The sequence below is a fragment of the Prochlorococcus sp. MIT 1342 genome, from assembly GCF_047304495.1.
Lineage (GTDB): Bacteria > Cyanobacteriota > Cyanobacteriia > PCC-6307 > Cyanobiaceae > Prochlorococcus > Prochlorococcus marinus_D.
Genome location: NZ_CP138957.1, coordinates 2,271,981 through 2,387,323, shown reverse-complemented (window position 1 = coordinate 2,387,323; position 115,343 = coordinate 2,271,981). Strand labels below are relative to the sequence as shown.

At 51.0% G+C, this 115,343-nt stretch carries 108 protein-coding genes and 1 tRNA gene (2 of these 109 cut by a window edge); 48 read left to right on the top strand and 61 right to left on the bottom strand.

From position 1 onward, the window contains the following. Positions 1 to 456, top strand: the end of a protein-coding gene (locus tag SIB79_RS12155; protein ID WP_063404258.1) for an aspartate kinase. Its footprint begins 1,332 nt before the window's first position; the window shows 456 of its 1,788 coding nt (coding positions 1,333–1,788); its start codon lies off the left edge, out of view; its stop codon occupies positions 454 to 456. A gap of 28 nt (positions 457 to 484) precedes the next feature. Here the strand turns inward: SIB79_RS12155 and SIB79_RS12150 are convergent, their stop codons facing one another. The 4 genes from SIB79_RS12150 to SIB79_RS12135 form a co-directional block, all read right to left on the bottom strand. Continuing rightward, entirely contained in the window at positions 485 to 724 is a 240-nt protein-coding gene (locus SIB79_RS12150; RefSeq protein WP_063404260.1) for a hypothetical protein, read from the bottom strand. A gap of 350 nt (positions 725 to 1,074) precedes the next feature. After that, a complete protein-coding gene (gene uvrB, locus SIB79_RS12145; RefSeq protein ID WP_063404262.1) occupies positions 1,075 to 3,114 on the bottom strand; it encodes an excinuclease ABC subunit UvrB in 2,040 nt (679 codons plus the stop codon). A gap of 104 nt (positions 3,115 to 3,218) precedes the next feature. After that, the gene (locus tag SIB79_RS12140; protein WP_063404264.1) at positions 3,219 to 3,638 is read right to left on the bottom strand and encodes a phage holin family protein; all 420 of its coding nucleotides are present in this window, start codon (positions 3,636 to 3,638) and stop codon (positions 3,219 to 3,221) included. 44 nt (positions 3,639 to 3,682) lie between these two features. After that, on the bottom strand, positions 3,683 to 4,459 hold the full coding sequence (locus tag SIB79_RS12135; protein WP_063404266.1) for a DUF561 domain-containing protein: 777 nt from the start codon (positions 4,457 to 4,459) through the stop codon (positions 3,683 to 3,685). 83 nt (positions 4,460 to 4,542) lie between these two features. Here SIB79_RS12135 and tilS point away from each other — a divergent pair, with 83 nt between their 5' ends. Continuing rightward, complete coding sequence (tilS, locus tag SIB79_RS12130; protein ID WP_063404268.1) at positions 4,543 to 5,574, top strand: tRNA lysidine(34) synthetase TilS; 1,032 nt, start codon at positions 4,543 to 4,545, stop codon at positions 5,572 to 5,574. Here tilS and SIB79_RS12125 read toward each other — a convergent pair. Next, on the bottom strand, positions 5,557 to 5,832 hold the full coding sequence (locus SIB79_RS12125; RefSeq protein ID WP_236072689.1) for a hypothetical protein: 276 nt from the start codon (positions 5,830 to 5,832) through the stop codon (positions 5,557 to 5,559). The genes tilS and SIB79_RS12125 overlap by 18 nt on opposite strands. An 8-nt stretch (positions 5,833 to 5,840) precedes the next feature. Here SIB79_RS12125 and SIB79_RS12120 point away from each other — a divergent pair, with 8 nt between their 5' ends. Beyond that, positions 5,841 to 6,644, top strand: a complete 804-nt coding sequence (locus SIB79_RS12120; protein ID WP_236072690.1) for a hypothetical protein — start codon at positions 5,841 to 5,843, stop codon at positions 6,642 to 6,644. Here the strand turns inward: SIB79_RS12120 and SIB79_RS12115 are convergent. The 3 genes from SIB79_RS12115 to SIB79_RS12105 form a co-directional block, all read right to left on the bottom strand. Beyond that, a complete protein-coding gene (locus SIB79_RS12115; RefSeq protein WP_063404270.1) occupies positions 6,630 to 8,633 on the bottom strand; it encodes a ribonuclease J in 2,004 nt (667 codons plus the stop codon). The two genes, SIB79_RS12120 and SIB79_RS12115, sit on opposite strands and share 15 nt — an antisense overlap. Positions 8,634 to 8,733: 100 nt before the next feature. After that, positions 8,734 to 9,642, bottom strand: coding sequence for a 4-hydroxy-tetrahydrodipicolinate synthase (dapA, locus tag SIB79_RS12110; protein WP_011129444.1), 909 nt, complete (start codon positions 9,640 to 9,642; stop codon positions 8,734 to 8,736). Continuing rightward, complete coding sequence (locus tag SIB79_RS12105) at positions 9,639 to 10,670, bottom strand: aspartate-semialdehyde dehydrogenase (RefSeq protein ID WP_063404272.1); 1,032 nt, start codon at positions 10,668 to 10,670, stop codon at positions 9,639 to 9,641. Before SIB79_RS12105 ends, dapA begins: the two co-directional genes overlap by 4 nt. A 173-nt stretch (positions 10,671 to 10,843) precedes the next feature. Here SIB79_RS12105 and tig point away from each other — a divergent pair, with 173 nt between their 5' ends. The 5 genes from tig (at position 10,844) to SIB79_RS12080 (ending at position 16,989) form a co-directional block, all read left to right on the top strand. Then, positions 10,844 to 12,283, top strand: coding sequence for a trigger factor (gene tig / locus SIB79_RS12100; protein WP_063404274.1), 1,440 nt, complete (start codon positions 10,844 to 10,846; stop codon positions 12,281 to 12,283). A gap of 46 nt (positions 12,284 to 12,329) precedes the next feature. Further along, entirely contained in the window at positions 12,330 to 13,004 is a 675-nt protein-coding gene (gene clpP / locus SIB79_RS12095) for an ATP-dependent Clp endopeptidase proteolytic subunit ClpP (protein WP_063404276.1), read from the top strand. Positions 13,005 to 13,092: 88 nt separating this feature from the next. Then, positions 13,093 to 14,451 (top strand): ATP-dependent protease ATP-binding subunit ClpX, encoded by a 1,359-nt coding sequence (gene clpX, locus SIB79_RS12090; protein ID WP_063404278.1) that lies wholly within the window; start codon positions 13,093 to 13,095, stop codon positions 14,449 to 14,451. A 4-nt stretch (positions 14,452 to 14,455) separates the two neighbouring features. Then, positions 14,456 to 15,139 carry a lecithin retinol acyltransferase family protein gene (locus SIB79_RS12085; RefSeq protein ID WP_063404280.1) on the top strand — a complete coding sequence of 228 codons (684 nt, stop codon included), beginning with the start codon at positions 14,456 to 14,458 and terminating at the stop codon, positions 15,137 to 15,139. Positions 15,140 to 15,162: 23 nt separating this feature from the next. Further along, positions 15,163 to 16,989 carry a DNA polymerase III subunit gamma/tau gene (locus SIB79_RS12080; protein ID WP_063404282.1) on the top strand — a complete coding sequence of 609 codons (1,827 nt, stop codon included), beginning with the start codon at positions 15,163 to 15,165 and terminating at the stop codon, positions 16,987 to 16,989. Between the two features lie 4 nt (positions 16,990 to 16,993). Here the strand turns inward: SIB79_RS12080 and SIB79_RS12075 are convergent, their stop codons facing one another. Both SIB79_RS12075 and SIB79_RS12070 read right to left on the bottom strand, forming a co-directional pair. After that, on the bottom strand, positions 16,994 to 18,325 hold the full coding sequence (locus SIB79_RS12075) for a glycosyltransferase (RefSeq protein ID WP_063404285.1): 1,332 nt from the start codon (positions 18,323 to 18,325) through the stop codon (positions 16,994 to 16,996). 24 nt (positions 18,326 to 18,349) lie between these two features. Continuing rightward, a complete protein-coding gene (locus SIB79_RS12070) occupies positions 18,350 to 19,957 on the bottom strand; it encodes a SpoIID/LytB domain-containing protein (RefSeq protein WP_081215692.1) in 1,608 nt (535 codons plus the stop codon). A gap of 63 nt (positions 19,958 to 20,020) precedes the next feature. On the opposite strand from SIB79_RS12070, the gene rpmI reads away from it, so the two are divergent. The 3 genes from rpmI (at position 20,021) to SIB79_RS12055 (ending at position 22,147) form a co-directional block, all read left to right on the top strand. Beyond that, positions 20,021 to 20,218: a 50S ribosomal protein L35 gene (gene rpmI, locus SIB79_RS12065; RefSeq protein ID WP_011129435.1), complete on the top strand. Its 198-nt coding sequence runs from the start codon at positions 20,021 to 20,023 to the stop codon at positions 20,216 to 20,218. Between the two features lie 72 nt (positions 20,219 to 20,290). Beyond that, positions 20,291 to 20,638, top strand: a complete 348-nt coding sequence (gene rplT, locus SIB79_RS12060) for a 50S ribosomal protein L20 (RefSeq protein WP_063404289.1) — start codon at positions 20,291 to 20,293, stop codon at positions 20,636 to 20,638. Positions 20,639 to 21,583: 945 nt separating this feature from the next. Further along, a complete protein-coding gene (locus SIB79_RS12055; protein WP_063404293.1) occupies positions 21,584 to 22,147 on the top strand; it encodes a tetratricopeptide repeat protein in 564 nt (187 codons plus the stop codon). Here the strand turns inward: SIB79_RS12055 and SIB79_RS12050 are convergent. Continuing rightward, the gene (locus SIB79_RS12050) at positions 22,115 to 22,642 is read right to left on the bottom strand and encodes a hypothetical protein (RefSeq protein ID WP_063404295.1); all 528 of its coding nucleotides are present in this window, start codon (positions 22,640 to 22,642) and stop codon (positions 22,115 to 22,117) included. The two genes, SIB79_RS12055 and SIB79_RS12050, sit on opposite strands and share 33 nt — an antisense overlap. Before the next feature lie 88 nt (positions 22,643 to 22,730). On the opposite strand from SIB79_RS12050, the gene SIB79_RS12045 reads away from it, so the two are divergent. The 4 genes from SIB79_RS12045 to SIB79_RS12030 all read left to right on the top strand — a co-directional run bounded on the left by SIB79_RS12045 (position 22,731) and on the right by SIB79_RS12030 (position 26,227). Then, positions 22,731 to 23,561, top strand: coding sequence for a thiazole synthase (locus SIB79_RS12045; RefSeq protein WP_063405300.1), 831 nt, complete (start codon positions 22,731 to 22,733; stop codon positions 23,559 to 23,561). Between the two features lie 67 nt (positions 23,562 to 23,628). Beyond that, positions 23,629 to 23,796 carry a photosystem II assembly protein Psb34 gene (gene psb34 / locus SIB79_RS12040; RefSeq protein WP_011129430.1) on the top strand — a complete coding sequence of 56 codons (168 nt, stop codon included), beginning with the start codon at positions 23,629 to 23,631 and terminating at the stop codon, positions 23,794 to 23,796. 59 nt (positions 23,797 to 23,855) lie between these two features. Continuing rightward, positions 23,856 to 25,052: an NAD-dependent epimerase/dehydratase family protein gene (locus SIB79_RS12035; protein ID WP_063404297.1), complete on the top strand. Its 1,197-nt coding sequence runs from the start codon at positions 23,856 to 23,858 to the stop codon at positions 25,050 to 25,052. Positions 25,053 to 25,081: 29 nt separating this feature from the next. Further along, a complete protein-coding gene (locus SIB79_RS12030; protein WP_041384827.1) occupies positions 25,082 to 26,227 on the top strand; it encodes a glycosyltransferase family 4 protein in 1,146 nt (381 codons plus the stop codon). Between the two features lie 35 nt (positions 26,228 to 26,262). Here SIB79_RS12030 and mrdA read toward each other — a convergent pair whose 3' ends face one another. The 5 genes from mrdA to cbiD all read right to left on the bottom strand — a co-directional run bounded on the left by mrdA (position 26,263) and on the right by cbiD (position 32,347). After that, complete coding sequence (gene mrdA / locus SIB79_RS12025; protein ID WP_063404299.1) at positions 26,263 to 28,065, bottom strand: penicillin-binding protein 2; 1,803 nt, start codon at positions 28,063 to 28,065, stop codon at positions 26,263 to 26,265. Positions 28,066 to 28,070: 5 nt separating this feature from the next. Further along, the gene (locus tag SIB79_RS12020) at positions 28,071 to 28,472 is read right to left on the bottom strand and encodes a hypothetical protein (RefSeq protein WP_011129426.1); all 402 of its coding nucleotides are present in this window, start codon (positions 28,470 to 28,472) and stop codon (positions 28,071 to 28,073) included. A 15-nt stretch (positions 28,473 to 28,487) separates the two neighbouring features. Beyond that, positions 28,488 to 29,099, bottom strand: coding sequence for a hypothetical protein (locus tag SIB79_RS12015; protein WP_063404301.1), 612 nt, complete (start codon positions 29,097 to 29,099; stop codon positions 28,488 to 28,490). Between the two features lie 469 nt (positions 29,100 to 29,568). Next, entirely contained in the window at positions 29,569 to 31,155 is a 1,587-nt protein-coding gene (guaA, locus tag SIB79_RS12010; protein ID WP_011129424.1) for a glutamine-hydrolyzing GMP synthase, read from the bottom strand. A 40-nt stretch (positions 31,156 to 31,195) separates the two neighbouring features. After that, the gene (gene cbiD / locus SIB79_RS12005; RefSeq protein ID WP_063404303.1) at positions 31,196 to 32,347 is read right to left on the bottom strand and encodes a cobalt-precorrin-5B (C(1))-methyltransferase CbiD; all 1,152 of its coding nucleotides are present in this window, start codon (positions 32,345 to 32,347) and stop codon (positions 31,196 to 31,198) included. Positions 32,348 to 32,431: 84 nt separating this feature from the next. Between cbiD and SIB79_RS12000 the strand changes: the two genes are divergently transcribed. Then, positions 32,432 to 33,580 (top strand): pyridoxal-phosphate-dependent aminotransferase family protein, encoded by a 1,149-nt coding sequence (locus tag SIB79_RS12000; RefSeq protein ID WP_063404305.1) that lies wholly within the window; start codon positions 32,432 to 32,434, stop codon positions 33,578 to 33,580. A 48-nt stretch (positions 33,581 to 33,628) separates the two neighbouring features. Next, a tRNA-Gly gene (locus SIB79_RS11995) sits at positions 33,629 to 33,700 on the top strand. A 103-nt stretch (positions 33,701 to 33,803) separates the two neighbouring features. Here the strand turns inward: SIB79_RS11995 and SIB79_RS11990 are convergent. The 3 genes from SIB79_RS11990 to SIB79_RS11980 all read right to left on the bottom strand — a co-directional run bounded on the left by SIB79_RS11990 (position 33,804) and on the right by SIB79_RS11980 (position 34,727). After that, positions 33,804 to 34,028: a hypothetical protein gene (locus SIB79_RS11990; protein WP_011129421.1), complete on the bottom strand. Its 225-nt coding sequence runs from the start codon at positions 34,026 to 34,028 to the stop codon at positions 33,804 to 33,806. A gap of 134 nt (positions 34,029 to 34,162) precedes the next feature. Continuing rightward, positions 34,163 to 34,393, bottom strand: coding sequence for a hypothetical protein (locus tag SIB79_RS11985; RefSeq protein ID WP_063404307.1), 231 nt, complete (start codon positions 34,391 to 34,393; stop codon positions 34,163 to 34,165). A 37-nt stretch (positions 34,394 to 34,430) separates the two neighbouring features. Then, positions 34,431 to 34,727: a hypothetical protein gene (locus SIB79_RS11980; protein WP_063405302.1), complete on the bottom strand. Its 297-nt coding sequence runs from the start codon at positions 34,725 to 34,727 to the stop codon at positions 34,431 to 34,433. 122 nt (positions 34,728 to 34,849) lie between these two features. Between SIB79_RS11980 and SIB79_RS11975 the strand changes: the two genes are divergently transcribed. From SIB79_RS11975 to SIB79_RS11965, 3 genes are all read left to right on the top strand, one after another. Then, the gene (locus SIB79_RS11975; protein ID WP_063404309.1) at positions 34,850 to 35,365 is read left to right on the top strand and encodes an AbrB family transcriptional regulator; all 516 of its coding nucleotides are present in this window, start codon (positions 34,850 to 34,852) and stop codon (positions 35,363 to 35,365) included. A 62-nt stretch (positions 35,366 to 35,427) separates the two neighbouring features. Then, positions 35,428 to 35,868 (top strand): DUF6554 family protein, encoded by a 441-nt coding sequence (locus tag SIB79_RS11970; protein WP_063404311.1) that lies wholly within the window; start codon positions 35,428 to 35,430, stop codon positions 35,866 to 35,868. Next, complete coding sequence (locus SIB79_RS11965) at positions 35,846 to 36,259, top strand: hypothetical protein (protein WP_063404313.1); 414 nt, start codon at positions 35,846 to 35,848, stop codon at positions 36,257 to 36,259. Before SIB79_RS11970 ends, SIB79_RS11965 begins: the two co-directional genes overlap by 23 nt. On the opposite strand, the gene SIB79_RS11960 is transcribed toward SIB79_RS11965, so the two are convergent. After that, the gene (locus tag SIB79_RS11960; protein ID WP_196757645.1) at positions 36,196 to 37,824 is read right to left on the bottom strand and encodes a DEAD/DEAH box helicase; all 1,629 of its coding nucleotides are present in this window, start codon (positions 37,822 to 37,824) and stop codon (positions 36,196 to 36,198) included. The two genes, SIB79_RS11965 and SIB79_RS11960, sit on opposite strands and share 64 nt — an antisense overlap. Before the next feature lie 154 nt (positions 37,825 to 37,978). On the opposite strand from SIB79_RS11960, the gene SIB79_RS11955 reads away from it, so the two are divergent. Then, positions 37,979 to 38,380, top strand: coding sequence for an HNH endonuclease (locus SIB79_RS11955; protein WP_063404314.1), 402 nt, complete (start codon positions 37,979 to 37,981; stop codon positions 38,378 to 38,380). A gap of 7 nt (positions 38,381 to 38,387) precedes the next feature. On the opposite strand, the gene SIB79_RS11950 is transcribed toward SIB79_RS11955, so the two are convergent. Next, positions 38,388 to 38,609 (bottom strand): hypothetical protein, encoded by a 222-nt coding sequence (locus tag SIB79_RS11950; protein ID WP_063416241.1) that lies wholly within the window; start codon positions 38,607 to 38,609, stop codon positions 38,388 to 38,390. Between the two features lie 32 nt (positions 38,610 to 38,641). Between SIB79_RS11950 and SIB79_RS11945 the strand changes: the two genes are divergently transcribed. Next, the gene (locus SIB79_RS11945; RefSeq protein ID WP_063404316.1) at positions 38,642 to 39,562 is read left to right on the top strand and encodes an SDR family oxidoreductase; all 921 of its coding nucleotides are present in this window, start codon (positions 38,642 to 38,644) and stop codon (positions 39,560 to 39,562) included. Here the strand turns inward: SIB79_RS11945 and SIB79_RS11940 are convergent. Then, on the bottom strand, positions 39,534 to 39,746 hold the full coding sequence (locus tag SIB79_RS11940) for a hypothetical protein (protein ID WP_041384227.1): 213 nt from the start codon (positions 39,744 to 39,746) through the stop codon (positions 39,534 to 39,536). The genes SIB79_RS11945 and SIB79_RS11940 overlap by 29 nt on opposite strands. Between SIB79_RS11940 and pdxA the strand changes: the two genes are divergently transcribed. Beyond that, complete coding sequence (pdxA, locus tag SIB79_RS11935; protein WP_063404318.1) at positions 39,745 to 40,776, top strand: 4-hydroxythreonine-4-phosphate dehydrogenase PdxA; 1,032 nt, start codon at positions 39,745 to 39,747, stop codon at positions 40,774 to 40,776. The two genes, SIB79_RS11940 and pdxA, sit on opposite strands and share 2 nt — an antisense overlap. Here the strand turns inward: pdxA and accB are convergent, their stop codons facing one another. Continuing rightward, positions 40,777 to 41,271 (bottom strand): acetyl-CoA carboxylase biotin carboxyl carrier protein, encoded by a 495-nt coding sequence (gene accB, locus SIB79_RS11930; RefSeq protein ID WP_011129411.1) that lies wholly within the window; start codon positions 41,269 to 41,271, stop codon positions 40,777 to 40,779. Beyond that, a complete protein-coding gene (gene efp / locus SIB79_RS11925) occupies positions 41,271 to 41,831 on the bottom strand; it encodes an elongation factor P (RefSeq protein WP_011129410.1) in 561 nt (186 codons plus the stop codon). The genes accB and efp overlap by 1 nt, the downstream gene beginning before the upstream one ends. Positions 41,832 to 41,896: 65 nt before the next feature. On the opposite strand from efp, the gene SIB79_RS11920 reads away from it, so the two are divergent. Beyond that, on the top strand, positions 41,897 to 42,979 hold the full coding sequence (locus tag SIB79_RS11920) for a peptidylprolyl isomerase (protein ID WP_063404320.1): 1,083 nt from the start codon (positions 41,897 to 41,899) through the stop codon (positions 42,977 to 42,979). A gap of 10 nt (positions 42,980 to 42,989) precedes the next feature. Next, positions 42,990 to 43,973: a thiamine-phosphate kinase gene (gene thiL / locus SIB79_RS11915; RefSeq protein WP_063404322.1), complete on the top strand. Its 984-nt coding sequence runs from the start codon at positions 42,990 to 42,992 to the stop codon at positions 43,971 to 43,973. Positions 43,974 to 44,060: 87 nt separating this feature from the next. Here the strand turns inward: thiL and gap are convergent, their stop codons facing one another. Further along, positions 44,061 to 45,083 carry a type I glyceraldehyde-3-phosphate dehydrogenase gene (gap, locus tag SIB79_RS11910; protein WP_063404324.1) on the bottom strand — a complete coding sequence of 341 codons (1,023 nt, stop codon included), beginning with the start codon at positions 45,081 to 45,083 and terminating at the stop codon, positions 44,061 to 44,063. A gap of 171 nt (positions 45,084 to 45,254) precedes the next feature. Here gap and murC point away from each other — a divergent pair, with 171 nt between their 5' ends. The 3 genes from murC to SIB79_RS11895 are packed head-to-tail and all read left to right on the top strand — an operon-like array spanning position 45,255 to position 47,986. Then, entirely contained in the window at positions 45,255 to 46,721 is a 1,467-nt protein-coding gene (murC, locus tag SIB79_RS11905; protein WP_063404326.1) for a UDP-N-acetylmuramate--L-alanine ligase, read from the top strand. Next, a complete protein-coding gene (murB, locus tag SIB79_RS11900) occupies positions 46,697 to 47,620 on the top strand; it encodes a UDP-N-acetylmuramate dehydrogenase (RefSeq protein WP_063404328.1) in 924 nt (307 codons plus the stop codon). Before murC ends, murB begins: the two co-directional genes overlap by 25 nt. Before the next feature lie 24 nt (positions 47,621 to 47,644). Then, on the top strand, positions 47,645 to 47,986 hold the full coding sequence (locus tag SIB79_RS11895) for a YbaB/EbfC family nucleoid-associated protein (protein WP_011824714.1): 342 nt from the start codon (positions 47,645 to 47,647) through the stop codon (positions 47,984 to 47,986). On the opposite strand, the gene rsgA is transcribed toward SIB79_RS11895, so the two are convergent. From rsgA to grpE, 4 genes are read right to left on the bottom strand one after another with little or no spacing between them, the layout of a single operon-like run. Then, positions 47,943 to 48,908, bottom strand: coding sequence for a ribosome small subunit-dependent GTPase A (rsgA, locus tag SIB79_RS11890; protein WP_063404330.1), 966 nt, complete (start codon positions 48,906 to 48,908; stop codon positions 47,943 to 47,945). The two genes, SIB79_RS11895 and rsgA, sit on opposite strands and share 44 nt — an antisense overlap. Further along, positions 48,895 to 49,140, bottom strand: coding sequence for a sulfurtransferase TusA family protein (locus SIB79_RS11885; protein WP_063404332.1), 246 nt, complete (start codon positions 49,138 to 49,140; stop codon positions 48,895 to 48,897). Before SIB79_RS11885 ends, rsgA begins: the two co-directional genes overlap by 14 nt. After that, complete coding sequence (gene dnaJ, locus SIB79_RS11880) at positions 49,137 to 50,273, bottom strand: molecular chaperone DnaJ (RefSeq protein ID WP_063404335.1); 1,137 nt, start codon at positions 50,271 to 50,273, stop codon at positions 49,137 to 49,139. Before dnaJ ends, SIB79_RS11885 begins: the two co-directional genes overlap by 4 nt. A 44-nt stretch (positions 50,274 to 50,317) precedes the next feature. Next, positions 50,318 to 51,031 carry a nucleotide exchange factor GrpE gene (gene grpE, locus SIB79_RS11875; protein WP_063404337.1) on the bottom strand — a complete coding sequence of 238 codons (714 nt, stop codon included), beginning with the start codon at positions 51,029 to 51,031 and terminating at the stop codon, positions 50,318 to 50,320. Between grpE and SIB79_RS11870 the strand changes: the two genes are divergently transcribed. From SIB79_RS11870 to SIB79_RS11860, 3 genes are read left to right on the top strand one after another with little or no spacing between them, the layout of a single operon-like run. Beyond that, entirely contained in the window at positions 51,030 to 52,946 is a 1,917-nt protein-coding gene (locus SIB79_RS11870) for a GspE/PulE family protein (protein WP_063404339.1), read from the top strand. The genes grpE and SIB79_RS11870 overlap by 2 nt on opposite strands. 10 nt (positions 52,947 to 52,956) lie before the next feature. Beyond that, positions 52,957 to 54,033 carry a type IV pilus twitching motility protein PilT gene (locus tag SIB79_RS11865; RefSeq protein WP_011129398.1) on the top strand — a complete coding sequence of 359 codons (1,077 nt, stop codon included), beginning with the start codon at positions 52,957 to 52,959 and terminating at the stop codon, positions 54,031 to 54,033. Positions 54,034 to 54,049: 16 nt separating this feature from the next. After that, the gene (locus SIB79_RS11860; RefSeq protein ID WP_063404340.1) at positions 54,050 to 55,330 is read left to right on the top strand and encodes a type II secretion system F family protein; all 1,281 of its coding nucleotides are present in this window, start codon (positions 54,050 to 54,052) and stop codon (positions 55,328 to 55,330) included. Here SIB79_RS11860 and SIB79_RS11855 read toward each other — a convergent pair. After that, entirely contained in the window at positions 55,305 to 56,627 is a 1,323-nt protein-coding gene (locus tag SIB79_RS11855) for an NAD(P)/FAD-dependent oxidoreductase (protein WP_063404342.1), read from the bottom strand. The two genes, SIB79_RS11860 and SIB79_RS11855, sit on opposite strands and share 26 nt — an antisense overlap. Then, positions 56,554 to 57,060 carry a peptide-methionine (R)-S-oxide reductase MsrB gene (gene msrB / locus SIB79_RS11850; protein ID WP_063405306.1) on the bottom strand — a complete coding sequence of 169 codons (507 nt, stop codon included), beginning with the start codon at positions 57,058 to 57,060 and terminating at the stop codon, positions 56,554 to 56,556. The genes SIB79_RS11855 and msrB overlap by 74 nt, the downstream gene beginning before the upstream one ends. 69 nt (positions 57,061 to 57,129) lie before the next feature. Between msrB and dusA the strand changes: the two genes are divergently transcribed. Next, the gene (gene dusA / locus SIB79_RS11845) at positions 57,130 to 58,134 is read left to right on the top strand and encodes a tRNA dihydrouridine(20/20a) synthase DusA (protein WP_063404344.1); all 1,005 of its coding nucleotides are present in this window, start codon (positions 57,130 to 57,132) and stop codon (positions 58,132 to 58,134) included. A gap of 9 nt (positions 58,135 to 58,143) precedes the next feature. Here the strand turns inward: dusA and SIB79_RS11840 are convergent, their stop codons facing one another. From SIB79_RS11840 to SIB79_RS11810, 7 genes are all read right to left on the bottom strand, one after another. Then, positions 58,144 to 58,728 (bottom strand): RNA recognition motif domain-containing protein, encoded by a 585-nt coding sequence (locus SIB79_RS11840; RefSeq protein WP_413681109.1) that lies wholly within the window; start codon positions 58,726 to 58,728, stop codon positions 58,144 to 58,146. 123 nt (positions 58,729 to 58,851) lie between these two features. Beyond that, positions 58,852 to 60,264, bottom strand: coding sequence for an argininosuccinate lyase (gene argH, locus SIB79_RS11835; RefSeq protein ID WP_063404348.1), 1,413 nt, complete (start codon positions 60,262 to 60,264; stop codon positions 58,852 to 58,854). A gap of 29 nt (positions 60,265 to 60,293) precedes the next feature. Beyond that, positions 60,294 to 61,697 carry a PP2C family protein-serine/threonine phosphatase gene (locus SIB79_RS11830; protein ID WP_063404350.1) on the bottom strand — a complete coding sequence of 468 codons (1,404 nt, stop codon included), beginning with the start codon at positions 61,695 to 61,697 and terminating at the stop codon, positions 60,294 to 60,296. A gap of 63 nt (positions 61,698 to 61,760) precedes the next feature. Next, a complete protein-coding gene (gene ftsY, locus SIB79_RS11825; RefSeq protein ID WP_063404352.1) occupies positions 61,761 to 63,215 on the bottom strand; it encodes a signal recognition particle-docking protein FtsY in 1,455 nt (484 codons plus the stop codon). After that, complete coding sequence (gene nusB, locus SIB79_RS11820) at positions 63,215 to 63,850, bottom strand: transcription antitermination factor NusB (protein ID WP_063404354.1); 636 nt, start codon at positions 63,848 to 63,850, stop codon at positions 63,215 to 63,217. Before nusB ends, ftsY begins: the two co-directional genes overlap by 1 nt. Positions 63,851 to 63,879: 29 nt before the next feature. Next, complete coding sequence (locus tag SIB79_RS11815; protein WP_041374634.1) at positions 63,880 to 64,632, bottom strand: DUF502 domain-containing protein; 753 nt, start codon at positions 64,630 to 64,632, stop codon at positions 63,880 to 63,882. Between the two features lie 68 nt (positions 64,633 to 64,700). Beyond that, complete coding sequence (locus tag SIB79_RS11810; RefSeq protein WP_063405308.1) at positions 64,701 to 65,315, bottom strand: HpsJ family protein; 615 nt, start codon at positions 65,313 to 65,315, stop codon at positions 64,701 to 64,703. 86 nt (positions 65,316 to 65,401) lie between these two features. On the opposite strand from SIB79_RS11810, the gene queG reads away from it, so the two are divergent. The 3 genes from queG (at position 65,402) to SIB79_RS11795 (ending at position 69,846) form a co-directional block, all read left to right on the top strand. Continuing rightward, the gene (queG, locus tag SIB79_RS11805) at positions 65,402 to 66,376 is read left to right on the top strand and encodes a tRNA epoxyqueuosine(34) reductase QueG (RefSeq protein WP_063404356.1); all 975 of its coding nucleotides are present in this window, start codon (positions 65,402 to 65,404) and stop codon (positions 66,374 to 66,376) included. 9 nt (positions 66,377 to 66,385) lie between these two features. Next, positions 66,386 to 67,279: a tetratricopeptide repeat protein gene (locus SIB79_RS11800; RefSeq protein ID WP_063404357.1), complete on the top strand. Its 894-nt coding sequence runs from the start codon at positions 66,386 to 66,388 to the stop codon at positions 67,277 to 67,279. Positions 67,280 to 67,356: 77 nt separating this feature from the next. Beyond that, positions 67,357 to 69,846: a DNA topoisomerase (ATP-hydrolyzing) subunit A gene (locus SIB79_RS11795; RefSeq protein WP_063404359.1), complete on the top strand. Its 2,490-nt coding sequence runs from the start codon at positions 67,357 to 67,359 to the stop codon at positions 69,844 to 69,846. A gap of 35 nt (positions 69,847 to 69,881) precedes the next feature. Here the strand turns inward: SIB79_RS11795 and purF are convergent, their stop codons facing one another. From purF to SIB79_RS11760, 7 genes are all read right to left on the bottom strand, one after another. Next, a complete protein-coding gene (purF, locus tag SIB79_RS11790; RefSeq protein ID WP_063404361.1) occupies positions 69,882 to 71,339 on the bottom strand; it encodes an amidophosphoribosyltransferase in 1,458 nt (485 codons plus the stop codon). Positions 71,340 to 71,398: 59 nt separating this feature from the next. After that, positions 71,399 to 73,783, bottom strand: coding sequence for a phosphoribosylformylglycinamidine synthase subunit PurL (purL, locus tag SIB79_RS11785; protein ID WP_063405310.1), 2,385 nt, complete (start codon positions 73,781 to 73,783; stop codon positions 71,399 to 71,401). 57 nt (positions 73,784 to 73,840) lie between these two features. Further along, a complete protein-coding gene (locus SIB79_RS11780; protein WP_063404363.1) occupies positions 73,841 to 74,617 on the bottom strand; it encodes a hypothetical protein in 777 nt (258 codons plus the stop codon). A 3-nt stretch (positions 74,618 to 74,620) separates the two neighbouring features. Further along, a complete protein-coding gene (gene dnaN, locus SIB79_RS11775) occupies positions 74,621 to 75,787 on the bottom strand; it encodes a DNA polymerase III subunit beta (RefSeq protein ID WP_063404364.1) in 1,167 nt (388 codons plus the stop codon). A gap of 409 nt (positions 75,788 to 76,196) precedes the next feature. Further along, complete coding sequence (gene thrC / locus SIB79_RS11770) at positions 76,197 to 77,255, bottom strand: threonine synthase (RefSeq protein WP_063398570.1); 1,059 nt, start codon at positions 77,253 to 77,255, stop codon at positions 76,197 to 76,199. Positions 77,256 to 77,345: 90 nt separating this feature from the next. Further along, entirely contained in the window at positions 77,346 to 77,933 is a 588-nt protein-coding gene (locus SIB79_RS11765) for an alpha/beta hydrolase (RefSeq protein WP_155724689.1), read from the bottom strand. Positions 77,934 to 77,957: 24 nt separating this feature from the next. Continuing rightward, entirely contained in the window at positions 77,958 to 79,826 is a 1,869-nt protein-coding gene (locus SIB79_RS11760; RefSeq protein ID WP_063404371.1) for an ABC1 kinase family protein, read from the bottom strand. A gap of 79 nt (positions 79,827 to 79,905) precedes the next feature. On the opposite strand from SIB79_RS11760, the gene recN reads away from it, so the two are divergent. The 4 genes from recN (at position 79,906) to SIB79_RS11740 (ending at position 88,503) form a co-directional block, all read left to right on the top strand. Beyond that, positions 79,906 to 81,588 (top strand): DNA repair protein RecN, encoded by a 1,683-nt coding sequence (recN, locus tag SIB79_RS11755; protein WP_063404373.1) that lies wholly within the window; start codon positions 79,906 to 79,908, stop codon positions 81,586 to 81,588. A 45-nt stretch (positions 81,589 to 81,633) separates the two neighbouring features. Next, positions 81,634 to 84,594: an excinuclease ABC subunit UvrA gene (gene uvrA / locus SIB79_RS11750; protein WP_063404375.1), complete on the top strand. Its 2,961-nt coding sequence runs from the start codon at positions 81,634 to 81,636 to the stop codon at positions 84,592 to 84,594. Next, positions 84,594 to 86,111 (top strand): alpha/beta hydrolase family protein, encoded by a 1,518-nt coding sequence (locus SIB79_RS11745; RefSeq protein WP_063404377.1) that lies wholly within the window; start codon positions 84,594 to 84,596, stop codon positions 86,109 to 86,111. Before uvrA ends, SIB79_RS11745 begins: the two co-directional genes overlap by 1 nt. 259 nt (positions 86,112 to 86,370) lie before the next feature. Further along, positions 86,371 to 88,503: an HAD family hydrolase gene (locus tag SIB79_RS11740; RefSeq protein WP_063404379.1), complete on the top strand. Its 2,133-nt coding sequence runs from the start codon at positions 86,371 to 86,373 to the stop codon at positions 88,501 to 88,503. Here the strand turns inward: SIB79_RS11740 and purT are convergent. The 5 genes from purT to SIB79_RS11715 all read right to left on the bottom strand — a co-directional run bounded on the left by purT (position 88,500) and on the right by SIB79_RS11715 (position 92,454). Then, positions 88,500 to 89,678, bottom strand: a complete 1,179-nt coding sequence (purT, locus tag SIB79_RS11735; protein ID WP_063404381.1) for a formate-dependent phosphoribosylglycinamide formyltransferase — start codon at positions 89,676 to 89,678, stop codon at positions 88,500 to 88,502. The two genes, SIB79_RS11740 and purT, sit on opposite strands and share 4 nt — an antisense overlap. Before the next feature lie 80 nt (positions 89,679 to 89,758). Further along, entirely contained in the window at positions 89,759 to 90,007 is a 249-nt protein-coding gene (locus SIB79_RS11730; protein ID WP_063404383.1) for a hypothetical protein, read from the bottom strand. Between the two features lie 277 nt (positions 90,008 to 90,284). Further along, positions 90,285 to 90,890 carry a hypothetical protein gene (locus tag SIB79_RS11725; protein ID WP_328585527.1) on the bottom strand — a complete coding sequence of 202 codons (606 nt, stop codon included), beginning with the start codon at positions 90,888 to 90,890 and terminating at the stop codon, positions 90,285 to 90,287. 105 nt (positions 90,891 to 90,995) lie between these two features. After that, positions 90,996 to 92,117: a phospho-N-acetylmuramoyl-pentapeptide-transferase gene (gene mraY, locus SIB79_RS11720; RefSeq protein WP_063404387.1), complete on the bottom strand. Its 1,122-nt coding sequence runs from the start codon at positions 92,115 to 92,117 to the stop codon at positions 90,996 to 90,998. Between the two features lie 61 nt (positions 92,118 to 92,178). Then, positions 92,179 to 92,454 carry a DUF3134 domain-containing protein gene (locus tag SIB79_RS11715; RefSeq protein WP_063405314.1) on the bottom strand — a complete coding sequence of 92 codons (276 nt, stop codon included), beginning with the start codon at positions 92,452 to 92,454 and terminating at the stop codon, positions 92,179 to 92,181. Between the two features lie 81 nt (positions 92,455 to 92,535). Between SIB79_RS11715 and SIB79_RS11710 the strand changes: the two genes are divergently transcribed. Then, entirely contained in the window at positions 92,536 to 92,766 is a 231-nt protein-coding gene (locus tag SIB79_RS11710) for a hypothetical protein (protein WP_413681108.1), read from the top strand. Continuing rightward, positions 92,766 to 93,971 (top strand): argininosuccinate synthase, encoded by a 1,206-nt coding sequence (locus SIB79_RS11705; RefSeq protein WP_011131625.1) that lies wholly within the window; start codon positions 92,766 to 92,768, stop codon positions 93,969 to 93,971. The genes SIB79_RS11710 and SIB79_RS11705 overlap by 1 nt, the downstream gene beginning before the upstream one ends. A gap of 21 nt (positions 93,972 to 93,992) precedes the next feature. On the opposite strand, the gene SIB79_RS11700 is transcribed toward SIB79_RS11705, so the two are convergent. The 4 genes from SIB79_RS11700 to SIB79_RS11685 all read right to left on the bottom strand — a co-directional run bounded on the left by SIB79_RS11700 (position 93,993) and on the right by SIB79_RS11685 (position 96,336). Next, the gene (locus tag SIB79_RS11700) at positions 93,993 to 94,439 is read right to left on the bottom strand and encodes a hypothetical protein (protein WP_063404391.1); all 447 of its coding nucleotides are present in this window, start codon (positions 94,437 to 94,439) and stop codon (positions 93,993 to 93,995) included. A gap of 44 nt (positions 94,440 to 94,483) precedes the next feature. Beyond that, positions 94,484 to 94,858: a 30S ribosomal protein S6 gene (rpsF, locus tag SIB79_RS11695; RefSeq protein ID WP_011131623.1), complete on the bottom strand. Its 375-nt coding sequence runs from the start codon at positions 94,856 to 94,858 to the stop codon at positions 94,484 to 94,486. 77 nt (positions 94,859 to 94,935) lie between these two features. Next, entirely contained in the window at positions 94,936 to 95,400 is a 465-nt protein-coding gene (locus tag SIB79_RS11690; protein ID WP_011131622.1) for a Tic20 family protein, read from the bottom strand. 24 nt (positions 95,401 to 95,424) lie between these two features. Further along, entirely contained in the window at positions 95,425 to 96,336 is a 912-nt protein-coding gene (locus SIB79_RS11685) for a shikimate dehydrogenase (RefSeq protein ID WP_063405316.1), read from the bottom strand. A gap of 130 nt (positions 96,337 to 96,466) precedes the next feature. On the opposite strand from SIB79_RS11685, the gene dnaK reads away from it, so the two are divergent. Then, complete coding sequence (gene dnaK, locus SIB79_RS11680; protein WP_063404393.1) at positions 96,467 to 98,371, top strand: molecular chaperone DnaK; 1,905 nt, start codon at positions 96,467 to 96,469, stop codon at positions 98,369 to 98,371. A gap of 1,775 nt (positions 98,372 to 100,146) precedes the next feature. Here dnaK and SIB79_RS11675 read toward each other — a convergent pair. Then, the gene (locus SIB79_RS11675) at positions 100,147 to 101,265 is read right to left on the bottom strand and encodes an NAD(P)/FAD-dependent oxidoreductase (RefSeq protein WP_063404395.1); all 1,119 of its coding nucleotides are present in this window, start codon (positions 101,263 to 101,265) and stop codon (positions 100,147 to 100,149) included. 66 nt (positions 101,266 to 101,331) lie between these two features. Here SIB79_RS11675 and purU point away from each other — a divergent pair, with 66 nt between their 5' ends. Together purU and SIB79_RS11665 are read left to right on the top strand one after the other, a co-directional pair. Continuing rightward, entirely contained in the window at positions 101,332 to 102,222 is an 891-nt protein-coding gene (gene purU / locus SIB79_RS11670; protein ID WP_236072692.1) for a formyltetrahydrofolate deformylase, read from the top strand. A 14-nt stretch (positions 102,223 to 102,236) separates the two neighbouring features. Next, positions 102,237 to 103,550, top strand: coding sequence for an O-antigen ligase family protein (locus tag SIB79_RS11665; RefSeq protein WP_063405320.1), 1,314 nt, complete (start codon positions 102,237 to 102,239; stop codon positions 103,548 to 103,550). On the opposite strand, the gene SIB79_RS11660 is transcribed toward SIB79_RS11665, so the two are convergent. Then, a complete protein-coding gene (locus SIB79_RS11660; protein ID WP_063404397.1) occupies positions 103,489 to 105,087 on the bottom strand; it encodes a B12-binding domain-containing radical SAM protein in 1,599 nt (532 codons plus the stop codon). The two genes, SIB79_RS11665 and SIB79_RS11660, sit on opposite strands and share 62 nt — an antisense overlap. Positions 105,088 to 105,295: 208 nt before the next feature. Here SIB79_RS11660 and SIB79_RS11655 point away from each other — a divergent pair, with 208 nt between their 5' ends. From SIB79_RS11655 to SIB79_RS11645, 3 genes are read left to right on the top strand one after another with little or no spacing between them, the layout of a single operon-like run. Then, entirely contained in the window at positions 105,296 to 105,769 is a 474-nt protein-coding gene (locus tag SIB79_RS11655; RefSeq protein ID WP_063404399.1) for a hypothetical protein, read from the top strand. Further along, positions 105,770 to 105,994, top strand: coding sequence for a hypothetical protein (locus SIB79_RS11650; RefSeq protein WP_063404404.1), 225 nt, complete (start codon positions 105,770 to 105,772; stop codon positions 105,992 to 105,994). Positions 105,995 to 106,023: 29 nt separating this feature from the next. After that, positions 106,024 to 106,470 (top strand): hypothetical protein, encoded by a 447-nt coding sequence (locus SIB79_RS11645; RefSeq protein ID WP_063404406.1) that lies wholly within the window; start codon positions 106,024 to 106,026, stop codon positions 106,468 to 106,470. Between the two features lie 531 nt (positions 106,471 to 107,001). Here SIB79_RS11645 and SIB79_RS11640 read toward each other — a convergent pair. Both SIB79_RS11640 and acnB read right to left on the bottom strand, forming a co-directional pair. After that, on the bottom strand, positions 107,002 to 108,387 hold the full coding sequence (locus SIB79_RS11640) for a ClC family H(+)/Cl(-) exchange transporter (RefSeq protein ID WP_063404409.1): 1,386 nt from the start codon (positions 108,385 to 108,387) through the stop codon (positions 107,002 to 107,004). Further along, complete coding sequence (gene acnB, locus SIB79_RS11635) at positions 108,371 to 110,995, bottom strand: bifunctional aconitate hydratase 2/2-methylisocitrate dehydratase (RefSeq protein WP_063404412.1); 2,625 nt, start codon at positions 110,993 to 110,995, stop codon at positions 108,371 to 108,373. Before acnB ends, SIB79_RS11640 begins: the two co-directional genes overlap by 17 nt. Positions 110,996 to 111,141: 146 nt before the next feature. Between acnB and SIB79_RS11630 the strand changes: the two genes are divergently transcribed. Continuing rightward, entirely contained in the window at positions 111,142 to 112,209 is a 1,068-nt protein-coding gene (locus tag SIB79_RS11630) for a 3-deoxy-7-phosphoheptulonate synthase (protein ID WP_041385306.1), read from the top strand. Between the two features lie 7 nt (positions 112,210 to 112,216). Here SIB79_RS11630 and SIB79_RS11625 read toward each other — a convergent pair whose 3' ends face one another. The 3 genes from SIB79_RS11625 to ppk1 all read right to left on the bottom strand — a co-directional run. After that, positions 112,217 to 112,822 carry a diacylglycerol/polyprenol kinase family protein gene (locus tag SIB79_RS11625; RefSeq protein ID WP_231901444.1) on the bottom strand — a complete coding sequence of 202 codons (606 nt, stop codon included), beginning with the start codon at positions 112,820 to 112,822 and terminating at the stop codon, positions 112,217 to 112,219. Between the two features lie 56 nt (positions 112,823 to 112,878). Then, positions 112,879 to 113,913, bottom strand: coding sequence for an RpoD/SigA family RNA polymerase sigma factor (locus SIB79_RS11620; RefSeq protein WP_063404414.1), 1,035 nt, complete (start codon positions 113,911 to 113,913; stop codon positions 112,879 to 112,881). 214 nt (positions 113,914 to 114,127) lie between these two features. Further along, positions 114,128 to 115,343 carry the 3' portion of a polyphosphate kinase 1 gene (ppk1, locus tag SIB79_RS11615; RefSeq protein WP_063405322.1) on the bottom strand. Its footprint extends 923 nt past the window's final position, so 1,216 of the gene's 2,139 nt are visible here — the last part of the coding sequence; its start codon lies beyond the right edge, outside the window — the gene reads right to left on this strand; its stop codon occupies positions 114,128 to 114,130.

Sequence of the window (115,343 nt, the reverse complement as noted above, 5' to 3'; positions counted from 1 at the left end):
GTGCGAGGGGTGCCGAATCGGCCTGGGACAGCAGCAGCTCTTTGTTCAGCGATGGCAGAGGCAGGAATCAGCCTCGATGCGATCGTGCAATCGGAGCGACAACATGACGATGGAAGCCGGGATATCAGCTTCACCCTCAAGCGCGATGAGCGAGAGCAAGCCAATAAGACTCTTGCCCCCCTACTTGCGCAATGGCCAGGAGCCAATCTGGAAGACGGTCCTGCAATCGCCCGGGTAAGCGCAGTGGGTGCAGGCATGCCCGCCACCGCAGGTACAGCAGGGCGGATGTTCCGAGCTCTCGCAGATGCAAAGATCAATATCGCCATGATCGCCACCAGTGAAATCCGCACAAGTTGCGTGGTGGCTGAACCCGATGGGGTCAAGGCGCTGCAATCAGTGCATAAAGGCTTTGGGCTGGGTGAAGAAGCTGATCATCCAGTGCAAAGGAACTCGTAATGGCTGAGAAGTTCAGCTAGGCAATCATTCAGCAGAAAGACAGACAGTTTTCATGGCTTGATTCAGCTCCAAATAAACGTTGCGCCAACCTTCCAGTCTTTTTCTGAAGGATATAGGCCTCAGCTTCCTGCAATAAACCAAAACCACTAACAGCCTCAGCAGAGACGAGCCATCCCAGTGGGTCAACACCCTTTAGATCACCTTGCAGATGCTGAAGCAAATGGATGAATTCATTACTAATCAAGAGGCAGGGCACCTCTGAAGACATCAACCTTCACCGCAATCTAATCGTGCCCAATGAGCCATTTAAAGCCCTGTGGCTGGAATGCTTGCGAGCTAATCAGATGCACCGCTAAGCACCCTTACACCAATTCGCGGCCCTGCCTAAATGAACTCATGCACGAACTCAATAGGCTACCCACCACAAAGTTGTTTCGAGCTTATTTCGGCTCCAGAAAAACTCGCTAAAGACTCCTCAAGTCGTTGTCTTGGTTGAAAAAAACCGTGCCATTGAGGCGAATGCACAAGGATCAAACTTCCGACAACTACAAGTATCAAATGGAATGCAAACAAAAGGTACTTTCTACATAATTGGATCGCATGAACAATGGCCAATGATCAAGTATTGCGAATCAGCTTCTGCCTGAACTTCTTGATACGATCGCGCAGGCTTGCTGCTTCCTCAAAATTAAGATTCTTGGCAGCTTCTTTCATCTTTGTTTCGAGCTGATCAATCAACTCAGGTAAAGCATCAAGGGCTAAGCCAGCATCCTGATCTGAATCAAGCGCATCAACAGCCCGCCCAGTAATCTGCACCAAGTCAGCATCTTTACCATCCGTCTGTAAGCGCCTTGATAACTCGAGAAACGAAAGGATCGAATTACTAGCTCTCTTACCCGCTGGCCTTGGCAAGATGCCATTCAATTCGTTGTAAGCCTTTTGAATCTCGCGTCTTCGCTCAGTTTCACTAATCGCTCTTACCATCGAATCTGTCAAGTTGTCTGCATAAAGCAGTGCCATCCCATCCACATGCCTAGCCGCACGACCAATGGTCTGAATCAACGACCGCTCCGCTCGTAAGAAACCTTCCTTATCAGCATCAAGAATGACCACTAACGACACCTCCGGAAGATCCAAACCTTCTCGAAGAAGATTGACACCCACAAGAACATCATATTCGCCTAATCTCAAATCCTGAATAATCTCAATCCGCTCGATTGAATGGATTTCCGAGTGTAGATAACGAACGCGCACATCATTCTCAGCCAGATAATCGGTTAGATCTTCCGCCATACGTTTGGTCAGGGTGGTGATTAACACTCTCTCCTGCTTCTTTGCTCTGATACGGATTTCCGCCAACAAGTCGTCGACCTGGCCTTGCGTCGGTCGCACTTCCACCAAGGGATCAAGAACCCCTGTGGGCCGAATCACCTGTTCAGCCAAATGACCATCACTCTGCTTCAGCTCCCAATCACCCGGCGTCGCACTAACAAATACAGTTTGCCTCGCCTTCCTCCAGAATTCCTCACTCTTGAGAGGGCGATTGTCAGCAGCACTAGGCAATCGAAAACCATGCTCAATCAAAACTTTCTTACGAGCTTGATCGCCGTTGTACATCGCCTTAAGCTGAGAACAGGTCACATGACTTTCATCCACAACCAGTAACCAATCCTCAGGGAAATAATCAATCAAACATTCAGGAGGCGTTCCCGCAGAACGGCCAGCCAGATGGCGGGCATAGTTTTCAACACCATTACAATAACCAACCTCCCGTAACATCTCCAAGTCGTAGGTAGTGCGTTGCTCCAAACGCTGCGCTTCCAAAAGCTTGCCTTGTTCATTGAGAAACTGCAAACGCCCACGCAGCTCATCACGAATCGCTTGAACTGCAACATTGAGTCGCTCTTTAGGAGTCACAAAATGCTTGGCCGGATAAATATTAATGGCTTCCAAGCTTTGCAAAATCTCACCTGTTGTTGGGTCCAGATAACGGATTGCCTCTACCTCATCACCAAAAAGCTCAATACGCACTAGCCGATCTTCATAAGCAGGGCCAATCTCCAAAACATCCCCTCTCACGCGAAAGCGACCCCGCGTAATGTCAATATCATTACGGCTATATTGGTTCTCAACCAACTCCCGTAATGCACTGCGGATATTGAGTGTTTCACCAACTTTAAACTTGACAGCAGCTTTTAGATATTCACTTGGTATTCCTAGGCCGTAAATGCAGCTGATTGAAGCTACTACAATGACATCATTTCGCTCAAATAACGAGCGCGTTGCTGAATGGCGCAGCATATCAATTTCTTCATTAATCGAAGATGTCTTGGCTATATACGTATCACTAACAGGCACGTAAGCCTCGGGTTGATAATAATCATAGTAAGAAATAAAATATTCAACAGAATTATCAGGAAAGAACTCCCTAAACTCATTGCAAAGTTGAGCAGCAAGCGTCTTGTTATGAGCCAATACAAGGGCCGGTCGGCCAGTCTGAGCAATCAAATTGGCAATCGTGAATGTCTTACCCGTACCGGTAGCTCCTAAAAGCGTCTGATAACGCTGGCCCTGATTGACCCCCTCCACCAACCGAGCAATCGCAGTGGGCTGATCCCCCTTCGGGCTATAGGGCGCCTTGAGGTGATACTTCGGCATTAGGGCCGTAACGGGCAGCCGCTTAGCTTATGAGCAGATGCAAGGAACGGGCTATCCCAGACTTTCTCCAACGCTGATGACCTGCTAAACAATGCCTTGAACTCTCAGGCTGAAAGCAAAGCAGCTCTCGTGAACTCAACATCAGCGATGCAGAGAGATCGCAACACGATCGTGCTCACAACGCTGTAAAAGACAGCGCCGAAGATGGCACTAAGCAAACCGTTCTTGAGCCGAAAACCATTAATGAGCCAGGCTGCCAGAGCAAATAAAAGGACCGTGATCAACCAGTTGAACAAAAACGACACTGGCCAGATCAGCCCCCCCAAGGACGTAATTGCCCAGAATGGACCCAACAGCAACTTGAGAGGCACGATCAACAATGTACCCAATAGGCCAATCATCAAGGCCGACCACAAAGCTGTGCTGAAATTGGCCATCTCAATGCCAAGGGGCAACGCAGCAACCAACAACAAAATGAGGGCCCGAATGGGCCATTGCAGCAACCAGCCGAGCGATCCAAACATTTAAAGAAGACTACTCAAAGTAGCTGACTAGACATTAATTAACGCTAGTGAATTAATGCAAATTTGGGCGCACTGAGAGCTTCACGCAAGCCCCGCACAACAGCAACCATCGCCAGCTCATCATTGAGACGGTTCACCGCCGATCCAACACCGACACCAGCAGCACCAGCAGCAATAGCCATGGGCACCGTCACTGCCGATAAACCAGAAGCACAAAGCACAGGCACTACCCGATCAGCAGCCTTCAGTGCGGTAGAAATGCTGTGTGCAGCAGCCAAAGTGGGAGCAGCTTTCTCAATCAAGCCGAGACTTCCAGCGCTAAATGGTTTAGCGCTCGTGCCGCCCTCCGTCTGAATCAGATCAGCACCGGCAGCAACCAGATCCACTGCCAGTTGCTCCTGCTGATCCATCGGCAACACATGGGGCACGGTCACACTCAACACCACCTCAGGCAACAACACCCTGGTTAAACGAGTCAGCTCCAAGACTTCGGCGGCACCAAAGATGCGGCCCTGAGGATAAAAAGTATCGAAATTTCCAATTTCCACCATGGCAGCACCAGCTGCAACCGCTGCAGGGAAAAGCTCAGGGTCCACCGCTGACACACAAACCGGAACTCCAGCGGATTCCCTGATCGCCAGTTGCACTAGCTCTGGATCACAAGCCACATCAATCAGATCAGCGCCACCGTGGCCAGCAGCCCGCGCGACCTGCGCCACCGAGAGGGCCTCGAAATTCATCAAACCAGCAATCACCTTGAGGGCCGAGCGCTGCTCGAGACGCTGACGCAAATGTGTTGGCAACTGAGCGAGACGGGTCATTTCATCAACGATCTATAGCTCCATACTCCCATTTGCCAGGCTCCTGCACGGCAAACTGACCTCAGCTGAATGACCACTGCGCCATGGCCTCATCCAGCTCAGCGCAGCTGCCCTGGAGCGCCTGGCACGCGCGTCTCCATCACAAACTGCTAGCGAATCCAGATCTACTGCCAGCAGAAGCCTCACTCTTGATCGCCGTGTCCGGCGGTCAAGATTCGATGGCCCTGCTTGGTCTATTGATCGATCTGCAACGCAAACATGGCTGGTCTTTAGAGGTGTGGCATGGCGACCACAACTGGCATAAACAATCAGCAACGATCGCAACTGAACTAAAGAATTGGTGTGAATCACACAACTTGAGCTTCTGGTCTGATCAAGCCAAACCTGGACAAACCAACAACGAAGCCACAGCGCGACATTGGCGATATGAACAACTGACACTTCACGCAGAACGTTTGTCATCCAACAACCCAAACCATCCATGCCGGTATGTGCTTACAGGCCACACCAGTTCTGATCGAGCTGAAACCTTGATACTCAACCTTGCCCGAGGTACGGACCTCGCGGGACTGAGCAGCATGCGCCAATGCAGGCCCATCAGCAAAGACCATCCTCACAAAAACGTGCAGCTCATACGCCCTTTGCTGGGGTTCTCGCGTGAGGACACCGCCCTGATTTGCAGCGAGCTGTCCTTACCAATCTGGCTTGATCCTGCCAATTCCAATCCAGACTTCAGCCGCAACCGAGTCCGCCAAGAAGTGCTCCCAGTACTGGAATCTCTCCATCCTGGCTGCAGCTTGCGCATGGCCGCTCTCGCCGAAAGGCTCAGCCATCACCATGCGGACCAGCAAGCCATCGCCATGCTGGCTCTAAACAAACTCAGCAAGCAAAACGGCCTCTGTCGTAAGGACCTTGCCCAACTACCGATCACAGCAAGAACAACTCTGTTGGCCTATTGGCTCAAGCGATCAGGAGCACCAACTCTGCCAGCAGTCCAACTTGAACAGATCAGCCAAAGCATTGCCCCCGGCAAACCACCTGGATCTCTACACCTCGCGCAGGGCTGGAAAGTCCAATGGCAGCGAAACTCGGTACAACTAGAACATCACGACTGACTCCGGTGGACGGTGACTTCCAACAGCAGTACCTGGCCGCCGAGAAGGCCTATGGGGCAGGAAATTACGAAGCAGCTCAATCAATCTGTGAACGCCTGCTAGGCCAGCTAGAGCTGCAGCAGAAAGAACCTGAGCAAGAAGCAATCCTGGCCTGGCAGGCCTTTGTTGCTCTGCTAATGGGCCACGTCCAGCTCTACGGAATAAACGATGTCCAACAAGCCCAACACCACTACCACCTGGTTCTAGATAGCCAACCACAAGACACTTTGAAAGAACTCGCCGAACAAGGCTTAGAACGATGCCAAGGCGAATTGCAACGAGAGCCTGCAGATACAGAAGAACATCCTCAAAGCCCGACCCCTAAACAATCCACAAAACACAAGCCAATAGCTCTAAAAGCTGAAGTCACAGAACCACGGCAAAGCCTGATTAATGATCCCTTCCTATCTACAAAGACCCCAAACATTAATGAGGCCAATAAAGCCAAACATCCTCAATCAGATCAGCAGGCTAATCAACAAGAGGCAAGGACATTGAGCAATGAAATGTCAGAGTCTCTGGCTGATCTGATTCGTGATCCCTTCCTATTTCCAGCCGCCCAAACTTTAGCGACAGAAGCAGATCATTCTAAATCTACAGCCAAAATGGAATCAACACTCATTGCAGATAGCATGAAGACTGCACAGATATCTAAGCAGACAAACTACGCACAAAATACTGATATTCAACAAAAGGTTCATGCGAAACAAGAACCATCGACAACAGCGAAAGCCCTAGAAATCAAATCAGATCTAAATACAGAAACCGAAATAATGCCAACAGCGAAATCAGAAGTAAACCCAATCAAAAAGCCTAAACAGGACACTTTCAAGCAAGCAAAAATCCCCCCAGAGGCCATCTCACAAGCAACGAACAATGACCTCCTAAATGATTCATTGTTGCGCGTGACCATGCCCCCTTCCGCTGACCTTGCCAAGCAGGAGACCAGTCAATTGCAGTCAAAGAAGCGAACATCAGCAACGCTGACAACTCGCCTCAAAAACTTCTGGATGGTCTTAAGCCGCCGCTGAGCGGCGACGGCGTGTGCGACCGGCAGGCACCTCTGCTGACTCAGGTTCAGATTGAGTCTTGACATTGGCTTGATCTGCAACCTTCTTCGTAGTCGACGTTGCTGACACAGCTGCCGCAACCTTGACAGGAGCCGCAGCTGGAGTTCGGCGTCCGTTACTAGCCAGATCACGATCACCACGAATGCGGGTCACTGATCGATCTTCAGGTTCAGCATCAGCCATACCTTTATAAGCAGGTGTTCCGCCTGGTGCAGGCTGAACTAGGCACAGAAGCAAGGGCTCAACTTGCAACTCACGACGCATTCGACGACCCAAACCCACTTCCACTTCTCGCTGCAAACCCATCCAATCGACTTCAGGAGTTTTGCCATCTGTTTGACGAGAAAACTGCTTCCAGCGGTTTTCCAACACCCAGCTTATTTCCCGTTCAGTCCAAATCGACATCTTGCGGGGGTCAGCAGCGGTCACCACACCTCGCAAGTTCACTCTTGGCGGTGCAACCATCACTCCATCGGTACTGATTGCAGCCAGCACAGTGACAACACCATCTTCAGCAAGTTGCTGGCGCTCTTTCAAAACACGAGCATCAACAATGCCATTGCGAGAAGCATCAAGAAGCTCAATTCCTGCTTTTACTGAGTCTCCTTTACTAATCGAATCAGCTGAAAGTTGAACAACATCACCATTATCAAGAATCAAAATATTTTCGCTTGCTATACCCATCGACTGCGCAGTCTTACTGTGGCAAATAAGCATGCGATGCTCACCATGTACAGGCACAAAAAACTTTGGCTTTGTTAAAGCCAGCATCAACTTGTGATCCTCCTGGAAGCCATGCCCAGACACATGGATACCCTCTCCCTTGCCATAGACCACCTTGGCTCCAAGCATCATCAAGCGGTCGATGGTATTAACAACTGAGATCGTATTACCCGGAATCGGACTCGCCGAAAAGATAATCGTGTCAGAGTTCTTGACTTGCACATGTTGATGCTCACCGCGTGAGATGCGACTCAAAGCAGCCAACGGCTCGCCCTGACTCCCTGTCATCAACAACAGAGTCTCACGATCAGGCATATCACGAATCTGTTTGATTGGTACGAACAGATCATCAGGAGCACGCATATAGCCAAGTTCACGCGCCTTAGCGATCACATTGAGCATCGATCGCCCAAGCAAACCAACTTTTCGTCCATTCTTCAAAGCCAGCTCCAAAATCATTGAAACGCGGTGAATAGAGCTCGCAAAAGTTGTGATAATCACTCGGCCATCAGCTTGAGAAATATGGCGATCTAAAGCAGGAAATACCGATCGCTCAGGTGGACAGAAGCCAGGCACCTCAGCATTGGTTGAATCACTGAACAAACACAAAACACCTTGCTCGCCGTGATGTGCAAGGCGAGCCATATCAAAATTTTCACCATCCACAGGAGTATGGTCAAACTTGAAGTCTCCTGTGAAGATTACCGAGCCAACAGGAGTGGTGATGGCAAGCGAAAAGCTATCTGCCATCGAGTGGGTATTGCGGATAAATTCCACCGAAAAGTGTTGTCCAACCTTGACTACATCCCGTGGACTCACGGTCTGGATCGTGGTGCGATCTGTAACACCAGCCTCTTCCATCTTTCCCTGGAGCATTGACATGGCCAGACGCGGGCCATAGATCACTGGAATATTGAAGTGCTTGAGGTGATGAGGAATCCCACCAATATGATCTTCATGACCATGGGTCACGATCATGCCGCGGATGCGCTTTTGGTTCTCGCGTAGATAACTGGTATCTGGCATCACCACATTGACGCCATGCATTCCATCGCTGGGAAATGCCAGGCCAGCATCCACCATCATGATGTCGTCGCCGTACTCGAACACGCAGGTGTTCTTGCCAATCTCATGGAGCCCACCAAGGGGAATCACTCGTAAGCAGGGCTCTTTGGCTTTACCGTCTCTAGAAGAGGTGGATCTGGGAATGGAGGAACTAGACGTCATGACAAAAGCGTACGAAAACTATTTGGGGACTGAAATGAAGCGAGCGCTCATGGCGAAAAGCTAAAGCGTCAAGCAATCAATGTGAGAAAAAGCCGTGGCGTCAGGTCTGACACAAGGCAGTCAAGGTGTTTGAAAGAGCATCTCGCATCACGGGATCAAGAGGAAGCAAAGGGAGGCGGGGGGATCCGACCGGCCAACCGCTGAGCTCGAGGGCTGCTTTAACAGGAATCGGATTAGTGGTAACAAATAGAGCCTTGAACAAAGGTTGCAACTGCTCGTGATAACTGAGGGCAAGAGCACCCTGACCATTGAGATAGGCCTCAATCATCGCCTTCAGCCGACGACCTACAAGGTGACTTGCGACACTCACCACCCCAACAGCCCCCACCGACAACATGGGCAAAAGCAAGCCATCGTCGCCGCTGTAAACAGCCAATTTTGAACCACACTGCAACCTCAACTGCGTCACTTCATCCGTGGTGCCACTGGCGGCTTTGAAACTCACCACATTCGGACATTCCATCAACCTTGCAACTGTTGCTGGAGCAAGCGAACAGCCAGTCCGCCCAGGAATGTTGTAAAGCATCAGCGGCAACTCAGGGGCAGCCTGGGCAATAGCCCTGAAATGGGCTTCAAGACCTTCCTGCGGAGGCTTGTTGTAATAAGGAACAACCACCAATGCCCCATCAGCACCCACCGCAGCTGCCTGAGTGGTGGCCTCTATCGCCTCAGCGGTGCTATTGCTACCAGTACCGGCAAGAACCTTCACGCCTGGCCCCACTGCCTGACGGACCACCCCAAGCAATTGATGCTGCTCCTGCCAGCTCAGAGTGGGCGATTCCCCAGTTGTGCCGCAGACAACCAGCCCATCAGATCCCTCATCCACGAGATAGCGAGCAAGACGACCAGCCAAAGCCAGATCAACGCATCCATCAGCGTCAAAAGGTGTGACCATGGCCGTCAGCAAACGGCCAAAAGGAGTTGGAGACAACTCAGCAGCAGAGCTCATGATGACGACAACAACAATTCTGCAATTTGGATCGCATTTAGAGCGGCACCTTTACGAATCTGATCCCCGCATAGCCAAAGCTCGAGAGCATTGGGATCACTGATGTCCTGCCGAATGCGACCCACCGCAACCGGATCGCGATCAGTGACATCGGTAGGCATGGGAAAGCGATTCTGCTCAAAATCTTCGATTAACTCGAGCCCCGCTGCCACCTTCAGCAATTGGCGAGCTTCTTCCACTGGAAAAGGCTCGTCAAACTCAATATTCACAGCCTCCGAATGGGCTCGAAGTACAGGTACCCGAACACAAGTTGCGGTAAAGCGCAAATCAGGAAGGCCCATAATTTTGCGCGTTTCATTGACCATCTTCATTTCCTCCTCGCAATAGCTATTGGCCATCAATGGAGAGTTGTGCAGGAACAAGTTGAAGGCAAGGGAATGAGGAAGCACTTCACTACAAGGCGTGTCGCCCGCTAAAACAACCTGAGTGAGCTGCTTGAGCTCCTCCATAGCGCGTGCACCTGCACCACTCGCCGACTGATAGGTGCTGACAACAACGCGACGCAAAGCACGTCTTGCAGCCAAAGGTGCCAGCACCAGAGTTAACAAAATCGTGGTGCAATTCGGATTTGCAATCACCCCCTGATGCTCTGCAACCGCCTCAGGATTGACCTCTGGCACCACGAGTGGCACGTCGGCATCCATCCTGAAGGCACTGGAGTTGTCAATCATCAGCGCACCGGCTGAGTTGATCACCTCCCGCCACTGACGCGATACGGATCCACCAGCTGAGGCGAGCACCAAATCAACCCCCTCAAAAGCAGCTGCGCTCACCTCCTGAACGACGAGGCTGGAGCCATTCCAAGGTTGAACATGGCCCGCAGAACGCGCAGATGCCAATAAGCGCAACTCACTAATGGGAAACGTACGTTCCTGCAGTAGCTGCAGCAGCTCCTGACCCACTGCGCCACTGGCACCAAGCACAGCAACTGTGAGGGGACGATCGGGGAAAAACGATATGGGAAGCAAGCGGTGAGATCAGGGTGTTGACTGAGTTAAGGGGTTCGATGTCAATAAAAAATTGAACCCAGCTGGGATAAAGCCCTACAGCCTCAATCATGCAAGACGTTGAGACCACAATACGTCTTGAGAGATGAACTGGCGCTTTCTTAGGGTGGGCTTCTGCTCGCAGTCGTCCGTCCATGAGTGCCACAGCACTACAGGTCAAAACCACGCAGAAACCCAATAGTCGGCTTGCTCTGGAAGTAGCGGTACCAGCAGAGCGCTGCCAGGCCAACTATGAGGCCGCTGTCACCCGCTTAAGCCGCACCACCAATCTTCCAGGCTTCCGCAAGGGGAAGGTGCCGCGTGCCGTTCTGCTGCAACAGATCGGCCCGGTAAGAATCCGTGCAACAGCCTTAGAATCACTCGTCGATGCTGTCTGGCGTGAAGTCCTCGAACAAGAATCAATCGAGCCACTTTGCGAACCCGAACTCAGTGGCGGCTTTGACGCTCTTCTTGAAAGCTTTCAACCCGGCGAGGCACTGACCCTCACCCTTGAGACAGACGTCACCCCAACCCCAAAACTTAAGGCCACCAAAGGGCTCCAAGCCGAAGCAGAAGTGGTGACTTTCGATCCCAGCAAGGTCGATGAATTGATCGAACAATCCCGCAAACAACTAGCAACCCTTGTACCCGTCGAAAGTCGCCCAGCAGCAATCGGCGATATCGCTGTGGTTAGTTTCAGCGGCACCTACGACGACGACGGCAGCGCAATCGAAGGCGGAAGTAGTGAGTCCATGGATGTCGATCTTGAAGATGGACAAATGATCCCAGGGTTCGTGGAAGGGATTATCGGTATGAACTTGGGCGATGAGAAAACTGTTGATTGCCACTTCCCAGACGATTACTCGAAAGAAGATGCTCGGGGCCGTAAAGCCAGCTTTGTAATCAACCTCAAAGAGCTCAAAACCCGCGAGTTACCTGATCTTGACGATGCCTTCGCCCAGCAGTCCAGTGACAAAGCAACTCTTGAGGAACTTCGCAACGATCTAGAACAACGTCTTCAGGAAGACGCAAAGCGTCGTGATCGCAGCAATCGTCATGACGCACTGCTGGAAGCATTGACTGAGCAGCTGGAAGTAGATCTACCAAACACCCTTGTGCAGCAAGAGATTCGCAACCTTGTTGAACAAACTGCCAGTCAATTCGCTCAACAGGGAATGGACGTGAAATCCATGTTCACCCCAGAGCTTGTGCGTTCCTTGATGGAATCATCACGCCCAGAAGCCGAAGAGCGCCTACGACGCAGTCTTGCCCTCACTGCACTAGCTGAAAGCGAAGATCTCAAAATAGAAGAGAGTGAAATCAGCGCCAAGGTCAAGGAAGTAAGCCGCGAGCTTTCTGGCGAACGCGATATTGACCCGGCAAGGTTGCGTCAAGCTGTTAGCGACGACTTACTCAAAGACAAATTGCTGGACTGGCTCGAAGACAACAGCACCATTACCGAAAAGGTACTTGAAAGCGAAGCAAAAACCAGTAAGCCCTCTGCAAAATCCAAAGGCAGCAAAACTAAATCCACAAAAACCAAGACCAACAAAGCCAAGACTGAAAAACCTGCCTCGGACAAAACCAAGTCCTGAATGGCACCAATAGATTGATAGAAGTGCTCCCCTAAAGCCCAAGCGAGTGATCGATTCCTGCTGCTACCACCCCATCCACAATCGCTGGCAAGGCATTCGTCCTGTCTCATCACCAGGGATCCTGCCCACAGTGGTGGAACAGTCGGGCCGGGGAGAACGGGCATTCGACATTTACTCGCGCTTGCTACGTGAGCGAATCATTTTTCTTGGCACTGGTGTCGACGATCAAGTGGCAGATGCCCTCGTTGCTCAGATGCTCTTCCTTGAAGCCGAAGATCCCGAAAAGGACATCCAGATCTATATCAACTCCCCAGGTGGTTCAGTGACCGCTGGTTTGGCTATCTATGACACCATGCAGCAGGTCGCTCCAGACGTCGTGACCATCTGTTATGGCCTTGCTGCCAGCATGGGGGCTTTCCTTCTCTGCGGAGGTACCAAAGGCAAGCGAATGGCACTACCCAATGCACGGATCATGATTCATCAGCCCCTGGGTGGTGCCCAGGGCCAAGCAGTAGACATCGAAATTCAAGCCAAAGAGATCCTCTTCTTAAAAGAAACCCTCAACGGCCTTCTCGCCGAACACACTGGCCAACCCCTCAACAAAATCGCTGAAGACACTGACCGCGACCACTTCCTTTCTCCAGCAAAAGCGGTTGAATACGGACTGATCGATCGGGTTGTGGATAGCCTCACAGGCGGTGGAATCGTTACGGAAGGGTGACGCAACCCTGATCTGACACGATCCTGAGCGTTCAGGCTGGCCAACATTCGTCAGATCCTGTCAGCCCGTTTGAAGTGATCACAGCCCGATGGCCAAATTCGACGCCCATCTAAAGTGCTCTTTCTGCGGCAAGTCTCAGGACCAAGTACGCAAATTGATTGCCGGGCCAGGTGTCTACATCTGCGACGAATGCATCGATCTCTGCACCGAGATCCTGGATGAAGAACTTGTCGATAGCCAAGGCAACCCACGTCATAGCAGCGAGTCAACTCGCAAGTCTGCAACTGCTTCCCATAAAAGTGGAAAGCCAGCACCCACACTCGCCACCATACCCAAACCTCAGCAGATCAAAAACTTCCTAGATAAGCAAGTGGTGGGGCAAGAAGCTGCCAAAAAAGTACTTTCAGTCGCCGTCTATAACCACTACAAACGCCTGGCTTGGCAAGGTGACGGCCAAGGCGAAACCGATCTATCTGCAACCAGGCTCCACAAGTCAAACATCCTGCTCATCGGTCCAACAGGCTGTGGCAAAACCCTATTAGCCCAGACCCTGGCCGAACTCCTGGATGTGCCCTTCGCCGTTGCTGATGCAACCACACTGACCGAAGCCGGCTACGTGGGCGAGGATGTGGAAAACATTTTGCTGCGGCTATTGCAAAAGGCCGACATGGACGTGGAGCATGCCCAGCGCGGCATCATTTACGTCGATGAGATCGATAAGATCGCCCGAAAAAGTGAAAACCCCTCCATTACCCGCGACGTATCCGGTGAAGGAGTACAGCAAGCCCTGCTAAAGATGCTCGAAGGCACAGTCGCCAACGTGCCACCTCAAGGAGGGCGTAAACACCCCTATCAAGACTGCATCCAAATCGATACCAGCCAGATCCTCTTCATCTGCGGTGGTGCCTTCATTGGCCTCGAAGATGTGGTGCAAAAGCGACTAGGCCGTAATGCCATCGGTTTTATGCCCAGCGATGGTCGAGGGCGCAGCCGGGCCAATCGTGATCTACAGGCCTCACAGGTGCTGCACCACCTTGAAGCCGACGACCTCGTGCGTTATGGCTTGATCCCTGAATTCATTGGCCGCATTCCCGTGAGTGCAGTGCTTGAACCACTTGATTCACAAGCACTCGAATCGATACTCACGGAACCTCGTGATGCACTGGTCAAGCAATTCAGCACCCTGCTGAGCATGGACAACGTGCAGCTTGAGTTTGAATCAGATGCCGTAGAAGCTATCGCCCAGGAAGCACATCGGCGCAAGACCGGGGCCCGAGCACTACGAGGCATCATCGAAGAGTTAATGCTGGATTTGATGTACGACCTTCCCTCCAAGCAGAACGTGAAGAAATTCACCGTGACCCGCACGATGGTTGATGAACATACCGGCGGCAAGGTGCTGCCTCTACCAGCCAACGACGAGCGATCGCATCAGGAATCAGCCTGATCCAGTGGCGACGGCTGACCACCTAAAGGTGCCCCGCCAGCACGGACTTTTTTTGCATCACGGAATTGATCTTGGAGATGGCAGCGTGGCTCACTATCTAGAAGGTCGGTCAATCCTGCGCAGCTCCCTTGAAGACTTCTCGCGCGGTTCACCTGTGAACGTGGTGAATCACACCCAGGCCTCTCCCTCAGGAGTGACCCTGAGACGAGCGATGAGTCGCATTGGAGAGCAGCGCTACAACCTACTTTTCAATAATTGTGAGCACTTTGCTAACTGGTGCAAAACCGGGCGACATCGAAGCAGCCAAGTCGAGGACTTGATGCAAACCAGCAGCCTAGGAGCGCTGGCACTGGGGCAAATCATCCCTGCTGCCCTACTGACAGGATTATCACTACTCCTTCGGCGAGGATTGGTGGATAAAACCTCGCGGGAACGTGCAAGGCAAGCAGTAGCTCAACTGAAAAGTCTGCGCGTGAACTTACTCAACAAGCTTGAAGCAACACTGGAGCAAGCAGAGGGATGGCTTCATGGTGAACCAGACAACAACAACTTGATCGATCACCGCAACTCCCGCAGCCGTTCTTTGCTGTTAAAAGGTCAGACCCTTGCCGATGAACTAGCAGCAATAGAAGATCTAGAAGCCCGCATCACTGCATTGCTCGACGAACCAAAAGCCAAGCCTGAGTAACCTCAACATCCCGCCAGCAGCGCATGAGCCAGGCCTACCAGCCGCTGCATCACAAATATCGGCCACAGCGCTTCGATGCCCTGGTAGGGCAGGACGCGATCGCCGCGACCCTCAGTCATGCCTTGCGCAGCAGCCGGATCGCACCGGCCTATCTATTCAGCGGTCCACGAGGCACTGGTAAAACCTCCAGTGCTCGCATCCTGGCCCGATCACTCAACTGCTTGAACTGCGACCAGCCAACACCCGAGCCATGCGGAAACTGTGAGCTCTGCAAAAGCATTGCCGCCGGCACAGCACTAGACGTGATCGAAATCGACGCCGCCTCCAACACCGGCGTAGACAACATTCGCGAACTGATCGAACGCTCCCGCTTTGCCCCGGTACAAGCCCGCTGGAAGGTTTATGTGGTGGACGAATGCCACATGCTCTCAACCGCCGCCTTCAATGCCCTACTGAAGACCCTTGAAGAACCACCACCACGGGTGGTGTTCGTACTAGCAACGACCGATCCACAGCGAGTGCTGCCGACCATCCTCAGCCGTTGTCAGCGTTTTGATTTCAGGCGGATTCCACTGGAAGCCCTTGAACAACACCTAGAGATGATCGCCACTCGTGAAGCCATTCCGATTGAGCCCGAAGCCCTGCATGTGGTAGCCCAGCGAGCCCAGGGAGGACTTCGAGATGCGGAAAGCCTGCTTGATCAGCTCAGCCTGCTTCCAGGGCCCATCAAAGCAGAAGCTGTATGGGAGTTGATGGGAGCCGTGCCTGAGCAAGAGCTGCTGAAACTAGCCGCAGCCTTGGCCCAAGCAGATCCACTCAGCTTATTGGAAACCTGCCGAAACCTGCTGAATCGAGGGCGTGATCCAGGTGCACTTCTGCAAGGGCTGGCAGCGGTGTTGCGAGATTTGGTGCTCATGACTGCCGCACCCGATCGCCCTGAACTCACAAGTGTTTCTCCACAATTCCGCAATCAATTGCCGCCCCTAGCCAGCCAAATAGGTCGACATCAGCTTTTGCAATGGCAGGTCCAACTCAAAGGAAGCGAAAATCAGCTGCGGCACAGCGTTCAACCCCGTCTCTGGCTTGAAGTGCTTCTGCTGGGTCTGCTGGCCGATCCACCTTCCAGTGAAGCTGTAACCGCAGTGCCAATAGCAAAGACAGCTCAACCAATAACCCCAACTGCGCAGGCGATCACTGCCAAGGCATTGACCCCGACAACACAAATCCAACAACCCCCTTCTGGATCAACGACGACCAACAATCCAGTCTCAGCAATCACCCCAAACGCAGAACCCGATCCATCCCCAGCTCCAGCCCAGAGCACCCCTAACAGCAATCTGCAGGAGTTATGGCAACAAATACTTGGCAGTTTGGAGTTACCGTCCACACGCATGTTGCTCTCTCAGCAAGCCCAGCTAGTGCGCCTTGATGACCATCGCGCCGTGGTTCAAGTCGCCGGCAACTGGATGGGAATGGTGCAAAGCCGTGCAACCCTCCTGGAACAAGCAATTGCAAAAGCCCTGGGAAATTCCAGACAGCTTGTTCTCGAAAGCCAAAGCGGAAGTGCCACACTAACTCCCATCCCACAAAAAACAGGTGCGGCACCAACAACAAACACATCCGCTTCCACTGCTGAACCATCACCACCACCACCACCACAAGTTCAATCCAGATCTACAGACGCTTATTCCCCAGATCCTGCAACCAGCGCCGCCATCACAGACCAGCCAAAGCCTCTAGAGGAGGATTCTCCTACGACTCAGCCCACTTCCTTTTTAGAACCCATCGACAGCAAAGCAAAGCGGCTAGCTGACTTCTTCAACGGCAAAGTGCTGGACGTGGACCTTTAAACATTCAAACCTGAACAGGCTGTTGGCCATGATGACTGGTCTTGGCCCACACCAAACTCTTCGGGAACAGTGCCATCCGTACTGTGACCCAAGGGATGACCACAAACCAGTGAGACAAATAAGTAATCGCCACCACAAGATTCCACGGGGTTGGTGATGGCAAAGCAGGCCCATCACTGATGCTCCTACAACCGCGCCAGTAAGCCATCCCTGAAATGCTGAAGGCCACGATCGAAAGGGGCCAATAGGTTGGGATAGTGCGTGTCAACAATGTGGTGAACAAATCAGCGAAAGACACCACTGGGAGGGCGTATTGAAGGAGGAAAAAACAAGCCAAATCACGACGCTGAGCCAGAGTTAACTTGCTGGACATCAAGACTGGCCAGTAGTCAAAAAATCGCTGCAATCCACCCTCGGCCCAACGTTGCCGTTGTCTCCAAAGAGCTGACAAACTCTCCACTGCCTCCTCCTGCACTGGAGGGTTCCAGACAATCCCGACCAAAGCTCCAGCTGTAAGTAAACGGAAACTCAGATCAAGATCATCTGTGACCGTATTTTCATTGAATCCCCCACAAGCCTCAAGCGTGGAGCGTTGAATCAACTGGCCATTTCCACGCAGCTCAACCACGCCTCCCCCCGCTAAGCGTCCTTGTTGAATCAAGGCATCCATAGCCATCTCCATCGCCTGAACCCTGGTGAGCAGATTGTGCTGAGAGTTGATCACCGCCTTACGCAACTGCACAGCAGACCACCCACCCTGTTGGGCAAATAACACCAGACGCTGGAGCAGGTCATCCTGCAACTGGGCATCAGCATCAAGAATCAAAAGCCATTCCCCCTGAAGCTGCTGGAGTGCTGCATTAAGAGCTCCAGACTTTCCGCCGCCTGCTCCAGCAGGACGATGAATCACGTTTAAAGAAGGAAACTGCTGCTGCAACTCATCCAGTAGAGCTGGCGTTCGGTCCTGACTACCATCATCAATAATCCAAGTAGACAGCTTGCCCTTGGGATAGTTCAGACCGGCGAGACGTTCCACCAACCGATCAACCACAGCTTCCTCATCCCTGGCAGCGACCAAAACATCAACGCTGGGCCAGACATACTCAGCAGAGGGCTCAAGCCCTATTTCATTGGCATTGGCAGACGAGTGCTGCCGATCGCGCAAGACCGTGCGCAGACCATACCCTCCCAAGACAAAAGCCAGCGTAATTGCAGGCAAAAGACTTCTACCTGCTTCCAACCAAAGGTGGGGTGCGGCACCAGCCCAACCGCAAGCAATCAAAAACAGGGCTGTCTTGCCGCGTCGATAATCCCCAATGACAGCGGCGGCGGCCATGCATAGACCCGAAGTCCAGTGACTCTAAGGGGCATCCTTCATCTCAGGCAAAGGTCCATAGGTCGTTCCTGGGTAGTAATGACTAAGAATCTGTTCAGTTGTCCAGCCCCGACGGGCCAGATCAACTGCTCCGGCTTGTGAAAGCCCAGCCCCATGGCCAAAACCACCGCCAGAAAGTTGCCAAACTCCGACACCAACTTCCTCAACCACGAAGAGAGTGCTTGGCAACTGACGCAAATGACGCCGAATACCGTCTAATCGAAGCACCACAGGGGACTGATCGCCTTCATCACGTATCTCCAAAGACAAGACCCGACCACTTGGACCCCGTTCAAGAACAGTCAATCGCTGGGGCATTGACAAGCTAGGCGCCACCAAACGCAAAGCTTGTTTCAACTGTTCAGCAGTCAAAGTACGGGTCCAACGAAAACGGGGATGACCCTGGCCATAAGCACCATCGGAATTATCCAGCAATGACTTCACGACAACTCGTTCTGTAAGTGGCAAAAGGAATCGATCTACCCATCCAACAGATCCATCCAACTGAGCCCTTAGGTATGGAACAGACTCCATGGACCAAGCTTCAGAACCAGCGGCCATCACACCACCATTGCTGGCGTGATACACAGCATTGATCGGTTGCTCCTTCCAGCTCAACACCTTGCCAGCAGTGCTCACAATCGCCTGGCGAACTCCAAAACTGGCCTGCCTTGGATCGCTGTAAACCTGGCACTGAGTGTCACTGCACAGATGGTATCCATCAAGGGCAAACCGATGGCTATTGGCAAGCGCCCAGGTCCTAGCCAACACCGTCTGAGCAGCTAATGCTGCTGATGGAGCGCCCGCTCCAATCTCATGGGGCACCACTCCTTCCAGATACCTCTCCAGGGGGACATGTTCCACCAAAGTCCAGCTTCCGTAGGCATCAACCTGCAGTTGAAACGGCCCCAAATACACCCCACCCTTCCAACTGAGGCCATCCGGAGCATCAATCTGAATCGGACCCACCAAGCTGCGATCACCACTGTCCCCCTGAATGACAGGCTGCACAGCTGTAGAGACGATGCCCTGCCAAAGACGAATGTCCACTCCTGGGAGAGGTTGTACCCCTTGCGGCGCCCACACTTCCCATTCGCTTGGATGAGCCACCACTGCCGCAACGCCCAGCTCTCGCCACTGCGATGCAACCTGCTCCGCCGACTCGAAACTGGCGTATGGACCAGCCACCTGACGTGACAACTGGAGGGGCTCCTCGAGAGCTACCAACCGCCAGGTGATTGTGATAACTGGAGCCCGCTGCACATCACCGCGCGCATCTTTGAGCAATAAGGGCTGATGCCCAGCACTGATCAAACGTAATGATGGAGCTGAGCGACTCGACGTCGTTCCCTGTCCCAAATAAGGCTGCAAAGCCACCCACAAAGACCTACCTGACATAGGAACCGGCGGAGCTTGTACCGCCTGATGAGTAGGCATACCAACAGAACCAACTGGTGGAATCACCTCTTGGGCGTCACAGCCCACCGTGCACACACCAAGCAAGACCAAGGCGCCACTCATGACTTGCTTTGAGCGAATCAGCGAACGATGAAAAGTCTTGGCCAATGCTTCCCCTCGGCAAACACCCATCATGCGAAATTTGGCTTCTGGCAGGTCTTAATCGTATGGTTGTCGTTTGTGCGCAGACCGTCAGAGATGCCTAAGCTCAAGACCCGCAAAGCTGCTGCCAAGCGGTTCAAGGCAACTGTCACTGGCAAATTCATGCGCCGTCGTGCATTTCGCAATCACCTACTGGACCACAAAAGCCCGAAATTAAAGCGCCATCTCGCCACCAAAGCCGTTGTAGATGAACGTGATGCGGAGAATGTGCGTCTGATGCTCCCTTACGCCTAAAGACCAAGCTCAACTAACAGGTCTTATTACAAGCTCTGATCTGATTTCATTCCCTTCTTGATTTCTTAAACCATGGCCCGCGTCAAAAGAGGCAACGTTGCCCGCAAACGTCGCAACAAAATTCTTCGACTAGCCCGCGGCTTTCAAGGCAGCAATGGAAGCCTCTTCCGCACAGCCAATCAGCGGGTCATGAAGGCTCTTTCCAATGCCTATCGCGATCGGCGGCGGCGCAAACGTGATTTTCGTCGTCTCTGGATTGCTCGCATTAATGCAGCCGCTCGGATCAATGGAGTCAGCTACAGCCGCCTGATTGGTGGCCTTAAAAAAGCCGACGTACGCATCAATCGGAAAATGTTGGCCCAACTGGCAGTCATGGATCCAAAAAGTTTCACGAGCGTGGTTACCTCCGCCAAGAGCTGATTCACTTTTTGGCTTATCAATACACATAGTCAACAGAAACTCCAATCTGAAGATCTTTCTGGATGCCTAGCCAAAAAACTTTCATCTGTGTTTAATGACCAGAGCATCTTGAACTCTTGATAGGGCTTGTTTTTCTCTACCGTCTATTGCTTTTGAGGATCATCCAATCCATCAAAGCTAAAAAATCATCAAGACATCAAAATCAGTTCTGGCTTGATAGCTGAGCAAGCCTTAAACCTGACTCCAAGGCTTGCCGTTGCGCTGACGGCTCCAAGCCAATGTGGGCAATACTCATACTCCTGTATGTAAGAGAGCGCGGTCTTCGCTGATCGGCTTGCTCAGGCAAAATCTCAATGGCCTATCCAAACTTCAGACATGCAGCCACGAAGACTGTGATCACTCTGCTGAACTGAGCAAGCCCGTTCAGCAGCAATTGGTCTCAAAAAAGCAGAGAACAACCATGAATGTGCCGATCAGAGGAGGTACTGCAATAGGAGCTAGAAGTCGGCTGATGTTCTGAAGCCAAGGGATTTGCAGCGATGGGTCCAAAACACACAAGCAGGACTAAGACCCTACGCTACGTCTCTCTCATGCTCGAGAGCAATGAATCTGACGTGCTGATGCACGCAAAACGTCCTATACCTAATCTGCTAATCCAGCCAAGACTAGTTCTCGTCTGAGAAGATATCAAACCATCAAATGGTGGGAGCTACTTTGAAAAGATGGTTGGAAGCCTCTAACCCCTCAGTGCTGATCTCTAACGAAGCGCAAATTTCCCGCAAGTGCCTAACTCAATATCGATGAAGCTGCAGAGCAAACTCTTTGAGCCATTGGGAAAATGGTTTTTCAACCAGAAAAGCAGATGTTAAAAGTTCAAAGTCAATTCGACTACTTACTCGATTTGACTGCAAATGCCAACTCATCACTAAGAACTGCCCCTAAACCATGAGCGCCTTCCTGCCAGAAACGCAAACCTACCTAATTGGCCTAATCGGTTTGCTCGCAATCGTGGCTGTCATCGTGGGCAGTCAAGTTTTCAAGACTCAACGCGACGAACGGGCACTGATCCGACTTGAAAAAAGTGGAGCGGGCTCTTCCAAAGAGGCATCCAAACTCTATGAACTGGCATCTGTACAGCTGCGTAAAAGGCTCTATCCCCAGGCCATAGCATCCCTGCGCAAGGCCTTGAAGCAACTGACTGGTGAACCAGATGAAGCCAAAGCTCTGATCGAAAATGCCCTTGGGTTTGCACTCGCGGCTCAAACAGACTATTCATCTGCAGTTAGTCACTACCAGTCAGCCCTAAAAGCCAAGGCTGACTACCCCGTAGCACTCAACAACCTTGCCTTTGCTAAAGAGCGCCTTGAGCAAGATGCTGAGGCCTACGAGCTGTATCAAAAGGTGCTCAGCCTGGATCCCAAGAACAAGACAGCGCGCAAAAACCTCAAGCGATTGGCAAAAACACAACCAACAAACTCACCAGAGCCCGCGGATGGGCAAGGGTTCTGATGCCTGTACTGAACAGGAGCTGTTTAAGTCGAGCATGCCGCCCTTATTGGTAAGACGAGGTGCCTGCCAACCCACCATTGTTAACTCCTGAAGGCCGATAAAAAAACCACCTGGCTCCACTCCAGGAATCAACTGATCTGAAAGTGGTAGCAACTCCAGCTGATCTGACTTGGCATTCAAGTTTCCCTGCACAGGAGTTGTAACGCTGCCAAGACGCATCTCTCCACGCAGATCAATGATCTGACCAATCGGTGTGAGCTTGGACAGCTCCAAGTTCACATCAACATTTGAGCCATCTGCAAAAGACTTGTAAGTGCCACACCACTGGCGTGGCATTGTCTCAGCAAGATCAACGGCGCGCGCTAACGGATCAAATCTCTGAACAGAGCCCTCCACGACCAGCGGCAAAGCCAATTGAGAGGAATCCAAGGGCAAAGTGAGCTCGAAGGGAACCTGACTGTCAATCGAGAGATCCATGGCGAGCAGGATGGGCATGGAAAAACATGATGATGGGGACAAGCTAAGGCCAATCGGCTCAACCGGGACACTCCGCGATGACGTTCCAACAACCTCAACAGCGCCAATGGTTCTGACGCACTCCTCACCTGACCTACTCACAATCGGCAAACGCAACTTCCACAGCCGACTTTTTGCAGGCACAGGGAAGTACCCAAGCCTAAAAGTGATGCAAGAGAGTCTGCGCTCTTCAGGATGCGAAATGGTGACGGTTGCAGTCCGCCGTGTACAGACAATGGCATCAGGCCACGCCGGCCTGATAGAAGCCATCGACTGGTCAAAAATATGGATGCTGCCCAACACCGCTGGCTGTGCAACTGCAGAGGAAGCCATTCGTGTAGCCCGACTCGGCCGCGAACTCGCCAAACTGGCAGGCCAGGAGGACAACAAGTTCGTCAAGCTCGAAGTCATCCCCGACAGCCGCTACCTCCTACCTGACCCTTTCGGCACCCTTGAGGCCGCTGAACAATTGGTAAAAGAAGGCTTCGAGGTCTTGCCATACATCAATGCCGATCCCCTCTTGGCTAAGCGCCTTGAAGAGGTGGGCTGTGCGACGGTCATGCCACTGGGCTCACCGATTGGATCAGGTCAAGGTCTGAGGAATGCCGCCAACATCTCCGTAATCATTGAAAACGCCCGAGTGCCAGTCGTTGTGGATGCTGGCATCGGTGTCCCCAGTGAAGCTGCACAGGCCTTGGAAATGGGTGCCGACGCAGTGCTGGTTAACAGCGCAATTGCCTTAGCCGGAGATCCAATCACCATGGCCGAAGCAATGCGCTGGGCAATTCAGGCCGGTAGGCAGGCTTACAGATCAGGTCGCCTACCCGAACGCACCGCAGCCTCGCCAAGCTCACCGACAACAGGGATTATTACGGAAGCCAAGACTAAACAATTATGAAGGAACGTAACGGAAAAGTTCCTGCAAGCAATCCTGTCCATAGGGTCCGCCGAGTTGTAAGTGTTACATGCAAGTCACCGAGGAAGAGGGTGGTCGACTCAACGCCTTTGCAAGAGAACCCCGTATGGAAGTGATAGCTGAAAAAGGCAGCAGCAACGCCAACACTCGCCTGCTCCTCATCGGTGGAGCCCTGCTTGTGACATCCCTAATCATCGTCAGGATCGCCATAAGCTGAAAAACCTTGTAGTAGCTTGCCCTGACTGAGCGAATTGCTCGTTCCTGCAGGAGTTTGAGTTGAAAGTTTTCGTTCTCGGCGGCGACGGCTTCTGCGGATGGCCTTGTGCAGTCAACCTTGCTGATAGGGGTCACGACGTATTGATCGTCGACAATCTCAGCCGCCGCAAGATCGATATCGATCTTGAAGTCGAGTCACTGACACCAATCACCAGCATTGGTGACCGCCTTAGGGCCTGGCGAGAAATCGGAGGCAAGCCAATTCGTTTTGAGCACCTAGACATCGCCCATCAGTACGACCGATTGGTGACAATGCTCAAAACTGAACGACCCGATGCGGTGGTTCACTTTGCCGAGCAGCGTGCAGCTCCCTACTCGATGAAGAGCAGCTCCACCAAGCGCTATACGGTCGATAACAACGTCAACGGCACTCACAATCTGCTCGCCGCCATCGTTGAAAGCGGCCTAGACATCCACATCGTGCACCTGGGAACGATGGGGGTGTACGGCTACGGCTCGCACCGCGGAGCCACCATTCCTGAGGGATACCTCAAAGTGGAAGTGCCCCAGCCTGATGGCAGCCGTTTCGAGGAAGAAATTCTTCACCCAGCCAGCCCTGGAAGCGTCTATCACATGACCAAGACGCTCGATCAACTGCTTTTCCTCTACTACAACAAGAATGACCAAATCAGGATCACCGACCTTCACCAAGGCATCGTCTGGGGTACCAACACTGAAGCAACCGCTAGGGATCCACGACTAACCAACCGCTTTGATTACGACGGTGACTACGGCACAGTTCTCAACCGCTTCCTGATGCAGGCAGCAATCGGTTATCCGCTCACTGTCCATGGAACAGGAGGTCAAACCCGTGCCTTCATCCACATCTGCGATTCTGTGAAGTGCGTACAACTGGCTCTTGAAAACCCACCGGCTAAAGGCGAACGAGTCAAGATTTTCAACCAAATGACCGAGAGCCACCAAGTGGGTGAACTTGCCAAGAAGGTAGCTGCCCTAACCGGCGCCGAACTAAACCATCTTCCAAACCCACGCAACGAAGCAGTGGAGAATGATCTGATTGTGGATAACCGCTGCTTCATCGAACTTGGACTCAAACCAACCACCCTCGACGATGGCCTACTTGCTGAAGTAGTCGATGTGGCAAAACGCTGGGCAGACCGCTGCGACCGCAGTCGTATCCCATGTGTATCGGCCTGGACTTCGACCCAGGCGGAGGCCATCAAGAACCCCTCCTAAACAGCCTGCCCACACCACCCGCTGAACCAGTGAAGATCGCCTTTTTCACAGAGACCTTCCTCCCAAAAGTGGATGGAATCGTGACAAGACTCACCAAAACGGTGCAGCACCTGGTTGAAGCCGGTGATGAAGTGATGGTGTTCTGCCCGGAAGGCTGTCCTAGCGAATACATGGGAGCCGAATTGATAGGAGTGCCAGCCATGCCACTGCCGCTCTATCCGGAACTGAAGCTTGCCCTGCCCAGACCAGCCGTTGCCGAAGCCCTAGAAACCTTCGAACCCGATCTCGTACACGTTGTCAATCCAGCTGTACTAGGCCTTGGGGGAATTTGGCTCGCCAAAACCAACGGAATCCCTCTAATAGCTAGCTACCACACCCACCTCCCGAAATACCTAGAGCATTACGGCATGGGCATGCTGGAACCCTTACTCTGGGAACTTCTCAAGGCAGCCCACAATCAAGCAATACTCAATCTCTGCACCTCAACAGCAATGGTGGCTGAATTGAGCGAGAAAGGGATCCAAAACACCGCCCTGTGGCAACGCGGCGTGGATACCGAACTCTTTCGACCGGAACTGCGCAACGAAACCATGCGCTTACGCCTTTTGAACACAAACGACGATCAAGGTGCCCTGCTTCTCTACGTAGGGCGGCTCTCCGCCGAAAAGCAAATCGAACGCATCAAACCTGTTCTCGATCGCATACCCGAGGCACGATTGGCCCTAGTAGGCGATGGACCTCACCGCCAACAACTGGAAAAAGCATTTGAAGGCACTGCTACAACATTTGTGGGCTATCTCGAAGGGGAAGAACTAGCCAGTGCATATGCAAGCGGGGATGCCTTTCTATTCCCCTCAAGCACCGAAACCCTTGGGCTCGTTTTACTGGAAGCAATGGCAGCAGGTTGTCCTGTAGTAGGAGCCAATCGTGGCGGAATTCCAGACATCATTACCGACGGAGTCAACGGCTGTCTCTACGAGCCGGATGGAGTGGATGGAGGGTCCACCAGCCTGATCAATGCAACCCGACGACTGCTCGGCAACGATCTCGAGCGTCAAGGTCTGCGCAAAGCAGCCCGTCAAGAAGCCGAACGCTGGGGATGGGCCAGTGCCACACAACAACTGCGGAGCTACTACAGAACAATCCTCGGCCAACCCCTCAACCTGGCCGCCTAAGACCAAACATCAGTGTGTTCTGAGAGTCAGTGCGTTCAACTAGAGCGTGTGCGATTCCAAGCCTGAAGCACCTGCCGTGCCATAGGCAACGCATGGACCGAACCGCCACCAGGAGTGTTCTGAGCAAAAGCAACAACGACGATTTCTGCTGACTGATATGGCGCAAAACATGCAAACCATGCGTGATCAGAGCCACCGGTACTGTCCTCAGCAGTGCCCGTCTTGCCAGCCACTTGCGGAAAGTTGGGCAAATTGAGACCTGAACCAGTCCCATCCTGCACAACCTTGCGCAAACCACGCCGAATAGTCGCCAATGTGGATGGCTTGATATCGACCTTGATGCGGCGCAGTGATGAAGTCCAGTCGATCTCACCATCTGCCAGATGAGGAGTGACCAAAAACCCCCCATTAGCAAATACTGCATAAGCGCGAGCAAGTTGCAAAGGGGTGATCTGAACCACAGATTGACCAATCGAGGCGCTGGCCATGTCCTCGGGAATCCAAGGAGTCGTTCCAGCTTCAGCCCAACCGCGACCTTTAGCCGCCCAGGCCTGATGGCCCACTAAGCCCTTACTCTCCTCATAGCCAATCTCAATCCCAGTGCGGGCATCGAAACCAAGCTTGATGGCGGCTTCATAAAGCGCCTTAGAACCCACACCCACACCCACCTGATAAAAGAAGGTATTGCTGGAAAAGCGCAGCGCATCCTCATAACCGATCGTGCCAAATCCGACACCGTTGTGGTCAGGGAAACAATGCCCCCCATAAGTGATGCATGCCGCCGTCTTTAAACGCACATCAGGCAGAAACTTGCCACTCTCCATGCCCGCCATACTTGTAACAGGTTTCCAAGTACTCCCAGGGTCATAGGCATTCATGGCCCGACTGAGCAATGGCTTGCTCGACGAAGCAAAAAGCTTGTCGTACTCCTTCTGCGTGGTGAAGAGTTTTGAGAAAAAATTGGGATCAAAGGCAGGGCGACTAGCCATGGCGCGAATAGCACCGTTACGAGGGTCGAGTGCTACAACGGCACCGCCAGGCTTATCTTCAAGAGCCTTTTCAGCAGCCAACTGCAAATCAAGGTCCAGTGTGAGAAGGAGGTCTTTACCCGCCTGTGAAGGCTTGTCACCAAGACTGCGCTGCACCTCTCCCATAGCGTTGACTTCAAGCATCTGACCACCCCACTTCCCTCGTAAATGAGGTTCATAGGCTGCCTCTACTCCAATTCGGCCAATGCGATCTCTAATCTCATAACCCTGATCAGCGAGAGTTTTAAACTCCTTTTCAGTAATTGGCTGGGTATAACCCAAAACATGAGCGGCCAAAGTGCCGTGCGGGTAGTGACGGAGTACATCCACATCGACCTGGGCCGCTTCAAAACTGCGAGCCTGCTCTCGAAAACGCAGCACCTGCTCAGGTTTCAAATCAGTTGCCAAAGTGATGCGATAGCCATCCATGCCAACCCCCTGTCGCCTGCGCTGATCTAAATCCTGCTTAGGAAGATTGAGCAACTGAGAAAGACTGTCACGAAGCCCAGGCCAATTAACATCACTCACCAATCGAGGCTGCAAATAAAGGTTGTAGCTGAGCTTGCTTGAGGCAAGTACACGGCCTTGACGATCTAGCAGCCGACCACGAATCGGTGAGCGGGGTACCAAGCGAATCCGATTTTCATCTGCCAACTCTCGGTATCGGGCCCCTTCCAACAGCTGTAACCAGGTCAACCGCGCCACCATGGCACCACTAAACAAAAGCACCAGAGCAAGCAAGACCTTGGGCTGCTGGCCTAAACCACTGTGCCGCTGATTGGCACGTCCCAAAGGCCGCGATCCGCTCATCAACGTCAGCTTTGTTCCACGCCTGATGTTGGCGATTTTTCACCAACATCTTTCTGCAGGTGAAGCTGAAGAGCATCAAGCCGTCCCTCAATCCTGGCCAGCACCTCCAGCAAAATCTGCTGATCCTGAGGGTCTGGGGAATTCACAACGACATCATCAACGGCCACATTCACTGCCATCACAGGATTCCCCAGCCCTGGGCTGACCTGATCTAATCGATCACGTACTGATCGAGCAGCAGCTTCTCCTTCAACACGAAGTTCCTGGAGGGGATCACTTGAGCCCGTAAAAGCTTCCACCATTTTTCTCGCTCCACCACGACGAACCCGATCAACCATCGCCAAGCCAACAGGAAGAGCATCCTGCATCAGGGAAAGGCGAAGGCTGTCGAACGAATCGTCGGCCATGCAAGCCTCAAAGGTCTACCTAACAACAGTTTGCTCGGAAGGGATCAAAAGTGTTGGGCAAGACGTTTGAGACATTCCCATCGACCAGCCCCCAAAACCTGCCAAAACCAATAACGCCACCATTGGTCCCACAGCATGATGCGTTGTCTCCAAGCTGAACCATTCCCTCCAAGACCGCAAAAAACGCTCACGAGCAAAGCGCTTGCGCTCACGAGACTCTTGTTTGAAACGCCTGCGAAAAGACTTCTCGACCCAGCGCTCAAAAGACTGCTTCTTGGTGACCGCCATCTTGCGCTCGACCTCAAGCAACTGGCCAGCTGTAAGTTCAGGGTGAAAAGTGCCGATCAGCTCCAAACTTTTAAGGAACATCTCAACAGCAGCATCCTTGATATCCCTTTGGCTCTCATCCAACAGGGCCCAATCAAGCTCAGGGTAAAAGCGACCACGATTGAGGTTGATCTGGTCTTCACCCAACTGACCGGGCTCCCTTAACCAACGATCGGTGTTGCTGTCAAACCTTCGCCAGTACAGGAAAGGGTTGATATAAACGGTCTTACCCGCAAACTGAATGCTGTCCTGTTGCAAACGGCGATCTAGCTGTATGTCTTGCTGGTGGGCGACGGTCAAAAGTCTCTAGGCCAGTGGCCCAGGTTATCGAGTCATTCTGAGCTTCACCAGTCCCTGATCACCTCAACAGAGTCGACTTTCACTTCAAGGGTGCGAATCAACAAGATTGAGTGATGCAGAGCATTCTCGAAGATGACTTGAGCTCATGCAGCCAAGTCAGAGCAGAGAGGGTTGGCGAACAAGATTCGACGCTAGAAAGATCATCTAATGTTTGTCACCATCAACACATCGGCAATGATTGCCAAATAAGCGAAAGTCAAAGTTGATCATTAGCAGCATGAAACAAACTGATTCAAACAACAATTGACAAGAAAAGTGCAAGCTTATCAAAGGCCAAGATAAATAACATTCTCAATCCAACTAAAATCGCAGAGTTCTTAAAACTGATACCAGAATGTGCAACTCTGCATCACCTCCAATAAAACGTGAAGCCGCAATTTAGAGTGAAGAAAAAAATTTAATACTTAAACTATTCCCACTCAATCGTTCCAGGAGGCTTACTGGTGATGTCAAGCACAACCCTGTTTACACCTCTCACTTCATTGACAATTCGATTGGAGATACGCTCCAAAAGTTCATGAGGTAAACGCGACCAATCCGCTGTCATGCCGTCCTCACTGGAGACACATCGCAGCACAATCGGCCAGGCATAGGTGCGTTTATCCCCCATTACCCCGACAGAGCGAACCGGTAGTAATACGGCAAAAGCCTGCCAAATCTCGTGATATAAACCCGCCTCACGGATTTCCTCTCGCACGATTAAGTCAGCATCGCGTAAGCAATTGAGCTTTTCATCGTTAACTTCATCAAGGATACGAATCGCCAGACCTGGCCCAGGAAAAGGATGACGGCGGACAATCTCCTCAGGCAGCCCCAAAGCACGACCTACCTTACGCACTTCATCCTTAAACAATCGCCTAAGTGGCTCCACCAATTTGAACTGCAAATCTTTGGGAAGACCGCCCACATTGTGGTGGCTCTTGATCTTCACGGCCACCCGCTCTCCTGTTTTCGGATCAATGTTGGTACCAGAACTCTCGATCACATCCGGATAAAGAGTGCCCTGCGCAAGATAATCAAAGGGACCGAGACGATTGCTTTCCTCCTCAAACACCCTGATAAATTCCGTGCCGATGATCTTGCGCTTTTCCTCAGGATCAATAATCCCCTTGAGCTTAGAAATAAAGCGTTGACGAGCATTAATGTATTCAACATTGATATGGAACTTTTGATCAAAGAAATCCATCAAGAATTCAGGCTCCCCTTTACGCATAAAACCCTGATCAATAAACATGCACGTGAGCTGATCTCCAATGGCCTTTTTTAATAGAAAAGCCAAGGTTGAGGAATCAACTCCTCCGGATAAAGCAAGCAAGACCCTTTTCTGACCCACCTGAGCCTGCACCTGAGCAATCGCTTCTTCAATAAATGCAGTGGTCGTCCAATTCGGCTCACAACCACAAATGTGGTAAACGAAGTTTCGAATCAGAGCAATTCCATGGCTTGAGTGCACCACCTCAGGGTGAAACTGAACGCCATAAAACTGACGATTGTGATCAGCAACCGCTGCATCAGGAGTATTGGCTGTATGAGCAAGCCGCACAAACCCCTCAGGCAAATCCCTCACCACATCACCATGGCTCATCCACATCGTGGAGCCACTTTCAACATTGGTGAGAAGGTCCCTAGGGTCCTCGACCTGCAAGGGAGCCTTACCGTATTCAGCCTTGCCAATAGCAGCCTCCACCCGACCACCCAGCTGCTGCACCATTAACTGCATGCCGTAACAGACACCAAGCACAGGAATACCCAAATCCCAAATGTTCGGATCACAAAGCGGCGCTCTCTCGGCATACACAGAGCTAGGTCCGCCACTCAAAATGATGCCCTTCGGGGCAAGCTGGCGAAGCTCATCCGCTGAGGTGCAATAGCTCATTACCAATGAGTAGACCTCTGTTTCTCGCACCCGACGGGCAATCAGCTCTGAATACTGAGAGCCAAAATCGAGAATGACGATTGCCGGCTGGCGCTTACCTTCAGACTGGGAATTGGACATATCAGCGAAAAAGCTCCTCTGGAGTCAACCAACAGAACGTTCAGGGTAGAGAAAGGCTTATCGGTGAATCCTCAGGGGTCACTCCCAAGACAGCCAACTGTTGAGACCCTTGGGGACCAGCCCAGCGCAACCGTCGCTGACGATCGAAAAGAGCTGCCCCAATAGCTATCGACCATGAACCATAACGGGCAAGGTAGGCAGCACTGCGATGCTCCACTGTTGCCGCCAGCCGATACCAAAGCTTGCGTACCAGCTCTGGATCTTGAGCTTCCAGCATCTTCAATGCTGCCTCCATGGAATCAGCCTGGCCAAGTTGCCGGATCAGATCCAACGGCAATCCTTCACGCACAGCCATGGCCGCAAGCACCTCCAAACGACCATCTGCCAGATGGTGATGAGTATGAAAAATCCCCCCTGCCAACTTCACCAACTTGCCGTGATACCCCAACAACAACAATCGCTCCACCCCAGCCTCTGCCGCGGCCACGATGACAGGCCCCAACCAATTGCCAATCTTGAGGAGCGGCTGGGCAGCCAACCCCAACTGTCGAGCTAGATCAAGACCATTCTCACCAATCACCAAAGTCATTGCTCCACAAAAATCTGAAGCGGCACTTTGCCGACGTAGTTGCTCAATGGTCTGCTGCAACTGATCAGGAGAGGCGCTGACCTGCACATCCGCCTGGGTACCAATCAAGGCCAAGCCATCCACAACCCCAAAAGCTGCATTACTGGTACGTGCTGCCAAATCTCTACCCCTAGGCAACACAACTTCCAACTGCAACCCTCGACCCGAAGGCACCAGGGGGTACAAATTACGACTCAAAAGCTCGCGTGCAAATCGAGACACACATGCCTCTCCACCGGACCCCAGCGTGCCAACACCCTTGCCTGCCACCAGATTCAGCCAGGCTTCTGAATGAACATTCAACTCATCATCAACCAACTCCTGCCACTGAACACACACCCAAATTTCCAAACCTCTTGTGAGATCCAGACCTGAACCTGGATCGCAATGGCTGATTGCCAAAGCCTGTTCACCTCCAGCCAAAACCGCTGCCGAGGTGACTGAAACAGCCAAAGGTTCGTCGCGATCAGGCAATTCAAGCAACTGAGAAGCACTGAAAGGCCTGCCAAGCAAAGCTTCGGTAGCAGCTCGGGCCGCAGCCGCGACCCAAACCGGGAGCGTCAACCCCCTTGAATCAGCATCGGCGTGATCGATAAAAAACCCTTGCTTAGGTATTTTTGAGGATGGTTCATTACTAAGCCTTAGGCCGTGCAGGACAAACTCACCCTGATGATCCCGGGTCCTACACCGGTTCCCGAAACAGTACTCAAAGCCATGGGTAGTCACCCCATCGGCCATCGCAGTGGAGAGTTTCAAGCCGTCGTTAGACATACCACCGAGCAGCTGCGCTGGCTGCATCAGACCAAAGCAGATGTTCTAGTTATCACTGGAAGCGGCACCGCTGCGATGGAAGCAGGAATCATCAATACCCTCAGCTACGGCGACAAGGTCCTCTGCGGCGACAACGGCAAGTTTGGACAGCGCTGGGTAAAGCTGGCTAAGGCTTACGGCCTGGACGTACAAGTGATAAAAGCAGACTGGGGACAACCGTTAGACCCAGAAGCCTTCAAAAAAGCACTGGAAGCAGATAATGACAAAACAATCAAAGCCGTAATTCTCACCCACTCGGAAACCTCAACCGGGGTCATTAACGACCTTGAAACCATCAGCAAATATGTCCGCACTCACGGCAAAGCACTAGCCATCGCTGATTGCGTTACAAGCCTTGGGGCCTGCAATGTCCCCATGGATTCTTGGGGTTTAGATGTGGTTGCCTCCGGTTCCCAAAAGGGATACATGATGCCTCCAGGCCTCAGCTTCGTGGCCATGAGTGAACGAGCCTGGCAAGCGCATCAACAATCGGATCTACCGAAGTTTTATCTCGATCTGGGGCCATACCGAAAAACTGCCGCTCAAGACAGCAATCCATTCACCCCTGCTGTGAATCTCTACTTCGCACTGGAATCTGCGCTGGGAATGATGCAGTCAGAAGGACTGGAAGCCATCTTTGAACGTCATGCTCGCCATCGCGCAGCCTCTCAGGCCGGCATGAAGGCCATGTGCCTGCCACTGTATGCAGCTGAAGGACACGGCAGCCCAGCGATCACTGCAGTCGCACCTGAGGGAATTGATGCAGAGCAACTGCGCAAAACTGTCAAAGAGAAATTCGACATCCTGCTAGCAGGTGGACAGGATCATCTAAAAGGGAAGGTCTTCCGTATCGGCCATCTTGGATTCGTATGTGATAGAGATATCCTCACTGCCATAGCTGCCATCGAATCCACCTTGCAATCTCTTGGCTTGCATCAAGGCAACATGGGAGATGGCCTGGCAGCAGCAGCAGCAATTCTGAGATAACAGTGCTCGCCAACAAAACGAACTAAAGCTGATCTAAACTGATCAAATGCGGGTGTAATTCAGTGGTAGAATGTCAGCTTCCCAAGCTGAACGTCGCCGGTTCGAATCCGGTCACCCGCTTATCAGAGGATTAATCAAGGTTCATAGAATAATCATTCATATTTAACAAACCAAAAAGCCTGCCTAATTGAGAATAGGCTTCAAAGCATTATTCAATGCAAATTCAGGATCTGGGCTTGATTAATTGAAGAACTTGTGGGCCAACCACTCCTGCACGACGCTCCTGATCTAATGCCTTAAGAATCAAACTGCCAGCAGCCTGAAAATCTCCCGCTTCAGCCTGTGCAGAAGCTCGGTCAAAAAAACCACTCGCGGCCTTCAAGTAAACCTCGCGTTGAATAGAAGCGGAATTCGTGCCCGCTGTTGTTCTCAAAAAAGTAGACGTCAAGACTGCTGAGCTGAACCCCTTGATTGAAAGTTTAACGCGAATTGTCTAGTACAAGCAATATCGAGCATCAAAACAGCAAATGTTGTTGCCCAAATCAGCCAATTGATATGTATAAAAAATATAAGGGGGCTAAATCAGGTTCCTGGCTCCTCAATGTTGCCTCCCATAGTTTCGATCTGAGCTCTTAAGACTGACGCACGAGTCTGGTCACCACGAGTTGCGGCAACAGCCAATGCAAATTCAAGCTTCTCGAGCTGATGCCCCCCCTCATGGAAGGCCTGAAGTCTGATAGAAGATCTCTCTAACGGTGAAAATACTGAGCTGGTAACCCCAGCTTTGCCAGAGGCAGAAATGGTTAAAGCCATGGATGCCTTTCTTTTTATTGTGCACCCGATGCCACCCTCATGCCGCAAAAGTGTCTGGTTCCCCTGACCAAGACTGAGGTTCTTCTGGGGCTTGATCCTCAGCTTGATCAGAACTATCAAGAAGTTCCTGGCACTCTTTTAAAAGCTGCTCAACCCCATCGAGCATCTCCATTTCCTCTGCAGGAATCCTCTGAGATTCGCTCTGCTCTCTCAACTGAAACTCCAAAGCCTCCTGACGCTGCTCCAATTTAACGAGCCTCTGCGATAAAGCAGTAATCGTCTGAACCAGGTCTTCTGCAGTACGAGTAATTCGAAAAGAAACTGACGAGGACATAGCCACAAACAAATAACTTTGTCCCGATGACAACACATGAGGAATAAAGGCTCAAGTCATTAGGCAGATGGTGAGGAGAATCATTTGCGCTCAAAGTATCTGTACTGTTTCAAATCGATCCCATGCCTTCTCTGGCAACGTTACTGATTTATCTCATGGCAGGAACAGCATTGGGTCTGCTGACATTGCGCACTGGCATTCCAGCAGCACCCCTTGCAGGTGCTCTTTTAGGTGCAGGGCTCGTGAGCATGACCGGTCGCCTTGATGTTGCTGAATGGCCCTCAGGAACACGCACCGCAATTGAAATCGCCATCGGCACGGTGATCGGTACCGGCCTGACCAAAAGCTCCCTAGGGGAGCTGCAAAGCCTCTGGAAACCAGCCCTACTGATCACTCTGACCCTTGTACTTACTGGGATCGTGATCGGTCTTTGGAGCAGTCGATTACTAGGTATTGACCCTGTGGTTTCTCTCCTCGGCGCTGCCCCAGGAGGCATCAGTGGCATGAGTCTGGTAGGTGCGGAATTCGGCGTCGGTGCTGCAGTGGCCACCCTGCATGCTGTGAGATTAATCACCGTACTTTTGGTACTACCCCTTCTGGTGAAGCTATTGGCCCCATTAGGACTAATTGATTCCTGATGAAACCTGGACAGGACAGTTTCAATCGATAAGTTGATCAATACTGTGTTGACTTGCAAGCGATGAATCGAAATCGAGTTGCCCTTTCACTCACACTGCTAGGTCTTGTGGGAATCAGTCTTTCTGCCACAGCTGCCCAATCAGCAACAACTGATGCCGCAAGCAAAGGAGCCCAGATCTACTGCTTCATGCGTAGTAATGGCAATAACCATGAGGTGAGCTGGACTGCCTCTTATGCCCTAATCAAACGCCAGGGAAATAGCCTTTTCAAGACCTCACCAAACCATGCTGCCGTATTAATTACTGAAGCAGTGGTCAATGAACCCAGCAATTATCCAAACTGCGGTCAATACCTTGGCGATCTCTTCGGAAATAGCAAAAACTCTTTGTCAGTAGCTGATCAAGAAAGTAGTAATGAGACTGTCATCGACTCCTATAGCTCTGGCAATACCAACACCACCACTCCTTCAAGCACAGATCATGAGCAGCACTACAGCTATTAAATTCCCTCCCTTCCTTGCCAAACTATGTCTGAGCGGATTGCTGCTTTCCGGTCTTAGCTGCAGCAGTCGCTCAGCACCAACCAATCCATCTGCTGACTCGAATATCTCGTCCCAAGCTTGCTTGGAAAATCTTGACCTCAAAGGACTCTACAAAGCCCTACTGCGCTGCAATAGCGTCGTGAGCCAACATCAAAACGACCCTGAACCACTCAACGACCGGTCACTGATCTACACCCTGCTTGGCCAAACCAATTTGGCTTGTGAAGATGTATCCAAAGGTTTAAAGCTTCTGAATCAACAAGGCGCGTCAGCTGATCCGATGGTGCGTCACGAACTAACCGTGCGTAAAGACTCCTGCATGCAACATCTCAACATGACTGGCAAAGGCTGACGCTTGAGTCCAACACGACGAGAACCAAGCAATACCTCAATCCGCTCGGCCTTACTTGCGATCAGAGCATCCACCAGCTGATCTGCAAAACCCAGTTGGAACCAGTGACTCGTGAGTCCACCATCCATCCCCAATCGATGGCAACGATCCTCAGCCTGATCCACATCACCAGGTGTCCAGTGACGTTCAAGCAAAACCACATGCCTAGCGCGATGCAAGGTGTAACCAAGCCCGCCTACTGCATAGGTTGCCAACAAAAGGGAACTCATCCCTGATTGAAAACGATTTACAGCTTCTTGTCGCTGGCCTGGACGCTGACGACCAGTTAACAACTCACCACCTAAGCGTTGCTGCAAAAGCAACAAAGGACCAACAAAACTGCTGAAAAGGACAACGGCTTGCCCCTCAGCAAGAAGTGCTGCCACAACAGTCTCCACTGCTGGCAGCTTGAACTCCGCTGCAATCTGACGCAAAGCCGTAAGCACCGCGAGCGATTCCGCATCTGAACGCACCAAACCCTGCTGAACACGATGGCGATAGTTGTCAGTGACAAGAGCTAGACGATGGTCAAAACCACGAGACTCTGACTCTGTAAGGACAACCCGATGCTCTTGACGACGTTTTGGGGGCAAGCCAAGCAAAGTCTGCTTGCGTCGATGCAGAACCAATGGCCGTGTGAGCTTCCCTAGAGCATCGAGATCACTCGCACCACGTGAATGCCAGCGTCGCTGTCCACCTTGATCTCGCCAGTGACCCTGACAAAAACGCTCTTCAAACTTACGTTGATCTCGAGCCAAAGGATGATCAATGGCCGCCAGCAGTGGATAAAGCTGATCAGGACGACCATTTTTCATCGGCGTCCCGGTGAGTAACCAAATAGCCCTTAAACGCGGATGCCGCGCAAGCCTTAAAAGAGCCTGAGTTCGTCTTGACTTGATGGACTGGCCGAAATGCGCTTCATCCACCAACAGAAGCGTTCCCGCCGCCGGCAATTCCCTAGGCAGACGAGCCCAGCTATGGATGCACACCGGCAAATCAAGACTTGCAGCTTCAATGCGCCAGTGGTCATGAAGACCCACCGGCGCCACCACCATGACCCGTACATCAGCACATCTCACCATGGCGCGAGCCGCCAAAAGAGAGGTCAGAGTCTTACCAAGACCCATTTCATCAGCCAAGACCGCACCGCGCCGCGCCAACAACCAACGGGCTCCAGAGCACTGATGCGGAAGAGGTCTACGACCATCTGTCAAAACAACCTCAAGGTCTGCATAGCTCACGAGATCGCGATGGGGCGGCATCGGTGGCAAAGGCTGTTCGAACCAACTCAGCCACTGAGCCAAGTCGTCCTGCACCAAAAAACGTGAGCCAAACTGCCTCTGCAACTGTTGAGCCGCAACCAAAGGAAATTCCCAGCCCTGGCGCGTACCACGCCAAATTCCACGAGGCCTCACTTTGCGAAGCTGAGCCTGAGTCACCGCATCGAAAGGGAACGCCACCTTGACCAAACCAGCCGCAGTCAGACCCAAATAACAGCTGGAAGACGATTTAGGCGTGAGCTTCACTGCTCAAGGAACACCTAATTTACGCCCCATTGCCTTACTAGCAAGAGCGAAAGCAACCACTGTAAAAAGCAGCGCAAAGCAAATCAAAATAGATATTTAGACACATTGACTCAAAGAGAATGCGCGGCACACTGCACAAAATCGAGGAACTCGGATGCACAATAGGGACGCGGTTTTCCTCGAAGATCTCTGCCCCAAATTACGTGTGCGAAGATGGAGAAAATCCCTTCACAACTATACCGCTCAAAGTTGTATCTATTGCGGCAAACCTTCTGAATCAATTGATCATATTTTGCCTCGCAGTCGCGGTGGCTTAAGTATTACTCAAAACTGCGTTCCAGCCTGTCTATCCTGTAACGGTCACAAATCAGATGCCCATGCCTTCGAGTGGTATAGGCGCCAACATTTCTATGATCCGCGACGCGCAATGGCCATCCGCGCCTGGATGGATGGCGATCTCAGACTGGCTTTAAGGTTGCTTCAATGGACCCAACCCAACCATAGAGAAGCTCCTGTTATCAGCCAAGATGAAGAATGGATGCCCCAGCTGGCCTAAACCAATCTCACCAGACCTGACAGGCCACCACAGGGTGATGTCTTTGGCAAATAGAAGCCTGCTGCTCAGGTTGCTCCGGAGCCAGAAGCATCGCACCTGTCAACAAAGCCAAAGGCAAGACAAAATGAAAAGCCGAACTGATCTGCCGACCTTGAACGATCCTTGGACATGCCCGACGCGGCAGCATGGACACTGAAATCGCGGAAGCGCGCAAATAGGAGCTCGCCATGACCAAACCCAGAATATAATACATTTGTACTCATGCTCACAGAGCTTGTCAAGTGGAGTCCGCCTCTCCCCACCGGCTCAAAGTTGCTGGTTCTCGGTGGAGGATTCAGTGGCCAGCATGTAGTGGCTCTGGCGAGAGCACTTGGCAGCACTGCTATCTGCAGCCGCAGAGACATCAACAGCCCAGGCGCAGACATCGCATTTGATAGTGCCACCAAGCTGTTGCCAGCCACGAAAGTTCTAGAAGGAGTCACGCATTTACTCAGCTGCATACCGCCAGCAGCCGATGGGAAAGATCCAGTACTGACATGCTTGGGCGACCAGCTCAAAGCATTGCCATTGCAATGGGTTGGCTATCTCTCCACCACAGGGGTTTACGGAGATCGCCAAGGACGCTGGGTCACAGAAATCGATCATCCTCAGCCTCAACAAGCACGGAGCAAAAGAAGATTGGCCTGTGAAGAGGCCTGGCAAGCTTCTGGATTACCCCTGCAGATTCTGCGACTGCCTGGCATCTACGGACCAGGCCGCTCAGTGCTTAAAAGCGTCAACACAGGTCAAAGCAGAATGATCCATAAGCCCAACCAGGTGTTTTCAAGAATTCATGTCGATGACATTGCAGGCGCCATCCTGCACCTAATCCAATGCGCTGCTGATGGACAGCGACCCATCGTGATCAACGTCACCGATGACATGCCAACAGCTTATACAGACGTACTCGGGTTCGCCGCCCAACTACTTGGAAAGTCCCTACCCGAAATTGAGCCATTTGCAGTTGCCGCTGCACAGATGAATCCCATGGCACTCTCCTTCTGGCAAGAGAATCGCAGGGTCAGCAATCAGCTCTTATGCCGCGAGCTTGGCTATTCCCTGATACATCCCAACTATCAATCCGGCCTTAGAGACTGTTATCTGGCAGAAGGTTTCAAGGTCTCACAGACGAATTTTCCTTAGTTGTTGAACGTTCCCGATCCGGACCACCAAGAATGAACTCGTTCCAATTGAAGGGCTTCTCTGGATCGATAAATGTCAACCCGGCATCGCGCAAAAACTGACTCCAATGCACCACCAACCAACCATTCCGCAACCCGGTACCAAGACCAAACAACAGCAAACCAAGCAGCAACCAGCGCATCATGGCTATGCCTTCTGAAGGCTTTGACGCTAATCAACTTATCGTTATCGCCATCGGCGATCCCGCTGGCATCGGGATGGAGGTCACCCTAAAGGCCCTCGCTTCACCAAGCTTGCCAGCAAAGCTGCATCCCCAGCTGGTTGGCTGTCGAAAAAGCCTAGAACTGACCTATGCCCAATTACAAGCTCAAGGAATCTCTCCCCTAGCCAATCCAAAGAACCTCGATATCAAAGATCTACCCCTGCAGAGCACACTTCAGCCTGGATACCCCACAGCACAGAGTGGAGCCGCAAGCTTTCTATGGTTGACAAAGGCAACAGAACTCCTCTTGAAGGGTCGAGCCCGCGCCCTTGTTACCGCTCCCATTGCCAAGCAGGCCTGGCATGCAGCAGGCCATCACTATCCCGGTCAAACCGAACGACTTAAAGAACTGGTGGGAGCTGATCAAGCCTCCATGCTCTTCACCGCGATCTCACCTCATAACGGCTGGCGGTTCAACACTCTGCTAGCAACAACCCATATCCCGCTAGCAGCAGTCCCACAAGTGCTTACCCCTGAGTTGGTTAGAGCGAAGCTCAACGTACTCAAGGCATTCTGCCAAAGATTCAAAACCGATCCATCCATTGCAGTCGCAGGCCTCAATCCCCACGCTGGCGAGCAAGGCCAACTGGGCCATGAAGAGCTGAAATGGTTGATCCCAATGCTGAACAGATGGAAAACTGAGCACCCTGAGATCCAACTAGACGGTCCTTTACCTCCCGACACATGTTGGCTTTCAGCTGCAAAGGCTTGGCATGGCATCCCTTGCGCCCAAACCCCAGACGGCATCCTGGCCTTATACCACGATCAGGGTCTAATCCCAATGAAGCTGCTGGCTTTCGACTCGGCCGTCAACACCACCCTTGGGCTTCCATTTCTGCGTACCTCACCTGATCACGGCACCGCCTTTGACATTGCCGGAAAGGGATGTGCAAGACCCGACAGCATGTTGGCCGCCCTCAAAGCCGCCTGGGAGCTCACGGAATCACGCTAATCAGCCAGGCTTAACACGCATCAAAACCTGACCGAACTCAACTGGTGTGCCGTTATCTACAAGGATTTCAACCACCTCGCCACTGACTTCAGATTCCAACTCATTCATCAACTTCATGGCCTCCAAAATGCACACGATCTGACCGACACCGATGCGACTACCAACTTCTACAAATGGGGATTCCCCAGGGCCAGGAGCACGATAAAACGTGCCGACCATCGGTGCAGTTACCTCCAGGAAATCAGTTCTTGAACCTGGTACCGCTGGAGGCGGAGTCCCAGGTCCGACCATCTCAACTCTCGGTTCTGGAGCCGGTGAAGGCATCTCAACGGTCGAAGACAATGGCATCACCGGAGCCACCACTGCTGGTGCAGGGATGTTCCGCCTGACTTCTAGACGAAAATCATCTCCCTCAAGGCGAAATTCCTGTATGTCGCTTTCCGCCAAGGCTGCAAGCAACTGGTGCAGTTGATCATGATCGAGCTGCATAGCCATTAGTTCTCGCGACCGAGGTAGCTGTCGTTACGTGTATCGACTTTAATTTTCTCGCCCACAGAAAGAAACAAAGGAACCATCACCTGAGCCCCAGTCTCAAGGATGGCGGGCTTAGTGCCACCGGTAGCGGTATCACCCTTAACACCAGGATCAGTTTCAGTGATTTCAAGCACCACAGAATTGGGGAGCTCCACCTCAAGAGGATTTCCGTTCCATGAGACCACATTCACCTCCATCCCTTCCTTGAGGTATTTACGACTGTCACCAATCTGCTGCGCTGTAAGCCTGGTTTCCTCATAACTAGACATGTCCATAAAGACATAGTCACCGGACTCCATATAAGTGTGTTGAAGAGTCGACTTCTCAAGCAAGGCCTGCGGAAGCATCTCCCCAGCCCTAAAGGTTTTTTCCACCACGTTGCCGCTCTGCACCGCCTTCAACTTGGTACGCACAAATGCTGAACCCTTACCCGGTTTCACATGCAAAAACTCGACTACACGCCAAACAGAACCGTCTAATTCAATCGAGGTGCCAGTGCGGAAGTCGTTACTTGAGATCATTCCCGCTGAACGGATCAGATGGATCATACGGCTGTGCCAAAGTCCCAGCACAAGAAGAGTTCCACATGCCAAATACTCCTCTACTGACCAGCCTGATCACAGTGCTCGCAGTACTTTTACTGAATTGGGGTGATCCTGTTCTGGCTGCTCTGCCAGCTGGAAGTGCAGTGACCGATGGTGCCGCAATCCTGCGAAATGCCCTACCAATCGAACAAAAAGATCTCCGCCAAATGCAAGCCACCCTTGAGGCCACTAGCAAAGTGGTTGGGTCTTCAAAGGGCAATCGCTGGGTTGCGCTAAACGAAGCTGCTTCTTCTAGTCAGTTCCTAGTAATAACCCGCAAAAAGAGCATCCTCGCAGCCATCCCAGAAGCATCTCGAGAAGATGGTGAAGCACTTTTGAAATCCTTGGGAGAAACGGTCCAGGCCCTGGGAGATGCAGCCAGTAATCAAAACGTAGATCGCTTCATCGACCTACGTCGCGAAAGTCTCAAGCAGATCGGTGATCTAGAAGCGCTATTGGTGAATGATTTTCCTTACACCATCCCTGAGGAATTCAACTCACTACCGCGGCTTCTTGGAAGAGCAACTGTATCGATCAAAACCACAAAAGGGAACATCACTGCTGTCATTGATGGCTACAACGCCCCGCTAACAGCCGGCGCCTTCGTAGACCTAGCTCTCAAAGGCTTTTATGACGGATTGCCATTCACACGCGCTGAAGACAATTACGTACTACAAAGCGGTGACCCCACAGGGCCTGAAAGCGGATACATCGACCCAACAACCAAGAAAGAACGTCAAGTGCCTCTGGAAATCCGTATTCCAGAGGAACCAACTCCTTTTTACAACCAAACCTTTGAAGACATCGGTCTTTACAAAGCCACACCAGTCCTTCCATTCGCCGCCCTTGGCACACTCGGATGGGCCCATTCCGACCAGGCTATAGACGACGGTTCCTCCCAGTTCTTTCTATTTCTCTATGATGCAGAATTAACTCCAGCTGGTCTCAACTTGGTGGATGGCCGCAATGCAGCCTTTGGCTATGTCGTTGAAGGTACCGAGTTACTTAAAAAACTCGAAATTGGTGATCAAATCTTATCGATCAAAGTTGTCGATGGAGCTGATCGGCTGAAGCCCCACGCCTGAGGACTTGTGTATGGGCGAAACCCTAGCCCAACTTGGTGAAAACGAACTACTGAATCGACTAGCCCGCTTTGCTCCTGCTGGCCAACTTGACGACGACACAGCGCAAGTCCACACCAATGAGGGAGAACTCCTCATTAACACCGATGTCATGGTGGAAGGCATTCACTTCAGCGAAGACACCACGACTCCAAAAGATGTTGGTTGGCGTTGCGTAACCGCCAACCTTTCCGACCTAGCAGCCAGTGGCGTTGATCAGATTCTGGGTATCACTGTCGGACTTGTAGTCCCTCCAGAGACCCCCTGGGACTGGGTAGAGAAGGTTTATTTAGGCATAGAAGCCGCATTGAAACAGTTTGGGGGGACCTTGCTGGGCGGCGACTGTTCCCGAGGGGATCAACGACTACTCGCAATCACCGCCCTGGGCACTCTCGGGCCAGTACGGTTGCACCGCTCCCAAGCCCAACCTGGAGATTCTCTTGTCGTCAGTGGTCCCCATGGCCTCAGCCGCCTTGGCCTGGCCCTACTTCGCTCAGATCCACTGATAGAAGCAGCCCTGCTACCAGACAAACTCAAACAAAAAGCGATAGAAGCTCATCAACACCCTCAACCATGCCTGAAGGCACTCCACGCTCTTCAAACCTGTAAGCCTGCAGAACTTCCATGGCGCGCTGGGGGCACCGACAGTAGTGACGGACTTCTGGCAGCGGTTCAAGGCCTTTGCAGAAGCAGCGGTTGCCGGGCGATTCTTGATCCAACAGGCCTACCCAAAGACCCTGACTGGCCACTAGGCCAACACTGGGATAGCTGGTGCCTAAACGGCGGAGAAGACTTTGAACTTATTCTCAGCCTGCCACCGAAATGGGCCACAGCTTGGCTGCAAGTTCTTCCATCAAGCCAAGTCATTGGTGTCATGGAACAAGGCCCACCTCGGGTGGAATGGGCGCATGGCAAAGGAGAAGTGAGCAACTTCTCAAGCTTCAAACATTTCCAATAAAGAAAGAGAACAAACCCCTCGCTAATAGGAGGGGTTTATAACTCAAAAAGAAGATAGAAGCTCAGAAAGTAGTAATCCTCTGAAAGATCACTTCCAATTCTTGGCCACAATCTCAGCGAGATCGACAACCCTCTGGCTATATCCCCACTCGTTGTCATACCAAGCAACCACTTTCACCAAATTGTCGCCAATAGTCATCGTGAGATCCTCGTCAACGATGGTGGATTCATTAGTACCGGCGTAGTCACTAGAAACCAAAGGAAGATCACCATATTTAATGATTCCCTTCATGGCACCCTGAGAAGCCGATTTGAGTGCAGCATTCACTTCTTCAGCAGTCGTGGAACGACCAGACTCAAAAACTAGATCTACCGCTGAAACGTTTGGGGTTGGTACACGCATGGCAATACCCGTGAGCTTGCCCTTCATCTGTGGATAAACCAAAGCCACAGCCTTGGCAGCGCCAGTTGAGGTCGGAACAATATTCATGGCTGCCGCACGAGCACGGCGAAGATCACGATGGCTGTTATCGAGGATCCGCTGATCACCGGTGTAGCTATGAATAGTCGTCATCAGGCCCTTATTGATCCCAAAGGTCTGATCAAGCACCTTCACGATTGGTGCCAGGCAATTGGTTGTGCAGCTGGCATTACTAAGAACATTGAAATCACCGTGACGGTACTGATCAGCATTGACGCCCACGACATATGTGCCAACACCATCTCCTTTACCTGGAGCCGTGAGGATCACTTTCTTCGCACCAGCCTCGATGTGTTTACTAGCCCCCACATCAGTATTGAAAACCCCGGTGGACTCGATCACAAGATCGATACCCCACTCCTTCCAAGGAAGATTCAAGGGGTTGCGATCTGAAAAACACTTAATGGTTTTGCCGTTGATAACAAAAGTGTCATCGGTATAACCGATCTCCGCATCCTTGATCTGTCCAAGAATTGAATCGTACTTAAGCAGATGAGCATTGGTCTTAGGGTCAGAAGTGACATTGATGCCAACCACATCAATACCCGTGTTCTCACCACGGCTTAGCCAACAACGCATGAAGTTGCGACCGATTCGGCCGAATCCATTGATCGCAACACGCAGAGTCATAACAAAAACGGGGAAACCGCAAGGGAAGTGGCCGCCGATCATACAGAAATAGGTTGCACTTTCCGCTGTTCCGGATGAGGAGGCGGCCCATACCTGGCACAAGGTCAACCCCGGCCGGACCTCTCCAAAACATAAGAATGACGGGCTTTTAGCCCAAGACTGGCTTATCTTTTGAGCCTATGGTTTTGCCCATTGACCAGCACGCTCAACCGCCAGCAACCCATCCACTTCATAGGTGTTGGCGGCATCGGCATGTCTGCACTAGCTCTAATTCTGGTGAATCGAGGTCATATCGTCTCCGGCTCCGACTCACGAGAAAACACTACCGTTGAGCACCTGAGAGCTCAAGGAGTAAGGGTCTTCCGCGATCAGAGCGCCGCAAACATCGATGCCATTTGTAGCAACGTAGATCTCCTTCCTTTGGTTGTGATCAGCACAGCCATTCCCAAGAGCAATCCTGAGCTCAAGGCAGCCAAGCTGTCTCAATTGAAAATCTTGCATCGCTCAGACCTCCTTGCTGCCTTGATTCAGGCACAACCATCTATTGCAGTAGCCGGAAGCCATGGCAAAACCACCACCAGCACCCTGCTCACAACACTGCTGGCCACAACCGATCAAGACCCAACAGCTGTGATTGGTGGTGTCGTGCCTTACTACGACAGCAATGGCCATGCGGGCAAAGGACGACTGCTAGTAGCAGAAGCTGATGAATCTGATGGATCTCTCGTCAAGTTTCAGGCAACGCTCGGCGTGATCACCAACTTGGAGTTAGATCACACCGACCACTACGCCAATCTTGATGAACTGATCAACACCATGAAGCGGTTCGGCCAAGGTTGCCGACGACTGCTGGCCAACTTCGACTGCCCAATCCTCAAGGAGCATTTCGATGCCACAGCTTGGTGGTCAGTCAAAACCTCAGCGGGTGTTGATTTTGCAGCTTTACCAATTTGCCTCAATGGCGATCAAACAATTGCGGACATTTACGAGCAGGGCAAACGGATGGGGCAAATCACACTGCCAATGCCCGGACTTCACAACCTCAGCAACGCTATGGCAGCTATCGCAGCCTGCAGACTCGAAGGACTGTCCTTTGAGGACGTGCAACAAGGTCTTGCTGACCTGCAGCCTCCTAGGCGCCGTTTCGACTTCCGAGGCACCTGGGAGGGTCGCCAAATCGTTGATGATTACGCCCACCATCCAAGCGAAGTCAGCGCCACACTCACAATGGCGCGCTTGATAGTAACTAGTGGTCGTAGCCAACTACCGAACCCACCCAAACGCATTTTGGCCGTGTTCCAGCCTCATCGATACAGCCGTACAAACGAATTTCTCTACGACTTCGCAAGGGCACTCGGTGAAGCGGATGCTGTTCTGCTAGCACCCGTTTACAGCGCCGGAGAGAACCCTATTCAGGGAGCAACGAGTGAGAGCCTGGCTAAAGCGATCAGAATCCAACACCCCAACCTGCCAGTCGCCGTAGCAGAAAACTTTAATCAGCTAATCCTATTGGTGCAAAAACACAGCCTCAAAGGTGACCTAGTCCTCGCCATGGGTGCAGGCAATATCAACAATCTATGGCGACAACTGACATGTCTTGACAACGCAAAGAGATGCCCACCCTCCCTGGCAGCCTGACCCTAGTGAAGGGGATCAAGCCCCAACCACTGGTTTCTCTTGCCAACTTCACGAGCTGGCGCGTCGGAGGACCTGCGGAATGGTTTGCATCACCCAGCAGCGTGGAGGAACTACAGACACTGATTGCTTGGGCTTATGAACAAAAGATGCCCTGTCGAGTCATCGGAGCAGGATCAAACCTACTGATCAACGACGCTGGCTTGCCGGGCCTGAGCCTTTGCATGCGCAAACTCCAAGGGAGCGACCTAGATCCAAAGACTGGCATTGTCGAAGCCTTGGCCGGTGAACCAATCCCCAACCTTTCCAAACGCGCCGCAAAGGCTGGCCTACATGGCCTGGAATGGGCTGTTGGGATTCCTGGAACAGTTGGTGGTGCAGCCGTCATGAATGCTGGAGCCCAGGGCGGCTGCACAGCCGACTGGCTGGAATCTGTACAAGTCCTCGACCTCAATGGCGAGGGCCCTTTTGAACTGAGCCGCCAAGAACTTGACTACGCCTACCGACAAAGTCTCTTGCAGGAAAAAACACTCGTCGTGCTCTCAGCCAGATTCCGCCTAGACCCCGGGCATGATCACAAGGAGCTCAATCAAATCACACAGCAAAACCTCACTCATCGCACGACGACACAGCCTTATCAATTGCCTAGTTGCGGAAGTGTCTTTCGCAACCCAGAACCCCTCAAAGCTGGTCGTCTAATCGAAGCGCTGGGTCTGAAAGGTCACCGCATTGGAGGAGCTGAAGTCTCACCCATTCACGCCAACTTCATCGTCAATATTGGTGGAGCCACGGCTGCCGACATCAATCAAATGATCACCCTCATTCAGCAACGGGTACAGATTGCCCATGGAATGATGCTTCATCCTGAAGTGAAACGACTTGGTTTCGAAGCGACCGCTTAATCTGCCCATTCCTCCAGCAACGCAATGGCAGGGTTCGGACTTCCCAATTTCGGCCAACTCACCGAAGCCTTCCGCAAGGCCCAACAAATCCAACAAAACGCCCAAAAACTGCAGGAAGAGCTAGATGCCATGGAAATTGAGGGCAGCAGCCCAGACGGCAGAGCAAGTATCTGGCTATCTGGCAACCAGCAACCACTGCGTGTGCGCCTTGAACCCTCACTGCTTGCCGAAGGACAAGATGCCAGCGAAACCGCGATCTTGGCCGCTCTTCAATCGGCCTATGAGCACTCCACCACCACTATGAAAGAGCAAATGGAAGAACTTACAGGAGGCCTGAACCTGAACCTCCCCGGGATGAGCGACTGAGGCACTCCATCTCCTCCAAAAAACGCTTATAGATTGGATATCGTTCCCAACTTTTGTCGACCCCACAACCGGGCTCATCACGATGGAAACAATCCCTAAATCTGCAGGGATAATCTTCAATCTGTCCATCAAGTTCAGGGAACAACACCGCAAGCTTGCGCGGATCAGCAGGAAGTTCAGGTCGATTAAACCCTGGTGTATCAGCAACAAGAGATCCTTCGCACAGTCGAAAGAGTTCAACATGACGAGTGGTATGCCTGCCACGTTTCAACCGTCCAGAAACAGCGCCTACGCGCAGGGATAGCTGGGGCAAGAGCTGATTGAGCAAACTGGTCTTACCCACACCTGAAGGACCACAAAAGACAGCAAGTCGTGTACTGCTGAGTTTGTTTTTTAGGGCACCTAACCCCTCTCCGGTCTGCACAGAAACCGCCATCGGCCGATACCCCCAACCCCTTAGCCGCACAAGCTGCTGTTCGAGCTGCTCCGAAGTGATCAGATCGCGTTTGGTAAGGATGAGGTGAACATCAACACCAGTCTGCTCAGCGGACAGTAGAAAACGACTCGCTTGGTCAGCGTCAAAGCAAGGCTGCTTGACTGCCAAGGCAACAACAACAGCCGTAACGTTGGCGACTGGCGGGCGGTTGATCCAACTCTGCCTAGGTTCCACATCACCAACCACAGCTCGACGCTCCTGCCAATCGATTGCTTCCACCCAAACTCGATCCCCCACATGCACGGCAGCCCCGCGATGGTCCAGGCGCGTTCGACGAGTACAAAGCAAACGCAATGGTTCATCATCCGTTGATCCTGTCCAGCTCACCAATGAAGATGGATTAAAAGTCTCGAGTTCTACCTCGAGAAAATTGGCTTGTAAGGCCACCACCATCCCTGCAAGCCGCGGCGCCTCAGCCGCCGCCACAAGTCACCATCAACCTCAACCAAGTGTGTTCCTGAGCAATAATCTCAACGCGATGGCCTGCCTCTAATAACCCTGGAACCACCATCGCCTCAGGTTCCCCACGATCAAGATCCACCTGTAGAAGTTCCTTGTCCTTAAGACCCTCAAGAGCCAAGCGACAGCGAATAAAATTGATTGGGCAAGGAGTACCGCGCAAATCAATCTGCTGATCAGGAACAAGCTGGGCGGTCATCCTTTCTGGCCAAACAAACGAGCAAACAAACCACTGTTGTGATGGTGATGCTGCCTGCCTTTAGCGGAATGATGGCCAGCAAGATCTTCAAGCAAGCCCCGCTCCTCATCAGAAAGACGAATGGGCAACTTCACATTGATAGAAATACGCTGATTACCTCTTGCTACTGGGTTTCCTAGCTTAGGAATACCCTTGTTTTCAAGGGTGAGTACAGCATTGGGCTGAGTTCCAGCAGGAATCTCAAGACTGGTGTTGCCATCAACCGTATCAACCTCAATGATGTCTCCAAGGATTGCCTGGAGATAACTCACGTTGACTTCTGAAAGCACCGTGATCCCATCACGTCGCAATTGGGGATGGGATTTCACCGTCAAAAATACGTAAAGGTCTCCAGAAGGTCCACCCCGCAAACCAGCATTTCCCTCACCGGCAACTCTCAGACGAGTTCCTGTATCAACCCCAGCGGGAATATTGATGCGCAATTTCTTGCGAACCTGACGAACACCCTGTCCAGCACATGCAGGGCAAGGATCTGCAATCACCTGTCCAGTCCCTTCACAACTGGGACATTCCGCCACCTGAGTGAAGCTCCCGAAAGGTGTTCTGGTCGCTCGTCGAACCTGACCAACACCACCACAAGTGGAACAGGTCGTTGGTCCACTACCCACCTTGGCTCCAGTGCCGTTACAGGTGTCGCAAGTTTCAAGATGGGGAATTTTGATCTCTCGTTCTTGGCCGAAAACAGCTTGCTCAAAGTCAATCTTCAAGTCGTAGCGAAGATCATCTCCTTGCTGCGGTCCCCGTCGTCGTGGACGAGCACCACCAGATCCACCAGCCCCTCCAAAACCACTAAAAAAGGTCTCAAAGAGATCAGCGAAGCCACCCATATCTCCCACATCGGGCATGCCCGCTGCACCCCCAAGCCCAGCCTCGCCAAATTGGTCATAACGACCACGAGTCTGAGGATCGCTAAGCACCTCATAGGCACGACCGATCTCCTTGAAACGATCCTCTGCACCAGGATCCTTATTGATATCTGGGTGATACTGACGTGCAAGACGGCGATAAGCCCGCTTCAGGGTATCGCCATCAGCATCTTTGCTGACCCCTAGCAGGTCGTAATAATCAGCCATCAGCTCGTCAACACTCCTTCACCCTAAAGGGCAACAGCATGCAATCAGACCCCTGGTTGGGCAGGATCTGCCTCACCTTGAAAAGTTGCAGTGGAGTCATCATTGGGTTGAGCTGAAGAAGGAGAGGCGCCACTCTGCGGGCCTGGTCCCATAGACACCTTCACAAGAGCATGGCGAAGCACCCTGCCATTGAGGTGATATCCGCGCTGAAGTTCCTCTGTGACTACATCCTCTGGATGCTCCTCACTGGGCTCTCGTGAAACAGCCTCATGGAGCGTGGGATCAAACGCCTGCCCAACAACCCGCATTGAAGCAACGCCCAATTGCTTGAGCACATCAACAAGCTGTTTATAAAGACCCTGATAACTGCGATGAAGAGCCTGAGCCTCCTCTCCCTGAGGCTCTAATTGCTGACGAGCTCGCTCAAAATTGTCCACCACCGGCAGAATTTCACTCAAAGTAGTACAAATGAGCTGCAATCGAAGATCGTCCTGATCGCGACTCTGACGTTTGCGGAAATTATCGAAATCTGCAGCAATCCGCATGTACTGACTACGAAGAGTTTCGTGCTCTTCCCGCAGGCTGCTGTGCTCCTGCTCCAACTGCTGTAAGCGAGCTTCATTATCCGCTAATGGTGCAGATTGAGCTGAAGACTGACCCTCGTCGGAATTCATCGATGCCACTGATTCCAGAGGCACGGAAGCCTCTAAACCCTCAGCAGCAGGATCGTGAGCTGGGGTAGGGGCGTCGCCACTCATGCTGACCGTTTGCAAATTCACGTCTAGACATGTTGATGGGAATAGCACACCTCCCACAAGCGGCGGAAGCCCGCACCTCCAATTTCATTTCTTCTTCGTGACCCAGGGCCGACCAATCCCCAAAGCAACCAACAGCATCCAGCAGCGACTGGAACTGGAACTGCTCCTACAAGTCAATGTGCTTAGCCACGAAGAACTTGTTGTCGGAGTGGAGCTAATGGCCAACCACACCACTCTTGACATCTCAACGTGGCAACAATTCCAGGCCCTGCCAATCAACATGCACAACCAACATTTGGTTTTAGCCATCTCGGACCAATGCAATGAGCAAACCAAAAATCAACTGATCTCAGTGCTGCAGTCCCAAGGCTTCAGCACAGAATTCCGTCTCGCGCTTGCAGCCGACATCAGCCAGCTGCTTGCACCAATGAGATCTGAGCAGCACGTTGAATCTGCATCCAAGTCAAAAACAACAAAGCCAATTGCACAAACACCAACCTCCCTGCTGGCAGGATTTAGTGCCGAAGGCGTGCTCGAAGAAGATCCTGAAGAACAAGCCAGACTTGCTAGTTCCGTAGAGGATTTGGAGTCCAGCTTGATGGACTCAGACAGTTCACCAGTCATCAACCTGGTGGACCGCATATTGCTAGAGGCACTGCAAACAGAAGCCAGCGATGTACACGTTGAGCCGCAACAAGACGGACTACAGATCCGCTTCCGTCAAGACGGTGTCCTGCAACGCTATATCGAACCCCTCCCGAGCCGATTGATCCCTGCTGTTACCTCACGCTTCAAGATCATGGCCGACCTAGACATCGCAGAACGGCGCATGGCTCAGGACGGTCGCATTCGTCGCACATATCGCAATCGTATGGTCGATTTCAGGGTTAATAGCCTGCCAAGCCGTTACGGGGAAAAAATCTGTCTGCGACTCCTCGACAGCAGTGCTCCACAACTCGGGTTAGACAAACTGATCAGCAACCCAAGTGCTCTCTCTCTCGTACGCAACTTGGGCTCTAAGCCCTTCGGCATGATCCTTGTGACAGGTCCAACAGGGTCAGGCAAGTCAACAACCCTTTACTCCCTCCTGGCAGAACGCAACGAGCCTGGTATCAACATTTCCACCGTAGAAGATCCCATCGAATACACCCTCCCTGGGATTACCCAATGTCAAGTGAATAGGGAAAAAGGCTTCGATTTCAGTACTGCACTGAGAGCCTTCATGCGTCAAGACCCAGACGTTCTGCTGGTCGGTGAAACCCGTGACCTAGAAACCGCAAAAACCGCCATCGAAGCCGCACTGACTGGTCATCTGGTACTAACCACACTGCATTGCAATGACGCATCAAGTGCGATCGCCCGCCTCAACGAGATGGGCGTGGAACCATTCATGGTGAGCGCCTCGTTGATTGGCATCGTCTCTCAACGACTTCTACGAAGAGTGTGCCGTTCTTGTCGTAAGTCATATCACCCAACTGAAAAAGAGCTGGGGCGATTCGGCTTGATGGCCCATACAGAAACTGGGGTGACCTTTTTCAAGGCCCACCATCACGGTCAAGAAAAACAGCCGTGCCCCAACTGTCAAGGCAGCGGCTACAAGGGCCGAGTTGGTGTCTATGAAGTACTACGCATGAACGAAGAGCTCGCTTCAGCCGTCGCCAAAGGTGCCACTACTGATTTAGTAAGACGTCTGGCGCTCGAGGCTGGTATGAAAACTCTATTGGGCTACAGCCTTGACCTGGTGCGAGAAGGCCACACCACCCTTGAGGAAGTAGGCCGAATGATCCTCACCGATTCCGGATTGGAATCAGAGCGCCGCGCCAGAGCCCTTAGCACTCTTACCTGCAACGTCTGCGGGGCAGGCCTCCAAGACGGCTGGCTGGAATGTCCCTACTGTCTAACCGCTCGCCAATGAAGGACCCGTCATGGATCTAATGATCGAGGACCTGATGGAACAGCTGGTGCAAGGTGGCGGCAGTGATCTGCACATTGCTACCGGCCAACCCCCGTATGGACGATTCAGCGGTGAATTGAGGCCAATGACCAATACCCCCCTATCCGAAGAAACATGCAACAAGCTGATTTTCTCAATGCTCAACAACAGTCAGAGAAAGACTCTGGAACAAATCTGGGAGCTTGACTGTGCCTATGGGCTAAAGGGTGTGGCGCGCTTTCGTGTGAATGTCTATCGACAGAAGGGAAGTTACGCCGCCTGTCTACGTGCTCTTGGCAGCACTATCCCGAGTATTGAAAGTCTCAACCTGCCATCAGTAGTCATAGAAACCAGCAAACGACCAAGGGGATTAGTGCTAGTAACAGGACCAACCGGATCAGGCAAAACAACAACCCTTGCTTCCCTGCTGGACCACATCAATCACACCAGAAGCGAACACATCCTCACAATCGAAGATCCAATCGAATTTGTATACAAAAGCGATCTCAGCCTTGTGCACCAGCGACAGCTCAATGAAGACACACGCAGTTTTGGCAATGCCCTGCGTGCGGCACTACGCGAAGATCCAGATGTGATCCTCGTGGGCGAAATGCGCGACCTGGAAACCATTCAACTGGCCATCAGCGCCGCCGAAACAGGTCACCTCGTATTCGGCACCCTGCACACCAACTCGGCGGCACAAACGGTCGATCGCATGGTTGATGTTTTCCCCCCAAACCAGCAAACCCAAATCAGAGTTCAACTCTCAGGAAGCCTGCTAGCCATTTTTTCTCAAACCCTCTGCCGGCGCCTAAATCCACAACCAGAACAATTTGGGCGGGTCATGGCTCAAGAAATCTTGATCAACACGCCAGCCACAGCAAACCTGATCAGAGAAGGCAAAACCGCACAGCTCTACTCCCAAATTCAAACCGGAGGAGAACTAGGGATGCAAACACTAGAAAAAGCCCTTGCGAATCTAACTAAACAGGGTGAAATTAGCCGCTCTGAAGCCATCGCCAAAGCCAGTAAACCCAGCGAACTGGAGCAACTCCTCAACGATGGCTAAGAGACAGGCCTAAGCGATGACATCATTCGTCGCCACCTACGAATCCGCAAGTGGTCAAACACGCACAATAACCATCAAAGCGGCCGACCTAACAACCGCAAAAAAATTACTACGTCGTCGTGGAATACGAGCAACTGACCTGAAAGCAGCGCTCAGCAATAAAGGACAAGAAAGTAGCAAAAAAATTGACCGCCAAAAGAATACAAAATCATCAAATCTTGGACTATTTTCCATCGATCTAAGTGCCGCTTTCGAAAAGTCCCCAGGTGTAAAAGACAAAGCAGTTTTCGCAAGCAAATTGGCAACTCTGGTGGATGCAGGCGTTCCGATCGTGCGCAGTCTCGACCTAATGGCTAGTCAGCAGCGCTTGCCTATGTTCAAACGTGCACTGATGAAGGTGAGTCTTGATGTAAATGAAGGCAGTGCCATGGGCACTGCTATGAGCAAGTGGCCAAAGGTATTCGACCAACTCAGTATCGCAATGGTGGAAGCCGGAGAAGCTGGTGGTGTTTTGGATGAATCTCTCAAGAGACTCGCCAAGTTATTAGAAGACAATGCCCGACTCAAGAACCAAATCAAAGGGGCCCTTGGTTACCCAATCACTGTGCTGGTGATAGCCATCCTCGTCTTCCTAGGCATGACAATCTTCTTGATCCCGACCTTTGCAGAAATCTTTGAAGATTTAGGCGCCGAGCTGCCCCTGTTCACTCAGTTCATGGTCGACCTAAGCAAATTATTGCGTTCCTCCTTTTCCCTGCTATTAACAGGTGTCCTACTGGCGTGCGCTTGGATTTTCAACCGCTACTACTCCACTCACCAAGGACGCCGTCAGATCGATCGACTGAAACTGAGAATCCCCCTATTCGGCACTCTGATCATCAAAACTGCCACCGCTCAATTCTGCAGAATCTTCAGCTCATTGATCAAAGCAGGCGTACCAATCCTGATGTCACTAGAAATTGCCAGCGAAACCGCTGGCAATGCGATCATTTCCGACGCCATTCTTGAATCACGCACCCTTGTTCAAGAAGGAGTGCTCCTTAGTGCTGCCTTAATTCGCCAAAAAGTGCTTCCAGACATGGCCTTAAACATGCTGGCCATTGGCGAGGAAACCGGAGAGATGGATCAAATGCTCAGCAAGGTGGCTGATTTTTACGAGGATGAGGTCTCTTCCTCGGTGAAGGCTCTGACCTCAATGCTTGAACCCGCGATGATCGTTGTAGTGGGTGTCATCGTGGGCTCCATCCTGCTAGCGATGTATCTCCCGATGTTCACCGTGTTTGATCAGATCCAGTAGCGAACTGCAAACTCTTTGCAATGGCCTGACCAGCAAGCCAACCACTGGTCCAACAATGCTGGAAGTTGAACCCCCCCGTCAGCCCATCCACATCGAGAAGTTCCCCAGCAAAATACAGACCTGGACAAACCCGACTCTCCATCGTCGCGAGATTCACCTCGCCCAACTGCACTCCCCCAGCCGTAACGAACTCTTCTCCAAATGGCCCCTTGCCACCGATTGAGTAACAGCTAGCAACCAAAGCTTCAAACAAAAGACGTTCCAAACGGGCAGGACAATCCGCCCAACGCAAATCCCGAGTAGCACCCACTTGAGCCAACAAGGACAACCAAAGACGACGGGGCAAGTTGGGCAGAGGACGAGCTGATCCCAGAGTGCGTCGACCTTGGTGATGACGTAGGTCACGCATTGACTGCTTCACCAGATTGTGACTACTCATGCCAAGCCAATTGACAAAAAGCTTTCCCCGATAGTGATCGCCTTGCAAAGCCCTTGCAGCAAAAGCAGTAAGCCGCAAAATCGCGGGCCCACTTAATCCCCAATGAGTAATCAATACCCTGCCGGTCTGCTGAAAGTTTTGACCTCCAGCCTTAAGACTTAGATGAACGCCATCGAGAGCCACACCAGAACAGGCGATTAACGCAGGTGCCTCCAGAGCAAGACTGAACAGAGAAGGAACTGACGGCACAAGCTGATGACCCATCGCTGCCGCCAAGCGACGACCACTGGGATGCCCACCCGTAGCCAATAAAACCCTTTGAGCCTGAAAAGAAGACCCATCCCGACATTGAACTAAGAACCCTGCAGCACGCCTACGCTCCAAGCTCTGTACAACCTTCTGACTGCGCAAGCTGACTCCAGCCAACACTGCTGCCTGCTTCAGACACGCCACCACTGCAGAGGAGCAATTAGCCACAGGGAACATTCGCCCATCCGGCTCTGCCACAAGCTCCAGGCCCCGATCGGCAAACCAAGCCACCGCATCACCGGTAGCAAAACGGCTAAAGAGGCCCCGCAATGGGCGGCCACCTCGGGGGTAATTGGTCACCAAATCACCTGGCTCCCAGCAGGCATGAGTCACGTTGCAACGGCCGCCACCACTGATCTTCACCTTCGTCAATGGCTCAGAGGTGGCCTCCAACACATGCACAAAAGCCAAACCCTCCTCAGCCGCAGTGATTGCCCCAAAAAAACCTGAGGCACCACCACCAACAACGATCAAATCAACTGGCGGGTCGGAAAGTAAGGGCAACTCCGTTATTGCAATAGCGCTTGCCGGTTGGCCTGGGACCATCATTGAAGACATGTCCCTGATGACCGCCACAGCGCCGGCAATGATATTCGCTGCGAGGAATAATCAATTTGAAATCTACTTTCGTTTGAATAGCTCCAGCAAGGGGCTCCCAGAAACTTGGCCAGCCAGTACCACTATCGAATTTCGCCGCAGAAGAAAACAACGGCAGATCGCAACCTGCACAGTGATAGATGCCCACACGCTTCTCCTTGTCGAGAGAACTCGTAAAAGGGCGCTCGGTTCCCTCCTCTCGAAGCACCCGATAAGCCTCAGGAGAAAGACGCTTTGCCCACTGCTCATTACTAAGCGACCAATCAAGATCCTCAGCCCTCGTAGCAGCAAAGGCTGCTGCAGGTCTCCTATAAACACCAAAGGCTCCTGCAATAGTGGCGATCAGCAGAGAACGACGACTCAATAGCAAAGCAGTAATGGGCATAAGCGCAGCCAAAATCAATGACCTTCTTTCTAGGAAAGCGCAACACAACTATGAAGGCAGCATGAATCAATGATTGCTCGTTTCACGCCACAGGTTGATGGTGCTTATCGGTTCAGCGTGGCTCCAATGCTCGACTGCACAGATCGACACTTCAGGGTACTAATGCGACAAATCAGTCGCCGGGCGTTGCTTTACACGGAAATGTTGGTGGCCCAAGCTCTGCATCACAGCAACCGTCTTGATCATCTGCTCGATTTCGACATCATCGAGCATCCCCTGTCTCTACAAGTAGGAGGCGATGATCCAAAAATGCTTGCAGAAGCAGCGCGTCTGGCCGATGCCTGGGGCTACGACGAAATCAACCTCAACGTGGGATGTCCCAGCTCAAGAGCAAAAGCAGGCAACTTCGGTGCCTGCCTAATGGCTAAACCTGATCAAGTCGCACGTTGTGTTGAAGCGATGGCGATGGCGAGCCCTCTTCCAGTCACCGTGAAACACCGTCTAGGAATTGATAATTTCGATAGCGACGCTCTACTCATGACCTTTGTCGACCGAGTGTCCATCGCAGGAGCCACTCGCTTTACTGTGCATGCACGAAAAGCCTGGCTAGAAGGGCTTGACCCCAAACAAAACCGCACGATTCCACCACTTCAACATCAACGAGTCACCCATCTCAAGCAACAACGCCCGCAGCTCACTATTGAAATCAATGGAGGACTAGAACACCCTGCCGACTGCCTAACAGCGCTGCAAACCTGTGATGGGGCAATGGTGGGGCGAGCAGCGTATGCGCATCCGCTCCGCTGGCAGAGCATGGATGAGCTGGTCTATGGAGAAGAACCACGCTCAATCAATGCTTCTCAAGTCATAGGAGGATTACTCCCTCATGCCGAAACCCACCTGAGCCGAGGTGGCCGGCTATGGGATCTTTGCCGACATCTTTTACAACTCGTTGAAGGGGTACCGGGCGCCAAATCCTGGAGACGAGACCTTGGCATTAAGGCTCAAAAAGCCGATGCCGATCTAACAGTGCTGCAAAAAGCAGCCCAGCAACTTGAAGATGCCGGGCTATAAGGACTTCACTCAGCCCTCCGCTCCCCCATATCCGCTGTAGCTGTCACCACCTTCACCCTCAGGTGCAGCTCCTCCCCTACGACGACGAGTGCGACCCTCGTCATAGGAACTTGTTTCAGGAGGGGCTCCGCCATAACTGCGATCTTCCCAACCACGAGCTCCGGAACCACGATCTCCACCACCGCCACCACCGCCATATCCGCCGCCACCACCGCCATATCCGCCACCACCACCGCCATATCCGCCACCACCACCGCCATATCCGCCACCACCACCGCCATATCCGCCGCCACCACCGCCATATCCGCCACCACCACCGCCATATCCGCCACCGCCGCGACGGGGCGCACTGCCACGTGGCTCTGCCTTATTGATCCTCAAAGGGCGACCCATCATTTCCGCCCCTTGAAGAGCTTCGATAGCCGCAGGCTCAGCTGACTCATCAGCCATCTCAACAAAAGCAAAGCCCCTTTTGCGTCCTGTGTCGCGTTCCAAGGGCAAAGCACAATTCGCAACCTCACCAAAAGGTGCAAACAATTCAATAACGTCTTCCTGCTCAGCGCGGAAGGGGAGATTGCCGACGAAAATACTCACTTTCCTTGTGGACCGTAAAAAAAGTAGTGGACCAATTGGCCAGGTATAGCCATTAGTTCATGATTCGAGAATGAATCAATCCACCTTTGGCGCTATCAGCGTAGACCCGCCGAGGCATTTCGATCATGACAGAACGGAATCAAGGCGGCTACGCCAGTGGCGCAGTTGCTCCTCAACTCGATCAAAACCAGTGCCACCTTCACTAATCCGCACAGCCACAACCCGCTTTGGAGCCAATGCTTCATGCAAATCCTCAGCAATAGCAGAGTGAAATTCCTGCCATTGTTCAAGGCTTAGATCACAAAGCAAAATCCCTTCGTCTAAACAACGCTTCACAACCGCACCCACCAATTGGTAGGCCTCCCGAAAGGGCACTCCTTTAGCAACCAAGTAGTCAGCCACATCAGTGGCATTGGAAAAATCGGATTCAACGGCAGCTGCCAAGCGTTCCGAACAAAACTCCAACCCTTGCTCCATCAAAATCGACATGGCTTCTACACAATCTTTAGTAGTGCGAACGGTGTCAAAGAGAGCTTCCTTATCCTCCTGAAAATCCTTGTTGTAAGCCAATGGCAATCCCTTAATCATGGTCAGGAGACCCTGAAGGTGACCAAACACACGACCACATTTGCCTCGTACCAATTCAGGCACATCAGGATTCTTCTTCTGAGGCATCAAGCTGCTGCCAGTGGCACAACGGTCGCTGAGACGCACAAATGCAAATTCCTCAGACGCCCAGAAAATCACCTCCTCCGCCAGGCGACTGAGATGGACCATGACCAACGAAGCCGCCGCTGTGTACTCAACAGCAAAATCGCGATCACTTACCGCATCCAGGCTATTCGCGTAAATACACTCAAAGCCAAGTGCTGTTGCTGTATTTTGGCGATCAATAGGCACTGATGTTCCTGCAAGGGCAGCCGCGCCAAGCGGCGAAATATTGACTCTTCCGCGAACATCTTTAAGCCGATCTCTATCCCTTTGGATCATCTCGATATAAGCCAAAAGATGATGGGCCAAGCAAAGCGGCTGGGCACGCTGTAAGTGGGTGTAGCCGGGAATCAAAGTTTGACGATGGGATTCTGCCTGTGTCAAAAGAGCATGCTGAAACCGCTCCAGTTCACAATCCAAATCATCCAAGCGACGCCGTAACCACAAGCGCAGATCCGTGCCTACCTGATCATTGCGACTTCGGCCGGTATGAAGTTTCTTACCGACAGGCCCCAATAAAGCGATCAGCCGCCTTTCAACAGCGAAATGAACATCTTCATCAACAAGTCCTGGCTGAAACTCTCCTGCCGCTGCCTCTGAGCGGATTTTCTCAAGGCCGCCCTCAAGCTGAGCCGCCTCTTCAAGACTGATCACTCCACATTCGCCAAGCATGCGTGCATGAGCGATAGACCCATCCAAATCTTCTTGAAGCAGAGTGATGTCAAAGCTGATGGAAGCATTGAACCGCTCAATAACCGGATGCAATCCCTCTTCAAACCTTTTGCTCCAGCCTTCTGCAGAACCACCGGTTACTCCACCTGCCATCCCTTCATGAGCAGCGAGTCAACAGCTTGTCAGGCCAGGGACACAGACGGCAGCGTTACCTCCTCTGGCACTTTCAAAACCACCATTGAGGCATCATCTTCCAGTTGATGGTCCACACCGACAAACCGATCCAAACGGGCAAATAACTGATCAAGAATCCCCTGTGCGCCTAAACCACTTCGACAAGATCCCTCCATTGTGCGAATCAAGCGAGCTTCATCAAAACGATCTCCGGTGATGCCAGGAGCTTCGGTAACACCGTCTGTGTAGTAAATAATCACGTCACCAGGCTTGAGCAAAATTTCACCACAGCTGTAATCCGCCTCTGGCTGAAGTCCAATCAACAAACCAGGCACATCAAGCCGGCTCACACTGCGTTGCTCAGCTCGCCAGATCAGAGGAGGATTATGAGCAGCATTTGCATAGCGAAGACGACGCGTGCGCGGATCGTAGTCAGAATAAAAAAGAGTCACAAACCTATGGGACTGAGCCAAGTCCTCTTGAGCTAGCTGATTGAGATCATGGAGAATCCGATTTGGCGGCAGACCACTTAACACCTCTGCACGCAACATGCCCCTGAGCATGGTCATTAATAAACCAGCAGGTACGCCCTTACCCATCACATCTCCCATCACAAGACCCCAACGACCTCGTTCCTTGCGTCGACCGATCAGTTCTGGACGGGTAGGAATGAAATCGTAATAATCGCCGCCAACCTGAAAGGCGGGACGGCAACGAGCTGCAAGCTCGACACCTTCAATCACAGGACAACGATCCGGCAAAAGCTGAGCCTGAATCTCTGCCCCGATACTGAGTTGACGATCAACCCGCTCGTGAAGACGGGCCTCCTGAAGCATCAGATCGTTCTCAATAGCCACCCCAGTCAGGTCTGCCACCAACTGCACATGGCGACGGTGAACATCACTCCAAATCAGAGCTGCTTGAGGATCAAAAACATAAAGCCTGCCACGCTGCTGCCCGCGAGCAACTAATGAGGTGGCAAACATCCCGGCCCTAGCCAAATGGCGCTGAACCAGCTGATCCATAGCAAGAACCTGTGCCTCATCAGTACCGAAACCTGTGGCAAAACCTGCTTCAAATGAAGCCAACTGCCTCACTAATTCCTGACTCTGATCAAATGGAACTGCCTGAAGCTGCTCCCTCCACAAACGACCATCAGCCTGAAAAGGCACGAGCAATGCTCCTTGTACGCCCACCAGGCGGGAGGCCACCACAGGGACCAATTCGAGAAAACGATGCAGATTGGTGAAACTGCGCAGGGCAAAACCCAACGAAACCAACAAGTCCTGATTGCGGCGCTGCTCCCTCGACAAGCTATCAAGCAATTGCCGCAACGACGTAGAGGCTGACACCTGCTGAGAAGCGCTACGAAAAGAAGGCGTCGGATGTCGCCGTGGCGACTTACTGCTCACAGCAACGGCACAGCAGGGTTAGAAAGTTAGCAAGATCAACTGCTTCAGGCAGCCGCCAGAACATCAATAGTTAGCCAAGAGTGCCTCAACAAATTCAAAACTGTTGAACGGTCGTAAATCACGGATCCCTTCACCAGCGCCGATAAAACGAATCGGCAACCTCGCTTCTGAAGCCACCGCTAAGGCCACGCCACCACGAGATGTGCCATCCAACTTGGTAATCACTACCCCTGTAAGAGCGGCCGCCTGGGCAAAAGCCATGGCTTGTCGCAATCCGTTCTGACCTTGACTGGCATCAAGTATCAAAAGAGATTCAACCCTGGCTTCAGGTGCTAAACGATCAATAATTCGTCGAACCTTTTGTAGCTCCTCCATCAAATTGTGCTTTGTCTGCAAACGACCAGCTGTGTCAACAAGCACAAGGTCTGTTGATTTAGATCGGGCCGCACCAATTGCATCAAACACAACAGCAGCAGGATCAGCATTGGCAGTGGAATTGGCTATGACCGGAACACCACTGCGAGCACCCCACACCTTGACCTGTTCAACAGCAGCGGCCCGAAAGGTGTCAGCAGCAGCAATCAAAGCGGTATAACCACTGCGTACTGCCAAGTTTGCCAACTTGCCAAGAGTGGTGGTCTTGCCAACACCATTGACTCCCACAAATAACCAGATATTGAGACGACCCCGTTCTGGCGCTAAAAGATCAGTGCCAGTGTCCTGAACCGGAGCCTCCAAAAGATTGCAAAGTTGTTGTTTAAGAAAGCGAAGTCCTTCAGCAGGATCCACAACTTCTTCGTTCATTCGGCGACGAAGCGCATCGAGAACTTGATCCGTAGCTTCAACTCCCGCATCAGCTCTCAAAAGTAATGTTTCAAGGTCATCAAGAACCTCAGGAGTAAGGGGGTCATCCCCGAGGTTTTCCAAAAGGCCTTTGACAAAACCTTGACGGGTCTTTTCAAGACCACGCCTGAGTCGACCCAACCAATCAATCTCCTCTAAAGAAATTTTTTCCGGCTTACGCCCCTGTGCGGCAAGCACTTCTGCAGACCACGCAAAGGTTTCGTCAAACTCACCAAGCTTGGGTTCAGGCGACGTTTCCGAAAATTGAGATTGCTGAGCTAGTTGAGGCGAAACCTCCTCAACCCTTGCTTCAAGCTCTTGTTCACGAGACTGCCTCTGGAGCGCAGCTTGCTCCAATAAAGAACCCCCAGCCTCAGGACTTGAAGACTGAGCAATCAATTCAGGTTGAACATTCGCAGTAAGGACTGTTTCGCTAGCAGAGTCAATCTCAACTGAAGCCTGTGACGTTTTCTGCTGCTCTTGCTGTGCTTTTAAGCGGGCATAAGCACTGCGAGCCCACTCCAAAGAGGATTCCTCCTGGTTCATTGGAGAAGATTCCTCTTGATTATTAAACGAATCGGAGCTGACATCCTCAGAGCCTTCTGCCTTCTCCTCTAAAACTTTCTCAGTAGAAACATCGTCACTGGCTTGACGATTAAACCAGTCGTAAACCATTAGGCCAACGTCACAGTAGAGGCATCATTCAAGCGTCTCAACACACCATTAATCATGCGACGACCTTGATCATCGCTGTAGCGATGGGCCAATTCAACAGCTTCATTGCAAGCCACAGCAGATGGAGTCTGAAGAGCAGTCAAGTCCACCACGGCCAACCTCAAGATATCCCGATCAATACGAGGCAAACGACTCAAGCGCCAGCCCTCCATAACAGCATCAATACTTGCATCAATGCTGTTGCGTTGTTCTATCACCAACCTCACACGCTCTAGAGCCCCAAGCCGAATCTGCTCCTGGTTTCCTAAAGCCAGCAAACGTGGGATTTCCAAACTTGTTGAAACACCATTAATCACCTGTTCTGCACCAATAAGACAAGCCTGTAAATGCTCACGAACCTGACTCGTAGAGCTCGCATCACGATCTTGAAACTCACTATCGAGTAAATGCTGTTGAGCATTCTCAAGCTCAACAGCACAAGTATCAAGACCCTCTCTCCAATGCTGACTCAGGGTATCAAAGGCCTTCTGAAGAAGACTCTCCAAAGATATTGTTTTCAACCTCGAACTTTCACGTTCGGGAATCTGACCAAGCACCAAAAGAGCCAGTTCTCGAGCAAGTGATCTAGAATGCATGATCGACACAAGAACTGGAGGAGACGAACTCAAACCTGGGTCGTAGTCGTAGAAGACGGGGCAGTATTAGAACGCAATTGAGTCATCAAACTTGAGAAACTACGATTCATAGGAGGCTCTTGTTCATCAGGGTTCACAATTCCTGCTGAAATAATTGTGCGGAAAGCATCCTCCACGGAAATATTTAAATTGCGAACCGAAGATTCCGGCACCAAGGTATACCAACCTGTGGTGGGGTTAGGAGCCGTGGGAATAAACACACTCAGCAAGGGCTGATCAAGCTCAGCTTGTAGTGAGGGACCTACCAAACCGGTCACAAACCCAACACTAAACAAGCCCTCACGGGGATATTCCACCAACACCACTCGACGAAAACGCTTCGAATTATCTCTTAGGAACGTTTCCAAAAGCTGCTTAAGGGTCTTATAAACCGAACCAGCAAGAGGTATCCGAGAAAGAGTTCCCTCACCAAACTCAAGCAGCCAACGTCCAACAATATTGCGAGCCATCAAGCCAATCAAAAGGATGCCAAGCAACGGCACCGTAAGGCCCAGGCTCAAATTAATCAGATCCTGAAGAAGTGGATTAAGGGTGATGAACGGATTGACCTGTTTGGGGATCGACGTAAGAAATGCCAGTACAAATCTGCTTACAGTGGTAGCCAACCAGATCGTTGTCGCCAAAGGTATGACTACCAACAACCCTGCAATGAGATCGTTCTTGAGATCCTGCTGAAGCCTTGAGGTCAGCGGAAGATCTGTTCTGGGATTGGACTGCACCAAGGAAAGTCTGAGGCCAAAAGCGGACTTGATTGAACCAACCTAACCAGCTGTCTGACTTCTGCCGAGTTTTAAAGCACGGCTGTGAGCGCCAGCAACACAAAAGCCACTGCAAGCACAACAGCACTAAGGGTGCCACCAAAACGACGCTGATTCACTGCAAGATTGCGCTGCCGCTCCATTTGCTGGATCTGCTGATCCATCTGAGTCAATTGACCAGAGACGAAATCATTGGCTGCCTTTTGCTGATCTTCATCTGTTGCAGTAGCAGGCAACTGACCAGCTTGTGCAAGCTGATTACCAAGGACCTTGAGAGCTTCAGGGTTCTGAGCCTGTCTACGGGCTTCCTCAAGCTGATCTCGCCTTTGCTTCAAAGTTTGATTTGCCTGACCAGCGAGGGTCTGATTACCGGAGATCGCCATGGGAATCACTGCGATCATGGCAATAGCAAAAAGACTAGAAAAAGCACAAATCAGCCAGCGAATCGGCAGTTTTGCTTTGCCTGGATGATCCAGCCTGGAACTGATCAACATCAGCAACAGACCTATAAATCCCATCGGAGAAAGCGTAACCAAACGCTGAACCATCACTTGCTGAAACTCCACCGAAGCCCAATCGCTTGCACCAAGCAAGACAACCATCTGCAACAGCAGCAAAATCACGAGGGTGAGTCCAAGCCAGCGCATCAAAGGAGTTAAACGACCGGCTGAACTTGATCCCAACTCAGAAGCAGGCAAGGCACGATGCCAAAAGGTAATCAAGTGTACGGTTGATGGTTGTGAAAATCTGCGCCAAACAAGATCAACTCAGCCATGAGCTCAAAGAGCAAGCAAAAAAACAAGGTTTTGATCCTGTAGGAATTGCCAGGTTCCCTGGTAGTGACCGACTCCAACTTCGCTCCGCTGCTCTACAGCGCTGGCTAAAAGCTGGTCATCAGGCCGACATGGCATGGATGGCCTCATCGCAAAGGCAACAGGCGGACCAACTACTCGAAGGGATGACAAGCCTGCTGGCGGTAGGTCTGAACTACTTCGTCAATGTACAAAGAGCTCCAGGCAAATTATTTGTTGCTCGCTATGCGTGGGGACGGGACTATCACCGAGTAATCAAGCAAAGGCTCCGAAGAGTAGGTCGCTGGCTTGAACAACAGCGACCTAACTGCCGCTGGAAAATCTGCGTAGATACCGCTCCATTACTCGACAAAGCCTGGGCAGAAGAGGCCGGTCTCGGTTGGATCGGCAAGCACAGCAACCTGATCAATACCCAGCGAGGTTCATGGATGGTGCTGGGTCATCTTCTTTGCACCGAACCACTCACCCCAGACCAACCCGCCCAGTCCCTGTGCGGCAAATGCCAATCCTGTGTGGAGATATGTCCCACCCAAGCCATTACCGAACCTTTTGTGATCGATTCACGTCGATGCCTGGCCTACCACACAATCGAAAACCGCAACCCTGACTTACCAGAAAACATTGTGAGGTCCTTGGGGGATTGGGTCGCCGGATGTGACATCTGTCAAGACGTCTGCCCATGGAATCAACAATCTCTTCCCCATAGCAATGATCCTGATGTACAGCCTCGTGATTGGTTACTCAAGCTGACGCGCAATCAAGCCCTCTCATGGAGCGATACAACTTGGAGTGAACAATTACGCGGATCTGCTCTGAAAAGAATCAAACCATGGATGTGGCGTCGAAATGCAGCCTCAACGCAAACCAACAAACCTCCTACGCTGCAAAAGCACTAAATCCATGGAATGAAACTGAACCAGCTGCGATATAAACCGCTTAACGGCTGGCTCAGAGGAGCTGTTCTAGGGCTCATCACCACAATTGTGGCAACACCTCCGACTCATGCCCTCATTCCCTACGTCTACGAGCCAAGTCCTCTTGAATTAAAAGGAGCCAGCCTCGGCATTGGACGCACAGCCGCCCAATTGCTGCAACTGGGTCAACCAAAAGAGGCCGCGCTCTTGGCAGCACTTGCTGTCCGACTGCAACCAGAAGATGAGCGTCTCTGGTCAATTTTTGCAGAAGCCCAACTACGCAGCGATCAACTTGATGCTGCAAGCCATTCTCTAGCGCGAGCAAAACAACTCAACCCCAAGAAAGCAGGCCTTTGGTTCGCTGAAGCTTCCCTTGCCCTGCGCGATAACCGGCCTGCAGACGCCGTGAGCCTCCTCATCCAAGGTCTAGAACTCGACCCAAATAATGCTGGTGCTTACTTTGACCTAGGCAACGCAAGAGTGATGCAAGCCAATCTTCAAATCGCTCTCGAGGCCTTTGAAAAGGCATCCGGCTTGCAGCCAACATTCTGGGAAGCCGTTAACAACCAAGGAATCGTGTTGTTTGAAATGGGCAAAATCAAAGCTGCCATCAACCGCTGGCGGCGTGTACTACAAATCAAACGCAATGCTGAACCAATGCTTGCCCTTGCGGCTGCATTGAATCAAATCAACCCTGACAGCACAGAAGCACTCGCACTTGCCAACCAAGCCCTTTCAGAAAATCCAAATTACGTCTTACCAAGACACCAGAAAGAGCAGCTCTGGGGAGAACGCCTTCGCCAAGCCACTAGTCATTTACTGACAAACCCAAATCTACGATCAGCTGTGGAACGAGCTGAAGCCAACGCTGATACAAACCAATAGGCACTGATCAACAATGCGGGTATCCGCTAAGTAGATCTGTAGGCTGAGCGCTTTAAGCCCTCTAATCCCAAATCTGGATGGCCGAGGAGCGCCTTCAACCAATCGCATTGCATCAAGAGATGCAACGCTCCTATCTCGAATACGCGATGAGCGTAATCGTAGGAAGAGCATTGCCCGATGCCCGAGATGGCCTCAAGCCAGTTCAGCGGCGCATCCTATTTGCAATGCACGAGCTAGGCCTGACGCCAGATCGTCCCTATAGAAAATGCGCCCGTGTTGTTGGAGATGTCCTAGGGAAATATCACCCTCATGGCGATCAAGCCGTTTACGACGCACTCGTTCGACTCGTTCAGAACTTTTCAAGCCGTTTCCCAGTATTGGATGGACACGGCAACTTCGGCTCCGTTGATGACGATCCGCCTGCGGCCATGCGTTACACAGAAACGCGTCTGGCTTCAATCGCCCATATGGCGTTGTTGGATGAAATCGGAGAGGAAACAGTTGATTTTACTGCGAATTTTGATGGCTCCCAACAGGAACCCTCAGTACTGCCAGCCCAACTTCCCTTCCTGCTACTAAATGGTTGTTCGGGAATCGCCGTAGGTATGGCGACCAGCATTCCACCCCACAACCTTGGCGAAGTGGTCGATGGATTGATTGCCCTGATACGCAAACCCGATCTCAGTGACGACAAATTACTTGACCTAATTCCTGGCCCAGACTTTCCAACTGGTGGAGAGATCCTGCTGGGCACTGGCATCCATGAAACCTACCTCAAAGGACGCGGCAGCATCCCAATGCGTGGCGTGGCCCATGTCGAAGAAATACAACCTGGTAAGGGTCGGCACCGCCGAAGTGCTGTTGTCGTCACTGAATTGCCCTATCAACTCAGCAAAGCTGGTTGGATCGAAAAACTGGCAGATCTTGTTAACAATGGAAAAATCGGTGGCATTGCCGATATTCGCGACGAAAGCGACAGAGAAGGAATGAGGATAGTGGTGGAACTTCGCCGAGATGCCAACCCAGAGAATGTTCTCGGCGATCTGCATCGACGCACCTCCTTACAAAGCAATTTCGGTGCAATTCTTCTGGCTCTTGTTAACGGCCAGCCCCAACAACTTTCACTGAGAAAATTATTACAAACTTTTCTCGAATACCGAGAACTCACAGTTATCCGAAGAACCAACCATGCCCTAGGAAAAACAAAAGCTCGCCTGGAAGTGGTGAAAGGATTAATCACAGCATTGAACGCACTACAAGCTGTCATTGCAATGATCCAAGAGGCTGCCGATGCTGCTGCTGCAAGAGCCCGTCTGATGGTGCAATTAGATCTCAACGAAAAACAAGCCGACGCTGTTCTGGCAATGCCACTAAGACGACTTACGAGTCTGGAACAAAGCAGTTTGAGGCAAGAAGCCAAAGAACTACAAGGAAAACAAGAACAACTTCAATTCCTTCTCGAAAATCGAGAAAGCATGCTGGAAGTACTCATTCAAGAACTTCGACAGCTCAAAAAACGCTTTAACAACCCCCGCCGAACTCGCCTTGTGGAGGGTGGCGATGATCTGGTCGCTGAGCGAGCGGCAAACCAAAGACCGAATGCGGAAGTTCAACGACAACAAGCACTATCCGCCCTGCCAAGTGATGGACGAATACTCATCCAGCAAGACAGCCAGGTCAAGGTAATGAGCCCTCAAATCCTCGGTCGACTTCACCTCAACGAAGCCTGCAAACTCAGCGATGGACCTTCGCCAGCCAGATTGATCTTGCCAATTGAACCAGCCCCACGTCTACTTGCGGTGACAAACAATGGTCGAGTAGCTCTAGTCCGCTGGGAATTTGCAGGGCAACAACCCGGGTCGCTGGAACGCTTCCTACCAGGAGGATTAGAAAAAGAAACATTGATCAACATATTCCCCTTGCCCGTAGATCAAAACCTAAGCCTAGGCCTACTTAGCAGCGATGGACGCTTCAAGCGATTACCCATAGAAGAAGTAATGGAACTTTCCGGAAGAGCAGCAACCATTGTTAAATTGAAAGATGGTGTTATCTTAAAATCAGCATTCATTTGCAAAGCAAATGATGATGTTATTCTAGCAAGTAATATAGGGAGAGTAATCAGAATTAATGTTAATAACGACAGCATGCCATTGATGGGAAAATTAGCTCAGGGGCCTATGACAATGCGACTATTACCAGAAGAAATGGTCGTTGGAGCAGTTTCTTGTCCACCAAACTGTGAAAGCACTGTATTACTTGCCACACGCCTAGGTAAATTCGCCAAAATATTGGTCTCTTCGATAAGAGTCTGCCAGAGAGGAGATTTAGGGGAAATTGGATTAACAATAAAAGATTCAAGCCAAGATCAAGATCGAGTCGTTGACATCTGTAATGGCAATAGGTTGGTCGGCCTAGTCAGTAGCCAAGGTCGCCATGGCCGTATTGAAGCTGGAAAGCTGGAACTGACCATACCGATCAAACCGAGTCTAAATATCGTGGAATTAAAAGACAACGAAGAAATTCAAAAACTGGTGCCACTAATCACAACTAATAATATTATAGATTAAACATTTAACACTTAAGTCCTTGATGATCACCTTTATTAAGACAATTGTGTGCGTTCTATCCAATCGAGATATTCAGAAGTAACTGTCCCTGTAATATACTCTCCGGTAAAACAAGAAAGCTCAAGTTCAGAAACACCTGAACCTTCAACAATTGCTGCTTGTAGATCAGCAACCTCTTGATAGACCATGTGATCAGTTGAAAGTTCAGAAGAGATTTCAGGAATAGTGCGATTATAAGCAATCAGCTCATGACGATTTGGCATATTTATACCATAAACATGTGAATACCGCACTGGTGGTGCTGCAGAGGTAAACGTGACTTTATTCGCACCAGCAACTCGAGCCATTTGTACTATCTCCTTCGAAGTCGTACCACGTACAATTGAATCATCCACAATTAAAACATTCTTACCCTTAAATTCTGTTCCCATAGCATTTAACTTTTGTCTAACAGATTTCTTACGTTGAGCTTGTCCAGGCATGATAAATGTACGGCCTACATAACGATTTTTAAAAAAGCCCTCACGATATTCAATCCCCAGCTGTCTAGCCACTTGCATAGCAGCAGGCCGTGAAGAGTCAGGAATTGGCATCACAACATCTATATCTCCAGATGGCGTGTACTTTGCAATAGTTTCTGCAAGTCGATCCCCCATCCTTAATCGAGCCTCGTAAACCGAGATTCCACTCATCACTGAATCAGGTCGAGCAAGATAAACATACTCAAATGAACATGGCACAAGACGCGGATTCTTCGCACACTGACGTGAATAAAGCTCGCCATTTTGAGTAATGAAAATCGCCTCACCAGGATCAACATCCCTAACAATCTCATAATCACCATTCTCTAATACCAATGACTCACTAGCGACAATCCACTCATCAGCACCTTCTAAAGACTTACGTTTACCAAGTACCAATGGCCTAATGCCAAACGGATCACGAAAGGCAAGAAGACCGTGCCCTGCAATCAAAGCAATAGATGTATAAGAACCTTCTACTCGTTGATGTACAGATGTAACAGCATCAAATACCTGATCTGGAGTAAGATCACTGCCATAAATTTTTAATTGCAATTCAGTAGCTAGAACATTAAGCAACATCTCCGTATCACTCTTTGAATTTGTGTGGCGACGATCAATATTGAACAAGTCGCGATCAAGCTCTCGAGTATTAGTAAGGTTACCGTTATGAATAAGAATGATTCCGTAAGGAGCATTCACATAAAATGGTTGTGCTTCTTCTTCCCGCTCAGCTGCACCCTTTGTTGCATATCTAACATGACCAAGACCAATATTACCGATTAAGGAACGCATATCACGTGTGCGATAGGCCTCCCGCACTTGCCCCCTTGCCTTATGCAAGTGAAAAACACTGCCATCCATGGTGGCTATGCCAGTAGAGTCCTGACCCCGGTGCTGTAGAAGCAGCAAGCTGTCATAGATCTGCTGATTGACCAGCGCAGTAGAAACAATGCCAACAATGCCACACATGTGAAGCTCAACTCCTCAAATGCATAAGCCAAGGAAGACATTTTGCACCAAAGCTCAACTCAGACGCTTGAAGAGAGATCCAAGCCCATACGACGAGGGATTGCCTGCTCAAAGCACTCCCTCAGCTGATTCAAAGGAAGCTGAACCAAGCGATTGCCAGCCTGAGTGATCAACAACTCCTCATCAGCCGTAACAACACCAAGGTACTGATCAAACACTGAGCCAGGGGATGTGGTCTTTGCCTGATTTAAAACCTTTTGCCAGGCAACAGCCTGCGTGGATGGAACACTCACCAAGATGCGTGAACCACCTTCAGCAAATAACAAGCGATCCAATCGAGCATCGCTGGATGGTAACTCAATATGTGCACCCAAATTTGCAGCGATACAACACTCAGCAACTGCAACTGCAAGACCTCCATCACTTAAATCATGAGCAGAGCGAACAAATCCTTCAGTAATAGAATTGCGTAGGAAAGATTGAACTAAACACTCAAGTTTCAGATCAATCTCCGGAGGCCTACCCGTAACTAAACCATGAATACATTCAAGATAACTACTACCCGCAAGGCTAACGCGAGGATCAACAGCAACTGTTGTATCGATAGGCACCCCTAAAAGCCAAATAAAATCACCAGGCTCAAACCAAGCCTGACCACACACATTTACAAGATTATGAACTAAGCCAACCATTCCAACAACTGGTGTTGGGTGAATAGGTTGTATTTTTCCATCAGCTAAGCGAGTCTCATTATATAGAGAAACATTTCCTCCAGTTACTGGTGTTGAAAAAGTCTTGCAAGCCTTAGAAAGACCACGACAAGCTAAAGCCAATTGCCAATACCCAGTAGGCGTTTCCGGAGAAGGAAAATTGAGATTATCTGTGACAGCCAAAGGCTCCGCACCAACACAACTAAGATTTCTGGCCGCTTCTGCTACAGCGGCCATAGCACCACGTTCTGGATCAAGAAAAACCCATCGATTAGGACAATCAACAACTGCCGCAACTCCCCGCTTTACCTCATCTACAGAGCCTTTACCTTGCTGTGGACGTAATCTCACAACAGCAGCATCAGAAACTCCTGGGGCTGAAACTGTATTGGCTTGAACCTGATGGTCATATTGACGATAAACCCAACGTTTTGAAGCAATCGTAGGGTCATCAAGTAACTTTAGAAGAATTTCATCCCATGAAAGATTACTACCAAAATGAGATTGTGAATTTAAATTGATCCCTTTTAAACCAACAACTGGTAATAGATTCTCCTGCCAGTCCCATTTAGCCTGAATCTCTAGCGGAGGATCACTCACTAATTCATGTCGATCAATTGGAGTGTCATCAGCTAATGCATTAGCAGGCACCTCAGCAACAACTTCTCCTTTTTGCAAAACACGAACCACCTTCTCTTCAAGAACGCAACCAACAATTGCTGCTTGCAACCCCCAACGGATAAATCTCTCCATCAAAGATTGCTCTTGTCCAGGCTTCACCACAAAAAGCATTCTCTCTTGAGATTCCGAAAGTAAAAACTCATATGGAGTCATCCCAAGCTCACGAGCAGGAACTCGATCAAGATCGAGTTCAATACCAAGACCACCCTTAGCAGCCATCTCCGAACAGCTACAAGTAAGACCAGCCGCACCCATATCCTGAGCAGCAACAACATCGCCACTCTTAAAAGCTTCAAGACAAGCTTCAATTAAACCTTTTTCCAAAAATGGATCACCAACCTGAACCGCAGGACGATCATCCAAAGAAGCTTTTGTGAGCTCTGCACTAGCAAAACTGGCACCACCCATACCATCACGACCAGTTGTACTACCGACATAAATCACCGGATAACCAACACCATGAGCCCCAGAACAAACAATCTCATCTGTTTCCATCAGCCCAAGAGCCATTGCATTAACTAACGGATTGCCGGAATAACTGGAATCAAACGCCACCTCACCACCAACGGTAGGAACTCCCACGCAATTGCCGTAATGAGCTATACCTTCAACGACCCCCTCCATAAGACCAACATTACGTTCATCTTCAAGAGGTCCAAAACGTAAAGCATTAAGAAGCGCAATAGGCCTTGCACCCATAGTAAAAATATCTCTCAAGATTCCACCAACACCTGTAGCAGCTCCTTGAAAAGGTTCCAATGCAGAAGGATGATTGTGGCTTTCGATTTTGAAAGCCAAGCTCTGCCCATCTCCTAAATCCACGACACCAGCATTTTCTCCAGGACCAACCAAAATCCGATGACCACTTGTAGGAAAGCTGCTGAGCAAAGGCCTTGAATTGCGATAACAACAGTGTTCAGACCACATCACACCAAACATTCCCAGCTCAACTCGGTTAGGTGCACGTTGGAGACGACGACAAATCTCGTCGTAATCATGTGGTTTAAGACCTTCATGACGTAAAGCCGCAGCCACGTCATAGTCAACTCTCAAATCGGGGCCCTGACACACGAGATCTAACTCATCTCTTCCCAGTTTTGCTTATAAAGCTCAAACCCAAGGATCATCCTGACCATCGCCTCTACCGTCCGGACGGCCACGGCGACGTAACTCTTCAGTTGATTGGGAAAAATTGTCAGTCTGTTGATCATCCCAACCTTCTAAGGGATCCATTTCAGCCATATCAGAAGACTTCCAAGAACGCTCAACTGGTTCATCCCAGGGAGGATCCTCCAACCAGCCTTCCAAACGATCACTGGCCCGATCACCCATCTTGTGAAGTTGATCGCGCCAATGACGGGAACGCTTAATTAAACCCTGACGAACACTGGAATGAACCAAGGGAAGATCATCTAAACCACGCAAAGCAGTAGCAACCATTCCTGGTTGCTGATCAACAATGCGATCAGTGGTTAATCGCCATCGACTACTGCCTGGAAGCCGAGGATCACTGCGAGAGACCAAATAATGAAGGATTTTCCCTGTTGTGGGAATAAAAACAAAATCAGCCACCAAACCGAGGCGGTGCCCATCGCGATCCAACAAATCAGCATCTAACAAAGTCGGAAGACGCTCAAGCGTGATCTGATCAGAAACAGCCGGTTGCCCTTTAACAAAAACCTCTTGCTCATTAATCCCACGCGACTGATCCAAACGCCAAACATCCCTCGACACTCGAAGTGCTGATGGACGACTAACCCAACCAAGTAAACGATGAACAGGAGGATGCATCCAAGGCATTACACCAGGGCCGTGATCTAACCCCTGATCACAACGTACACGATGATGCAACAAATCACTCAATAAAATCTGATCAGGAAGATTCAAAGTTCAAGAACGAATTTGTACTGGCATCACCAAATATGTAAAACCAATATCATCATCCTTTGGCGAAATAATTGCAGGTGTAGTTGGAGCATTACAGCGCAGTACAATACGGTCACTATCCATCACCTTCAAACCATCTAGTACATAACGAACATTAAAAGCAATCTGAACAGCATCCCCAGTAAATTCAGCCGATAGCGATTCAGAACCACTGCCTACATCCTGAGCATCAGCACTAATTTCTAGAAGCTCAGAAGTATTGTCACCACTAACCTTTACAACATTGTTATGTTGATCAGCTAATACAGCTATTCGTTCTAAAGCTGCAATAAAAGCACGCCGATCAACATCGAAACTCCGAGCAAAACCATCAGGAATTAACTGACGATAGTTAGGATAGGTACCGTCTAATGTTCGACTAGTTACGACTTGATCAGCAGCTAAAAACACCACCTGACCTTTATCACAAAACAAACTCACTTGATCATCACCACGCCATCCAGCGATCAAACGCTCTACTTCCCGCAGAGAGCGAGAAGGAAGCGTTACGGAAAAATTCTCACCTTCATCATCCATCTCAGATGAGACCGTAGTCTCAACAGCTAAGGCATCTGCCAAGCTTAAAACGGCAAGGCGGTGACCATCAGTTGCCGCTGCTTCCATCGCTTTACCATCAAAATGCAGATGAACTCCTGTTAGTAACTGTTTGGCTTCATCTGAACTGCTAGCAAAAAGAGTTCCTCGAAGAGCTTTCAAAAGAGCCATCGCATTAACCTTGACAGCCTTACCACTTTCAACAAGAGGTAATTCAGGAAAATCATCAGCAGACATCCCACGCATCTGATAACTCCCGCTTGAACTTTTGAGTTCAACCTGTTCACCAGCCTCATCAGTGGCCAAAGTGATAGGTGAATCACTTGAAAGCCTTGAAACAATTTCCCCTAATAGGCGCGCAGGCAAAGTAATCGCGCCACTCGATTCCACCGAGGCAGTCAATACCGTTTGAATACCAAGGCTCAGGTCAAAACCCGTGAGGCTGAGACGATCAGTGCCAGCATCAGCAGTGAGAAGGACGTTGGCTAGCACTGGATGAGTGGGTCGTGAAGCCACGGCTCTGCTAACGAGCTGTAGTGCTGTATTGAGTTCAGCCTGTGAACAAACCAGTTTCATTGAATCAATGTCACGACTAGAACAAGAACGCTGAAGAGGTCTCCCAGAATTTCACAAGCCAGCAAGAAGTGCAATGGCAGATCATTCTCATTCATAACCTCCCGTCTCTATTAATTAAATTATTAAAAGAAATTAAAAGAACCGTAGTAGTAGGGCTTGAGGAAATCGTGGAAAATTGTACAAATCCTTTATGGTGACTGGGCTCTAATGGTTATAGACTTGTGGAAAGGATAGTTGGACATGTGGAGAGATGACGTTCTTTCCACATTTTAATCAATTGGGGAAAAGGCTGAGGTTTTTAAATGGTTGGGTTTTGTGGCCTTTTCCCCAATTTCAATAATAATTTGAGCATGATTTCCACAGTCAGATTTTAGATGGTCTATTCGAGATGCTGGTGTTTCCTTGATCCTTAAAAACCCATGACATGAGCCACAGTGGTTAGATCTGGATTTACATCTGTATGAAATGTTGCATCGTTGTTATTGATGGCACAATCTGGATCTTTTAAACCGTTGCCAGTAAGGACACATACAACTGTTGCCCCTGAAGGGACTTCAGACGCACGTTTTAATAATCCTGCTACAGAAGCAGCACTTGCAGGTTCACAGAAAATCCCTTCCTCGCGACCAAGCAATTTGTAAGCTTCTAGAATTTTTTCATCTGAAACATCAAGAAAGGCTCCATTGCTGCTTGACTTTGCGGCAATGGCCTTTTCTTTGTTGACTGGGTTGCCTATTCTAATTGCCGTTGCAATTGTATTTGGATTGTTTACGGTCTTGTTGAAAACTAATGGTGCAGACCCACTGGCTTGGAATCCCATCATTTGTGGTAGAAGTTGACATTTTCCGGCTTGTTTGTATTCTTGAAAACCCATCCAATAAGCAGTGATGTTACCTGCATTACCCATTGGGATGCACAGCCATTCTGGCGCTTCTCCGAGAGCATCAACAATTTCAAAGGCTGCAGTTTTTTGACCTTGAAGCCGGTAGGGGTTAACGGAATTCACCAGAGTTACTGGGTATTTCAAGGCCATTTCTTGAACAATGTCGAGAGCACGATCAAAATTGCCTCGAATTGCTAGCACTTCAGCGCCATAAACTAAAGCTTGAGCTAACTTTCCTTGCGCTACATAACCGTCTGGAATTAATACAAAAGCACGCATACCAGCGCGTCTTGCATATGCAGCAGCAGCAGCAGATGTGTTGCCTGTACTGGCACATATGACTCCTTCACAATTAGCTTCTTTGGCCTTGCTGATTGCCATCGTCATGCCTCTGTCCTTAAAGGACCCTGTGGGGTTGAGGCCGTCGTATTTCACGTAGACCTTGACTCCCCTGCCAATCTGTTCAGCTATGGAGCTGACAGGGATCAATGGCGTCGCTCCTTCTTTGAGGGTCACGACGGGTGTGGTATCGCTTACCGGTAACCAGGATCTATATGCTTCTATTAGGCCAGGCCAATCTTGCATCACAGGGGTTGTGGAGATAGCTTCAGGTAGGTTTTGGCTGAGGGACACCAATAGAGAGCAAGAGAGCAGTGTTTAGTTGGAATCTAAGCCTTAAGGCTTAGATTCCTTAAGGCCGTCTAGTGGCGAATCGGAAAAGAATTTCACTAGACCAGCGATTGACTCAGCTTTTTGCATGATTCCAAACAGAGCCGGTAGGTTTACTGTCATTGTTTCGTTGGGATAGGCTTTTAGAAAGTGGATGGCATTAAGACCGCCCTTACCTATTTGCATGCCATTGATGACTCCAGCTCTCAATGCTGGAACGCTTACCGAAGGGTTTGGCACGTTGAGAGGGTAGATGATTTTGGATATGCGGTTGATGATTACGTTGCCAATGCGGGTGGTCATTAATCGACTGGTAAGCCCTATAGGAAGTTCTAGCTTTTTATTGAGGAGCTTGGAAACAGTTTCTGGGTTTTGTCGACTGAATTTCAGGGCATCTTTTAATAGGCCTCTGGCTTTTCCTGTTTTTGCTAGATATTCCAAATCTGACACTGAGATTGAGCGGCGGAAGGCACCACTCACTAAGGCCACTTCTTTGGCTGCTTCTGCTTTCGGCATCGTTGAAAACAGACTTAATCCCAAACCTAGGCAGAGAGCCATCAGAGATCGATAAGAATGTTTTTTGGATTGATTCATTAGTGAACCCTTTAGTCACAGAATTTAGGGTGAAACTCCTGCTGCTACCTTGACAAGACGGACAACACCACGTTCGGCGAGACCCTGCGCAACTTTTATACCCATTTTGTGGGTATCAGGTTCGCGGATCAGTCTTGGTAGGCGGCTGAGGACTAGTTCAGGAGTGAAGCCTGGCAGGTTTTGCAAGATAACGATCAGTTGCCGAATTGGTTCTAAATCAAGCAGTGAGTCATTGTCAGAATTTTCAGACTCCGAACCAATGGCTATAAGTGGAGGTTGCAAGGATCGCGGTAGGTTACGACCCAGACGTTGAAATGTTTGCCAGCCAAAGGCGTCAAGGCGGTTGATTAGTGCTTCAACAAGTTGTTCTCTCAAGAGACCACCGTTGATTGAGAAGAGGAAATCGATGACCTGATCAATTAAGCTGTCCAAGTCGAGCTGGGCTTGGGTTGCAGCACTTGCTACCAGGTTTTCTAGTCGAGTCCAGCGGAAGATTTCTCCGTCAAATAGCATTTCTTTGAGGCTTTGGCGTAATTGAGGGTCGGGATCTTCCATGAGTCGCCGAGCGAAGTAAGGATAAGCGGCACCAAGAATTTTGAATTCTGAATCTACGCTTAATGCGATGCCTTCAAGGGTTATCAGTGAACGAATAATTAATGCGTAGTATGGAGGTACCTTGAAAGGGAACTTGTACATTACGCCAGAGAGGTCATCAGTTACGCTTTTGAAATCAAGGCGACTTACACCCATCTCTAGAGCTTGGCTGAAGACACTTTCAAACGCAGGTACAATTGGTTCTAGATTGACATCTTCTGCTAGAAAACCGAGTTTTACAAAGTCTCGTGAAAGGTTGTTGAAATTACGGTTTACCAGATGTACTACTGCTTCAATTAAGCCTGTACGTGATTCTCGGCTCACCTCACTCATCATTCCGAAATCGAGGTAGCAGAGCCGTCCATCGGCCATAGCCAGAAGGTTGCCAGGATGTGGATCAGCGTGGAAAAACCCGTGTTCCAACAACTGTTGCAAGCTGCAGTTAACTCCGACTTCAACCATATTATTGGGATCGATTCCTAGCTCTCTCACTGCCTTTAGATTAGTGAGTTTTACTCCATCAATCCATTCCATTGTAAGTACTCTACGGCTAGTAGCTTGTCGATAGATTATTGGTACAGCGATGCGTTGATTATGGCTGTGAAGCGTGCGGAAACGCTCTGCATTGGCAGCTTCATTAAGGTAATCCATCTCTTCAAATACTCTTCGGCCTAGCTCATCAATCAGCGCCACAAGATCACTACGTATCAACCTCACATTGCTTTTGAGCCATGCGGCAATGTTCCGTACGATGTAAAGATCAAGGGTGATTTGTTCACGAAGTCCTGGTCGTTGTACCTTGACGGCCACCTGTTGACCTCCTTTGAGTACGCCCCGGTGGACCTGTCCTAAAGAGGCGGCAGAGATGGGTTCTTTGTCGAGTTGTTCGTAGATCTCTTCGATTGGTGTTTCAAGGTCTTCTTCTATGCAGGCCATAGCCATGGCACTGTCGAAGCCTGGCAATTGGTCTTGTAGTTGTGAAAGTTCTTCCAGTAGAACTGGTGGTACTAGGTCTGGTCGACTGGAAAGGGCTTGTCCAGCCTTAATGAAAGCAGGGCCAAGCTCTACTAAGAGTTTCGCGAATTCTCGTGCTCGTTCCCGAGCACGATTTGCATCGTTCAGTAAGCCAAAAACTTTGTCCCCTGCTAAGCCAATCAGGAAGAGACCTATTGGTAGAAGTGTTTGCCATAGTCGGCGCAAAAGGCGCTGTGGATGGCCGGCATAAATTCTGGTAATTGCAGCAGGGTCGTATTCAAGTAGGCCTGCCGCCTCGATGAAATCCCCGAGTTCTGTTTCCATCCTGAGTGGGGTCTTGATTATTCACCCCTTCTAAACGAACCGTGCTGCCGCTACGGTCGGAATCATCACAGGGCTGGACGTGCTCACCGGTCTTCTGCTGCAGAACATAGCTCTGATCGAGAGTCTTGAACTGGAGTTCAGCTCCGGCTTTACGGTGCTCACCGGCGAGACCGGCGCAGGCAAGTCGATACTTCTCGATGCCCTCGATGCGGTGCTGGGTGGAGCGCAGGGGGCCAGCGGCGTTCGTTTGCTACGCGCTGGTTCTGATCGAGCCAGGATCGAAGCTGCGTTTCAACTCAGCCCTGCGCTTGAACAGTGGTTGATCGGGGCGGAGTTTGACCCTGAAGAGGAGCTCCTGATCAGTCGTGAATGGAAACGGCAGGAGGGTGATCGCTTCTCCAGTCGCTGCCGGCTGAACGGCAGCACGGTGAATCGTCAGCAGTTGCTTGAGCTCAGACCGCTGCTGATTGAGCTCACTGTTCAGGGCCAGATCGATCTGTTGTCGCGTGCGGGGCAGCAACGGTTATGGCTGGACCGTCTCGGTGGTTCTTCGCTGGCAGAGGTCAAGGCACAGGTTGCTGATGCCTGGACGGACTGGCGCGTTGCTGCAGATGCCCTGATGGCTCTCGAGCAGGAACAGCAGCGTTTCGAACAGGAGCGGGCTGAACAGGAGCAGCAGTTGGAGCAGCTTCAAGCTGCTGATCTCGAGGATCCAGACGAGCAGCAGCGGCTGGAGCAGGATCAGGATCGCCTCGTTCATGGCGTGAGGCTTCTCGAGGGTCTGGCCTTGTTGTTTGGGCGTCTCCGCGATGGTGCGGATCAGGGGCCCTCTCTGCAGGATCACTTCTCGGCGTCCATCCAGGAGCTTCAGGCCATGGCCCAGCTGGATGGTTCCCTGGAGCCGCTGCGGGATCAGGCTCTGGATCTCGGGGCCGGTGTTGACGCCTTGCTGCGCTCCCTCGATCAATATGGTCTGGCGCTCGAGAGCGATCCAGATCATCTGGAGCGGATCCAAGACCGCCTTTCGGTACTAAAACGCCTGCAGCGCCGCTATGGCCTTGATCTGGCCGGTTTGATTCTGCGTCGCGATGACCTGCTTCACCGTCTGGGTGCTGAAGGATTCGCGGCTGATCTCGCCTGCCTGCATCAGGACGAGAACGACCGACGCCAGAGCCGTGATCAAGCCAATGCGGCGTTGCATCGCGAGCGTTCCTATGCAGCGGAGGCTCTGGAGGCGTCGTTGCTTGAGCTGTTGCCCCCAATGGGCCTGGCCAACGTGCGTTTCAAGGTGGATCTCACCCCCTGTGATCCCGCTGACCATGGTGCGGATGCTGTGCAATTTCTGTTTTCCGCCAATCCTGGCCAACCGATGGCACCGTTGACGGAGGTGGCGTCCGGTGGTGAGATGTCCCGTTTTCTGCTGGCGCTTAAGACCACCCTTGCCGCAGTGGATGGGTCCAGCACGCTGTTGTTTGACGAGATTGATGCCGGCGTCAGTGGACGCGTTAGTGGAGCGATGGCGGATCTTCTTCAGACCCTGGCGCGTCAACGCCAGGTGTTTTGCGTCACCCACCAACCGCTCGTGGCGGCCGTGGCCGATCACCATTTCCGGGTAAGTAAGCATGTGGAGGACGGCGTGACCCACTCGCGAGTGTCCCGACTGCGGGACACTCAGGAACGCTGCCAGGAGCTAGCTGACCTCGCTGGTGGCAATCAGGCTGATGCCTATGCAGCGAGCCTGCTGGACCAGCGCACAGCTTGAAGGCTTCGGTTCTTCCTAAGCTCTTGAGCTTTCCAACGGGTCCTGATGGCGCGAGCTGCTGCCAAGATCGCTGATTCAGCTGGCTCGCTGGCGACTCAGGACGACGTGATTCGCGTGAGGGGTGCCCGGCAGCACAACCTCAAGAACGTCGACGTCACCATCCCCCGCAACAAGCTGGTGGTGTTCACCGGAGTCAGTGGCAGCGGCAAGAGTTCGCTGGCCTTCGACACGATCTTTGCGGAGGGACAACGACGCTATGTCGAAAGTCTGTCGGCCTATGCCCGGCAGTTCTTGGGGCAGGTGGACAAGCCCGATGTCGATGCGATCGAGGGTCTCTCGCCGGCGATCTCGATCGACCAGAAATCCACCAGTCACAACCCGCGGTCGACGGTGGGCACCGTCACGGAGATTCAGGATTACCTCCGTTTGCTGTTCGGTCGCGCTGGCGAACCCCACTGCCCCAAATGTGGCCGCTCGATTAAGCCGCAGAGCATCGACGAGATGGTCGATCAGATCCTTCTTTTGCCGGAGGGGACCCGCTATCAGTTGTTGGCGCCGGTGGTGCGCGGCAAGAAGGGCACCCACACCAAGCTGATCAGTGGCCTGGCAGCAGAGGGTTTCGCCCGGGTGCGCATCAACGGTGAGGTGCGCGAGCTGGCCGACAACATTGAGCTGGACAAGAACCACAGCCACAACATCGAAGTGGTGGTCGATCGTCTTGTTGCCCGTGAGGGGATCCAGGAACGGCTGACTGATTCCCTCCGCACGGCCCTCAAACGCGGCGATGGTTTGGCGTTGGTGGAGGTGGTGCCCAAGAAGGGTGAGGAACTTCCCGACGGCGTTGAGCGGGAGCGTCTCTATTCCGAGAACTTCGCCTGCCCGGTGCACGGCGCTGTGATGGAGGAACTGTCGCCACGGCTGTTTTCCTTCAATAGCCCCTATGGTGCCTGTGAGGCTTGCCATGGCATTGGCCATCTGCGCAAATTCACCGTGGACCGGGTGATTCCGGATTCATCCCAGCCGGTGTACGCCGCTGTTGCTCCCTGGGCGGAAAAAGACAACAGCTATTACTTCTCACTGCTCTATTCAGTGGGTGAAGCCTTTGGCTTTGAGATCAAGACCCCATGGAATGAGCTCACGGACGAACAGCGGGATGTGCTGCTTAATGGAAGCCGCGAACCGATTCTGATTCAGGTCGACAGCCGTTATCGCAAGGGGAAAGGGGGGTACACCCGCCCGTTTGAGGGCATTCTTCCAATCCTTGAGCGGCAGCTCCGTGATGCCAGCGGAGAAGCTCAGCGCCAGAAGTTGGAGAAGTACCTCGAGCTGGTTCCTTGTGAAGCCTGTGGCGGTCAGCGGCTCCGACCCGAAGCCCTGGCGGTGAAGGTGGGTCCTTATCGGATTACTGAACTCACTTCTATAAGCGTGGCGCTGACTCTTGAACGCATCGAAAAGCTGATGGGCGTTGGAGCAGCTAATGGATCTGAGCCTTTGCTCAATTCACGTCAGATCCAGATCGGTGATTTGGTTTTGCGTGAGATTCATATGCGTCTTCGCTTTCTTCTTGATGTTGGGCTCGAATATCTCAGTTTGGATCGACCCGCGATGACCTTATCTGGCGGTGAGGCTCAGAGGATTCGTTTGGCGACACAGATCGGCGCTGGTCTTACGGGTGTGCTTTATGTGCTTGATGAACCAAGCATTGGTTTGCATCAGCGGGACAATGATCGTCTGTTAGCCACTCTCAGACGTTTAAGGGATCTGGGTAACACTTTATTGGTGGTAGAACACGATGAGGACACCATTCGCGCCGCTGACCATCTTGTCGATATTGGTCCAGGGGCAGGGGTGCATGGGGGTCATATTGTTGTTGAAGGATCTTTGGATCATCTGTTGATGGCTGAAGAATCTTTGACAGGTACATATCTCAGTGGCCGCCGCTCTATTCCTACACCTAGAGAGAGGAGAGAAGGAAGTAGTCGCAGGCTTCGTTTGATTGATTGTGATCGCAATAATCTTAAAAATCTCACCGTAGATTTTCCTTTAGGGCGCCTTGTTGCGGTTACAGGAGTCAGTGGTAGTGGTAAGAGCACTTTGGTGAATGAGTTGCTTCATCCTGCCTTAGATCACAGTTTGGGTTTGAAGGTGCCTTTCCCTCAAGGCTTGGGCGAGTTGCGAGGTGTCAATGCGATCGACAAGGTGATCGTGATTGACCAGTCTCCAATCGGCCGTACACCGCGCTCTAATCCAGCCACCTACACCGGTGCGTTTGATCCGATTCGTCAGGTATTTGCTGCTTCCGTTGAGGCAAAGGCTCGTGGTTATCAGGTTGGTCAGTTTAGTTTCAATGTGAAAGGTGGTCGCTGTGAGGCTTGTCGTGGTCAAGGGGTGAATGTGATTGAAATGAACTTTTTGCCAGATGTTTATGTTCAGTGCGATGTCTGCAAAGGTGCTCGGTTTAATCGGGAGACCTTACAGGTCACTTACAAGGGCCACACCATTGCAGATGTTTTGCAGATGACGGTTGAGCAGGCTGCTGAGGTTTTTTCTGCTATTCCCCAGGCGGCTGATCGATTGCGCACGTTGGTTGATGTGGGACTGGGATATGTGAAGTTAGGTCAGCCTGCGCCCACGCTTTCTGGTGGTGAAGCTCAACGTGTGAAGCTTGCTACCGAGCTCTCAAAGCGCGCTACTGGTAAAACCCTTTATTTGATTGATGAACCAACCACTGGCCTCAGTTTTTACGACGTGCATAAGTTGATGGATGTTATGCAGCGTCTTGTTGATAAAGGCAATTCAATTATCGTGATAGAACACAACTTGGATGTAATTCGTTGTTCTGATTGGATTATTGATCTTGGCCCTGAAGGAGGAGATTGTGGTGGCGATCTTCTGGTCACGGGGACTCCAGAACAGGTTGCATCCCATCCCACTAGCCATACGGGGCATTATCTCAAGAAGGTGTTAGCGAAGCATCCTCCTGAGACTGTGTCTGTTGCAGCTTGATGATGTTTTTTCGTTCCCGTTTTTGGCTGTTTGCAATCAGTTTTGGAGCGGGGCTGGGACTTGTTCCAAGCTCTGCTCCTGCACTTGAACGCTTGGTGTTTGATCTGCCGGTACTGGAAAGTCAGATTGATTTTGAGCTTGGCGCTGCTCACAGCGCAGGCGATCTAATTGATGCCAATCCCGATTTTGTGGAGTTGGATCGGGCTACGGATGGTGCTTTTGTGCGACTTCTCAATCAGGTCTTTAACGCTCCCCTGCCAGTGCAGATTGAGAAGGTGATTGAGAAGTCTGTCGGGCAGCCTCTTTTGGAGCAGGCTCTGATCGTAGTAACCAAGTTGGTTCAAGTTGAGGGGTTGCCCCAAGACACCAGTGGAAGGATGTTGCTTGAGGCGCTTTCGCGTGCTTCCAAGAGTGGTCAGCCAACTGTGCTTGGTTTGTTGCGACAAATCCCTGGTCAAGCTGCATCCATCAACTTGTCGAAATTGGCCAGCTATGTCTCACGGCTTCAACGTAATCAGCTAGCAGCAAATCTGCTTGTGGAGAAAGAGGTTCCTGTTCAGATTAAAACTGGATTACGCATGCCGCTTACCGGGTTGTGGTTAAGTCAGCAAGTTGATTTTCAGGCTTCCCATCGCTCGAAACCGATACGGGTGGTGGTGATACAACCGAAGTCTCGCTCAAACGGTCGCTTGGTGGTCATTTCACATGGGCTTTGGGAGTCTCCGAGAGATCTTCAGGGTTGGGCTGAATATCTTTCTGCTAACGGTTATACGGTGTTGCTCCCGGAGCATCAGGGCAGTGATGCTGATCAGCAGAAGGCGATGTTGGCGGGTGATCAACCTCCGCCGGGACCTCAAGAGTTGCGTCTTCGTGCGATGGATGTGACTGCGATGCTCTCTGCTGTGGAGTCAGGTGGTTTGTTGTCAACACTTTCCCTCAATACAGATGAGGTCGCTGTTGTTGGTCATTCATGGGGGGCGACTACGGCGATTCAATTGGCTGGGGCACGCTCAACGGATGTGAAGCTCTCTGCTCGTTGTCATAACCAGGATGACCCTGAGCGCAATATCAGCTGGATACTGCAGTGCAGTTGGCTTTCCAAAATGAATGAGTCTTCTGTTGAAGACTCACGGGTCAAGGCAGTTGTGGCGGTGAGTCCGCCGTTACGTCTTCTATTTGATCCAAGTAGAACTTCAGTTTTGACAGCCAAGGTTTTGTTGGTTAGCGGCACTCGTGATTGGGTCGTGCCTCCGGTGCCTGAGGCTCTGATGCCCATGCGTGATAGTGGTGCTTTGGAGTTTGGCCATCGCTTGGTGCTTGCCCAAGATGGTGGTCACTTCAACTTGATGGCACCTGCAAATCAGCTTCAGCCGGCCACTTTGGCGCCCCTCATTCTTGCTTGGATTAATGAACAGCTTGCAAATCCTGGTGTAGTCACCTTTAGTGGCGGCGGTTGGGGTGATGCCGTGCATCCTTTAGTGGATGTGACTGATGCGGCTTTGAACCTGTATCGCTGAGGCTTTTTTGGCCTGGCTTGTTGCGAGCAAGAGGCTTCATTATTCTGTCTTTGGGGTTTGTATTTCTCAATGATTCGGTCTAGGATTTTTCTGTTTAAAAGAGAAAATACATAGAGGGAATATATTGTTGTCGTTTCTAGTGAGCTGGGAGGTTTGGTTCTCATCCTTTCTTTAGGCTTATGAGGTTGGAAGTTCATTGATTATTTCTTGATGGCCATCCGCATCTGGATGGGTTCGTTGATCGCCTTGGAGGCATCAGATGGGTTTGAGATTGCTTCATCTGCATCTTCATGGACTGTTTCGATCTCACGACTTGGAATTGGGTCGCGATGCTGATACAGGAGGCCAGGCTCTTTATGTGCTCGAGCTTGTCAGGGGCCTGGCTGCGCGTTCGGAAATTGAGCAGGTTGAGGTGGTTACCCGCTTAATTCATGATCGTCGTGTTTCTACTGACTATGCCAATCCCATTGAGGATATTGCTCCTGGGGCCAAGATCATCAGGCTGCCTTTTGGACCAAGACGATATTTGCGCAAGGAGTTGTTTTGGCCCTATTTGGATGATTTAGCGGATCAGACCGTTAGCCATCTCCAGCAGCAAGAACATCTTCCTGATTGGATTCATGCTCATTACGCCGATGCAGGCTATGTGGGAGCCCTTGTGAGTCGCAGGCTGGGTGTTCCCTTGGTGTTTACAGGTCATTCCTTGGGGAGGGAAAAGTTGCGGCGTCTGTTGGGAGTTGGTGGAGACCATGAACAGATCGAGCAAACATATGCCATTGGTCAACGCATTGATGCTGAAGAGTTCACTCTTGCTCATTGCAGTTTGGTGATTACGAGTACTCGCCAGGAAATTGATCATCAATACGCTCGCTATGGGCGTTTTGTTCCGGAGCAAGCGGAGGTGGTGCCTCCCGGCGTTGATTCCATTCGCTTCAATCCACTCCAATCTTCTAGTGAAACGGATGTTGTTGATGGATTGCTCGCGCCCTTTTTGAGGAAACCTTCTTTACCTCCTCTTTTGGCCATTTCCAGAGCAGTGCGTCGTAAGAATATTCCTTTTTTGGTTGAGGCTTACGGCCGCTCGCCTGTGTTGCGTCAACGGCATAATCTTGTGCTTGTACTCGGCTGTCGGGATGATCCTCGTCAGTTGGAGAAGCAACAGCGGGAGGTGTTCCAGCAGGTTTTTGATCTCGTGGATCGTTACGACCTCTATGGCCGGGTGGCTTATCCCAAACAGCACCGTCGTGATCAGATCCCAGCGATTTACCGATGGGCAGCCTTGCATCGTGGTTTGTTTGTGAATCCAGCGCTTACCGAGCCCTTTGGGCTCACTTTGCTTGAAGCGGCGGCCTGTGGTTTGCCGATGGTGGCGACTGATGACGGTGGTCCACGCGACATCCTTGCTCGTTGTGACAACGGCTTGTTGGTTGACGTTACTGATCTGGAGGCACTTCAGGATGTAATGGAGCAGGCTGGTTCAGACGCAGATCAGTGGCGTCTTTGGAGTGATAACGGGATTGAGGCGGTCAGTCGGCATTTCAGTTGGGATGCTCATGTTTGCCATTACTTGGCATTGATGAAGCAACGTCTTGAATTGTCTCAGCCACGAATCTGGGCCACAGATAAAGAGTGTCTGGGCAGTCCACTGGGGCAGAGTTTGTTGTTGCTTGATCTTGATAGTTCTCTCGAAGAACCCGAGGCAGAGGGTTTGGCTTCGCTGCGGGAGGGATTGGAATCCATTGGCTCTGGCGATGCGCATGGTCTGGGAGTATTGACGGGTCGTTCTGTGCAGGCTGCAAAAAAGCGTTATGCAGAGCTGAATCTTCCTTCTCCTCGGGTTTGGATTAGTCGCGCGGGTACTGAAATCCATTACGGATTGGAGGATCAGTCGGATCGCTTTTGGCAGGCCCATATCGACGTTGATTGGCGGCGAAAGGCAGTGGTGTCTGCTTTAGCTGATCTCAAGGACCATTTGACGCTTCAGGACGATCAGGAGCAGGGTCCTCACAAGGTGAGTTATCTATTGAAAGAGCATGGTGAGGCGATTTTGCCACTCGTCCGTCAGCGTTTAAGGCAAAGGAGTCAGGCGGCACGTCCTCATTTGCGTTGTCATTGGTTTTTGGATGTGGTGCCTTTGCGAGCTTCCCGAAGCGAAGCCATTCGCTATCTCTCTCTTCGTTGGGGATTACCTCTTGAGCAGATTTTGGTTGTTGCCAGTCAACAAGGTGATGCTGAATTGGTAAGGGGATTGACTGCTTCAGTAGTCCTTGCAGAGCATGATCCTTGTCTGGAGGGTTTGCGACATCAGCAACGAGTGTTTTTTGCTAACAACCCGCATTTGTTTGGACTTTTAGATGGCTTAAATCACTATCGATTTTTCTTAAAGTCTTAACTGACACCCTTACCCTTTATTACCTGGATGGATGCGGCGGCTCGATCAGCTTTAGAGCGAACTGCTTCCATAGACTTGCCTTTGGCTAAAGCAACCCCCATGCGACGCCCTGGTCGAGCATTGGGTTTGCCGAACAGCAATATCTGGGTGTCAATTTCTGAGAGGGCTTTCTCCACTCCTTTGTAGGAAATGGATGAGAGATTGTCTTTTGCCAGGATTACCCTGCTTGCTGCTGCATCTGCAGTTTGAATAGTAGGAATAGGTAAGTTCAGCACTGCGCGCAGGTGTAGTTCGAATTCACTAAGGTTTTGGCTGATAAGGGTGACAAGTCCGGTGTCATGTGGTCTTGGTGATAGTTCCGAGAAAATCACTTCATTGCCACAAAGAAAGAACTCCACCCCGAACAATCCCACACCACCAAGATTTTTGGTAATAGTCAGAGCCATTGATTGGGCTTGCTTGAGTTGTTCAGTAGAGAGTTCTGCTGGTTGCCAGCTGCATTGATAATCTCCTCCAATTTGTTCATGGCCGATTGGTTCGCAGAAGAGGGTGGAGCCATCCTCTTGGCGAATTGTGAGCAAGGTAATTTCGAGATCAAAGTGAAGGAACTCTTCCACGATGACTCGCGGTGAGTTACCCCGGGACCCTGCCATAGCGGCTTGCCAGGCTTGCCGTAGGCCTTCAGGATTGCTAACCACACTTTGGCCTTTGCCGGAGGAGCTCATGACTGGTTTGACCACCACTGGCCAGCCCAGGGGCTCAGCTGCATGTTTGAGTTCTTCGGCACTGCCGGCATAAGCAAATTTTGGGGTCAGTAGAGCCAATTCAGCGCTGGCGAGATCTCTGATTCGATCGCGATTCATCGTTATTGCTGTGGCTCGGGCCGTAGGGATCACTGTGATTCCTTCGTTTTCAAGCTCTGCTAGTGCATTGACTGCCAATGCTTCGATCTCTGGAATGACTACATCCGGTTGGTGATGCCTGATGATGGCTGTGAGGGCTTCTGAATTGTTCATGTCCAGAACCTCTGCTTGGTCTGCTACTTGCATGGCCGGGGCCCCGGAGTATCGATCACAGGCGATGACATGGCAGCCCAACCTTTGAGCGGCGATTGTTATTTCTTTGCCGAGTTCTCCGCTGCCAAGTAACAGCAAGGTTTTTGGTAAGACAGTCATCATGAAGGTGTTGATGATGAGTTGATCTTCGCGCTCGGCTGGTTAGGGGAATTGCCTTAAAAGTGGTATTTGAGATCCCTTTACACTTTGAGATCAGGGATCAGCGTGAGCTGTCGAAAGGCTGGTTCTTCGCTGATGAACCCCCAGGCTTCGAATACACCGGGATCAGGATGAGTGATGCGTTGTTTTTTCATGTTCTGTTCCAGCCGAAAGCCTTCTCGGGCCATGCGTCGCATTAGACTTGCAGCCTCTTCGAAACGGGAAGCCATGGCTTCAAGGCTTGCGCAGTCGCTTGTGAGACCAGCCTCTTTCCAAGTGAAGTAACTCATTTTTTAATACACCAGATTGATGGTGATAACGACTGGGTGTGTGAAGCTTCGAGGTTCCATAGACCACATTTGCTATTGGGTTGGTATGGATCTTTCTCGTTGGCAGTTGCTCTGTGTTAACAGTTCAACCATTATCGGCGGACAAAACTGCCCGACGGAGAGAGGCTGTTCTTAATAAGTACGACACAATTGAGAGTTTCTGGCCTTTGCCCCGATTGGCTTTGTTTGCACCACTAAAACGCTCACTTTGCTTGATAAGACTTGGAGTTTAGTGATTTCAGGGTGCTGCACCATGAGCTGCCTTCGTGGGTGTGTGCTTGATAAGTCTCAAAGGAAGCAAGGCCAATGTGTACACCAGGAACGGGATGTAGAACTTTGGGTCTTCACGAGTGTGTTCAACGTAGGTGAGCAGAAAGACGGTCCAAAGCCAGTGGCTGCCAATCAAATGAAGTCTCTTCCAATGTTTCATACCCATCCATTGCTGGGCTCGATCAGTGGAAGTTAAGGCCATCAGGAAAACAAAAATATAACCAAGACCACCGAAAATCCACTGGCCCATTGATTGATCTTCGAGAAAAGGTTCTGGGAAGAGAAACGAGATCAACACAATCAGGCTGAGGTGAATGAAGTGTGAGGCTGCAAAGCTCAGTCCGATGTAGCGCCTGTTGCGAAGAGTCCAGGTTGTAAAAGGTGTTTTCCAGAGGGAATAGACACTCGATGCGGTAAAGGCAATGGAGAAGAGAAATAGAGAGCTTCTACCGGTGTAATCAATTCCTGCTTTGATCGTTTCGGCACTCCATCCGCTTAAAACGAAAAAGATGGTAAGCATCAGAAGGATCATGCCAGCGACCCAAGTAGTGATATTCCAGCCCTGTAGTTTCATGAGCTTCATTTCGGTATTGATATTCTGGAACTGATACGAGTTGCTTGCAAGAAGTGAGTTTAAAAGTGCATCTTTATTTCTTATAGAAGTAACTCATGCCAGCACTTATGCAGTGGGGCGTAATAGCAGACCCAGCAGAACTAAGCCTCCAGTGCTCAACCAAAATCTTCGCACCACCATTTGCTCGTCGGTACCTCCGAGTTCATAGTGGTGGTGAAGCGGGGCCATGCGGAATACGCGTCGTCCAACTCCGTCAGGTCCTTTGGTGGCTTTGAAAACCCATACCTGAATAATCACAGAAAGGGATTCAGCCAAGAACACACCACCCATGATCAATAGCGGCCAGAGGCTGTTGGAGAGGATTGCGACTCCACTCAAGGCGGCCCCCATTGCTAGTGAGCCCGTGTCGCCCATGAATACTTGGGCTGGGTTGCGGTTGTGCATCAGGAAACCGAGCCAGGCCCCTGCCATTGCTATGCAGAAGCCTGCTAGTACAGGATTGCCATCATTACCTCTGAGCATCAGTTGCACGGCTAGTCCAGTGAAGACAAGCGCCCCGCAGCCACTGGCTAGCCCATCGAGTCCGTCGGTGAGATTGGTGGCGTTGCTTTCCGCTACGAACACGAACAGTGCTAGTGGCCAGATCATGAATCCCATCTGGATGGACATGCCAAGGGGCAGGGCGATGCTGGAGTCGATCCAGTGTTGCCAGCCCGCCCAAGCGAGAAAGATCAGGCCGGCTGCGGTTTGAAGTAGAAGTTTTCCCCGAGGGGTAAGACCAGTGTTGGTTCCGCGCGTGAGACTGCGCCAGTCGTCGAAGCCACCGATCACCATGTAAGCCAGGGTGATGCATGACAGAGCTAGTAGTTGCTCGCTGCTTTCGCCATTCACACTGACGAAACTTCCGATGATGAGCCCCACTGGCACGACTAACAGCCCACCCATGGTTGGTGTGCCAGATTTGCGCTGATGAGTCTGTGGTCCGTCTTCTCGAATCACTTGCCCCATCTTTAGGGCCCTTAACTTTGGGATGCCCCAGCTTGCGATCAGCACTGAAATCAGTGTTGAAATCATCAACGGCAAGCTGAGCAGACTGTTGGCTATGAAGCGGTCCGATGTGAAGCTTGCAGCAAAGATAACGATCCCGAGCAAGCTTGCGGACGTTGTCCCTTTAGTCCACCACCTTTGTGTATCCGTATCAGTCAATGGCTTCGGAGAGTTGCTCACGTCAGGGCTTGATTGGCGGTGCGTAATGAAGTGAGCAGGCTTCTTCGGTTTGAGAAAATGGCTATTCTTCCCAGTTTTCTTCTGTTTGCTCGTCGTCGGCTTTGTAATCTTCTTTTTCTCCCATCAAGGCCGAAAGCTCCTCTTCCTCTACTGTGCTGACCTCTGGTGAGGTGGATTCTTCATCGGCGACTAGCCTTCCACTTCCTTCGAGCCAACTCAGAAGGTCTGGCTCTTCGCGTAGGGGCAAAACTGGGGCAGGTTCTGTTCTTCTATAGCGCGTAAGAGCAGGGTTGATGCCGTCGAGTGCGCTCAGGTTGATCGTATCGAGGGCGCTCATTTGTGAGGACATAAACCAATCAGCCAACATAGTTCATTGACTTCCTTTGATCAGGTGTTTTTTTCTTCCAAGCTGATCTTGATGGTTCTTGCCTGGGGCTTGGCCTTACTACTCAGCCTTGGCTTGCGGTTTTGGGGTCTGTTGCATCCTGAGCCTTTTGTAATTCGGCCCCTCCTGGTGGCGTTGTTGCTTTTTGCTCCTGCGGTTGGCCTCGGTATTTGGGTCATGCGGGTGGGATTTTCTTCGGCTGATTCCGGGTCTTTGGTCAACGGGAAGGGAGAATCTTTGAATTGTGATTCGGAGTCCAGTTGATGGGGCGTGCGAAGAAGGTAGTGCTTGCTTATTCCGGTGGTGTTGATACCAGCGTTTGCATCCCATACCTCAAGCATGAATGGGGGGTAGAGGAGGTGATCACCTTTGCTGCCGATTTAGGTCAGGGCGATGAGCTTGATCCCATCCGCCTTAAGGCTCTTGATGCTGGTGCTAGTCAGTCTCTGGTGGGAGATTTGATAGAGCCTTTTGTAGAACAGTTTGCTTTGCCGGCGATTCGTGCCAATGCTCTTTACGAAGGTCGTTATCCACTGTCTACGGCTTTAGCTCGCCCCCTGATTGCTCGTCAGTTGGTAGAGGTTGCCAGGGAGGTCGGGGCCGATGCGGTGGCTCATGGCTGTACGGGTAAAGGCAACGATCAGGTGCGTTTTGATTTAGCCATTGCAGCACTAGCACCTGATCTCAAGGTGCTAACTCCCGCTCGGGAATGGAGCATGAGCAGAGAGGAGGCGATCGCCTATGGCGAACGCTGTGGGATCCCTGCCCCCGTGAGTAAGAAATCGCCTTATTCGATTGATCTGAATCTGTTGGGTCGGAGTATTGAAGCCGGTCCTCTTGAAGATCTGATGGTGGCTCCGCCCGAGGAGGTCTTTGCCATGACCTCCTCGATTGACGCTGCACCTTCTCAGGCTCAGGACATTGAGATCAGTTTTGAAGCTGGTAATCCTGTGGCTATTGATGGGGTGCGACTTGATTCGGTGGGTTTGATCAAGGAGGCGAATCGTCTTGCTGGACGGCATGGTTTCGGTCGCCTTGACATCATTGAGAATCGGGTCGTTGGTATCAAGAGTCGGGAGATTTATGAAACTCCAGGGTTACTTTTATTGATTCGTGCTCATCAGGAATTGGAGAGTTTGACACTTGCTGCGGATGTGTTGCGCATGAAGCGTCAATTGGAGATGCAATGGGCTGAGCTGGTCTATCAGGGTCTTTGGTTTTCCCCTTTGAAGGATGCTCTGGATGGATTCATGGATCGCACTCAGACTTATGTGAATGGCTTGGTGCGGATTCGTCTCCAAAAAGGCAATGCCATGGTGATTGGCCGGAGCTCTGACACCAACAGCTTGTATATATCTGAGATGGCAACCTATGGCAGCGAGGACAACTTTGACCACAGGGCTGCTGAAGGATTTATCTACATCTGGGGACTTCCAAGTCGCCTTTGGGCAGCAGCTCGGCGAGGTTAAGTTGTGATCTTTTGATTAGTTTTATTGTGGAGATTGTCCTCTGCCTCCAAGCCATCTTGAGCGAAGCAGGGAAGGTACTTTTAATGGGTGAGGCTCCTCAAGCATGATTGACTCAGTTTGAATAGCAGCGTTTTGAGTATGCGTGATTAGGCGATAGCGCTCTAGTAGGGGGATGAGTCGTTGTTGAAATTTTCGTTCGAAAATGTCAGGTAGTTCTTTTAGGAGTGCTTCGTATTCCTGGACTTGCTCCTTAAGGTCTTTGATTTGACTTTTAAGTAGATCTTGTTGGTCATAAGGATTTTCTTTGTAGTTAGATCTGATCTCAGCCTTGGTTAGCAGCAACTTGCCTGTTGATTGCCGCCATTTTTGGATGGCATCACGTCTGGTTATTGTTTTATTTTCTTGTTGTGTTTCCTGTTTCTTCCAAATTGGAAGAGGGGTCTGATGGTCCTGATGGGCAGTGCGCATGGCAGAAAGCTAACGCCAAGCAGCTTTTTCAACAATGGTGTTGATCAGGCTTCTACTGCTGCGGCTTCCTGCTGTTGTACTGGTTCAGGCTCACTCCCAGGGACGATTCTGGGCGCGGGTAGAGGGCCTTCTTGCTTCACAGTTAGGTAGCGAATTACGTCTTCACTGAGACGCATGGCTTTTTCCAGCACGGCCACTTGTTGTCCATTGCCGTTGTGGCTTAGCTGCACATAGATGCCTTCCTTGTGATTTGAGATTGGATAGGCCAGGCGACGCTTGCCACGCATTTGATTGTCGAGGACCTCTGCCCCAGCTTCAGTCACCATCTCGCGGTACTTGGTGACATGGGTTTCTACTTCCTCTTCCGGGATGTCCGGCCGGAGGATGTACATGGTTTCGTAATAAGGTTGTTGACTCATCAGGTGTTCCGACAGGGACTTAAAGGCTCACAGCAGTGAGCGACGGAACGACCAGCCTATCTCTTTGTGGTCAGTGTTTAGGAGAGTTGCATGCGAACGGCTTGGCTGATACCTGGCAGGTCTGGTTCACGTCCTCTTAGGCATTCGATGAGGGCGAAAATCACGATGGCAAGCATTGCCACGAGCACAGTGCTGGTTAGCGTTCGCAGCATGAAAGCACCACTAAGAGGTTGTAGAAGGATTTGGAAGGCATAGCCCAGCAGTACGACAACAATATCTACGAGTAGTGCTTGCAGTGTGTTGAAGCGAAGAAAATAGGGAACTTTAGGGTTCCTTACAACGGCAAGAAATAGCAAGAAAAATATTAGAAGACTTCCGAACGGGATCCCTTGTTCCAGGATTATTAAAGGTAGGGCTGGAAGTGCAAGCAATTCAAGCAATGGAAATTGCACAAATAAACTTCGCCCAAATGGAATGGTGTCGCTCCAAGGGAGCATGTAAATCAGCACTCCCAGCAACCGTTGCCAGATAGGGATCAGCATGGGGGTCAGATCACTGCTATGACGCTAAACCGTGAGCCAGTTCAGAGCAGCTTTTCTCATCTCTTCGACAGGCACCTGGTTGTTGCCGCTCCAGAGCCTTAGAGAGGCAGCGCCTTGTTGAACAAGCATTTCGAGGCCATCTATGCAATGGCAGCCATGTTCAGTTCCTAAGGTCAGCCAGGCGGTTGGTTTTGGTGTGTAAATCAGGTCATAGAGAGTTGTCTTTGGGCTTAAGTTTTGCCAAATCTTCTTCCCCAGGGGCATTGGCGCTCTAGGAGTTGATGTTTCCGCACGGTTTTGGGACATGCCTACTGGTGTGGTGTTGACCACCAGATCGGCTTTGGTTAGCTGTTCAATCAGAGCAGGGTCCTGTTGGAGAATCCCTTGCAAGAGCACTTGGCAATCAGATTCGGAGCTGGCTGGGTTGGGCTGGAGATCATCGAGAAATCTCTTCAGCGCATCAGATCGGCGGCCAACCACCATGATTTGAGCCAATTTTAAATCTTGCAGACCTGCAACGACTGCTCGGGCGCTACCACCGCAACCGAGCACGACTGCACGACGCCCATGCCACTCGCACTTGCTTTCTTGAAGGGGTGCAATAAAACCGGCCACGTCTGTGTTGGTGCCTGTCCAACCGCCGTCGGCATGAGGGATCAGAGTGTTGACGGCTTTAAGTCGTTTTGCTAATGGGCTGAGCTCTCGACAGGTTTTGGCCACGTCTTGTTTGTGGGGGATGGTGATGTTCAGTCCAAGGCAGTTGATCGAACGCAGAGCGCAGAGCACATTGGCCAGATCGTTGGTTTCGCATGGCATGGCCATGTAGCACCAGTCGAGATTCATTGCAGCGAGGGCTGCGTTTTGCATCACCGGTGAGAGGGAATGGTGCACTGGTTGGCCGAGCAGGCCTATTAGGGAGGTTGTGCCGCTAATCATTCCCATTGCTTGATCGGTTCTATGCCCAGCCTGCCGGGCGAGCTGTTCGGGAACCACACCTCGCCTCTAAGTGGTCTCACTGCCGAGGATGCACCTGTTCAAGACAGAGATCTTTAGGAGGTCGGCACGAATGGGAAAGGTTGTTGGCATTGACCTTGGAACCACGAACAGTTGTGTCGCTGTAATGGAGGGTGGCAAGCCCGTCGTGATTGCTAACGCTGAAGGGTTTAGAACAACTCCCTCCGTGGTCGCTTATACCAAAAATCAGGATCAGTTGGTTGGCCAGATCGCCAAGCGCCAAGCGGTGATGAACACTGATAACACCTTTTATTCAGCGAAGCGCTTCGTTGGTCGTCGGGTTGATGAGGTGAACGAAGAGTCGAAGGAAGTGAGCTATGAGGTTGAGAAGTCTGGCTCTAATGTGAGGTTGAAGTGCCCGGTTCTTGATAAGCAGTTTTCTCCTGAGGAAGTGAGTGCTCAGGTGTTGCGCAAGTTAGCTGAGGACGCTGGTAAGTATCTCGGTGAGAACGTAACCCAGGCCGTGATCACAGTGCCTGCGTATTTTAATGACTCACAGAGACAGGCCACCAAAGACGCCGGCAAGATAGCTGGCTTAGAGGTGCTACGCATCATTAACGAGCCAACCGCGGCTGCGTTGGCATATGGCCTTGATAAGAAGAGCAATGAGCGCATTCTGGTGTTTGACCTGGGTGGTGGAACCTTTGATGTTTCTGTGCTCGAGGTAGGTGATGGTGTTTTTGAGGTTCTATCTACCTCTGGTGACACTCATCTAGGCGGAGATGATTTCGATAAAGTGATTGTTGATCATCTGGCTGCAACTTTTAAGGCCAATGAAGGTATTGATCTGCGTCAGGATAAGCAGGCTCTTCAGCGCCTCACTGAGGCGGCAGAGAAAGCCAAGATCGAGCTTTCCAGTGCTACGCAAAGTGAGATCAACCTGCCATTTATTACTGCTACCTCTGAGGGGCCTAAGCATCTCGATCTAACCCTGACACGTGCCAAATTTGAGGAATTGGCTTCAAAGCTGATTGATCGTTGTCGCGTACCTGTGGAGCAGGCTCTTAAGGACGCCAAACTCTCTTCTGGTGAACTTGACGAAATCGTGATGGTGGGCGGCTCCAGCCGCATGCCTGCAGTTCAGGAACTTGTGAAGAGGGTTACGGGTAAAGATCCCAATCAGACTGTCAATCCTGATGAGGTTGTTGCAGTAGGCGCTGCCATACAGGGCGGGGTATTGGCTGGTGAAGTTAAGGACATCTTGCTGCTTGACGTCACACCTCTCTCCTTGGGTGTGGAGACTCTTGGTGGTGTGATGACCAAGATGATTACGCGTAATACGACTGTTCCTACTAAGAAGTCGGAAACCTATTCCACAGCGGTTGATGGACAAACCAATGTGGAGATTCACGTGCTTCAGGGTGAACGTGAGATGGCCTCTGATAATAAGAGCTTGGGAACATTCCGTCTTGATGGAATTCCTCCTGCCCCTCGTGGTGTTCCTCAGATTGAGGTGACCTTTGATATCGATGCTAACGGTATTCTTAGTGTTAATGCCAAGGATAAGGGTAGTGGTAAGGAGCAAAGTATTTCAATTACTGGTGCTTCAACCCTCTCTGAAAATGAAGTTGATAAGATGGTTAAGGATGCTGAGACCAATGCCTCAGCTGATAAAGAAAAGCGTGAGCGCATTGACATTAAGAACCAGGCTGAGACTCTTGTTTATCAGGCGGAAAAGCAGCTTGGAGAGTTGGCTGACAAGGTTGATGCTGATTCAAAGGCAAAGGTGGAAGATAAGCGCGTCAAGCTTAAGGCTGCCATTGAGAAAGATGACTTTGATGCGATGAAGTCGCTATTGGAGGAACTGCAGCAGGAGCTTTATACCTTGGGCGCTTCTGTTTATCAGCAGGCGGGTGCTGCCGCAGCAGAATCCGGCGCTGATGCTGGCGCGGCTGGTGCTGGTGATCCCAGTAGTGGTGATGATGTGATCGACGCAGAATTTACTGAGTCGAAGTGATGGGATAGTTTGATTGCTGATGTCATCAAGACTGATATGCATGTGTCCCTATAGTTAGCAAGAAGCTTTAAGTTCTTCTTGCTAACATTTATTTTCTATGGTTATGTGAATACCATATAGTTTTTAACTGTTTTTATTCTTTAATTGGTCAAGTTTGCGTCAAGAAATAAGGGATTTCTTGGATTTTTTTGATCAGAGATTCTGCTCTGCTGAAATTAATCCGAATGCTTGGCAGTGTTGCTTAAAACCATTAGCCTTCCTTTGAGAATAGGGAGATCTCGTTTACGTTGTAGCTTGACTGGCACTGGTCAACAGATGCTAATTATGGATGGGCTGGCATGACAAAATATTCTCTGGAGAGACTGAAAATCCAATAGTTGTAAAAAAGTCGATTTGATTGAGGGCCTTGTTATCGGACCATATGGATTGAATGATCAATTGAGAGAGCGGCTTTGCTTTCATCCAAGAGTTGATCTATGCGTAAAGAGCTTGTTGGAGGTTGCAGGTCTGCTGCCCACTGATCTTTTGTTTGATTGACTTAATATGCCTAACTGTATTAACATTGAGACACCCGATTATTTTGACGAAAATGATAGATATGCATACTCTGACAAATACATGCCTGATGGCAGTAAGAGGATAATTCTATGAAATGCTGAGGATATTTCTACTCATGTGCCGCTAGATTTGCTTGATTTAATCTTTTTGCTGCTTGTTCTTCAGCATATGCATGATTGCCTGGTAGTGCTTGAATCTTGTGACCAGTGCTTGAAGAGTGGAGTAACTCTTTGCTCTTATTTTGCACCTATCTACTCACACTTTTTGCAAGGTGATAATGCTTGATACCGTAGAATTTTAAATTCCCTTAAAACCTTTGGGATTTCATCTTTTGTCTCATAACGATCAATAAACAAAGCTTATTGATCTAGGAATTAATGATGCAAAGGAGGCTCAGGTCTTTTTAGTAAATGTTAACCTTAATCGAATTCCGAATCGTTTGATGTGCGAGGATTGTCAGAGAATCTTAAATGAGTCATCATTTTATGTTTGGCATTAGATCGTGAGGAGGCTGTGAATATTTCAAAGTATTATGAGAATATAGTTGCAGAAATTAGAAACTTCAATTCTAGTATTTGCAACCTCATCACGATTGGATTTAGGGTTCATTCGTTAAATAATGAGTTGTTATCGATGTAGGCAGCAATGTCTTAAAAATTAGGATGAGATTAAATTGCTTATGTTTTTCTCTTAGAGTAGTTTGCTCCGTAAGTCTGAATGCTCTGAGTCAATGACTTGTGGGTAAAGCCTGTTGTATGGCAACTTCTAATGAACTTTTTAACGTGTTAATGTTGCATCCACTGTCTATAGGCAGTGATCTGTGTTATAGCTTGCGGGATAGAAAATCCCATTCGCTAAAGTTTATGGAAACCCTTGGAACCATTTTCGCTTGTCTGCTGGCAGTAGTTCCTGTTGGCCTGTTGTTACATTTTTATGCCAGGCACCGAGACAAAGAGATAACTCTGAACTAACGCTTCTTGCTTTATTTCTTCAACATCATCGAGTCTCACCATCTATCAAGGATCAGCTTCTTACGCATTGAGTAATTTTAATAGCGTTTTAGGGGCTTGATCAATTTAGATGGGTACTGGCTTTTCGAGGAATTAAGGCAATCCAAGTGTGCGTCTATCGGCTCATCGAGATTCCTTTGACGCAGCAAACTGGTGATCTTCGAATGCCTTGCTGTTGGATGATTGAAAAATTGATCAAGAGTCAAGTCAAGATCTTGTCTCGTTAGCGAGTTGCTCTTTTACCCATGCAGCGCTGGCTGGGGCCAGTAAGACGCCATTTCGGTAATGGCCCGTAGCCACGATTAGCCCGGGCTCTAGTTTTTCTAAAAGAGGCGCTGGACGTTCGACAGGTCGAGCGCGCAATCCATGCCATTGGTTTTTCACAGTCGCGCTCTCTAGCCAATCCGGGGCATCTCCCGCGAGGTTTTGCATGGCCTTGAGGTGGCTAGATATTGGTTGAACGCCTGGCTCGAGAGTGGCACCTATCCAGATCTGATTGGTTCCGTGGGGGATCAAGTTGATGCCATGGCTCACGAGTACTGCAGGCCAGCCGCTCCAATTGTGCTGATCTGAGATCACCTCTAGATCCAGCACTTGTCCAAGCACAGGGGCCATGGGAAGACTGTGGCCTAGAGATTCCAGCAGGGCTTTGCTGCCCAGTGCTGCACAGATCACGACAGCGTCTTGGTTCAAATTTGTTCCTCCCGCAAGTTGAAGGCGCCACTGTTTTTCTTCGGCAGATGAATTTCGTTCCAGCGAGATGACTGGCTCTTGGATTTGTTGTACGCCTTGCTCTTGTAGGGCGGCCCGTAGGCATTTTTGTAGGAGTAGCGGGTCTAGATAACCGTCTTGATGAGAGATCAGCCCCCCATGTTGTGTGTTTGGCCATGATCGTCCGATGCAGGGATTCGAGTTTGGTGAGATCAGCTCAAGGCCGAGATGTTGCCGTTGTTCTGCGAGTTGCTTCATCAGGGTGGCTTCTGCTTCGCTACTCGCAAGTTGAATCAGAGGGGTGTTGAGCTTGAGCTGATGCTCTTGACTGCTAAGTTCTGCAACCCACTCTGGCCAGAGGCTCATGCTGTGTTGTCGGAGTCGCCAGGCTCGTCCACTGCTGCGCCTGAAAACATGCCCCATGAGTACCCCTAGCGAAGCAGTTGTTCCCGGTAGGGCCCCTGATCGCTTAATCGGTTGATCCAGTTTTGGATCAATCAGCATCACTTGGTGGCCATGCTTGGCTAAATACCAGGCTGTGCCAGCGCCAACCGCACCGGCGCCAATGATTGCAACCGTGGAAGCAGTCATTCTTGATATTGACGAGCAATGCATCTCACTTTGAGGTGTTCTTGGTGCTGACGTTCGTCAAGACAGAATGAGTTTTTGCAATCAGGTTGAGTGAGCTCCCCTCTTGGTGCTGTATGGAATCCTTACGGTTACAAGCTTCGTGTGATTCTGCAGCTCATCTGTCCAGATCGGCCTGCTTTGGTGAGTGAGTTGTCGGGATGGGTGGCTGTTAATGGAGGCAATATTCTTCATGCTGATCACCATACGGATGTTGGGGCTGGACTGTTTCTGAGCAGGATCGAATTTGGAATTGAGGGCTTCGGATTGCCTCGAGAGGCGATAGCACCGGCTGTGAATGCTCTGGCAGATCGCCTCGGGGGTCAGGCGCAATTGCATTTTTCCGATGAGATCCCTCGGGTGGCGATCTTCGCCAGCAAGCAGAGTCATTGTCTGTTGGATCTGCTTTGGCGCACTCGCAGTGGGGAGTTGCCGATGCAGGTGCCGCTTGTGATTGCTAACCACTCTCAATTGGAGCCTTTATGCAGGGAGTTTGGTGTTTGTTTTGAGTGTGTTCCTATGACGCCTGCCAGCAAGCCTGAGGCGGAACAAACCATGCTGGATTTGTTGGCTGAGCATCGGATTGAGCTGGTTGTGTTGGCCAAGTACATGCAGGTCCTTAGTGGTGCTTTTCTAGAGCGTTTCCCCACCGTGATTAATATTCACCATTCTTTCCTGCCGGCTTTTAAGGGGGCACAGCCCTATCACAGGGCCTGGGATCGAGGGGTGAAAGTGATTGGTGCTACCGCCCATTACGTCACTGAAGATCTGGATGACGGGCCGATTATTCAGCAGACCATCGAGCATGTAAACCATCGTGATGAGGTGGAAGATTTGATTCGTAAAGGACGTGATACAGAACGTCTCGCTTTGGCAAGGGCCTTGAGATTGCATCTTTGTCGCCAGGTGATGGTCTATCGCGGTAGAACCGCTGTTTTTGCATGACGCTGTTGGCTTGGATGGCTCGATGTCGCCCTGCTGCTGCGACCTCCATGGGTTGGTTGGTTTTCCAGTTGGGGCTTTTTTTGTTGCCTTCCAGTGCATTGTTGGCAGGCCTGTTGCTGCTTACGGCCCTGGTGCTTGGTAGTTATCAGCGACAGCAACCGTTTTGGCGCGATCCCTGGAATTGGCCTTTGCTGATTGCCGCCCTATTGATGCTGGTTGGTTGCGTTCAGGCCTATTCGGGTGGACGTGCTTGGGTTGGTCTGGGGAATTGGTTGCCTTTCTTTTGGGCTTTTTGGGGTTTTCAGCCTTATTTAGTTAGTGATGAAGCCCGACGACGTTGTGCCCTTTGGCTTGTCGCTGGCACTTTGCCTGTGGTGATTACCGGTCTCGGGCAGCTCTGGTGGGGATGGCAGGGGCCATGGCAATTGTTCGGTGGCTTAATTGTCTGGTTCATGGCTCCAGGGGGGGAGCCTACTGGCCGTTTATCTGGTCTATTTGATTACGCAAATATTGCTGGAGCCTGGTTGGCCTTGGTTTGGCCATTCTGTTTGGCAGCTCTGCTTCAGCCTGCCCTCAGTCGTTTTCAACGCAGTGTGGCTTTGGGGGTCGCTATTGCTGTTGTGGCTGCATTGGTTCTCACCGACTCACGAAATGCTTGGGGAGGGTTGATGTTGGCGATTCCCTTTGTTTTTGGGCCCGCCAGGTGGCCCTGGTTGTTGCCGTTGATGGTGTTAGCGCTGTTGCCAGTGACCCTTGCAGCATTACCAGGCAGTCCTTCAGGTTTGCAGCAGTGGGCACGCACGTTTGTGCCTGAGGGTATTTGGGCGCGTCTTAATGACATGCGCTATATCCAGGATCGTGAGTTGATGTCAACTCGTATGAGCCAGTGGGGAGTGGCTCTGCAGTTCATTGATTCTCGTCCTTGGCTGGGTTGGGGGGCTGCTGCTTTTTCAGTGCTCTATCCGCTGCGGACTGGTCAGTGGCATGGCCATGCCCATAACCTTCCTCTTGAACTTGCTGTGAGCCATGGGATGCCTGCGGCTCTGCTAGTGGTGGGGACTGTGTTAGCTCTCTTAATCACAGTCTTGCGACGTGGTGTGTTGACTGGTGGAGTCTTGATAAGCCGAGGTTTGAGTAGCACGGTTTTTGACCGTGCTTGGTGGACGGCAAGTTTGATCCTCGTGGTGATGCACGCTACTGATATGCCTTTCTTTGACAGTCGGCTCAACATTGCCGGCTGGATTCTTTTGGCTGGATTGCGTTGCATCATTCTTCCCCAGCAGGCACTCCAACATGCTCGTTTAGGGCTTGATGATGATGTTGGATGAGTTGCTTTTGGTTGAGGGGCCCTTCTAGATGGGTCCAGGGCAGTGTTCGTGATGGCTCCCATGATTCATGCACCACTTCTTCCCAGGCTGGTGGGCGGGGCAGTGGTCTGGCTTGTTCAGTCGTTGTACTGAGATCCCCTTCGCGTGCTGCTTTGTAAGCCTTTTTCCAGCTGCCTAGTTTGTTGTGTGAGCCCCGGACAGATGCAATCACAGGGGCGAGGCGTCGGTCACTGCGTGACAGCAGAGCCTGGATCGTGCTCCATCCGAAGCTTTCTGGTCGCACCTCAATGCCTTTTGGTTTCAGTTGTTTTGCTAGTTGTTTGAGTCGTTTCTCCGCTTTACGGTTGATCCCGTGCCATTGAAAGGGAGTATGAGCCTTAGGGACAAAGGTGCTGACTCCCAGAGTGAGGCGTAAGCCTGGGGTTGTTTTTTTGAGATTCAGTAACAGATTGCTCGTGTCGTCTATATCGGAGTCTTCTTCGGTAGGCAGTCCAACCATGCCGTAGAGCTTCAGACCACGGAGGCCGCCTTCAAACGCATATTTGGCAGCCGCAAAAATTTCTTCTTTAGCGAGCTTTTTATTGATTATTGCGCGAATGCGCTCGCTGCCGCTTTCGATGGCAATTGTGAGTGATTTACTGCCGCGGCGGTTCAGGATCCTGGTCAATTCTGAGTTTACTGTGGCTGCCCGTACAGAGCTAACGCTGAGGCGGATGTCGTTGAAGCGATCTTTGTCTAACCATTGCAGTAGCTCACCAAATTGAGGGTGTTGGGTAACAGAGGCGCCTAGTAGTCCAAGTCTCTTGGTGGCTGTGAGTCCTTTCTCAATGGCAGGGATGAGTCCATCGTCTAAGGATGGACTGCGGAAGGGCAGAGTGAGATAGCTGGCAAGACAGAATCGGCAAAGTTCTGGGCAGCTGCGCACCACCTCAACCATATGGATGTTTGGCCAGGCAGCATCTGGCGTGATCACTGTGGAATGAGTGAGGGTGTTGCCGCGCCAGGTTTGCTTCGCGATTGAGGGGGGTAAGTCGGATTCGACGGGCTTTACTGTCAGCAGGGTGTCGTCAGCGTCGTAGATGGGTTCATAGAACCTTGGTACATAGACACCTGGAACCTTTGCGAGCGCTCGCAGGCGATCAGTTCGTGGCAACTGTTTCACTTGTTGGAGCGTATCGATGAAGGCTGGCAAAAGTTCTTCCCCGTCTCCCAACAACACCACATCGAAAAATGGAGCTAGGGGTTCGGGGTTAGCTGTGAGTACAGGACCACCACCAAAAACAATCGGGTTGTTTTCTCCGCGTTGATGACTCCATAGCGGGATGCGTTGTTGCTCAAGTAGATCCAGTAATACCGGACCATCCAGTTCCCAGCTCAGGGAGAGTCCGAACAGGTCACATGTGCGATGGGGGATGTCCCCTTGATCGGTAAATAACCGCCTTACATCGATGTCTTCACGTTTAGCGAGGGTGGCCCAGATAACTTGATATCCCAGGCTGGTAATCCCAATGCTGTATGTGCTTGGGAACGCCAGCACGGCTCGGAGCGCTCCAGGTTCGGGAACGGCGGGGGTGAATAGGAGCGTTTCCTTGTTCAGGAGGTCAACCTTGGCAACATCAGTTCATCATGCAGAGGTGATCGGTATCAGCTGTGAGGTAAAGCAACTGATTGCTTCAATAAGTATTTAGTTAAAGAGGAGCATTTACATGTCTAGAATAACAAGTGATCATGCATTTTGATTGATCATGCCTCAAGTCAGAACTATCTCACCTTTTCAGTATAATCCGGGGAACAAATCAGGCGTAGTTACTTATTTGCAGGGGCTTAAAGGTGGTGATAAGCCAGGCCAATACCTGTTAGTTGGTGCGAATAATTCACCAGGCCCTACGCCTGTGGGGCTTGTTTATCAAGGACCTTTAGACAAGGTTGAAAACAACGGTATTAGTGGATCTGGTACATGGAGCACGGTTGCTGTTCCTAAGCGCTTTGATGCAGCTGGCATCAGTGTGTATGGACCTGACAATTTGTCTGGTAAAAAAGTGAATTTTGTTGGGGCTTATACACGTGATCTTGATGGTCAAAGTCCTTCCGCTACAGAACCATCCATTGTTGGCTTTACATATTCAGGTAAGGTTGATGGTTCGATCGATCGTGGTTGGCGCTCTGTACAAGGTATAATACAGTTAGGAACGCCGGGCACGTACACATTTGTGCATTAGGTGGATGGTGGCTTGGCGGTTGGCAATACGGATAATGCAGAGGTGGATGACCTCACGAGTTATTTCAGCTTGAGTTCTACGGCTTTCATTGTTGATGTTGATTCAGGCGAGCAAATACCTATTCGTTTTCCAGGTGATCGCAACCCATTCGTGACTCATACGGCTTATGGCATCTGCACAATGGCGACAATACTTACACAATCGCGGGCGGCTCTGGTGAGGTAGATCCACATACATCAGAAGATAGTGGAAGAGTGGAGGTAGGCGAGGCTTATCTTATTGACTACGACAGCATTACAGGTGAGTTTGCTAATTACACTAGCTTCCCGTATCGAAATGGCGATAAGGGAGAGCTTGTTAGTCATTTTGAGGGTATCTATCGCACTAGGGCGGGCGATTACCAACTGCCTGCTACAAGTGTTGCCCTTAACGATAAGGGTGATGAGACAATTGCTTCTGTTGTTACTGTCAAACGGAATAGGAGAGGTGATTTCAACACAGAAGCCCTTTGGCAAGATCTTGATATAACCCGCAGTAGTGATGGCACTGAAAGTGTTTTGACTACAGGTAATTCGCTCTATGGTGATGCGACTGTAGGGTTTGCCAATTATCCTGAGAGCGATGGCAGACTCACCAAATTAAGCTTTGTTTTTCAGGACCCTTATGATTATGTATTCGCTGCTTTTGAGCAGTTCTTGTGATGATACAAATCTGATATTTCTACTTAGGATGAGGTTTGCTTTATTTTTGCTATTTCGTTCATCCTGTTAACACCAGATTGAGCATTAGAGAATTGGATGGAGTTATAGAATGTTTTAGCCTGTTCACAATGATTAGGCTATAAATAAAATAAGCTCATTTCGGCGTTTAGCATTCTGGAATGCTTGAAGAGCTAGATTTGCTCTGTCAGAGTGGTTCAGGTGGGCGAGACTCTATATTGCTACTTGGAGAATTTAGTCAGAACTTATATGCTCCAGGCAAAGCCATCTGCGCTATAGCGATGTAAGGCAAATAACTGTTCATCGCCTTTGGCAGTTGAGAATCCATAGGCCCAGGTGCTCTCATTAAAGTAACGGGCAAAATCGACGGATCCTTCTCTTTGCTTAAGTGCTTAAAAAGTGATATCCATGCCGCTTTAATTACCGCTGAGTAAGAGTCGATGGCACTTTATTTTGTTCGTTTGTAGGAGTGGGATTCACTGTACCCATGTAGAAGCATAAATTGTTATTGTCTCAACTAGATTGTTGGAATGATTTATCTTCTTCTAAATGCTCTAAGTTGATTTGGCGCTCATAAATTGAGTGTTCATTAAAGAGGCGAGCGACGAGAAAGCTCGATAGGCATGCCACTAGTATTGGTTTAAGGATTAGCAAATCTTTTGTTAGTGCGAAGGCCAAAAACATGGCCGTGATCGGTGTGCGTGAGCAGCTGGCTACGAACGCTCCCATGCCTGCAAAAATGAAGGTACTGGGTGCATGGCCAGTGAGCATTTCTGCCCAGTCTCCACAGGCCAGGCCGATTGCTCCTCCTAGGGTCAGCATCGGAACAAATAAGCCTCCTGGTGCTCCTGAGGCAGCTGCTAGCCCGGTAGTGAAAAACAGCACGACGAAGGTGCTGAGAGCCATCAGAGGACCAGCTTCTCCTCCACCGACCAGATCTTGGAGGTTGTCCAAATTCCTAAAGCTCTCAGGAAGAGCTGCATAAACCCCTCCGAGTACTCCACCACTGAGGACCATCCTTAAAACGAGTCGATTGCCGAACCAGGTTTTACCTTTGCGTTGCATCGCTAGGACGTAGCGGCAGTAAAACTCCGCCAAGACTCCAGTGACCAAACCAAGGGCGATTAGGTAGCCCAGGTCGATTGGTAGAAAGTGCACTAGGGGTGTGTATTCACGTTCCAGTTGAAAGCCCACGCCTTTGCTAAGACTTCCAGCGGATGGACTTAGTCCTAGAAATCCGAACACATCTGCCCAAGTATCAGCCCAGAAGGTGGTGACAACCACCAGCAGCAAGACTGCAGGTTTTGCAGAATGAAGTAGCTCTTCAATTACATAAACAAAGCCTCCAATTGGCGCACTGAAAATAGCGGCTAGACCTGCTCCACCTCCAGCAGCGACAATGACTCGGCGAAAGGCGATTGGTGCCTTTAACCATTGAGCAAATTTCCAAGCGACAGAGCCTCCCATTTGCACTGCTGGTCCTTCTGGACCAAGTGGAAAACCACTGCCGATGGCGATAACTCCTGCGACTAGCTTGACCATCCCAACCCTCAAGCCCATTGGTACGGATCGATGGCGTAAAAACGCCATGATGTGGCTCACCCCTGAACCGCTCGCAGAGGGGGCTAGACGGGAAACAAGCAACCCAGAAACCAAGCCTCCTGTGGCACCTAGGGCTGGTAGAACGATCCATGGCGGAAGAAGTTCAAGAAGCTGGAATCGCCACTTGGCGAGGCTATAGATACCAGCTTTGAAAAGCACTCCTGTGAGGGCAGCTCCAAGGCCCGTAAGCATCAGAGCCAGCACAACCACAAACCAGCGCTGCTCTAAGAGTTTGCGGATGCTGCGACTGGACTGGATCAGATTTTGTTGCCGGTTTAGATCATTCGGCATGGCCATTGGTGGGTGAAAACTCTGCAAGAACTTCTGCTTGTATGTCTTTACTTACGACGCGCCCTTGATCTGCAAAGCCATCAATCTGGTTGAAATTTAGATAGCGATAAAGCTTAGATGAGAGGGGATCGATTTTTTCTGTTGCGATCGAAAGATATTCTTTTGGTGTAGGGATTCTGCCTAATAATGCACATACTGCTGCCAACTCAGCACTGCCTAAATAGACCTGGGCTCCTTGGCCTAGTCGATTGTTGAAGTTTCGAGTGCTTGTGGAGAAAACGGTTGTGTTGTCTTCCACGCGTGCTTGATTGCCCATACATAATGAACAACCAGGCATTTCCATTCGGCTCCCTGCCCCTTCGAAGATTTTGTAGTAACCCTCTTCTTGAAGCATGGCTTCATCCATTCTTGTTGGTGGGCAAACCCATAGGCGAGCTTTGCTGGTTCCAGACCCTTCAAGAATTTTTGCCGCAGCTCTGTAGTGGCCGATGTTGGTCATACAGGAGCCGATAAAGACTTCCTGCACTGGATTGTTTGCAACCTCACTGAGTAGTTTTACATTGTCGGGATCGTTGGGACAGGCCAGTACGGGTTCTTTGAGTTCGTCGAGATTGATATTGATGATTTCGGCATACTCTGCGTTTTGATCAGCGCTAATTAATTCTGGCTTTGCTAGCCAAGCTTCCATGGCTTTGATACGTCTTGCCAGGGTGCGAGCATCCTGATAACCGCGGGCAATCATGTTTTTTAGCAATGCAATATTGCTGCGAAGGTATTCAGCAACCGTTGATTCAGACAGTTTGATCGTGCAGCCAGCGCAGGAACGTTCAGCAGTGGAATCGGTTAGTTCAAAGGCTTGCTCCAGCTTCAGATCAGGTAATCCTTCGATTTCCATGATTTTGCCGCTAAAGACATTGAGCTTTTTCGCTTTTTCCACGCTGAGTAGACCTTCTTGAATCGCGATCAAGGGGATCGCATTGACGACGTCACGCAGTGTGATGCCGCTCTGTAGTGAGCCGCTGAAACGAACCAGTACAGATTCCGGCATGTCTAGGGGCATGGCACCGATGGCTGCAGCAAAAGCCACCACGCCAGAACCTCCGGGGAAAGAAATGCCTAAGGGGAAACGAGTGTGGCTATCGCCGCCTGTTCCCACTGTGTCTGGCAGAAGCATGCGGTTCAGCCAGCTGTGGATGATCCCATCGCCTGGATGAAGTGCTACTCCACCACGCTGGGCGAAGAAATCGGGAAGTTCTTTCTGGGTTTGTAGATCTACAGGCTTCGGGTAGGCAGCGGTGTGGCAGAAGCTTTGCATGACCAGATCTGCTGCAAATCCAAGGCAGGCGAGCTCCTTCATTTCGTCCCGAGTCATTGGTCCAGTTGTGTCTTGGCTGCCTACAGTTGTCATCAGCGGTTCGCAACTGGTCCCTGGTCGTATTCCTTCGAGACCACAAGCAAGACCAACGATTTTTTGGGCCTGGGTATACCCCTTGCCCGTTTCAGGAGTGTCTCCTGGGCGCACGAATAGATCGGATGTTGACAGTCCAAATTGAGAACGCACTTTGTCGGTTAGTGCTCTGCCGATCAGTAGGGAGATACGCCCACCCGCGCGCACTTCGTCTCTGATGGTGATTGGTTTGAGCTTGAAGTGAGCCACGATTTCGCCTGCTTTGTCTTCTCCGAAGGCCCGTTCGATGGTGCCGGCATGTGGACGGATGGTGATCACATCGCCACTTTGCAGCTGACTGACATCACATTCGATTGGTAGGGCGCCGGAGTCTTCCGCTGTGTTGAAGAAAATGGGAGCGATTTTGCCGCCAAGGATGACGCCGCCGGATCGCTTGTTGGGTACGTAAGGGATATCGGCTCCTATGTGCCAAAGCACCGAATTGATTGCTGATTTACGAGAACTGCCCGTACCCACCACATCGCCCACGTAGGCAATGGGATGGCCTTTTGCCTTCAGGCTGATGATCGTGGCAAGGGCATTGGGATCCCGTGTTTCCAGCATGGCCAGAGCATGCAGGGGGATGTCTGGTCGGGTGGTGGCATGGGTGGCGGGGGATAGATCGTCGGTATTGGTTTCACCATCAACTTTGAAGACTGTGACTGTGATCTCTTTGGCTAAGACTGGTTTTGAGGTGAACCATTCAGCGGCGGCCCAGCTGTCTACAACTTGTTTGGCGAAGCGATTGGTTTCAGCTAGCTCGATAACGTCATGGATAGCGTCGTAGACGAGCAGGGTGCGACTCAGACCTGTAGCGGCGCATTCAGCTAGCTCGTGGTCATTGTGTTGAAGCAGCTCAATCAGAGCTGCAACGTTGTACCCCCCAATCATCGTGCCTAGCAGTTTTGTGGCTTCTAAGGGAGTAATGAGTGGGCTCTTGCTGTTTCCCTGGGCGATAGCACTCAGCCAGGTTGCTTTCACGTAGGCAGCTTCATCTACTCCTGGGGGGATGCGCTCACGCAGCAGGTAAAGCAGTTCAGAGGTGTCTCCTGCTGGTGGATTCTGTAAAAGTAAGGTGAGTGCTTGGGTTTGCTCGGCAGTGAGGGGCAGGGGGGGGATGCCCTGGGCGTCACGTTCGGCGGCGAGCTGGCGATAAGCACTCAGCATTGGGGTGATTCCTCGGCAGCGGTTATGGCCCTTCTATTGTTATTTGCCGTCGATCCATCCTGGCAGGAGATCGATATTGAAATGCAATTACCGGATGCTGCCACCTTGCTGGTTTCCTAGCCTGGGTTGTCATGAATTCTGGCGAAATGACCACCACCTCCGACTTGCATGTGGTGGATACGCGGCCGTTGGTGTCGCCCCTCTTGCTTCATCAGGAGCTGCCCCTCGATCTAGTGGCTCTCAAAACCGTTGCAGATACTCGTAAGCGCATCCAGGCAATTCTGCGTGGTGAGGATCCCCGCTTGCTGGTGATTGTTGGTCCCTGCTCGGTTCATGACATTGCCTCTGCAAGGGACTATGCCCGTCAGTTGGAGCCATTGCGACAGCGATATGCCGCCCAGTTGGAGGTGGTTTTGCGGGTCTATTTCGAAAAACCTCGCACCACAGTTGGCTGGAAAGGTCTCATCAATGATCCCCATCTCGATGGTTCCTATGACATCAACACTGGCTTGAGGCGTGCGCGGTCGTTGTTGCTCGACCTTGCTCGCGAGGGTATGCCGACGGCCACTGAATTGCTGGATCCGGTTGTGCCTCAATACATCGCTGATTTGATCAGTTGGACGGCGATTGGAGCCAGAACCACTGAGAGTCAGACCCATCGGGAGATGGCTTCTGGATTGTCAATGCCCGTCGGTTACAAAAACGGTACCGATGGCAGTGCCAAGATTGCGATCCATGCGATGCAGGCAGCATCTAGACCGCATCATTTTCTTGGGATCAATCGGCAGGGTCAGGCTTCGATTGTGCATACCACTGGAAACCCTGATGGCCATCTCGTGTTGCGGGGAGGTAATGGCTGTACCAATTACCATCCCGAAGCGGTGGAAGAGGTTGCAAAAGAATTAGTGAAGGCTGGCTTGGTTGATCGGTTGATGGTGGATTGCAGCCATGACAATTCGAAGAAAGATTTTCGGCGACAGTCAGAGGTGCTTCAGGCTGTTGCTACTCAGGTACGCCAAGGATCAACCCATCTCATGGGTGTGATGTTGGAAAGTCATCTTGTCGAGGGCAATCAGAAGTTGCCTGAAGACCTCTCTACTCTTGTCTATGGTCAAAGCATTACGGATGCTTGTATCGATATAGAGACAACGGCAACTCTCCTTGAGGATTTGGCGGCTGCAGTGGCTTCAGTGACGTTGTCACCAATAACTTGATCAGCCTTTAGATTGCTGTCATCCATGACCAGGCGACTGCAACTCCCATCGGCACAGTGAGGTTGTCGATACCCCAGCGACTTAGTTGCTCTAGTCCAACGGCAAGGCCTGTGACGGCGAAGATGCGTAGGGGATGGAAGTTAGCGTCAATGAGCAGGCTTAGAGTGAACAGAATGATGAGGGTTATCACAGCCATGGTAAGAGTGCCTGCGATTGATTTGCGTTGACCCCATATCAACCAATTGGGTGAGCGTACTTTGCGACCGATGAGGCCAGCTAACCCATCGCCGAAAGCCATCACAAGCACTCCGGAGCAGACCGCTGCAGCATTTTCTGGCCAGAAGAAAATTAGCAACAGGGTGATTGTTAGAGCGTATGCGACTGTGCCGTAGCTATGTCGATTGACGTCTTCAATAGCTGGTAGTAAGCGCCAGCGGTGGTTGATGAGGATCACAATGGTAATGAGAATTGCCATTGGAATCGCCCAATCCGATGGGATCCCGAGCCACCAGGCCAAAGGGATCACTGGGCCAGTACCGATGTGAACGATCTTGCGACTTAGTTCTCGTTGGTTAGGCCAGCGGACCCTGCAAACCACAGCAGCTGAAAGCACAAAAGCTATCCAGCATGCAATGGCAACCAGAGAGTTGATATACCCCAAGACTTATTTCATGCAGCTTGTTGATGGTTGGTCATCATCCGTAGCTTGAGAATGGCTTTGGCCTCCAACTGTCGTACGCGTTCTCGTGAGACGCTGATTTGCCGCCCGATTTCAGCGAGGGTCAGTGGTTCTTCACCATCTAGACCGAAGCGCAAGCGCAGGATTTTCTGTTCACGTTCATTGAGCTGAGATAGCCAACCTCCTAGGTGTTCCTTTTGGATGCTGCGATCTAGGCCTTCCATTGGTTCGGCCCCATCGGGGTCGGGGATCAGTTCACCTAGGGTGCTGCGGTCTTCTTCTCCGCGGGCATGGGCATCGAGGGATGCGCAAGGAGCGCTTTGAGCGATGAGATCCTCAAGGTCTTGGGGTTGAATACCCATGGCATGGGCTAACTCCAATCGATTTGGTTGACGGCCGAAGCGATGGGAAAGTTCTCTTGAGATGCGTCGCATCTTGGAGAGTTTTTCGCTGATGTGGATGGGTAGACGGATGGTGCGGGCACTGTTGTCGATGGCCCTGGTCATCCCTTGACGAATCCACCAATAGGCGTAGGTGGAGAACTTATAACCCATGGCTGGATCGAACTTGTCGACAGCACGTTCGAGACCAATGGCTCCTTCTTGGACTAGGTCAAGGAGTTCAAGGCCCTGATTTTGATATTTTTTGGCAACGCTTACCACGAGCCGGAGGTTGGCTGACATCATGCGGTCACGGGCGCGTTTGCCCATGCGAATTTTGTGGCGTTGTCGTGGCGTTTGGTCTTGCTCTGGTAACTCCAGCAATTCCTTCATCGCTTGCACATGGTGGGCAAGCTCAATTTCCTCAGCTGCGGTCAGCAAAGGCACGCGTCCAATGCTGCTCAGGTAGAACCCGATCGCATCAGTACCCAAACGACCACCTTGGCGATTTTGATTACGGGATGCTTGCCCGTTACGGCCAGATCGATTCGCTGTTTCTGAACGTTGCTTAGATGTAGACGGTAATACAACTTCTGACGAAGGCGTGAGTGAAGCACCCTTCGCAGATTCCAGAGGGATCCCCATCACCCTGGCCTCCTAAATTAGATTTGCGCGGAATGTAGCACTCATAGAGCTTAGAAACTTGGTTGAAGCAAAAAGTTTTTGTTAGCCCATGAGAGCGATCAGTTGATTGGTTGCTTCTGCTTCTAAGTAAAAAAACTGTTTTGCATGCTGATTATTCCTTTTTAGGTAGCAAAGAGCACTTTCTCACAGTTATGGTCTCGTGAGGCATCGAGTTTCACGCTGCTGGGATGCCTTGTTGCCAAAGGTTGATCAGCTGTTGCTGTGCACGATGTTCTTCACTATTGGGATTGGGTTGGCGCTGTAAAAAGCTGCCATCGCTCTGCATATCCCATGCTTCGCGGTTGTCGTTTAGGTAGAGGTTCAGCAGTCGCTCTAGGTGTTCCTTTTGCTCTGGTTCTTCAATTGGAGTAATGGCTTCCACGCGTCTGTCTAGGTTTCGAGGCATCAAGTCTGCGCTGCCGATATAAACCTCTGGGTTGTTGTCATTGGCAAACCAGAAGATACGGGAGTGTTCCAGGAACCGGCCGATGATGCTGATCACGCTGATGTTTTCGCTGAATCCTTTTCGCCCTGGGTAGAGACAGCACATACCGCGGATGATCAGTTCGATGCGAACTCCAACTTGGGAAGCTTCGTAGAGCAGGCTAATGATGGCTGGATCCACCAGAGCATTCATCTTGGCGCGGATGTGTCCGCCTCTACCTTCGCGGGCGTGTTCGATTTCGCGGAGGATGAGTGATTCCATTCCCTTGCGTAGGGTGACAGGTGCCACCAGCAGTCGACGGAAGCTTTGTTGCTTTGAAAAGCCAGTGAGATAATTGAATAGCTCGACTAGATCTTGGCTGAGTTCCGGTCTTGCAGAGAGCAGACCAAGATCGGTATAGAGACGTGATGTCTTCGAGTTGTAGTTCCCTGTGCCGATGTGCACGTAGCTGCGTAGCCGCTCTTTTTCTTTGCGAACGACCAAGATGGTTTTTGTGTGGGTTTTGAGTCCTAAAACGCCATAGACAACGTGAACGCCAGATCGTTCTAGATGACGGGCCCATTGAATATTGTTGCCTTCATCGAAGCGTGCCTTGAGTTCAACCAGAGCCATGACCTGCTTTCCGTGTTCGGCTGCACGGATCAGGGCCGCAATGATTGGGGAATCCTTAGATGTCCGATAGAGCGTGATCTTGATTCCCATGACTAGGGGATCGTCTGCTGCCTGATTGATGAATTCCTCTACAGAGGTCGCGAACAGTTCGTATGGGTGGTGAAGGAGAATGTCTTTGCGGCGAATCACCGAGAAGATGCTTTTGAATTCTTCTTCTTTGATTGATTCGTCTTCAAGCATTCTGCGCTGGCTGCGGGAGAGAACTTTGGCGGTCAGGCCAATGTGGGGTTGGTCTTTGAGTTGTTCCAGAGGTAAACGCATGAGACCGAATAGA

Bases quoted from the DNA above. Each gene is read 5' to 3' on its own strand.
- rplT (WP_063404289.1), top strand. From the start codon at position 20,291: ATGGCCCGCGTCAAAAGAGGCAACGTTGCCCGCAAACGTCGCAACAAA.
- SIB79_RS11895 (WP_011824714.1), top strand. From the start codon at position 47,645: ATGGCAGGGTTCGGACTTCCCAATTTCGGCCAACTCACCGAAGCCTTC.
- SIB79_RS11740 (WP_063404379.1), top strand. From the start codon at position 86,371: ATGGGTTTGAGATTGCTTCATCTGCATCTTCATGGACTGTTTCGATCT.
- accB (WP_011129411.1), bottom strand. From the start codon at position 41,271: ATGGCTATGCAGCTCGATCATGATCAACTGCACCAGTTGCTTGCAGCC.
- acnB (WP_063404412.1), bottom strand. From the start codon at position 110,995: ATGCTGAGTGCTTATCGCCAGCTCGCCGCCGAACGTGACGCCCAGGGC.
- mrdA (WP_063404299.1), bottom strand. From the start codon at position 28,065: ATGAGCGGATCGCGGCCTTTGGGACGTGCCAATCAGCGGCACAGTGGT.
- SIB79_RS11860 (WP_063404340.1), top strand. From the start codon at position 54,050: ATGACATCATTCGTCGCCACCTACGAATCCGCAAGTGGTCAAACACGC.
- SIB79_RS12135 (WP_063404266.1), bottom strand. From the start codon at position 4,459: ATGACCCGTCTCGCTCAGTTGCCAACACATTTGCGTCAGCGTCTCGAG.
- pdxA (WP_063404318.1), top strand. From the start codon at position 39,745: ATGGCTATGCCTTCTGAAGGCTTTGACGCTAATCAACTTATCGTTATC.
- purT (WP_063404381.1), bottom strand. From the start codon at position 89,678: ATGACTGTCTTACCAAAAACCTTGCTGTTACTTGGCAGCGGAGAACTC.
- SIB79_RS12115 (WP_063404270.1), bottom strand. From the start codon at position 8,633: ATGACGTCTAGTTCCTCCATTCCCAGATCCACCTCTTCTAGAGACGGT.
- SIB79_RS11870 (WP_063404339.1), top strand. From the start codon at position 51,030: ATGCTGACCGTTTGCAAATTCACGTCTAGACATGTTGATGGGAATAGC.
- rpmI (WP_011129435.1), top strand. From the start codon at position 20,021: ATGCCTAAGCTCAAGACCCGCAAAGCTGCTGCCAAGCGGTTCAAGGCA.
- SIB79_RS11920 (WP_063404320.1), top strand. From the start codon at position 41,897: ATGCCAAATACTCCTCTACTGACCAGCCTGATCACAGTGCTCGCAGTA.
- SIB79_RS11950 (WP_063416241.1), bottom strand. From the start codon at position 38,609: ATGGCGAGCTCCTATTTGCGCGCTTCCGCGATTTCAGTGTCCATGCTG.
- SIB79_RS12150 (WP_063404260.1), bottom strand. From the start codon at position 724: ATGTCTTCAGAGGTGCCCTGCCTCTTGATTAGTAATGAATTCATCCAT.
- SIB79_RS11760 (WP_063404371.1), bottom strand. From the start codon at position 79,826: ATGGAAACAGAACTCGGGGATTTCATCGAGGCGGCAGGCCTACTTGAA.
- SIB79_RS11795 (WP_063404359.1), top strand. From the start codon at position 67,357: ATGGCCGAGGAGCGCCTTCAACCAATCGCATTGCATCAAGAGATGCAA.
- efp (WP_011129410.1), bottom strand. From the start codon at position 41,831: ATGATCTCAAGTAACGACTTCCGCACTGGCACCTCGATTGAATTAGAC.
- SIB79_RS11725 (WP_328585527.1), bottom strand. From the start codon at position 90,890: ATGAAACTACAGGGCTGGAATATCACTACTTGGGTCGCTGGCATGATC.
- dnaK (WP_063404393.1), top strand. From the start codon at position 96,467: ATGGGAAAGGTTGTTGGCATTGACCTTGGAACCACGAACAGTTGTGTC.
- SIB79_RS11975 (WP_063404309.1), top strand. From the start codon at position 34,850: ATGCCTTCTCTGGCAACGTTACTGATTTATCTCATGGCAGGAACAGCA.
- SIB79_RS11800 (WP_063404357.1), top strand. From the start codon at position 66,386: ATGAAACTGAACCAGCTGCGATATAAACCGCTTAACGGCTGGCTCAGA.
- SIB79_RS11630 (WP_041385306.1), top strand. From the start codon at position 111,142: ATGACCACCACCTCCGACTTGCATGTGGTGGATACGCGGCCGTTGGTG.
- psb34 (WP_011129430.1), top strand. From the start codon at position 23,629: ATGCAAGTCACCGAGGAAGAGGGTGGTCGACTCAACGCCTTTGCAAGA.
- SIB79_RS11855 (WP_063404342.1), bottom strand. From the start codon at position 56,627: ATGATGGTCCCAGGCCAACCGGCAAGCGCTATTGCAATAACGGAGTTG.
- grpE (WP_063404337.1), bottom strand. From the start codon at position 51,031: ATGAGTGGCGACGCCCCTACCCCAGCTCACGATCCTGCTGCTGAGGGT.
- SIB79_RS12080 (WP_063404282.1), top strand. From the start codon at position 15,163: ATGAGCCAGGCCTACCAGCCGCTGCATCACAAATATCGGCCACAGCGC.
- SIB79_RS11745 (WP_063404377.1), top strand. From the start codon at position 84,594: ATGATGTTTTTTCGTTCCCGTTTTTGGCTGTTTGCAATCAGTTTTGGA.
- SIB79_RS11980 (WP_063405302.1), bottom strand. From the start codon at position 34,727: ATGTCCTCGTCAGTTTCTTTTCGAATTACTCGTACTGCAGAAGACCTG.
- SIB79_RS11885 (WP_063404332.1), bottom strand. From the start codon at position 49,140: ATGACCGCCCAGCTTGTTCCTGATCAGCAGATTGATTTGCGCGGTACT.
- SIB79_RS11715 (WP_063405314.1), bottom strand. From the start codon at position 92,454: ATGAGCGCCCTCGATACGATCAACCTGAGCGCACTCGACGGCATCAAC.
- SIB79_RS11945 (WP_063404316.1), top strand. From the start codon at position 38,642: ATGCTCACAGAGCTTGTCAAGTGGAGTCCGCCTCTCCCCACCGGCTCA.
- tilS (WP_063404268.1), top strand. From the start codon at position 4,543: ATGGCCTCATCCAGCTCAGCGCAGCTGCCCTGGAGCGCCTGGCACGCG.
- dnaN (WP_063404364.1), bottom strand. From the start codon at position 75,787: ATGAAACTGGTTTGTTCACAGGCTGAACTCAATACAGCACTACAGCTC.
- SIB79_RS11690 (WP_011131622.1), bottom strand. From the start codon at position 95,400: ATGCTGATCCCTATCTGGCAACGGTTGCTGGGAGTGCTGATTTACATG.
- SIB79_RS11655 (WP_063404399.1), top strand. From the start codon at position 105,296: ATGCCTCAAGTCAGAACTATCTCACCTTTTCAGTATAATCCGGGGAAC.
- SIB79_RS12140 (WP_063404264.1), bottom strand. From the start codon at position 3,638: ATGTTTGGATCGCTCGGCTGGTTGCTGCAATGGCCCATTCGGGCCCTC.
- SIB79_RS11710 (WP_413681108.1), top strand. From the start codon at position 92,536: ATGGTTCTTGCCTGGGGCTTGGCCTTACTACTCAGCCTTGGCTTGCGG.
- clpX (WP_063404278.1), top strand. From the start codon at position 13,093: ATGGCCAAATTCGACGCCCATCTAAAGTGCTCTTTCTGCGGCAAGTCT.
- SIB79_RS11865 (WP_011129398.1), top strand. From the start codon at position 52,957: ATGGATCTAATGATCGAGGACCTGATGGAACAGCTGGTGCAAGGTGGC.
- dapA (WP_011129444.1), bottom strand. From the start codon at position 9,642: ATGAGCTCTGCTGCTGAGTTGTCTCCAACTCCTTTTGGCCGTTTGCTG.
- tig (WP_063404274.1), top strand. From the start codon at position 10,844: ATGAGTGCCACAGCACTACAGGTCAAAACCACGCAGAAACCCAATAGT.
- guaA (WP_011129424.1), bottom strand. From the start codon at position 31,155: ATGTCCAATTCCCAGTCTGAAGGTAAGCGCCAGCCGGCAATCGTCATT.
- uvrB (WP_063404262.1), bottom strand. From the start codon at position 3,114: ATGCCGAAGTATCACCTCAAGGCGCCCTATAGCCCGAAGGGGGATCAG.
- dusA (WP_063404344.1), top strand. From the start codon at position 57,130: ATGATTGCTCGTTTCACGCCACAGGTTGATGGTGCTTATCGGTTCAGC.
- SIB79_RS11765 (WP_155724689.1), bottom strand. From the start codon at position 77,933: ATGAATCAATCCAAAAAACATTCTTATCGATCTCTGATGGCTCTCTGC.
- SIB79_RS11970 (WP_063404311.1), top strand. From the start codon at position 35,428: ATGAATCGAAATCGAGTTGCCCTTTCACTCACACTGCTAGGTCTTGTG.
- SIB79_RS11675 (WP_063404395.1), bottom strand. From the start codon at position 101,265: ATGCATTGCTCGTCAATATCAAGAATGACTGCTTCCACGGTTGCAATC.
- SIB79_RS12045 (WP_063405300.1), top strand. From the start codon at position 22,731: ATGGTTCTGACGCACTCCTCACCTGACCTACTCACAATCGGCAAACGC.
- gap (WP_063404324.1), bottom strand. From the start codon at position 45,083: ATGACTCTGCGTGTTGCGATCAATGGATTCGGCCGAATCGGTCGCAAC.
- SIB79_RS11730 (WP_063404383.1), bottom strand. From the start codon at position 90,007: ATGAGTTACTTCACTTGGAAAGAGGCTGGTCTCACAAGCGACTGCGCA.
- SIB79_RS12050 (WP_063404295.1), bottom strand. From the start codon at position 22,642: ATGCCCATCCTGCTCGCCATGGATCTCTCGATTGACAGTCAGGTTCCC.
- rpsF (WP_011131623.1), bottom strand. From the start codon at position 94,858: ATGAGTCAACAACCTTATTACGAAACCATGTACATCCTCCGGCCGGAC.
- SIB79_RS11810 (WP_063405308.1), bottom strand. From the start codon at position 65,315: ATGCGCTGGCTTGGACTCACCCTCGTGATTTTGCTGCTGTTGCAGATG.
- nusB (WP_063404354.1), bottom strand. From the start codon at position 63,850: ATGCATTCTAGATCACTTGCTCGAGAACTGGCTCTTTTGGTGCTTGGT.
- SIB79_RS12055 (WP_063404293.1), top strand. From the start codon at position 21,584: ATGAGCGCCTTCCTGCCAGAAACGCAAACCTACCTAATTGGCCTAATC.
- SIB79_RS11640 (WP_063404409.1), bottom strand. From the start codon at position 108,387: ATGGCCATGCCGAATGATCTAAACCGGCAACAAAATCTGATCCAGTCC.
- SIB79_RS11700 (WP_063404391.1), bottom strand. From the start codon at position 94,439: ATGCGCACTGCCCATCAGGACCATCAGACCCCTCTTCCAATTTGGAAG.
- uvrA (WP_063404375.1), top strand. From the start codon at position 81,634: ATGGCGCGAGCTGCTGCCAAGATCGCTGATTCAGCTGGCTCGCTGGCG.
- SIB79_RS11955 (WP_063404314.1), top strand. From the start codon at position 37,979: ATGCACAATAGGGACGCGGTTTTCCTCGAAGATCTCTGCCCCAAATTA.
- thrC (WP_063398570.1), bottom strand. From the start codon at position 77,255: ATGCAAGATTGGCCTGGCCTAATAGAAGCATATAGATCCTGGTTACCG.
- SIB79_RS11665 (WP_063405320.1), top strand. From the start codon at position 102,237: ATGGCTCGATGTCGCCCTGCTGCTGCGACCTCCATGGGTTGGTTGGTT.
- SIB79_RS12075 (WP_063404285.1), bottom strand. From the start codon at position 18,325: ATGGCCGCCGCCGCTGTCATTGGGGATTATCGACGCGGCAAGACAGCC.
- SIB79_RS11940 (WP_041384227.1), bottom strand. From the start codon at position 39,746: ATGATGCGCTGGTTGCTGCTTGGTTTGCTGTTGTTTGGTCTTGGTACC.
- SIB79_RS11985 (WP_063404307.1), bottom strand. From the start codon at position 34,393: ATGGCTTTAACCATTTCTGCCTCTGGCAAAGCTGGGGTTACCAGCTCA.
- msrB (WP_063405306.1), bottom strand. From the start codon at position 57,060: ATGCCCATTACTGCTTTGCTATTGAGTCGTCGTTCTCTGCTGATCGCC.
- purF (WP_063404361.1), bottom strand. From the start codon at position 71,339: ATGTGTGGCATTGTTGGCATTGTTTCTACTGCGCTGGTCAATCAGCAG.
- thiL (WP_063404322.1), top strand. From the start codon at position 42,990: ATGGGCGAAACCCTAGCCCAACTTGGTGAAAACGAACTACTGAATCGA.
- SIB79_RS12070 (WP_081215692.1), bottom strand. From the start codon at position 19,957: ATGATGGGTGTTTGCCGAGGGGAAGCATTGGCCAAGACTTTTCATCGT.
- SIB79_RS11965 (WP_063404313.1), top strand. From the start codon at position 35,846: ATGAGCAGCACTACAGCTATTAAATTCCCTCCCTTCCTTGCCAAACTA.
- SIB79_RS11620 (WP_063404414.1), bottom strand. From the start codon at position 113,913: ATGGGGATCCCTCTGGAATCTGCGAAGGGTGCTTCACTCACGCCTTCG.
- queG (WP_063404356.1), top strand. From the start codon at position 65,402: ATGGTTGTGAAAATCTGCGCCAAACAAGATCAACTCAGCCATGAGCTC.
- dnaJ (WP_063404335.1), bottom strand. From the start codon at position 50,273: ATGGCTGATTATTACGACCTGCTAGGGGTCAGCAAAGATGCTGATGGC.
- argH (WP_063404348.1), bottom strand. From the start codon at position 60,264: ATGGCAGGTGGAGTAACCGGTGGTTCTGCAGAAGGCTGGAGCAAAAGG.
- SIB79_RS12020 (WP_011129426.1), bottom strand. From the start codon at position 28,472: ATGGCCGACGATTCGTTCGACAGCCTTCGCCTTTCCCTGATGCAGGAT.
- ftsY (WP_063404352.1), bottom strand. From the start codon at position 63,215: ATGGTTTACGACTGGTTTAATCGTCAAGCCAGTGACGATGTTTCTACT.
- murB (WP_063404328.1), top strand. From the start codon at position 46,697: ATGCCCACCCTCCCTGGCAGCCTGACCCTAGTGAAGGGGATCAAGCCC.
- SIB79_RS11685 (WP_063405316.1), bottom strand. From the start codon at position 96,336: ATGATTAGCGGCACAACCTCCCTAATAGGCCTGCTCGGCCAACCAGTG.
- SIB79_RS11705 (WP_011131625.1), top strand. From the start codon at position 92,766: ATGGGGCGTGCGAAGAAGGTAGTGCTTGCTTATTCCGGTGGTGTTGAT.